Source organism: Photobacterium kishitanii, from assembly GCF_003026355.1.
Taxonomy (GTDB): domain Bacteria; phylum Pseudomonadota; class Gammaproteobacteria; order Enterobacterales; family Vibrionaceae; genus Photobacterium; species Photobacterium kishitanii.
On record NZ_PYON01000004.1, the window covers coordinates 115,344 to 230,686 of the forward strand.

The window sequence follows — 115,343 nt, forward strand, 5'->3', positions numbered from 1 at the left end:
TGATGGTTTTAAAGCAATTGATGATTTTAATCTCTATATCAAAGAAGGGGAATTGCGCTGCATTATTGGCCCTAATGGGGCTGGGAAAACAACCATGATGGATATTATTACCGGTAAAACACGTCCTGACTCTGGACAGGTTTGGCTTGGTTCTCGGTTAAATTTATTGACCATGACTGAAGCGCAGATTGCGAATGCTGGTGTTGGACGTAAGTTTCAAAAACCCACAGTGATTGGCTGTTTATCAGTATGGCACAATTTAGAATTAGCAATGGCAGGCCCCCGTTCTGTCTGGGCGACATTCCGTGCCAAATTAACCGGCGAACAGAAAGACAAACTGGCTTCAATTCTAACCCTTATTCAATTACACGATCATGCCAATATTGCTGCTGGTAATTTATCGCATGGGCAAAAGCAGTGGTTAGAAATCGGTATGTTGTTGATGCAAAATCCGAAATTATTATTGGTTGATGAACCCGTGGCGGGAATGACCCATCAAGAAATGGATCGTACCGCAGAATTATTAATAGGGTTAGCCGGAAAACATTCCGTGGTGGTGGTTGAACATGATATGGATTTTGTACGTTCGATTGATAGTCAAGTGACGGTGATGCATCAAGGGCATGTATTAGCTGAAGGAACAATGAGTAAAATTCAGCAACACCCACAGGTTATTGATGTTTACCTTGGAGGATCATGATGCTGACAATTAAGTGCTTAAATCAATATTACGCAGAAAGTCACACCTTATGGGATATTGATCTTCATGTGCCAAAAGGGGAATGTACTGTGCTTATGGGGCGTAATGGTGTAGGAAAAACCACGCTATTACAATGTATTATGGGATTGTTAGCCACAAAAAATGGTCATATCCAACTGAGTGGAAAAGACATTAGCCATTGTCGAGCAGAAGAGCGGGTACATTTAGGGATCGGTTATGTACCTCAAGGTCGACAGATATTTCCAATGTTAACGGTATGGGAAAATTTAGCGATAGGATTACCAGCGAGAACGAAAGGTGATCGTACGGTACCTGACTTTATCTATGAACTGTTTCCTGTTTTGCATCAAATGCAATCTCGTTATGGTGGCGACTTATCTGGTGGCCAACAGCAGCAATTAGCGATTGCTAGGGCATTAGTTGTTAACCCTAGTCTATTAATTCTTGATGAACCCACCGAAGGCATTCAGCCTAATGTTGTGCATGAAATTGGCGATATTATTCAAATGCTCAACCAACAGTATGGTTTGACTGTGTTATTAGTTGAACAAAAACTACCGTTTGCTCGTAAGGTTGGGGATCATTTTTGTTTGTTGGATCGTGGTCGTAATGTGGCTACAGGAGCAATGGCAACATTGAATAAAGCGCTGATTACGGAGTATCTCACAGTATGATAAATCCTCAGTTACCTCAAACGACTTCCTTTTCACCATTAGCCACAGCGATGACTCAAGGCTGGCAAGCCCAACTCAATTTAAGTTTCTATCCGCGCGGCAATAAAACTATTTTATTACATAAAAAACAACAAGGCCCACTGGCTGTTCAGCGGCCGTTTTATCCGGAAGGTAATATTTGTCATGCTTACTTATTGCACCCTCCTGGTGGGGTTGTTGGTGGCGATAGCTTAACGATTACTACGCGAGTAGCACCTTGCGCTCATAGTTTAATAACGACCCCTGGAGCGACGAAATTTTACCGCAGCAGTGAAGGGAAAATTGCGCAGCAGAGCCAGACTTTAGTGGTTGAAGAAAATAGTTATTTAGAGTGGTTACCTCAAGAAAATATTTTTTTTACTGACGCGAAGGTGTCTCTAACGACACGGATTGAACTGGCATCAACAGCGCGATTTATGGGATGGGAGCTGCACTGTTTTGGACGACCTGCACTGAATGAGGGCTTAGGTGATGGTAGCGTAACGGGGAAAACAGAAATATGGATCGCAAATAAACCAATTTTAACTGAGAGGTTGGCGGTTAATGGTCAAGATAAACGCTTTTTTATTAATGGCTTACAAAAATTCAGTTTAACGGCTAGTTTTTTTATTACCAGTGATTCTCCTGAACTTTTAGCTTTGGTACAGGCCTTGCTGGATCAACAACAACAGTATTATTCATCACAACAGTTAATTGTCGCGGTTACTCAAATAGAGGGCATCCTTGTTGTTAGAGCATTAGCTCATTGGAGTGAAACGATCATGGCTGTCTTTGTTAAAGTTTGGCAGCAAGTCCGTGAACAATGGCTCGGTTATACGCCTGTTGTTCCGCGCATTTGGGCGACATAGTGCAGATTATCATTTTATATAGTTGTTAATTAAATCAGGAGATCATTATGGAATTGACCCCGAGAGAAAAAGATAAACTATTTATTTTTTGTGCTGGATTAGTCGCTAAACAGCGGTTACGACATGGCGTTAAACTTAATTATCCAGAGGCGGTAGCTTTGATCAGCGTTGAAATAATGGAAGGCGCACGGGCTGGTAAAACTGTTGCAGAATTAATGGATTATGGACGAACCATTTTAACGGCGACTGATGTTATGGAGGGTATTCCAGCCATGATTCCAGATGTTCAAGTTGAAGCTACATTTCCAGATGGCACTAAACTCGTTACCGTCCATGAGCCGATAGTGTGAGGTGAGTGATGGCGATTGAAAAGAGAGCAATGATCCCGGGTGAAATTTGTGTTGCTGCGGGGGAAATTGAAATAAATCAACATCGTGATACGGTCAAAGTTAGTGTGATTAATATCGGCGATAGACCGATTCAGATTGGCTCTCATTATCATTTTTATGAAGTGAATGATGCGTTGGTTTTTACTCGTGAAACAACTCTCGGATACCGATTAAATATTGCTGCAGGGACTGCTGTTCGTTTTGAACCAGGACAAAAACGAACGATTGAATTAGTGGCTTATGCTGGAACAAAACAGATCTTTGGTTTTCAAGGAAAAATAATGGGTGATGTAGCGTGCCTTAAGGATGAGTGATGGCGAGTATATCAAGACAAGCATATGCAGAAATGTTTGGTCCCACGGTTGGCGATAAAATGCGTTTAGCCGATACCGATTTATGGCTTAGCGTGGAACATGACTATACCGTTTATGGTGATGAGGTTAAGTTCGGTGGTGGGAAAGTGATTCGGGATGGAATGGGACAAAGCCAACGACCGAGTGCAGAAACCCCAGATTTAGTGATCACCAATGCCGTTATTTTAGATTATTGCGGAATCGTTAAAGCGGATGTTGCGGTAAAAAATGGCCGTATTACTGCGATAGGAAAAGCAGGTAATCCGGATATTCAACCAGAAGTGACAATTGTCATTGGTCCTGGAACTGAGATCATCGCAGGTGAAGGAAATATTCTTACCGCAGGAGGAATTGATTCACATATTCATTTCATTTGCCCGCAACAAATTGAAGAGGCGTTGGCTTCAGGAATAACAACCATGATAGGTGGTGGAACAGGACCAGCAACAGGAACAAATGCAACTACCTGTACTCCGGGGCCATGGAATTTGCATCGAATGTTGCAATCCCTTGATCATTTTCCGATGAATTTTGGATTATTAGGTAAAGGTAACAGCAGTCAACCACAAGGGCTACGCGAGCAAGTCGTGGCAGGTGCTGTCGGGTTAAAACTCCATGAGGATTGGGGCACAACCCCTGCGGCCATTGATACTTGTCTATCTGTTGCTGATGAAATGGACGTTCAAGTCGCTATTCATACTGACACCCTTAATGAATCTGGTTTTGTTGAATCGACCCTTGATGCTATTGGTGATCGAGTGATCCACACTTATCACACTGAGGGGGCGGGGGGCGGACATGCTCCTGATATTATTCGTGCGTGCGGCTCTGCCAATATTTTACCTTCCTCGACAAATCCTACTCGCCCTTACACTATCAATACCGTTGATGAACATCTTGATATGCTGATGGTCTGCCATCATTTGTCACCGTCGATTGCTGAGGATGTTGCATTTGCCGAATCAAGAATACGACGTGAGACCATTGCAGCTGAAGATATTTTGCATGATTTGGGTGCTTTCTCGATGATTGCTTCTGATTCTCAGGCTATGGGACGTGTGGGAGAAGTGATTTTACGTACTTGGCAAACAGCACATAAAATGAAGATCCAGCGAGGACCTTTAGCTGAAGACAGTGATGATAATGACAATTTCCGTCTGAAACGTTATATCGCTAAATATACGATAAATCCGGCAATTACCCATGGTATGGCACATGAAGTCGGCTCAATAGAGGTCGGCAAATTAGCTGATTTAGTCTTGTGGAAGCCAGCCTTTTTTGGCGTAAAACCAAGTTTGATCATAAAAGGTGGCATGATTGCAATGGCATCAATGGGTGATGCTAATGCTTCGATACCAACGCCACAACCCGTGCATTACCGACCAATGTTTGGTAGTTACGGTAAAGCGAATAAACAGACTTCGATGTTATTTATTTCGCAACAAGCCCACCAACAACAATTAGCTCAAGAGTTAGGTTTAGAAAGCTTAATTGGTACTGTAAGTCAGTGCCGGTCTATTTCTAAAAGTGATATGCGTTTAAATAGTTGGCAGCCACATATAGACGTCGATTCTCAGACTTATCAAGTACGTGCTGATGGTGAGTTATTAGTTTGCCAACCCGCAGAAATATTACCAATGGCACAACGGTATTTTTTATTTTAATGCATTAGATATTGTTATTTATCGTCATATTAAAGGAGATAAATATGATTGAATTAGTTGCAATTAAAGTTAATAGCATCGGTAAGCCTCATGCTTATTTGAGTTTACCCATTGATAGTAGAATTAAAAGCCGCTTAAAAGTCACGCTAGATGATGGCCGTTCTGGTGGGGTGTTGTTACCGCGAGGACATATATTACGTGATGGGCAACAATTATTGAGTCGATGTGGATTAACTGTTGAAATAAAAGCAGCCCCTGAATCTGTATCAACGGTTTATTGTCGTGATCCATTGTTATTGAGTCGAATTGCTTACCATCTAGGAAATCGTCATGTGCCCTTACAAATTACACCGCAGTGGCTGCGTTATCAGCATGATCATGTTTTAGATCAAATGGTATTTGGATTAGGAGGTAATGTAAAAAAAGAAATTAAACCATTTGAGCCAGAAGCTGGAGCTTATGGTGCTGCGATGACTGAACATCATAATCATTCATAAAATGTTTATTTTAAAAATAAGGATATTAATTATGAAAATTAGCATGTTGTTTATTGTAATGTTATTTATCTCGCCATCAGCTTTAGCCCATAGTGGGCATAATATTGTATCTAATCCTCATAGCTACTCATTGGCGGCAGAAGTGCAACATTATTCGTTTCTGAGTCATACCAATTTATTAATATTGAGTGTTTTGCTAATGATACTCGTTGGCTACTCGGTATATGCCTATGTTAAAAAATAAAGCACCAATAAATGACTCGTTAGCTCAGTACCGCTTATTTCAGCTAATGAGTCCGTCGCTACCGATTGGTGGTTTTACTTACTCTCAAGGGCTTGAGTGGGCAGTTGAAGCGCAATGGGTTAACTCACAACAGAGTTTAGTTGATTGGTTGGTTGTCGTGCTTGAACAAAGTATTACAACCTTAGAACTGCCATTATTGTGCCGATATTATCAAGCGGTAACCGGTGGCGATATTAAGGCTATTGAGCGTTGGAATGATTATTTTTATTCATGTCGAGAAACCAAAGAGTTACGAGCAGAAGAACGACAGCGAGGTCAGGCATTATTTACCTTGCTAAAGCAACTCGATGTATTACAAAGCGTGCCATTACAATATCAATTAACTCATACGAATCAATTATTAGGATTAGCTATTGCTGCTGTTTACTGGCATATACCGCTGGATAAGTTATTACAAGGATATATGTGGAGCTGGGCAGAAAACATGGTGATGGCAGGGGTTAAGTTAGTGCCATTAGGGCAGACGGCAGGGCAACGAACATTATTACTGTTAACCGATCATTTTCCTTTAGCTTTACAGCAAGCCGAAAAAATTAAAGATGATGATATTGGCAGCTATCTACCAGCTGGTGCCATTGCAAGTAGTCGCCATGAAACTCAATATACCCGTTTATTTCGTTCATAGTTGTTATTTATGTGGTGATAATAATCTTAGGGAGAAGATGATGATGGAATATAAACAACCATTACGTATTGGTGTCGGTGGGCCTGTAGGCTCAGGGAAAACAGCGTTGCTAGAAGTATTATGTAAAGCCATTCGTGATAAATTACATATAGCGGTGGTGACCAATGATATTTATACCCAAGAGGATGCCAAGATATTAACTCGAGCTCAAGCATTGGCACCAGATAGGATCATCGGTGTTGAAACAGGGGGCTGTCCGCATACTGCTATTCGTGAAGATGCATCAATGAATCTAGCCGCAGTGGAAGAACTGGCCCAGCGGCATCAGAACTTAGATGTGGTATTTATTGAAAGTGGTGGTGATAATTTAAGTGCGACATTTAGCCCTGAACTGGCTGATTTAACGATTTATGTTATCGATGTTGCTGAGGGCGAAAAAATCCCTCGCAAAGGTGGGCCCGGGATCACCCGCTCCGATTTATTAGTGATTAATAAAATAGATCTAGCGCCTTATGTTGGTGCATCACTTGAGGTTATGGAAGCCGATACTCAAAGAATGCGACCTACAAAACCTTATGTATTTACTAACCTTAAACAAGCTCAAGGCCTCGATACTATTATTGATTTTATTCTGACTCAGGGAATGTTGACCTTGCAGAAATAAAAAAGAACCCCTTTAAGTTACTCTAGATAAAATAAAGGGGTTCGTTATATTGTTTAGCTTGAATAATTAATTATGAGGTGAGTTTCTTCACGGTCATTAATTCATCTTCGTCATCTTGCGCTAATTGTTCTGCGGTTGCTGGTGGGCAGCGATCCACAAACCAGCCCATGTAAGACGTTACAATCGTTACGATAATACATACAAAGCTTAGCCACATGAATGGTGCGTAAGAGAAGGTAGCAACACCTAAGATACTTGCCATGTAGATACCGTTATCACTCCACGGCACCATGCCTGAGGTGAGCGTGCCACCAAACTCAGCATTACGCGATAGGTTTTTACGCTGATAACCTAAACGGTCATAGTTCTTAGCACAAATCTTAGGTGTTAGAATTAATGATACGTACATTGCTGAACCAAATACGTTACCTAAGAAAGCGGTCGCAATGGTTGATACTGCAAGACTACCTGCAGATTTTACTTTACGTTCAAATAAGCGTGCGATGGTTTGCAATACGCCGACTTTATCAAGTAAGCCACCAAAACCTAGACCAAAAATAATTACCGCTACTGAACCTAGCATTGATGACATGCCACCACGGTTCAAGATTGCATCAATAAACTCAACCCCAGAGCTAATAGAGAACGGCGCCCAAGCTGCGTTGATAGCTTTAAGCGGATCCATACCTTGCACCATAACCGCCCATACAATACCTAATAGTGAGCCAAATGAAATCACAGGGAAAGACGGTAAACGGAAAGCTAATAATACGAGTACGATAATGACAGGGATAAACGACAGTGGTGAAATAACAAATTGTTTATCCATTGCCGCAATCACAGAATCTACTTGTGACATATCAATACTGCCAGCGTAGTGGAAACCAACAGCAGTAAATAAAATAGCGGTGATGATATAGCTGATCAGTGCTATTGGTAACATACCTTTGATATGTTCCATGATCTCAACGTTAGACATTGAAGAAGCAAGGATCACTGAATCAGATAGTGGTGACATTTTATCACCAAAATAACAGCCTGAAAGTACCGCGCCTGCAGTCATTGGTGCTGGAATACCAAGACCTTGACCAATCCCCATCATTGCTATACCAGCAGTACCTGCAGCTCCCCAAGATGTGCCTGTTGCTAATGCCGTTAATGAACAGATGATCATTGTTGCAAGCAAGAAAATGGAAGGGTGGATAGCTTCAAGACCGTAGTAAATAATGGTTGGTACAATACCGCCAGCAATCCAAGTACCGACGAGTGAACCAACGGCTAATAAGATCAGTACCGCTCCTAAACCGTTGGCAATACCTTTTGTTGCTGCTTTTTCTAACGACTTATAATCGTGTCCGAGTTTAATACCTAATGCAATAATCACAAACCAACCGATATACAGCGCCAGTTGGATTGGCAAATTCAATTTTGAGGTAAAAGAGAATGCAAGGGCAAGGAAAATACCTAAGGCAATAATGACTTGCATTACTGAGGGTAGTTTCACTATTGTCTGTTTTTCCATACTTCTAACCTTGTTTTATCGAGCTTGTTGAAATTGGGTCCAACCCAACCAATCAATACTATTTATCATTGGTTTTTAAATCGGATTGAAAAAGACAGCGACTGAAGCGGCGTTACTTTAGCAAATTGATTTATCACCGTGATAAATAATGTTTCTTTCTGTGATCTAAGTCTTTTTGCTACAGATCTTTCGTAAAACACTGACTTTAGTTGTTCTTTTAGTGTTAATTGATGGTTCATATGTTGTGTTTTGTGTTTTTTGTAAAGTCGTAGTGTATCTATAAAAATCTCACAAAAAGCGATAGATAAAGTACAAAAAGCTATTAATTATAATAGTTACGAATTATCTAACCACTTACTCACGATAGTGAAGATTATCAGGGAAAGGCTTTTTTTTCAAAGTTATGCCAACACTAACTTTTTACTAGTTTGATTGCATATTTTAGAAATAAGCTCTTTAATTATACATTAAAGCTTGTTTTTGAATGGTTTTTGGTTGTTTATTGTGCGTTTATTTGAGGCTTAGACCATGATAATAAAATCTAATGTGACTGATAAGAAACTCAAATGATAAAATATGGTTAGGTTTAAGCATCGATATTTTTTTATTTATAATTGAAAATTATGCTTGTTTTTTATCCTGTTAATCTCTATAGATGGATAAAGAAATTTCAATACCACAGGGAGTGTAGTTGCAAATGATGACAGTAGGTTTAGTTGGTTGGCGCGGCATGGTCGGTTCAGTATTAATGCAGCGCATGGTAGAGGAAGGTGATTTTGCTGTTATTGATCCGGTATTTTTTACTACATCGCAGGTCGGTTTAGCAGCACCTAATTTTGGCAAAGATGCTGGTGTACTACAAGATGCGTTTGATATTGAAGCATTAAAGCGACTTGATGTTGTGATTACATGTCAAGGCGGTAGTTATACTGAAAAAGTGTACCCAGCATTACGTCAAGCGGGTTGGAAAGGCTATTGGATTGATGCAGCATCGACACTACGTATGCAGCCAGATTCAATTATTACCCTTGATCCGGTTAACTTTGATCAGATCCAGCAAGGTATTCATAACGGTATCAATACTTATGTTGGTGGTAATTGTACTGTGAGTTTGATGTTGATGGCTGTTGGTGGCTTATATAAAGCCGGACTGGTTGAGTGGATGACATCACAAACTTATCAAGCAGCATCAGGTGCTGGCGCTAAGAATATGCGTGAGTTAATCAGCCAGATGGGGGTGATTAATGATTCTGTTGCTAGTGAGTTAGCCAATCCCGCAACATCGATTTTAGATATTGATCGTAAAGTCGCGCAAACATTGCGTGCTGCAGATTTTCCTGCTCAAGAATTTGGTGCGCCATTGGCTGGTTCATTGATCCCATGGATTGATGTGAAGCGTGATAATGGTCAAAGCAAAGAAGAATGGAAAGCATCTGTTGAAACCAATAAAATTTTAGGGTTGCAAGATAGTCCGATTCCAATTGATGGTACTTGTGTGCGTATTGGCGCGATGCGTTGTCATAGCCAAGCGTTAACATTAAAGCTCAAGAAAAATGTACCACTTGATGAAGTTGAAGCGATTATTGCATCCCATAATGATTGGGTAAAAGTGATCCCTAATGAGCGTGAGATTACCGTTCAAGAATTGAGTCCTGCAAAAGTGACAGGAACATTATCAGTCCCAGTTGGCCGTTTACGTAAATTAGCAATGGGTGATGAATACCTGAATGCATTTACTGTCGGCGATCAGTTACTTTGGGGGGCTGCGGAGCCATTACGTCGAACGTTGCGTATTTTACTGGCCGAAAAAGGTTAGTTATTATTGAGCTCTAAATATAAGAGATAAAAAAACGCCTGCAATGATGCAGGCGTTTTTATTAATAAGAGGTTATTTTACTCGCGCCTCTTAATGGTTTTTCTTACGCCAACCTCGACCCGAGAGTAGTGAGTTTAGAACATCTTTCTCTCTTAATTTGCTCATACCAACATAAGCAACGGGTACGACAAACAATGAGAAGAAAGTACCTGCGATTAAGCCTCCGACTAACACTAAGCCAATATTAATTCGACCTAATGAACCAGGACCTGAAGCAAACGCTAGCGGTAATGCACCTAAGATCATTGTCAGTGATGTCATCAGTATCGGCCGTAAACGGGATTGCGCACTATGACAAGCAGATTCAATTGCTGATTTGCCCAGCTTGCGTTGTTCGTTAGCAAATTCTACTAATAAAATACCGTGTTTGGTGACTAATCCGACTAAGGTTAATAAGCCTATTTGTGAATAAATATTAAGGCTTTGCCCAAATGCCCACAAGGTTAAAACCGCACCGACAATACACAAAGGAACGGTTAATAAGATCACCAATGGATCTACAAAGCTTTCAAATTGCGCTGCTAATATTAAATAAATGAACACCAATGCCATCAAGAACAGGGTTTGGGTTCCTGCTTGAGAGTCAGTGAGTTCTTTTACTATTCCAGCATAAGCATAGCTTTGTGAGTCTTGTAATAACGACGGAATATTAGCATCAACAAAATCGCGTACTTCACCAGCAGTCACCCCCGGCATTAGGGTGGCTGTGATCTCGGCGCTATCTTGTCCCATATAAGTTTTAAAGGTCGATTCAGATGTGACTTGTTTGATAGAAACAAATTCTGACAGCGGAATATTCTGACCAGATTCTGAAGCAACATATAACTTATCAATAATATCAAAGTTACCTAAGTCTTTACGGTTTACCTGAACTCTAATCGGGTAGGTATAGCCATCATCTGCTTGTAAGTCAGCTGCTTTTAATGAACCAAGGAAGGTTGATAGTGCATTGGTAACGTCCGTATATGCGACACCTGATAGAATAATCGCATTACGGTTAATGGTCAGATCATAGCGAAGCTGATCACGTAATAATGAACTCTTAACCTTGGTTAAACCTGGGTAATCATTAAGCTTTTTAACAATCGTATTTGCTGTATCGGTTAACTGCTTTTTATCACGATCAACGGTTTTAATTTCTAATACTAAGTTGGTAGCAGCATTTAAACCATCAGCAGAACGAACACTAAATGACATGCTATATGCTGATAATGTTTTAGATGCTTTATCCGTTAGCTCTGCCACCACTTCCGCTGCGGTTTTAGTGCGTTCTCCCCACGGCTTTAACAAGATATGGTTTGTTGGCTGTGCTTCAATATAAGATAAATTCGCGGCAACGCTGTCATTACCTTCCATAACCGTATTTAGCTCGGCATTATGCTTAACATGGTAACGACGACCTACACCGGTTGGCGATTCTGAGCTGCCATCAATAAAACCTGTATCTTCAGTGGGTAATAACACTTGTGGCATTGACCAGATAGCAGCTCCTGAGAGTGCAATTAACGCTAATGCCATTGCTGCCATGATTTTTTTACGTTCAAACCACTTCGCTAATTGTTTGACATAAGCTTCTGAAAGCTGGTGGAGCTTGGTATCTACTTTAACAAACCATTTAGGCTGTTGCGCGATAGGCTTAATTAAATAAGCACACATCATTGGTGATAGTGTTAGCGCGACAATGCCTGAAATGATGACTGAGGCTGCTAACGTGAAGGCAAATTGACGGAATAAATCGGCGGTCATGCCTGACATTAAACCGATAGGTAAGTAAACCGCAGCCAATGTCATCGTCATTGCGATAACTGGGAAGATGATTTCCTGACTACCTTTAATGGCTGCATTAAATGGAGTGTCACCTTCTTCAATATGACGATAACAGTTTTCAACTACCACAATGGCATCATCGACCACTAAGCCGATAGCTAAAATAATGGCGAGAATAGTTAATACGTTAATGGTAAAGCCAAGGTATGACATCACCGCAAAGACACCAATAATACATACTGGAATAGTAATTATTGGAATAGATGCAATGCGCAGCGAACCTAAAAATAGCACCACAATAATTGATACTAAAAACACCGCTTCAATTAAGGTATGAAAACCTTCATCAATTGCAGCTTGAATGAAGTCGGCTTGGTTATACACCATCTCCATGGTTAAACCTTGCGGTAAATGTTGCTGCATTTTGGTAATTTCAGCTTTTACTCGTGCTGCTACATCAACCGGGTTTTCACTTTTGAGTGGCAAAATTTGCAGTGACATTGCGGTTTCGCCATTCACTTTCAGCACACTTGGCGTCAGACTATTTTCACCCATTTTGACATCAGCAATATCCTTAATTCGAATGATATTGCCATCATCAACTCGAATCACTAGATCTTGCACATCTTTAACACTTTTAACCTGAGTGACTGGATTAATTTGGAAATTACGCGCCTCACCAATAATTTGACCGACAGTAAATGATGAACTGTAAGAGCTGAGCGTGGTGACAACATCGGCAGCTTTGACATTGAGTGCCATCATACGATCGGGATTGAGCCAAACACGCACCGCCTTAGATGCTCCACCATAAGGTCCATATACGGCACCGACACCTTCGACGTGGCGAAATTGAGGTTTAATTTGTTGGCTAATGTAGTCAAACATCTGCTGGGGAGTCATATCGCCTTTATTGACAAAGGTAATAATATTACTGGCTGAACTTTTATCTGATGAGTCATCAGTGACGGTGGGTTTATCGACCATACTTGGTGGGAAATCAACAATCGCCTCAATGCTACTACGCAATTTATTCATTAAGTTGGCGTAATCTACATCACTAATACTGTCATCAAATTTTACTTTTAGCGTACAGCCACCTTGAACACAATCAGTGGTCATGGTCTCAACATTTTCTAATCCTGTTGCCGAGTTAATCAAGCGTGTAGCGACGTTACGCGACATAAAGTCAGCACTAGCCCCATCAATTTTTGCGCTGACAGTTGCTTGTGGCGAATTATGTTCAGGAAAATATTGAATTGCTAATTTTTGGAATGAAAATAGACCAATGAGTACAATCGCAATACTGAGCACCGAGGCAAAAACAGGGTGCCTAATACAAACCTCAGGTAGTTTCATTGTTAGACTCCGTTACTGGCTTGTCCGTTGCTTCTACTACTGGAGTGATAGGTTTTGAAGGATCAGTGACCTTCTTTTTAGGTGGTTGTGGCGGAGCTTCAGCAGTAGATTGTTGAGTTTTGATTATATTTACTAAGGCTTCGTTATCTAATTTTTGTTGCCCAGTAACGATAACTTTATCATCAACGTTAAGGCCTTTTTCTACTACCACATAACCGTTATTAATATTGTCACCAAGGGTAATATAATGCTTGGTTGCGATATTGTTTTCATCAACTAGCCACACATAGCGCTCGTCATTGTGTGCCATAATTGCATTTTGTGGTGCGACAATACGTTCAGTACGACCATTTACCATTTGACTGATTTTGGCAAACATTCCTGGTGCGAGAACATGGTTAGGGTTTTTAATTAAGGCGTGAATAGCGACTCGGCCTGAACTTTTATTAACGGCAGGGGCGACGTAATCAACCACGCCAGGGAAGCTCATATTTTTATAGGCTTCAACTGTAATCGTTACAGGCTGGCCTTTTACGGCTTTACCAAGATCATTTTGGCTAATGGTATAGGTAACTTCGACCGGATCTAAATTATAGAGGCTGACTAAGGTTGTGGCTGGATCAATCATACTGCCCGCTGAACGGGAGAAGGTAGTGAGCTGACCATCAAAGGGAGCGCTAATAATAAAATCTTTTAGTATTGCTTGTTGTTGGCGATAGTCTGCAGCAGCAAGATTCACTTCGTCTTGCAAGCCTTCAATATCTTGTTTTGATAGTGCCCCAGGTTGCTTCTTCTCTAATGCTAGCGCTCGTTTTACCTTATTACGGGCGGTATTTAATGAACTACGGGCTTTATCGAGATCGGCTTTGGGTTTACTGCTATCAAGTTTAGCTATTTGCTGACCTTTAGTAACGGTATCACCATCTTGGTAATTAATTTCAATCAGTTTTCCGGCGGTACTAAACGTGAGTTCTGCTGACTCAGTGGCATTAATTTTACCCACTTCATCAAGGGTCGTTACGAACTCTTTAGTCGAAATAGACTCAACAGTGACAGGGATTGCTTGCGGTTTCGTTGTTTCGTTTTTAGCATAAGCAATACTGCTGGAAGTTAAGATGGCGACGGTGAGTGCTGCGATGGGGAACGTTTTATAATACACGCTTAGTAACTCTCGCTTGGATTATGAGTGATGAACAATCATACAGAGGAGCAATAATAAACATGTCAAAGTTGAGTTAATTGTTTAAAATTATTAATGAATAAATACATTATAAGTAAAATATTGGTATTTTATATGTTTTATTATGAGGGGAAATGTTACTGCTGGAGTGGCTGATATATATTTATGATCATGATGCTATAAAAAAACCCGCTTCGATTATGAAACGGGTTTTTTGTTAATCTAAGATATTACGCTGCTAGATTTTTAGCTGCGAAATCCCAATTAACAAGTGCCCAGAATGCAGCCATGTAATCAGGGCGAACATTACGGTAATCAATGTAGTAAGCGTGTTCCCAAACATCTACTGTTAGAAGTGGAGTCATTTTTAGACCTTCTTCTGCAATAGGGCAACCCGCATTTGAAGTGTTAATGATTTCTAATGAACCATCTTCAGTTTTAACTAACCATGTCCAGCCTGAACCAAAGTTATTGATAGCAGAGTCTGTGAATTTAGCTTTGAATTCTGCGAAAGAACCAAATGCTTTAACGATTGCATCTGCTAATTCGCCAGTTGGCTCACCGCCACCATTTGGACTTAGGCAATGCCAGTAGAATGTATGGTTCCATACTTGAGCTGCGTTGTTGAAAACACCACCAGTAGAAGTCTGTACGATTTCTTCAAGAGATTTTTCAGCAAGGTCAGTACCTTCTACAAGACCGTTTAGCTTAACAACATAAGTGTTGTGATGCTTACCGTAGTGGTATTCTAGCGTTTCTTGAGAGATATGTGGCTCAAGAGCGTTGATTGCGTACGGTAGAGCTGGTAATTCAAATGCCATTGCTCAATTCTCCATTTTAATTGTAGTTGTTTGGGCTTATACCCACGACATTACTTCTAGTAGACGTTGACGGCTACTTATTATTTGAATCTGACCGTTTTATTTTAGCAAGTTTTTAGTTTATTAAAAGCATTAAGCTTAAAAAAATACCCTATACCTCGTTATTGGCAACGTCAATAACCACTTAATAGATATCAATATAACTAAGATTGCGCTTTATTGCTTAAAAGAGTTGCTCAACATAATTTGAAAGTATTTTTATTGGTGACGATAACCAAGTAGAATGGTAGGGTTTATAACAAATGATTATTAGAATCGAACGAGGAAGCTATGGAAACTATCGATAAAATTAAACAACAAATTACAGATAACGCTATTTTGTTGTACATGAAAGGCTCTCCAAAATTGCCAAGCTGTGGCTTCTCATCACAAGCATCACAAGCGTTAATGAATTGTGGTGAAAAATTTGCGTTTGTAGATATTCTTCAAAATCCTGATATTCGTGCAGAATTACCAGTCTACGCACAGTGGCCAACATTCCCACAATTATGGATTGACGGTGAGCTAATTGGTGGTTGTGACATTATTTTGGAAATGTTCCAAAAAGGTGAGTTGCAGACTTTAATTAAAGAATCTGCAGCTCGTCGTGATGCGCAAGCAGCTGAGTAAGTTTGTCCTTTAAGTGTGTTATTTAGCACTTATAAAAAAACCGCCACTTTTTAAGTTGGCGGTTTTTTTTGTTTTAATTTTTAGCCGTAAATAGTTATAGAACCATTGAGGCTAACCAACCAAAGGCAATCAATGGCAAGTTGTAGTGGATAAACGTAGGTACTACAGAATCCCAAATATGATCATGTTGACCATCTGCGTTCAGACCTGAAGTTGGACCTAAGGTTGAATCAGAGGCTGGAGAGCCGGCATCACCAAGGGCTGCAGCAGTACCAACGATAGCAATGGTTGCCATTGGTGAGAAACCAAAAGATAAACATAATGGTACATAAATCGTGGCTAAGATTGGAATAGTCGAGAATGACGAACCAATCCCCATGGTGACTAATAGACCTACGACTAACATTAATAATGATGCTAAAGGTTTGTTGTTCCCAATAATTGCTTCAAGTGAGTTAACTAAGGTTTCAACGCCACCGGTGGCTTTCATTACTGCCGCAAAACCTGCCGCTGCAATCATAATAAAGCCAATCATCGCCATCATGTGGACACCTTTAGTGAACACATCGTGGGTTTCTTTCCACTTGATAACGCCAGTAAAGGTAAACACCATAAAACCGACTAAACCACCGACAATCATCGAACCACTGTAAAGTTGTGCCCCTAATGCAGCAAAAATTGCACCGATAGCGACATAAACATGGCGCATATCGATGACTTTTTTCTCTGGCTCACTGGCAAGAATTTTTGCTACTGAATATTCACGTGGCTTGCGGTAGCTTACAAAAATAGCAGTTAATAAACCGAATACCATGCCACAAGCAGGTAATATCATTGCTACAGGCACTTGGCTTGCGACAACATCTAAGCCATTGTCATGTAAGTTTTTAAGTAAGATATTATTTAAGAATATTCCACCAAAACCGATAGGTAATACCATATAAGGTGTCACTAAACCAAAGGTTAATACACAGGCAATTAAACGACGATCAAGTTTAAGCTTGGCAAAGACATGTAATAGCGGTGGAATAACAATCGGAATAAAGGCGATATGGACAGGGATAACGTTCTGAGAAGAAATGGCAAGCAATACTAAAATGATAAGAACGCTATATTTTACACCTGTAGCCGCCGCGATATTTTCATGGCCGCTGATGCGTTTAATAACTTTTTGAGCAAGGACATCAGTAATGCCTGAACGTGAAATTGCGACGGCAAAAGCACCTAACATGGCGTAGCTTAATGCTGTTGTTGCACCACCACCTAATCCACCTTCAAAAGCAGAAATAGCATCGGTAAGAGATAAACCACCGATGAGACCGCCAATAATGGCACTAAATGTAAGTGCGACCACAACATTGACTCGCATTAAGGCGAGTACAAGCATGATACATACTGCTATAACGACAGGGTTCATAAAACATTTTATCCGTCTGTTGTGTTTGGTTGTGTTGCTGCTTCTGTTGTTACTATTAAAATCAATGAAACATTCAACATAAGGTAAATGAGATCTATATCTCAATAATCACAGTTTGCTTGATTTTTTGTATTTGTCGAGGAATAAATGCACTAAGACAGCAATCCTCTATGGTTGTTTTAATGATTTTTTAATACTTTATAGTTGAAGTGATGTTATTTAAAAAATAATCGTTCTTTTACGGTTTTTATCAAATACTTATAAAATAAAAGCCAGACGTTACGCTTAACATCCGGCTTTTATAATCAGAGTATAAAAAGGAGAACTTAAAAAGTGAGACTATATTGCAGGCCATATAGCCATGCATCGGCATGGGTGGTGGCATTCAGTTGTGGGGCTCCAGTAGACAATTCGGTGACATTAACATCTTTACCTGTTAAATAAGTGATCCCAAAATCGATATTGGCACGTGGATTAAGATGGTAACTGAAACCACTGGAAAACCAATTACGATCCGAATCTGGTACTGAGATTGACGTTAGTTGATCTTGAGCGCTGGTATCATACATATAACCTGCACGTAGAACCCATTTTTCATTTAAAGAGTAAGTTCCACCAACGGCATAATGCCAACCATTTTGCCATTGATATTCTTTAATCGTGGTATTGCCTGTAGTCTCTAAACGGGTGAAGCTATCCCAACCTATCCATTGAATACTGTAATGCAAAGCAAATTTATTTGTAAGTTGGTGGAAGCCTGAAAACTCGATGATATCAGGTAATGGGATTTTCAATTTTTCATTGTTTAAATTAAAAGGCTTACCTTGGGATGCATTAGGAATATAAGTGATATCACCGTCAGCTTCTAATGTTGGGCTATAGCGGTAACTTAAACCAAAGCGGTGGTTCTGGTTTATTTCATACACCGTACCGAGATTGAAACCGACGGCAAAGCCATCAGCGTCAATGTCTACGAGATTAGTTGTACCTGTTAGTGTACTAGGCAGTGGCGATAAATCACGTCCTCGAGTAAATTTACCGTGACCATAGATAACATCAATCCCGGCTCCGATACTAAATTGAGTATTAAACCGATAAGCTGCGCTTAAACCTAAATTAATACTTTTAACTTCTGTCGTTCCGCCATAAATATCAGCGCTATTTTTCAATGTACCAGGTAAATTCCCCCCATAATTATTGGGAAATTTAGTTAGGGTTCCAAAGTTTGAATAGAGTGATGCGCCGAGCGCAATATTTTCATTTACAGGATGGATATAGTAAATATTAGGTACATAGCTAACATCACCGATAGATGCATTTTCAACGGGAAATGACATTATTCCTGCCGGTGTTGGGGTTGTGATACTGGTGTTTTGAATATTGATATCTGAATTAATAGCAATGAGGCCTAAAGATAAAGCCGGGGTGGTAAACAAAGTCATGGCGGCTGGGTTTTTTGCCATCACAGATGCATTATCTGCAATAACCGCATCACCAGAAAATGCGCGTCCTAATCCAGTGGCTGATTGTGAGTTTAATTGAAATCCAGCAGCGTGTAAGTGTAGAGAAGTAAGGGTTGCGATGATTGTGAGGGTAAGATGTGTTTTGTTTATTAACATTTACATTGCCTCTCTCAAAATAAAAATATTCCATGTATGAATATAAAAATATTGTGTAGAGAAAGTATAAGTCCATATTGGTAATGTGTTAAATTTTATGAGTGTTTGTTGCTATTTTGTTTATTGGTAAGAAGCCCATTTATGATGGGCTTTTATGCTTGTCATTACAGTGAGGTGTTACTGCGTTTACTCAGCGTTATTCTCTTCATTTTGAGGTGTGCACAGTGGCCAACCACCTAACTGTTTCCATTTGTTGACGATTTTGCAAAATAGTTCTGCTGTACGTTCAGTGTCGTATAAAGCAGAGTGTGCTTCACGATTATCAAATGGAATTTCTGCAGTTTGGCAAGCTTTGGCAAGTACTGTTTGCCCAAATGCTAAACCACTTAATGCTGCGGTATCAAAGGTCGCAAACGGATGGAATGGATTGCGTTTCAATTTGGCGCGTTCTGATGCCGCCATCACAAAGCTATGATCAAAGGTAGCGTTATGTGCCACCATGATAGCTCGTGTACAGTCAGTATTTTTTTGTTCTTTTCTTATTTGCTTATAAATTTCTTTGAGTGCAACTTCTTCAGATACCGCACCGCGTAATGGGCTAAATGGGTCACGGATACCATTAAATTCTAGCGCTTCTTTATGTAAAATTGCACCCTCAAAAGGGGCGACATGAAAGTGAATGGTCGTTGCCGGCTTTAACCAGCCATCTTCATCCATTTGTAAAGTGACAGCACAAATTTCTAATAAGGCATCTGTTTTTGAATTAAAACCTGCAGTTTCAACGTCAATGACGACAGGAAAGTAGCCGCGAAAGCGACTTTTTAAGGTATTGAATTGGTTATCTTGGCTCATAGTACTGCTGTCAAAATAATAGGATTAGATATTATGGCAGATTAACGACCTAATTTCATTGCTGTTAAAGCACTGACGTTTGATTTGATGAGTCGATAATTGGATAGCTTAAGAGAAGTCTAAAGCTCACATCATTTATGCCGATATAGAGGCATAACATTGTAATCGTCGTTGTATTATCTTCTTTTAGTTTGGTTATAAAATGAATTCAATTGAATTATTAACACCTTGGTTACGAATTGGATTGGTGATGAGCCTGCTGTGCGTAATGCCGACTGCTGTGGCTAAAAACTATCTAGCATTACCAAATCAATCACAGTGGCAGTTGGTTGTTGATAGCCCTTTAGAGTGTCGTCTAAACCATGTCATTCCAGGCTACGGCAATGCGCAATTTTCAGCCTTTTCCAGTAAAAAAATAAACCTTCATTTTGAATTGAAAATGAATCGTCAGCTAGGGGCGACACGTAATGTTAAGCTCACTTCGATGCCACCATCATGGATGCCAGGTGATGCGGCCTATGCGATGGTTAATTTAAAGTTTTTTAAGCAATTCGATGGTTATGTTGAAGGTAATACCGTATGGAGAATGTTAGCTGAATTAGAAAATGGACGTAACCCTACTTTTAACTATAAAAATTGGCCAGTGCAGCAGCAGCGTCAATTAGAAGTTGGTTTGTCAGCGGTGAATTTTAATAAATCATATCAACTCTTTAGTCAATGTCTGAATAATTTAATGCCATTTAGCTTTGACGATATAGCATTTACTATTTTGCACTATAAGTCTGACAGTGATGAATTGAATAATATGTCGCAAAAACGATTGGCACAAATTGCGGATTATGTGCGTTATTCTGATGATATTGATTTAGTATTAGTGGCTGCCTATAGTGATTCAGCACAGGGTACAACGGAAGGATTACGTTTATCTGAGCAACGAGCCGCTAAAATCGAAAGTTACTTTAAAGGCTTAGGCTTGCCTGAAAACCGAATTCAAGTAGAAGCGCACGGTAAGCGGCGTCCTATTGCTGATAATGCAACTCCTGTTGGTCGCAATCAAAACCGTCGAGTCGTTATTTCGTTAGGACGTAGTGAAGTATAAGTTGTTTATTATCGCAATGTTAATCCTCCGTTGACATTGTATTACTGATAACGTTTTATGATGATGAGGTTAATCATTGAATAAGGACTTGGGTATGAATAAGCGTTTGCTAATTGGTATCGTGATTATTGTCGTTGCTATTCTTGGCATTAAGATGTGTACAACGGGTGTTGAAAAAGTGGCGACAGATACCACCAAAGAGGTGTTAAACAAAGTAGTTAAAGCTGATTTGAAACCAGTTGCTGAAGCGATAAAGAATCAGCAACAGTGTAAGCCAGGGGCAGCTACCGCATTACAAGCACTTGGACATGAAGGTCAGCCTTTAGCACGAAGTATGGCCTATATTGCATTAGCACAAGAAAGTTATTTGCAAGACGATAAGCAAAAAGCACAAATAGAATTACAACAATCGTTAGATGCCAGTGGTAAAAAAATGTCACCTCAACAACGTGATGAATTATTACAAGGGTTAGCGAAAGGTGCGGCAGAGCTAGCAGCTAAGCGTAAACAAAACGGCTTTAATATTGACTGTCAGCCATTGTAATTGATTGATAATAAATATTAAAAAAAGGAGCATATTGATGCTCCTTTTTTATTGTCGTGACATTTATTATTCTTAACTGACTGTGTTAATTTTAGATTTCTACTTTGTCTTTATATTCACACAAGTCTTCAATAATACAGCTACCGCAGCGGGGTTTACGCGCAATACAAGTATAGCGTCCATGCAAAATAAGCCAGTGGTGGACATCAACTTTAAAAGCTGCGGGTACTACTTTTAGAAGTTTTTCTTCTACTTGTTCAACATTTTTGCCCATAGCAAATTTGGTGCGATTACAAACACGAAAAATATGGGTATCAACAGCAATTGTTGGCCAACCAAAAGCAGTGTTTAATACCACATTTGCAGTCTTACGTCCTACACCGGGTAAAGCTTCTAACGCTTCACGATTTTCAGGAATTTCACCTTGATGTTTATCCAGTAAAATACGACAAGTTTTGATGACGTTTTCAGCTTTAGAATTAAATAACCCAATGGTTTTAATATATTGCTTAACACCGTCAACGCCAAGATCAAAGATAGCTTGGGGCGTATTAGCGATAGGGTAAAGCTTATCTGTGGCTTTGTTGACACTGACGTCAGTCGCTTGGGCTGATAGCAACACCGAGATTAATAGCTCAAACGGTGTTGTCCAATGAAGTTCAGTTTGTGGGTGTGGATTTTCAGCTTGTAATCGTTCTAATATCTGAACCCGTTTTTGATTATTCATAGTCTTTCCTGACAAAACGTAGTGTAAATATCACCATAATTGTTGAGGGTGAGCACCGAACGGTAATAGTTACAATTATAATTATAGATATATCAATAGTAAAAACTGGCCCGAAAGCCAGTTTTATTATTTGTACATGACAACAGCAATATTACTTAACATCAGTAATACGAGCACGTTCTACTTTTGGCTGTTGCTGTTCTAACGCTGATTGTTTATCGGCTTTATGTTTATCAATAACATTTTTCACAGCAATCATGAAGCCGACACCAAGGAAAGCACCTGGGGGTAACATCGCCAGTAAAAAGCTACTGTCAAAATGAAATATTTGAATATGCAGTACTGATGCCCAATCACCTAATAAGCGGTTTGCACCATCAAACAATGAGCCTTTACTTAAAATCTCACGCATCGCACCCAGTAAAAACAGGGCTGATGTCATGCCTAGCCCCATCCATAAGCCGTCTAAAACAGCAGGTAATGGCTTATTTTTAGATGCAAAGGCTTCAGCTCGACCGATAATAATACAGTTAGTTACAATCAAAGGAATGAAGATACCTAATGACTTATACAAGCCGTAAACATACGCATTCATCAATAACTGCACGCAGGTTACCAATGAGGCAATGATCATTACGAATACAGGAATACGTATTTCTGACGGCACCCATTTTCGAATGACTGAAATAGTAAAGTTAGACATTACCAATACCATAGTAGTGGCAAGCCCTAACCCTAGCGCGTTAGTTGCAGTTGAAGATACCGCTAATAATGGACATAAACCTAACAGTTGTACCACTGTTGGGTTGTTGTACCATAAGCCATTTTTCATCAACTCTTTATAGGATGTGGTCATAATTACTCACTCGGACAGTCTAGTGGCTGGCTCAGAATTTGCTGTTGATTATCTTGCCAGTACAACGAGATATTTTTCACGGCTTTTACAACAGCACGCGGGGTAATAGTCGCGCCTGTGAATTGATCAAATTCACCGCCATCTTTACGTACATGAAATTTAGGATCATTAGCACCATTAACGCGTTTACCAGTAAAACTATAGATCCAATCACTGACAGAGGTTTCAATTTTATCACCAAGTCCTGGTGTTTCATGCTGTTCTAAAATACGCACACCTGTTATAACGCCTTTCGTATCAAGTCCGACAATCAGTTTAATCGCACCGCTATAACCATCGGGTGCAATACCTTCAATAGCAATCCCTGTTGGTTTGCCATCTTTAGTCGCGATATAAGCAGGCATAGCTGTTTTAGTGCCGATATATTGTAGATTTTTTACTAAAGTACAGCTTTTATAGAGCAAGTTGTCATGGCTAGTAACTGGAATAACTTGGTTGAGAGTATCCAGTAATTGTTGCTGCTGTTGTTCAAAAATACGATCGGCAGTGAAATAGTGAGTCAGAGAAACTAGTGCTGTTGATAGCAAAGCAAAAACGGCTAGAATCAGACCGTTTTTTTTCATTGATTTAAACATGGGCATACTCATTATTAGTGTCCATAAGTGCGTGGACGGGTGTAGTAATCAATAATAGGTACGCATAAGTTACCCAATAACACCGCAAAAGCGACACCGTCAGGGAAGCCGCCCCAAGTACGAATCAGATAGATCATTATCCCGATAAAAGCACCAAAGATCAGCCGACCTTTTATGGTTGTTGATGCAGTTACTGGGTCCGTTGCAATAAAGAATGCCCCAAGCATAGTTGCACCAGAAAACATATGTAATAACGGTGAGGCTGCAACACTTGGATCCATAACATAGATGATACTGCTAATAATGAATAATGACGCTAACATTGCAACAGGGATATGCCATTGAATCACGCGTAATTTTAGCAGTAGTAAACCACCTAATAAAAAGCCGATATTAACCCACTCCCAACCTACACCAGCCAGCGTACCATACACAGGTTGCTTCATTGCTTCCGCAACCGTCATACCTGTTTTTAACGATGTTTTTAGCGTATCTAATGGTGTTGCCATCGTATAGCCATCGACTGACATTTTTAGTTGTTGGACGCTGAAACCATCAGGCGTGAAGCCAGTGAAAATGGCCGATAGACTATCCATAAAGGTAACTGGATTAGCACTTAATGATATTGGTGGTAACCAGGTTGTCATCTGAACAGGGAAGGATATTAGTAACACCACATAAGCAACCATGGCTGGGTTAAACAAGTTTTGTCCCATGCCACCATAGAGGTGTTTTGCAATCACGATAGCGAAGAATACTCCAATCACGGTGATCCACCATGGTGCTAATGGTGGAATTGAAATACCAATCAATACGCCAGTTAACAATGCGGTATTGTCACGTAAGTAGGGCGCTAATGGACGCTTGCGTAATTTTAATACAATAGCTTCAAACACAATCGCGCATATTGATGCGAAAACAATTTGGATCAGCGTGCCGAGACCAAAAAAATAGCATTGAGCAATAACACCAAAAATCGCACATAAAATAACCGTACGCATGATTGCACTCGTACTACGACGGTTATGTGCATGGGGTGAACTGGCAATATTAAAAGCCACGATTATTCTTCCTCGATGTTAGGTTGTACTTTATTCGCTTGCTGGGCAGCTTTACGGGCTTTAGCGCGTGCCACTGCTGCGGCAACCGCGGCTTTTTTAGGATCGCTTTCAACGGCAGTGTTCATTTCAGCGGTAGGCTGAGTGTCTGGCGCTGATTGTGCTTGCTGGGCCGCTTTACGGGCTTTAGCACGAGCGACTGCTGCGGCGACCGCGGCTTTTTTGGGATCGTTTTCAACGGCAGTGTTCACTTCAGCTATAGGCTGAGTGTCTGGCGCTGATTGTGCTTGCTGGGCCGCTTTACGGGCTTTAGCACGAGCGACTGCTGCGGCGACCGCGGCTTTTTTGGGATCGTTTTCAACGTCAGTGTTCACTTCAGCTATAGGCTGAGTGTCTGGCGCTGATTGTGCTTGCTGGGCCGCTTTACGGGCTTTAGCACGTGCCACTGCTGCTGCGACCGCGGCTTTTTTAGGATCGCTTTCAACGTCAGTGTTCACTTCAGCGGTAGGCTGAGTGTCTGGCGCTGATTGTGCTTGCTGGGCCGCTTTACGAGCTTTAGCGCGTGCTACAGCTGCGGCGACCGCGGCTTTTTTGGGATCGCTTTCAACGTCAGTGTTCACTTCAGCGGTAGGCTGAGTGTCTGGCGCTGATTGTGCTTGCTGGGCCGCTTTACGAGCTTTAGCGCGTGCTACAGCTGCGGCGACCGCGGCTTTTTTAGGATCGCTTTCAACGTCAGTGTTCACTTCAACTGTAGGCTGAGCGTCTGGTGTTGATTGTGCTTGCTGGGCCGCTTTACGAGCTTTAGCACGAGCGACTGCTGCGGCGACCGCGGCTTTTTTAGGATCGCTTTCAACGTCAGTGTTCACTTCAGCGGTAGGCTGAGTGTCTGGCGCTAATTGTGCTTGCTGAGCCGCTTTACGGGCTTTAGCGCGTGCTACTGCTGCAGCAACCGCCGCTTTTTTAGGATCGCTTTCAACGTCAGTGTTCACTTCAGCGGTAGGCTGAGCATCTGGTGTTGATTGTGCTTGCTGGGCCGCTTTACGAGCTTTAGCACGAGCGACTGCTGCGGCGACAGCATCTTTTTTATCTGTTACTTGCTCTGCAGGTTGATCAGCATCAGTTTGTTGCTGCATTAACTCTGCATGTTTAGCCGCTTTTTGTTCACGAGCTTGCAGTTTACGTTGTTTTCGCAGTGCTGCCATTTCGCTGTTATCTGGTACTGTATTTGCGTCTGATACAGAAGCTGCTTGTCTGGCTTTTGCTTTCGCTATTGCAGCAGCTACCGCGGGTTTAACCGCTGCTGGTGCAGTATCAGTTGCGGCTGCTTGTTTAGCTTTAACACGAGCAATGGCTGCTGCAACGGCATCGTCACCACCTGTTGTTGCCATTTGCTGGCGACGATCGGTTGCTGCTTTAGCAAAGCGGTTTTCACGTTCAGCTTTATCGCGTTCCATCCGCTGTTGCTTGGCTTCGAAACGCTGCCGAGCACGTTCAGCACTCATTTCGTCTTGTTTACGTTCCCAAATTTCAGCTTTAGCTTGGCGGTAATACTGTACTAACGGAATTTCACTTGGACAAACATAAGCACAAGCGCCGCATTCAATGCAGTCACTTAAATTATATTCTTCGCATTTGTCGTAGTTTTTATCTTTGGCATACCATTGTAATTGTTGCGGTAATAATGAAGCAGGGCAAGCATCAGCACATGCAGAGCAGCGAATACAAGCCATTTCATAGGTATGTAACGGTAATTCTTTACGTTTAGGCGTTAAAATACAGTTAGTAATTTTAGTTATTGGGACATTTGCATGTGGCAGAGTAAAGCCCATTAATGAGCCACCAATAATTACTCGCGGATATTTTTTATCGGCTTGATAGCCAAATTTCTCAAGCAAGTACGCAATTGGGGTTCCTAGTAACGCAAACACATTGCCGCGTTGTTTAAAAGCTTCCCCCGTTAATGTTACTACGCGTTCAATTAATGGCTCACCGTTCACAATCGCACGTTTAATAGCAAAAGCGGTACCTACGTTTTGCATAATAACCCCAATTGAGGTTGAACGTGCTTGGCTTGGTACTTCGCGGCCAGTTAAGATCTTAACTAATTGTTTGGAGCTGCCTGATGGATATTTGGTCGGAATCACGCGAATAATAATATTATCATCGTCGCTGACACAGGCTTCTAATGCCTTAATGGCGTCAGGTTTATTATCTTCAATACCAATGATGGTTAATTTAGGCGCGATGATATGACGTAAAATACGAATACCTTCAATGACCTCATCGGCATAGTCTTGCATTAATCTGTCATCAGCGGTGATATAAGGTTCACATTCAGCTGCATTGATAATTAAAATATCAACGTTACCTAAACCACCTTGAAGTTTACGTGCAGTAGGAAAACCTGCGCCGCCTAAGCCTGCAATACCTGCAAGACGAATAGCTTCAATAAGTTCAGCAGGATCACGATCTTGATAATCAGGATATTGTTTGCCACGACACCAAGTATCTTGATTGTCGGTTGAGATAACAATAGCTAGATCAGTTAAACCAGAAGGGTGAGCGGTGGTACGTTGCTCTATCGCAGTGATAGTACCTGAGCTCGGCGCGTGAATAGGCACACACATCGCAATATCACCTTGCGTTAGTGGTTGACCTTTCAGTACGTGATCACCGATATTGACGATAATGTCGCCACGAGAGCCGATATGTTGTTTTAAAGGTAAGACTAATTCATGAGGAATGCCCGCGGCTTTGATTGGCTGCTTAGTTGACAATTCTTTGTTTTCAGCTGGATGAATACCGCCATGGAAATCCCATAGCTTACCTTGTTTAATTTGTTCAATAATTGAGAGCATGACTACGGCTTAACCTTTTCTACATTCGCTGTCGCAGCAATATTAACAACCGGTATTTGGTTGAGTTGCCATTTCCAGTTATCTGGTGTTTCTTCAACTGGGATCATTTCAATACAGTCTGTAGGACAAGGAGAAACACAAAGGTCGCAGCCTGTACATTCGTCTTTTATTACCGTGTGCATTGCTTTTGTGCCACCAACAATTGCATCAACCGGACATGCTTGAATACACTTAGTACATCCAATACACATATCTTCATGAATAAAAGCAACTTTCTTAATGCTGTTGGTTACTTCGTCAGAAGCCTGAGGCACTTCGACCCCCATCAAATCAGCCAGTTTTTCAATGGTTGCTTGGCCGCCAGGTGGGCATTTATTAATGATTTCACCATTCGCTATTGCTTCGGCATAAGGGCGACAACCAGGATAGCCACATTGACCACATTGTGTTTGCGGTAAAATAGCATCAATTTGCTCAACAATCGGATCGGCTTCAACTTTGAAACGTACTGAAGCAAAACCTAAAATAATGCCAAATATTGCAGCTAAAACCGCGAGCACAATGGCAGCAATTAAGATTCCGCTCATTACAATTTCACCAATCCAGTAAAGCCCATAAAGGCAAGAGACATAAGCCCTGCTGTGATCATTGCAATCGATGCACCTTTAAACGGTGCTGGTACATCAGCAGCAGCAATACGTTCACGCATAGAAGCGAACAATACTAATACCAATGAGAAGCCCACTGCAGCACCAAAGCCATAAATAACGGATTGAATGAAGTTATGGTGCTCATTGGTATTTAATAAAGCGACACCCAATACTGCACAGTTAGTGGTAATTAAAGGCAGGAAAATACCCAATAAACGATAAAGGGTTGGGCTAGTTTTATGCACGACCATTTCGGTAAATTGCACGACAACCGCAATCACGAGTATAAAACTAAGAGTACGTAGATATTGGATACCTAATGGTACCAAAATGTAGGTTTCGACAAGATACGCGCACACAGAAGCAAGGGTTAGCACAAATGTTGTTGCTAAGCCCATTCCTATTGCTGTTTCTAGTTTCTTAGACACGCCCATAAAAGGACATAAACCTAAGAATTTAACGAGTACAAAGTTGTTAACCAACACTGTCCCGATGAGGAGTAACAGGTATTCAGTCATACCGAGTTCATTATCATTGCAAGAGATCTTTATATTATCTGATTTTGTGTGCCCTATAACAACTCCTCCAGGGTAGGGTTTTACCTATTAATAGTATTTAATTTTGCTAGTTGATTGAAAAATAAGATTTTAGTTAATGATAATTCTTATTTTAGCCTTATTTTTAAGATTGAGTTGTTGATTAAATGTGTTTGTTTTGAGCTGCTATTGTGTGGTTGGTGTTTTCATTAGGTAATCAAGCTGGTAAAAGTCATCAATTGAGAGTTACTTTTTGTTAGAGTTTTTTAAATTGTGATTTTGTCGGTTGTAAATTTAGCTAATTATGCGTTTGATGTAACCGAATTAAATATAAATAGTGTTCGTGATGACACGTATAAAGAATAAACATAAGTTATAGGATGGAACAATGGATATTTTATTACTTAGTAACGGTAAAATTGCAGGTAATACCCATGTAATGGAATTTGCAGCTGATGCAATTATTGAGCAAGTAAAACGTACAGGAGCTAAGCATTTTGTCGTGATCCCATATGCTGTTATTCGCTCAAGCCATGATGATCGTGTTGCATTAGTTCAAGCAACATTTGATAAATTAGGACTTGATTGTATCGCGACAGGTCTTCACCGTGCAGATGATCCGGTAGCGGCAATCGAACAAGCTGACGGTATTATTGTGAGTGGTGGTAATACGTGGGTATTAAATAAAACCTTACATGATTTAGGTTTAGTCGGGCCAATTCGTAAAGCGGTATTAAAACAAGGTACGGCCTATATTGGTTGGAGTGCAGGTACTAATATTGCTTGCCCAACTATTCGTACAACGAATGATATGCCAATTGTTACAGGCGCTATTTTATCGTCATTAAATTTTGTGCCGTTCCAAATAAATCCCCATTACTTAGAAGCATCTGTTGAAGGTCATATGGGCGAAACCCGTGATGAACGTATTGAAGAGTTTCTTGAAGTAAATAAACATGAGCCAGTGATAGGTATTCCTGAAGGTACATGGTTAGCTATAACGGATAATAACATTAGTTATCATGCAGCTAACGGTAAACCATTAAAGTTCTTCAGCTATGGTAATGAACCAATGTATTACCAACCAGGAGATGACGTGCAGTTCTTAATGGATCTTAATTACTAAGCTTTCGATGGTAACAATTGATACAAATAAAAGGCTGGCCATTTTGGCTGGCTTTTTTTTAATTTAGATAAAAAAGACTTGATTTTTAAGAAGCGCCTAACGACAAGGCTTTTTGGCTGTTGTCCACAATTTCTGTGGATAACTATACAGGGGTGAGTTATTTTTTAGATTGATGTTGATAAGGTTTCTAATGATAGCCTTGACTCTATAAGTAACGCTAATAAAGTGTTATTAGAGGAAATAAATATAATTTTATGAATAATAATGAATGAAAATAGCTATCTGTAGAGTGATGTTAAAGACGATATGCTTTTGGAAAAGCTGTGGATGATATTAACGTTTTACTACGAATATTGCTCAATAAATGAGGTAACGCCATTAAAGAAGCAGAAAAAATATCGCATTTGGTGATAAAGGTGATGAGATCTATTGAATATTAATAATGTAACGTAATTAAAAAGTGTTTTTTGTGTAACAAGCCACACCTTCAGTATGCGCTAACTTATCCAAACCAGTATTGACATTATTGAGTGGGTGCTCACAATGATAGACAGTATTGTTATTACGGATATATGTAATGAGTAAGCTGTTTAACCTTGTATCTGATTATTCTCCAGCGGGTGATCAACCCACAGCAATTGAACAATTAATGGATGGATTAGATTCTGGTCTCGCACAACAAACGTTGCTTGGGGTTACGGGATCTGGGAAAACATTTACGATTGCAAATGTCATTGCTCAAGCTAATCGTCCCACTCTTATTATGGCGCCTAATAAAACCTTAGCTGCGCAGTTATATGGCGAAATGAGGGATTTTTTCCCCGATAATGCGGTTGAGTATTTTGTCTCCTATTACGATTATTATCAACCTGAAGCTTATGTACCCACCACCGATACTTTTATTGAAAAAGATGCGTCGGTAAATGCTCATATCGAACAAATGCGGCTATCAGCAACGAAAGCATTAATGGAGCGACGTGATGTTATTATTATCGCCTCCGTTTCCGCTATATATGGTTTAGGTGATCCTGAATCCTATTTGAAAATGATGCTTCACGTACGTCGAGGTGATGTGCTTGATCAACGTGATATTCTACGCCGTTTAGCTGAACTTCAATATAAACGTAATGATGCTGTTTTTGAACGTGGTACGTTCCGTGTTCGTGGGGAAGTCATTGATGTTTTTCCGGCAGAATCAGAAAAAGAAGCTATTCGACTTGAGTTGTTTGATGGTGAAGTGGAAGTTATTTCATCATTTGATCCGCTTACCGGTGCCATAATTCAACGTAATTTAGCGCGTACAACGATTTATCCTAAAACTCACTATGTAACACCAAGAGAAAAAATATTAGACGCTATCGAGGGGATTAAGTTAGAGCTAACCCAGCGTAAGCAACAATTATTGGATAATAATAAATTAGTTGAAGAACAACGTATTTCTCAGCGGACTCAGTTCGATATTGAAATGATGAATGAACTTGGTTTTTGTTCTGGTATTGAAAACTATTCACGTTATCTGAGTGGGCGTACCGAGGGTGAGCCACCACCAACATTGTTTGATTATCTTCCCGCTGATGGTTTATTAATTATTGATGAATCACACGTTACTGTTTCTCAAATCGGTGCGATGTTCCGCGGCGATCGTTCGCGTAAAGAAAATTTGGTTGAATATGGTTTTCGATTACCTTCTGCTCTTGATAATCGACCAATGAAGTTTGAGGAATTTGAGTCTTTAGCACCACAAACTATCTATGTTTCTGCGACACCAGGTAATTATGAAATTGAAAAGTCGGGTGGCGATATTGCAGAGCAAGTAGTACGTCCGACAGGTTTGCTTGATCCTGAAATTGAAGTAAGACCCGTTGCAACCCAAGTTGATGATTTATTATCTGAAATTCATATTCGTTCGGCAAAACAAGAACGGGTATTAGTGACGACACTGACTAAGCGGATGTCAGAAGACCTGACTGAATATTTAACCGAACATGGCGTAAAAGTGCGTTATCTTCATTCTGATATTGATACCGTTGAACGAGTTGAAATTATTCGTGATTTACGTTTAGGTAAGTTTGATGTGCTGGTGGGGATTAACCTCTTGCGGGAAGGGTTAGATATACCAGAAGTCTCTTTAGTGGCTATTTTAGATGCGGATAAAGAAGGCTTTTTACGCTCAGAACGATCTTTGATTCAGACGATGGGGCGTGCTGCACGTAATATTGAAGGTAAAGCTATTTTATATGGTGATCGTATTACTGGCTCCATGGAACGTGCAATTAATGAAACTCAACGTCGTCGTGAAAAGCAAATTATTTATAATTTAGAACACAATATCATTCCTCAAAAATTGAATAAGAAAATTGGTGATTTATTAGAACTCGGTGCACCAAGTGGACGTTCAAAATCACGTAATAAAGCGGCTGATTTACACAAAGTGGCTGAATCAAAAGGGACCTACTCGGTATTAACACCACAGCAATTAGAGCTTGAAATTCAGCGTTTAGAAAAACAGATGTATGATTTTGCGCAAAACTTAGAGTTTGAACAAGCTGCTGATACGCGAGACAAAATTCATCAATTAAGGCAACAGTTTATTGCTAATAGTTAATCAAATGTCTTTAGATTGAATGTTGAGATAAAAAAAAAGCCAGCCGATAAAGAGGTTCGGTTGGCTTCATTGTTACGTGAAAGAATCCACAAACAACGTCAGTTGGCTAGGTTGACCCCTAAGATAAGAGTCACTATTAATAATGCATACTCTGTGCCAACTTTTTTAAGTCCATATATTAGGCTTTTTTTGTGAAGTTATGCTGAAGTTGTTGTCTTTATTTATCGTTTTAGGTGCGCATAAAAAGAATGTTTTCGCAAAATGCGAATCATTATGCAAAGCTATCTGGCATAATATAAAAAATACAAATTAGGAACCCAGTTTCTGTTGTATTGATTACAATTAGTTTAAGGGGTTCGTTTTTGGAGGAGCGATGGAAAGCATTACACGACAACGCCAAGTGTTAATGGTTGAAGATACTGCGTCAGTGGCTGCCTTATATAAATCTTATCTAAACCCCCTCGGACTCAATGTTAGTATTGTGGGGACAGGTAAAGAAGCACTTAGTTTTGTAAAAGATATTATTCCAGATTTAATTTTATTAGATCTTCGTTTACCAGACATGACAGGCATGGAGGTATTACAACAAGTTCGACAACAACACGGCAATATTCCTATCGTTATTATGACAGCCCACGGGTCAATCGATATTGCAGTTGATGCTATTCGACAAGGAGCTCAAGACTTTTTAATTAAACCTTGTGAAGCTGATCGTCTACGAATAACAGTTAATAATGTATTTAAAGGTAATACTAAATCATCGCCTAATACTCCTTCTAAACAATCTGATGGCGCGCAATATCAAGGGTTTATTGGTAACAGTTTACCCATGCAAGCCGTGTATCGTGTTATTGAATCAGCAGCATCAAGTAAAGCCACGGTATTTATTACGGGTGAAAGTGGAACGGGTAAAGAAGTCTGTGCAGAGGCTATTCATGCCGCGAGTCCTAGACACGATAAACCATTTATTGCCTTAAATTGTGCTGCGATTCCCAAAGAGCTGATTGAAAGTGAATTATTTGGTCATGTAAAAGGCGCATTTACTGGTGCATCTACAGAGCGTCAAGGTGCGGTAGAAATGGCACATCATGGCACCTTAATGTTAGATGAGCTTTGTGAAATGGATTTGGACTTACAAAGTAAATTGTTACGCTTTATTCAAACAGGAACATACCAAAAAGTCGGCTCATCAAAAACATCTCGAGTCGATGTACGTTTTGTTTGTGCCACGAACAGGAATCCATGGCAAGAAGTACAGGAGGGGCGCTTTCGAGAGGATCTTTATTATCGGCTGCATGTAATACCGATTACGTTACCACCTTTGCGTGATCGCGGTGACGATATAATAGAAATTGCTCATGCATTGCTTGGGTTAATGTCGTTAGAGGAAGGTAAAAATTTTAGTCGTTTCTCAAAAGAGGTCTTACAATTACTTGAGTCCTACTCTTGGCCTGGTAACGTACGTGAATTGCAGAATATTATTCGTAATATTGTCGTATTAAATACTGCAGAAGAAGTGACTAAAGAGATGGTACCTCCTCCAATAAATGCTATCTTTGGTGCAGAACTTGCATCTCCTATGTCGATCTATCCACAGTTGAATACGTTAACGTCGACAGTGAGTACGTCATTTGTTGATGAAATACAGAAAGATAAGATTGAACCACTTTGGATAGTAGAAAAACGCGCTATTCAATGGGCAATTGATGCTTGTGACGGTAATATTCCTCGCGCTGCTGGATTATTAGAAGTCAGTCCATCGACAATTTATCGTAAGTTACAAACTTGGCAAGAGACTGCGGGTAGTAGGGAGATTGATTAATGGCAACCAATATAAATGTTGAAACATTGAAAAGATTGGCTGATGAGGTCGGTGCAGAAACCGTAGTGATACTACTGAATGTATTTAGTAATGAACTTGAGCAGTATTTTCAAAAACTATCAAGTCAGCCATCAGTAAATCAAATCGGAGAAATTAGTCACGCTATTAAAAGTAGTGCAGCAAGTTTTGGCGCAGATAATTTGGCATTAATGGCACAAGAATGCGAATACCGAGTTAGACAAGGTCAAGATGACTGGATGATTGACCATTTGCCTCAATTTAGACAAATGGTCGAAGGGATGGCTGTAGAATATAAGCAATTAGCAGGTAGCAATGAGACGATCAACCGCATGCTTTAATTTGTTACGGTCATGGCGCCATTCATGATTATTAGAGGCTAAATCTAATACCATCTGTTGATAATGAGGTGCGAGCTGTGGCTGATGTTCATCAGTAATAATAGTATCTATTACTCTTCCAGCCATTGCACGTTCGCACCAATGTAACATGGTTTCAAGGCTCATCTCTCCGGCTGGGCCTTTTTCTTTATCTAGATTGGTAATAAAAGCAATCTTTGCCGTACTCACTTTCAATGCTTGCTCGATCTCACGCAACAGTAATACTGGCATAATGCTGGTTAAAAAACTGCCAGGACCTAAGAGGATGATATCTGCATCCATAATAGCATTTACTGCTTCTTTAGTTGCAGGTACGGCTGGCTCTAAATAAAGTCGTTTCGGAATTTCAGCTAATTCATCAACACTGGTTTCACCATTAATGATTTTACCATCGTAAGTTATTGCTGCTAAATCAGAAGGGTGCTCAGACATCGGAATAATATGAGGCTTCACGTGTAGCATATCGCGAATAAGATTAATGGCATCAAGAGGGCGAATACAAAGATTATCAAGTGCTGTCAGCATCAAGTTACCTAAGTTATGGCCATTAAGTTCGCCATTACCTCGAAAACGATATTCAAAAATCATGGAGCCAATTGATGGTTCTGTAATTAATTGATTAATACAATTACGCATATCTCCCCACGCAATCCCTCCCTGACAAGCGCGAATACGACCCGTAGAGCCACCGTTATCCGTTGTTGTTACTACGCCTGTTACTTGTGAACCATAATCGGATAGGGATGATAAAACACGACCTAGCCCATGACCGCCACCAATGGCAACAATACGTGTTGTTGTACTCTTTGTAGACATAATATTTGTTCTAATTATTATTTTATGAATATATTTTAACAAATGATACGCGTTAGTGCATTTATTGGTTAATATTCATTTAAACGTGAGTAATGTGATTAATTATTGACGGGGTGAGTTAATGGTGGGTTTTAATCATACTCATTAGGTAGTCACAGGCATGAAGGCAATCAGGGCGGTTGAGTAAGGTTTGTTTTTCTTGTGTTGGTACGGGTAATATTTCAAGCCAGCGCTGACATAACCAACTTAAATTATCAAATTCTTGTTGATGATGTAATTTGTGTAGATCAGGGTGCTTGTGAAACATAAGTTGTAATCGTGTTGATAGTAACTGTTGTTCAATGGTTATTTCTTGTTGAGGCCATCGAGGTAGTTGTTGGCATTTTCCCCATATAATATCGTTGTTATCTTGTTCAATTGTCGCAATTTTAAAGGGGTCTTGTCCGTAAACATGCAATGTAATTAAGTGGTTACTAGGTTCATGATTAAAGTCTTCAATCGTAACCCTAGTGCCTATATGATATAATCTTCGCTGTGATGATTTATTGCTAAACATGCAGATACCGATGCCTATTTTTGATAATAAAATGGCTTTCAGTGTCGTTGAATGCGTAATTGTCGATAAATAAAGTGGCATCCGCCCTGTAGGAAGGATGTGACGTTTTTGAAATAACAAAGGGATATTTAAAGTTGTCATGGGCACTACTTTATTAGATGTCTTCTTTTGTAGGCGAGCAAGTCTGATGCCGAAGTCGTATAAAAACCCCATGAATAAATCAACTAACTGATTGTACATAATTAAACAATCATAATTTGATTTTTTTTGCTAAAAGTGATCACTCCTCGATCATATTTATGCGCAAAATAAAAACCATTATGCTTAGTTGACTACTTAGTTTGATCAATCCACGATTGAATACTGTCAGTGGGCAATAATTCTAAATGGCCTAAATCATCAAAGTACCATCCCTTAATTAAGCCTTTATTGCGCATTTCGATGAAGTTAGTTAATACTTGTTGAGCTGCTGCCTGAGCAGAATCTGAATCAAGACTTTCTTCTCGTTGCAGATAAAGTGCAATATCATTCAATGTCGCAGATTCGATTATATTGGACATAAATCCTCCACTATTGAGATCATTTTAACGTTAAATACCTAACTAGTATTGTCGTGTTTCTGCTCGAAAGGTAGAATGTCAGCCTGTTTTTTTCAGTTATTTGTCAATTTTCGAAAAACTCTGATACTTTTAAATAAGAAATGCCGTTGTGTAACATTAATAGTTCATCAACGACTGATGTGCATAACTGCCATAACTCCGAGCTTTTTTCACTAAGTTGCTACGCGCTGTTTGATTGATCCATAAGGGAAGAATCAATAGTCAATAAGTGATTAACGCCAGTGACATAATGTCACCAGGGTTGGTTTAGAAATGAACTGGCCTCCCGCATTTGGAAAGGTGTTCCGTGGCCAAACAATTAGAAGATAGTTTTCACCGTAAATTTTATTATTTACGACTCTCAGTTACCGATGTGTGTAACTTCAAATGTACTTATTGTCTGCCTGATGGCTACCAACCAACAGAAAAAAAGAAACCTTCTTTTTTAACTTTGGATGAAATTCATCGGGTTACGGCTGCTTTTGCTGATTGTGGTACAACTAAAGTACGTATTACAGGCGGTGAGCCTAGTTTACGTCGTGATTTTACCGATATTATTCGTACCGTTGCGAGCCAGCCTGGTATCACCAAGGTGGCGACGACCACCAATGGCTACCGTATGGCAAAGCATGTTCATGAATGGCGTCAAGCTGGATTAACACACATTAATGTCAGTGTTGATAGCTTAGACCCTAAAATGTTTTATCAAATTACCGGTGAAAATATGTTTCATCAGGTAATGGAAGGCATTGACGCTGCTTTTGACGCTGGTTTTGAACAAGTAAAGATCAACACTGTTTTACTTAAAGATTTGAATTCTCAAGAACTGCCTAAGTTTTTAGAGTGGATTAAAACGCGTCCGATTCAGCTCCGTTTTATCGAGTTAATGCAAACTGGTGAAATGGATAGCCTTTTCAGTAAGCATCATGTTTCTGGTGTGAGCATTCGTAACCATCTCATTGCTAATGGATGGCTATTAAAAGTAAAAAGCAATAATGACGGCCCAGCACAAGTTTTTTATCACCCTGATTATATTGGTGAAATAGGGCTGATTATGCCGTATGAAAAGAATTTTTGTGAAAGCTGCAATCGTCTTCGTATCTCGGCGAAAGGTAAGTTACATCTGTGTCTCTTTGGTGAGGATGGTGTCGAATTACGTGACTTACTGGCTGATGATAGCCAACAACCACAGCTTATTGAGCGTATTCAAGCGAGTTTAAATACTAAAGCCGTCAGCCACTTCTTAGATGAAGGTAAAACAGGAATGACACCAAATCTTGCATCTATCGGCGGCTAGATTGTACGAAGAACGATGAGAAATAATAAATTAGCAGTCGAGAAATAATTATCGATTGTGCTTAAATTATCGCTTTTATTGGGAATAAAAAATGAATCAGTTTACCCATATTAATGCTTCAGGCGAAGCTAACATGGTTGATGTATCCGCAAAAGTTGAGACTGTACGCGAAGCACGCGCAGAAGCATTTGTGCATATGGCACCTGCAACATTAGCATTAATCGTCTCAGGTCAGCACCATAAAGGTGATGTGTTTGCAACAGCACGTATTGCAGGCATTCAAGCGGCAAAGAAAACATGGGATTTAATTCCGCTATGCCACCCATTGCTACTGACTAAAGTAGAAGTTCAATTAGAAGCAATTCCTGCTGAAAATAAAGTTCGGATTGAATCTTGCTGTAAGCTAACGGGTAAAACAGGTGTTGAAATGGAAGCGTTAACTGCGGCATCTGTTGCAGCATTAACTATTTATGATATGTGTAAAGCCGTTCAAAAAGATATGATCATTAGCCAAGTAAGATTACTTGAGAAAACAGGCGGTAAATCTGGTCACTTTAAGGTTGAAGCATGATTAAAGTATTATTTTTCGCTCAAATTAAAGAGTTAGTCGGTGTGGCCGAACTTGAGGTTACTGCGGAATTTGCAACGGCTGATGATCTACGTCAAGCGTTATTAGCTCGTGGCGATAAATGGCAGTTAGCATTAGAGTCTGGAAAATTACTGGTTGCCGTTAATCAAACTATTTGTCGCTTAGACACAGCCATTAAAGACGGTGATGAAGTTGCTTTTTTCCCGCCAGTAACTGGGGGTTAATATGATTTCAGTACAGCATGACGATTTCTCTGTTGCTGATGAATATGCCAAGCTTAGTGAAGGTAACGAAGCTGGGGCAGTCGTTACCTTTATTGGTAAAGTTCGCGATTTTAATCAAGGTGATACTGTTACTGGTTTATCGTTAGAGCATTATCCTGGTATGACAGAAAAAGCTTTACAAGAAATTGTTGTTCAAGCGCGTAGCCGTTGGCCGTTATTGCAAACACGGGTGATTCATCGCGTAGGTGATCTCGATTTAGGTGATCAAATAGTCTTTGTTGGTGTAACAAGTGCTCATCGTGGTGCTGCATTTGAAGCTTGCGAATTTATCATGGATTATTTAAAAACGCGCGCACCGTTTTGGAAGAAAGAACAGACGCCGTTGGAAAGTCGGTGGGTGGATGCTCGTGAAACCGATAATTCTGCTGCAGATAGATGGTCATAATAACGTAATGATTTATATAAAAAGGAGCTAGTATTAGCTCCTTTTTTTTATAGGTAAACATTAACGATAAATACTATTTTTTATTTTTATTCTTATCTCGATTTGCCGTTGTAGTCGGAACGTAACTTGTGCGAAAACGGGATGGACTTGGTCGTGAAATGCAGCCTGTGGGTCTCATAAATGTACTCTTATTCTCACCGTATGAAATGACAGAGGTATTACTAATAAATATGCCTTAGTACAGGATATATTTCTTAGTGGTTAAATAGTAGCGAGCTTATTGGCTAAATTATAGGATCTTTACTAGCTTATGATGTTGTTTGCTAAAATAATCTATCTGTTATCTTTTTAAGATCCTTTTGTTATTAATACGCGAAATTATGGTTAATTACGCGGTGAGATTACGGTTGATGTGCCATATTTAAAAAGTGATGTATTTTAGCTGGTATAAGGCCAAGTAGTTGAAGTGATAGCGGAAGGTCTGCTGGCATCATTTAACAGCGGAGAGGTTGGCAATGCATAAACGTATACCTTGCAAAAGAATCAAACAGATGATGGCTGATATTGGAATTAATGATAATAACCATGACAATGAAGAACAGTTATTACTGGAACAAAAAGAGCAAGCTGTGAGTCAAGATAAGCAGTTAATTAAACTAGATAGCGAAAGTAAGTAAACATTATGCAACATCATATAAGAAGGCATTACTTAGGTAGTGCCTTTTTTGTGTCTAATTTGTAACGAAATCGTTTAGGTTATGTTTGGTTATGCAGACTTTTACTGGTTTTATATTCTGATTTAGTGTCGATGTATAAATTATAACCGTAAAAAACCACTTCTGAGCATTTTTCGATAATATTAATAGCTTTAACCTTACCAATAATAGGTGTAAAAACCTACGAAGATGATATTGATCTAGTCAATGTTAACTGTTGTTAACTAAATGTTTAGTATGAAATGTGTTTTATTTGTCTGTTTGTGGCAAATTAATATAACTCCTGTTAATGTTTTAGACAATTCTTCGGTTTGATGGCTGTTCTCTAGGATTGAGAGCAACTATTTTGTTATTAATTAATATGACCTGCTGAGAATGTCATGGATGTTATAAATTGATGTATTGGAGTTAATGCATGTATAAGAATAAAATTACTCAAGCTTTGTTACTCGGTGTAGGTTTAGTTGTTGCTCTTCCTTCTTTTTCAACCTTTGCAGCACAAGTTCCCGCAGATATTAAATTAGCTGATAAACAAGAGTTGGTACGTGCTAATGGCACTGAGCCAGAATCTCTTGATCCACAAAAAGTATCAGGAGTCCCTGAATCTAATGTTATTCGTGATTTGCTTGAAGGATTAGTTAATCAAGATGCTGAGGGTAACTTGGTTGCTGGTGTGGCTAAATCGTGGGAAACAACGGATAACAAAACGTGGATTTTTCATCTACGTGATGATGCTAAGTGGTCGAATGGCGATGCAGTAAATGCTGATGATTTCGTCTATACATGGCGTCGTCTGGCTGATCCAAAAACAGCTTCTCCTTATGCGTCATATCTTGAAATGACCACCATGGCCAATGCCACAGATATTATTGCAGGTAAACAATCACCGGAGAAATTAGGTGTTGAAGCTGTTGATGCTCATACCTTAAAAGTAACATTAGATAAGCCGTTATCTTATTTTGCGGCAATGCTTGCACATACATCAATGAAACCAGTTAATAAAAATGCCATTGAAAAATTTGGTGATCAGTGGACCAAGGTTGGTAATTATGTTTCCAATGGTGCTTATAAATTAGATAACTGGGTTGTAAATGAACGTATTGTATTAACCCGTAATAATAATTACTGGAATAATAAAGATACGGTTATCAATAAAGTGACATTTTTACCGATTGAAAACCAAGTTGCTGCAATGAACCGTTTCCTTGCCGGTGAAGTGGATATGACTTATGAAATGCCAAATGAGCATTTCAAGCGTTTAACCAAAGAATATCCGCAAGATGTGAAAGTGACGCCTTACTTATGTTCTTACTACTACGAATTTAATACAGCGCGTAAGCCATTTGATAATAGTGATGTGCGTAAAGCATTATCTTACGCGATTGATCGTGATGTACTGGCGAAATTTATTGTAGGTAAAGGTGAAACTCCTGCATATAACTTTACCCCATTAGCAACTAACGGGCTTGATGTTGATATGCCTGAGTATGCGCAATTAAATCAAAAGCAGCGCTTAGAAAAAGCGAAAGCATTATTAGCGGCTGCTGGATATAGCAAAGATAATCCACTGACGTTTAAAGTATTGTACAACACCTCTGAAAACCATAAGAAGATTGCTGTTGCAATTGCATCGATGTGGAAAAAAAGTTTGGGTGTTGAGGCACAATTAGAAAACCAAGAGTGGAAGAGCTATTTAGACAGTAAGCGTCAAGGTAACTTTGATGTGTCTCGTGCTGGTTGGTGTGGCGATTATAATGAAGCGTCAACATTCCTTGCGATTATGCGTACAGGTCATACACAAAATTATCCTAAATACGCTAGCGCTGATTACGACAAAGCAATTGATGACGCCATTCTTGCTCCAACAGCTGCTGAACGTGCTGCCGATTATAAACGTGCAGAAGCTAGCCTAGCGCAAGATATGCCAATAATGCCTATCTATCACTATGTAAATGCGCGTTTGGTTAACCCTCAGTTAGGCGGTTACCCAATGAAAAACCCTGAAGATAATATCTATTCTAAAGATATGTACTTTATCGCTAAATAGTACACCTTTCATAATAATAATTAGCTGCCTTCTATCATGAAGGCAGCACTCGCATGCACAGCAAATACGGTAGCTTTATATGATTAAATTCATTGCTAAAAGGATTTTTGAAGCGATACCGACACTTTTGGTATTGATCACCATCTCATTTTTTTTAATGCGCTTCGCCCCCGGTAACCCTTTTACCTCAGATCGCCCTTTACCACCGGAAGTACTTGCCAATATTGAAGCAAAATATGGCTTAGATAAACCAGTGTTTGAACAATATACCACCTATTTAGGTAACATTGTTCAAGGGGATTTTGGCCCTTCATTTAAATATAAAGATTTCACAGTTAACGAATTAGTTTCTAAAGCTTTACCTGTTTCTGCCAAAATTGGATTTTTTGCGTTTATCTTTGCATTGGTGATGGGAGTAACGGTTGGCACAATTGCCGCATTAAAACAAAATACTTGGCTTGACTATACCATTATGTCTACCGCGATGGCGGGGGTGGTTATGCCTTCTTTTATCCTCGCACCAGTATTGATTTATATTTTTGCGATTAACTTACAGTGGCTTCCCGCTGGTGGTTGGCAAGATGGATCATTAAAATTTGTTATTCTGCCAATGTTAGGTATGGCTTTACTGTATGTCGCTACGTTTGCGCGTATTACTCGTGGCAGCATGATTGAAACCTTAAACAGTAACTTTATTCGCACTGCTCGTGCAAAAGGATTGAGTTATCGACACATTATTTTAAAGCATGCTTTACGCCCAGCGCTCTTACCCGTGGTGTCATACATGGGGCCTGCTTTCGTCGGTATTATTACTGGCTCCGTTGTTATTGAAACTATTTTTGGTTTACCTGGTATCGGTAAGCTATTTGTCAATGCGGCCTTTAATCGTGATTACTCGTTAGTACTTGGAATTACGATTTTGATTGGTTCGTTAACGATTATCTTCAATGCCATTGTCGATATTGTGTTAGCGATGATCGATCCTAAAATTCGTTATTAAGAGGCTGATAATTATGATTTTAACAAAAAAAGATAATGTTGAAGCGCTTGAGAAATTTTCAGAAAGCCTTGAAATTGAAGGGCGTAGTTTATGGCAAGATGCGCGTTCACGTTTTTTTCGTAACAAAGCGGCGATGGTGTCGTTAGTCATTTTAGGGTTGATTACACTGGCAGTGATTTTTGGTCCAATGGTGAGCCAATATGCATTTGATGATACCGATTGGTATGCGTTGCATGCCGCACCATCATTAGGGGCTGAGGGGCACTTTTTCGGTACTGATAGTTTGGGGCGAGATCTTTATACCCGTACATTAGTCGGTGGTCGAATTTCACTGATGGTTGGTTTATTAGGCGCTTTAGTTGCGGTGGTTATCGGCACACTTTATGGCGCAGCATCAGGCTTTATTGGTGGTAAAACTGATCGAATAATGATGCGGATATTGGAAATTCTGTACTCGATTCCATTTATGTTTTTTGTGATTGTATTAGTGACCTTTTTTGGTCGTAATATCATGCTGATATTTATCGCTATTGGTGCCATTTCTTGGCTTGATATGGCGCGTATTGTTCGTGGTCAAACTTTGTCGTTACGTGGTAAAGAGTTTATTGAAGCGGCGCATGTGTGTGGTGTTAGTCGCTGGCGGATCATTACCCGTCATATTGTGCCAAATGTTTTAGGTATTGTTGCCGTTTATTCCACCTTACTTGTACCCGCTATGATTTTAACTGAATCTTTCTTAAGTTTCCTTGGATTAGGGGTACAAGAGCCGATGACAAGTTGGGGAGCACTGCTGCATGAAGGCTCACAAACGATGGAAGTTGCGATTTGGCAGTTATTATTTCCTGCTGGATTTATGGTCATCACGTTGTTCTGTTTTAACTATGTCGGTGATGGTTTGCGTGATGCGTTAGATCCTAAAGATAGATAGAAATAAGCAGCGACCCATTTTATTGCTAATTATAGTAATAAAATGGGTATCGCCAACATCATTCACTTGATAATAAATAATAACCGAAGCGAATGTACGGTGCTTATTGTTGAGAACAAGGAAGTAGTATGAGTTTATTAGAAGTTAAAGACTTACGGGTTGAATTTACCACTCCTGATGGCAATGTTACTGCGGTAAATGATTTAAATTTCTCACTAGAACAAGGCCAAACCTTAGGTATTGTTGGGGAATCAGGCTCAGGTAAGAGTCAAACCGTGTTTGCGATTATGGGTTTATTAGCCAAGAACGGCATTATTAGTGGTAGTGCTAAATTTGAAGGCCGTGAGATTTTAAATTTATCGGAAAAAGAATTAAATCGTATCCGTGCTGAACAAATAGCGATGATTTTCCAAGATCCAATGACGTCATTAAACCCTTATATGAAGGTCAGCGAGCAATTGATGGAAGTGCTGATGCTACATAAAGGTATGAGCAGAGCTCAAGCATTTGAAGAATCAGTAAGAATGTTGGATGCGGTTAAAATTCCAGAAGCACGTCAGCGTATGACAATGTATCCCCATGAGTTTTCAGGCGGTATGCGTCAACGTGTAATGATTGCTATGGCATTATTATGTCGACCAAAGTTGTTAATTGCTGATGAACCGACAACGGCACTTGATGTTACTGTGCAAGCACAGATCATGGAGTTATTAAATGATCTTAAATCGGACTTTAATACTTCGATCATTATGATCACTCATGATCTAGGTGTGGTGGCGGGAAGTTGTGACAAAGTGTTGGTGATGTACGCTGGACGTACTATGGAATATGGCGATATTAATGATATTTTTTATCGTCCTAGCCATCCATACACTGAAGGATTGTTACGTGCGATTCCACGTTTAGATACTGAAGGTGAAGATCTACCGACGATTCCAGGTAACCCACCTAACTTATTACGTCTGCCTGTTGGGTGTCCATATCAAGATCGATGCCATCGTGTATTGTCTCAATGTAAGCAAGAATCACCAATATTAATGCCGTTCGCACAAGATAGATTACGTGCTTGTTTTGCTGATATGGGAGCGTAGTCATGCAGACTGAAAAGAAATTATTATTAGATATTACTAACCTCAAAGTACACTTTAATATTGCTTCTAAATCGGCATGGCCTTGGAGCCAACCTTCAAAATTAAAAGCCGTTGATGGGATCAATGTCTGTGTTTATGAAGGTGAAACTTTAGGTGTTGTTGGCGAGTCAGGCTGCGGTAAATCGACGTTTGCGCGTGCGATCATTGGCTTAGTGGAAGCAACTGATGGCCAAGTGGTCTGGCTAGGACAAGATCTGACTAAACTTAATCACAGTGCGTTACGTGAAAAACGTAAACAAATTCAGATGATTTTCCAAGATCCATTAGCATCGTTAAACCCGCGTATGACTGTAGGGGAAATTATTGCTGAGCCATTAAAAGCATTTTATAGCCAATTAACAGCAGATGAAGTGAAACAACAAGTGCAGGCGATGATGACTAAAGTCGGATTATTACCGAACGTAATCAATCGTTATCCACATGAGTTTTCAGGAGGTCAATGTCAGCGAATTGGGATTGCGCGGGCGCTGATTTTAAAGCCTAAGATGATTATTTGTGATGAACCAGTATCTGCCTTGGATGTATCGATTCAAGCACAAGTGGTGAATTTGCTTAAATCATTACAAAAAGAAATGGGATTAAGTTTAATTTTTATTGCCCACGATTTATCTGTTGTTAAACATATTTCTGATCGTGTTTTGGTAATGTATTTAGGCAATGCAGTTGAAATGGGGGACAGTAAGGCACTGTTTGCTAATCCTCAGCATCCTTATACTAAAGCATTAATGTCGGCAGTTCCTATTCCGGATCCGAAGTTAGAACGGAATAAACATATTGAGTTGTTAGAAGGTGATTTGCCTTCGCCGATGAATCCACCATCAGGATGTGTATTCCGTACTCGTTGCCCTAAAGCTGTTGCTATTTGTGCCGAGAAAAAGCCTGATCTACAGGGTACCTATCAACATGCTGTTGCATGCTTAGAGGTTTAATATTGAAGCATGAATAACGTACAGCTATTAACTGTGCGTTATTCATTTTTAGGAAAGTTTGGCGGTGATTTAAAAATATAATTTTTTAGTTGTTGTTGTAGCGCTTTTTTATTTTCAGCTTTATTTTCTTTATTTTTATACAGAATTTGATCGGCACGCACTAAAGCATCATGTAAGCTTTCGTTTGCTTCAATAACAGTGCAACCTGTTGAAATTGAAACTTTAATATTATAATGACAAAAATATCCGCTAAAAATAGCTAACTCTAATCGATCGGCCATTAATAATGCCTGTTCTAAATCGGCACTAGGTAAAACAATACAGAATTCATCCCCGCCTAGTCGAATACAAACATCACTGTCTCGTGTCATGTCGTTGATTGTTGATGAAATATGTTTTAATGCTAAGTCGCCAATGTCATGGCCATAAGTATCATTAATTATTTTAAAATCATTGGCATCAAACACAATTATCGCAGTGGACTGTGCATTTTTATTATTTTCAGTAACGATATCTTTAACAATACTATCCATCACGCGCCGATTAAATAATCCAGTGAGTAAATCAGTATAAGCTTCTAATTGATAACGTTGTTTTTGAAATTTATGCCGTTTTAATATTATATTCATGTAATTTAAGGTGATGAGTAGCAAAATGCTTAACATCATAATTTTTATCGCAAAGCTAACAAAAAACCATGGTGAGATATCAGCAAAAATTAATGTATGCTTATTTAAATTAGTATGTACAGGAATCGATGGTAATAGATAGTTACTATAGCCATTATAGATTTCAAAATTTTGTTTTGTATTACTATCATAAAGATAGAAATTGAGTGATGATTTTAATTTAGGCGGTAATGTTATTGATTTAATAAGGGATTTTACTGGAATATCAACACCGATATCGCCTACTATTTTATTATTTTTATAAACTGGAGATTTAATGGTGACAACCATTTCCTTAGAGAAAAAATCTAAATAAGGATAGGTGTAATACATTCCTTCTTGCAATTCATTTAGCGGTTGAGATGTTGAGCGTTGATTACGGTAAAGATCTGTCGAAAAAAATTCTTTGGTGGTGTTAAATTGATCTGATTGAAGTTTAGATGATAGATAAAAGTATTTTAATGCGTGAGAAACATAGTAGTAATTATAAACAATCGGATGAGTTTGTTGTTCAGCCCATAGTTCATCTAATACCGCAAATAAATGGGTATCTTTTTGGATTAATTGGTTAGGAAATCCAGGACCAACTAAACTACCATTGAATAAGTTATTCGGATAAATGCCGCGATTAAACCCAAATTCTTTTAATTTAGGGTAATAATGAATATCGGCAAGGACATGTAGCTTTTGATATTGATTATCAAAATTAGCAACGGCTTTAGTTGCTGTTTTAGCATAGCGTTTGTTTCTGTATGCTAATGAATCTATTGATTCTTTTATTTGATTTAGGTTTGCTTGCACATATGAACGTGTTTCGTTTATTTCTTGACGTAAACTAAAACCAACGATTAATGTGAGTATAAGTAAATTAAAAAAAAGAATTAAACAGCGTCTGATCGTATCATGTTTGCACAGGATATGATCAGTTTGCCATATTGAACTACGACTTTTCAATATATGTTGTTCAGGTTTAGACATTAAAGTTTTTATCATTGGATAATGAATCAAACGGCATTGGTTTGCTATACAAAAATCCTTGATGATAGCGAATACCTAAGTCAGTCAATATTTTAGCTTGTTGCTCTGTTTCAACACCTTCAGCAATAACTTCTACCTCGGCTTTCTCAGCGAATGCAATTAATGATTTAACGATAGTATTTGCCGCTAAGGAGTTAATATCATCAATGAAAATTTTATCTATTTTAATCGTTGTAGCTTGTAGTTTTTGTAATGCTAAGAAGTCACAGTAGCCATTACCAACATCGTCTAATTTAATTTGAATACCCATCGCATTTAGTTTTGCACAGTTATGCTCTGCTTGTTCAATATTATCAATGGGTGAGCGTTCAGTTAATTCAAATGCAATATTATGCGGAGCAATATGATAGTGAGCTAACGCTGAACGTGTAATATCAATCAACTCAGGGTCTTGAAGTACACTAGCACTAATATTGATACTGAAATAATAGGGTAGTACTTTACCATGTTGCATTTCTAGTTTGCGAATATCACGGGCAACAGTATTAATTAATTGGAATGTTAATGGTGTAATGACGCCATTAGCTTCACATTGAGGTATAAACTCATCAGGTAGTATAACTTTACCTTTTTTAGTTTCCCAACGAATGAGTACCTCATAACCACAGGTAATGTTCTTTTCTGCATCAATAATAGGTTGGTAATAAGGCACTAAATGGTTTTGTTTTATTGCATTGAGCATTAAGAATTTAATGATACTGGTGCTGTGATAACGACGATACAACATCACTAATATAACAAAAATTAAGCCACTTAAAATAAGCAGTAAAAACGGCTTAATATGGGCTCGATAGTCAGCAACAACACTTGGAGTAACGTAATATTTTATCCAAGCCTTATTATGGAATGGCATTGATAAAATAGGTTTAACCATATTATTTAGGGCATGGTTCTGTGTAAATGGACGCGAAAAGATGGTCTTTGAAGCATTCTCAGTATTACCTGTATATAGCGATACTCCATTACCTTCGATAACCTGTAACCAGCATTCATCACAAGCTTCTGCTAGCAATGCGTTAGTTGGTTGTTTTGCTATATCGACAGTAATAGTACCGCCAACAACCTTTTTACGGTATTGAATAATTGATTCACTGTTATCGGTATTTGCCACAACAACAACTTCACTATTTAACGGTATTTTATTTGTTGGTGAGCCGTAAAGTTGACTAAGATTAGTGTGATCACCACAAACTTTACCAGAGTTGGTTTCTAAGCTAATGCTACGGATATGTGATGAGTAATAGCTGACACGCTCGAGTTCTGAAATATCCTCTTTATCACAGGTATAAGAAAGATGATATTGAAGGTTATCAAGTAAAATAGAAGTAGACTGGATGCTTTGTAAATAGTTTTCTGACCGTTGGTGTTCAAACGATTCGAGATTATATTTAAACAGCTGACGACCAACTGTCTGTGAAGTAAGTGCTAACGTCACTAAACCTATAGCGATAAGTAAAATCACTAATGCAATACTATATAATGAAATTGAAGGACGTCTGATAGTCACGATGGAATAACTCTACTCTTATTTTATTTGCCAATTGTCGTATTTAAGATAGCAAAAACAAATCAGAGATGCTTCTGAAGAGTTATGAAAACAATAAAAAATTAAATCAGGCTTTATTTATTATTTTTTATATAGTTACAGATCATTGTTTTATAGTAGAGTGAATATGAAATAAGTTATATATTTGCGAGAGGAATGTTCTTAGTCAGCAGTCTAAAGTATAAGAGACAGTTCTATTTCTATCGTCATTGAAGCGTCAATAAATTGTCAACTTTAGGTTAATAAAAAAGGACGTTATATAAATAACGTCCTTTATCGTTAACTGGCTTTATCTCTGAGGATATTATAGCTGATCAGTTAGCTTAACAGCGTCACCAATATAGTTAGCTGGTGTTAACATTTTAAGGCGTGTTTTTTCATGCTCTGGTAATTCTAGGCCATCAATGAATGTGCGCATACCTTCGCCATCAACACGCTTACCACGAGTTAGCTCTTTTAGCTTCTCATAAGGTTTTTCAATGCCGTAACGACGCATTACTGTTTGTACCGGCTCTGCAAGTACTTCCCAGTTGCGGTCTAATTCAGCTTCTAGCGCTGCTTGGTTTAGTTCAAGCTTGCTGATGCCTTTTAGGGTTGATGTGTAAGCAATAATTGCATAACCACAGCCAACACCTAAGTTACGTAGTACGGTTGAATCTGTTAGGTCACGCTGCCAACGAGAAACAGGCAGTTTCTGTGCTAGGTGATTAAAGATTGCATTAGCAAGGCCTAGGTTGCCTTCTGAATTTTCAAAGTCGATTGGGTTAACTTTGTGTGGCATCGTTGAAGAGCCAATTTCGCCAGCAATTGTTTTTTGCTTAAAGTGACCTAAAGCAATGTAACCCCAAATATCACGATCAAAATCAAGCAAAATAGTATTGAAACGCGCAAAGGCATCAAACAATTCTGCAATATAATCATGTGGTTCAATTTGGGTTGTGTAAGGGTTAAATGTAATCCCTAATGATGTCACAAATTCTTCACTGTATTGGTGCCAATCAATATCAGGATAAGCTGATAGGTGAGCGTTGTAGTTACCTACAGCACCATTGATCTTACCAAGAATTTCAACGTTTTCGATTTGCTTGTATTGACGTTCCATACGGTACGCCACGTTTGCCATTTCTTTACCCATTGTTGATGGAGAAGCTGGCTGACCGTGAGTACGAGTTAGCATTGGCATATCACGGTATTCGTTTGCTAGTGCTTTAATGGCATCAATAACATTACGCACTTCAGGCAGCATTACGTTTTTACGTGCTTCTGTTAGCATTAATGCATGTGATAGGTTATTAATATCTTCTGATGTACATGCAAAGTGAATAAATTCATTTACTGCATGTAATTCAGGTATCTCTGCCACTTTTTCTTTCAGGAAGTATTCAACTGCCTTTACATCGTGGTTAGTTGTGCGTTCGATTGTTTTAATACGAAGTGCATCTTGCTCGCTAAACTCAGTAGCAATACGATCTAGAAAAGCATTCGCTTCTGCGCTGAATGCAGGAACTTCCACGATAGCATCAGTAGCGGCTAATTTTTGTAACCAACGGATTTCAACGATAGTACGGTATTTTAGTAAACCGAACTCACTAAAAATACTGCGTAGTACGCTTGTTTTGCTTCCGTAGCGGCCATCTACTGGGGAAACAGCTGTCAGTGCTGACAGTTCCATGTTGATCTCTCCTGGTTTATGAGGGTTAAAACAAAATTGATATTCAGCCTGATTTTTCAGGCTGAATTGGAGTTAGCAATGCGTTAATTTAGTTTCGAGCGAGCAGAATTTTTGCTTGTTCTAGCATTTGCTTACGACCAAATAATAAATGGCGACGTTTACCGCCGACTTGGCTCCAAAGTACGGCACTGCGAACAGCGGCAAGTAATAATGCACGCACTCGGTGCTGAACATGGGGCAGTTGTAATTGCGCTGGCGTACCTGATACTTGAATCCGTGGTCCTAATGGACTGATAATATCCAAGTAAATACTGGCAATATTACTCAACATTTGTTCATCAAGTATTTCAAAGTGAGTTGTTTGACGTTTCAATGTGTCAACTCGATCACCAAGTTGTGCCATGCTATCGCGACGCGCTGATAATTTACGTTCAAGTGCCATTACGCCAACAAGATAGCGAGTGATTTCACTGCCTGATGATGAACCATCAATATCGCGCACCATTGATTCTAAACCGATACGTAAATCAGCTTCGCTGCCGTAGACGCCTACAGTATTGCTTGGATCTGTTGCCATAATGCTATTAAGCATTGTGGTTAATGCTGCTGAATCGCAATTGCCATTACGGGCAACGTCTTGAACTAATTTGACTGCTTGGCACATGCCTGCAAACGCAATCGTTCGATCATAAATAGAGTAAGCCACGCGCAAAAACTCCTTTAAATTCGCTCTTCAATAATGCCGCCACCAAGACAGATTTCACCGTTATAGAACACTGCTGATTGTCCTGGTGTTACTGCAATTTGAGGCTCATCAAAAATTACTTTAATAGTTTCATCATCCATTGGGATGATAGTACAAGGAAGATCTTGCTGACGGTAACGTGTTTTTACCGTGCACGCCATTGTTTCACGGATCGGTTGACGATCAACCCAATGTAGTTGAGAGGCAATCAGACCGTTTGATTTTAGACGTGGATGATCTTTACCTTGGCCAACAATAAGCACATTGCGTTCTAGATCTTTATCAACGACATACCATGCGTCTTCAAGACCATTACCGCCTTTTTGGCCTCCAATGTGTAAGCCTTTACGTTGACCTAGTGTGTGATACATCAAGCCTTGGTGTTCGCCGATAACGAGACCGGTATCAGCAACTTCAATTTTACCTGGTTGAGCTGGTAGGTATTTACCTAAAAACTCAGTAAATTTACGTTCACCGATGAAACAAATACCCGTTGAATCTTTTTTCTTTGCCGTGATCAAACCTTGCTCTTCAGCAATACGACGAACTTCTGGTTTTTCTAGTTCACCAACAGGGAATAAACTACGCGCAATCTGCTCGTGGCCTAAGGTGTACAAGAAGTAGCTTTGATCTTTGTTGTTATCGACACCACGCAGCATTTGAGGTTTTTCACCTTCAACTGTCGGGAAACTGCGACGAGTATAGTGACCCATTGCAATATAGTCGGCTGCAAGCACTTCGTCGGCAAACTCAAGGAAGGCTTTAAATTTGATTTCTTTGTTGCACAAAATATCAGGGTTTGGTGTGCGACCAGCTTTGTATTCCTCAAGGAAGTACTCAAACACGTTATCCCAGTATTCAGCTGCAAAATTAATGGTGTGCAGTGTAATACCAAGCTTGTCACATACCGCTTGTGCATCAGCGAGATCTTCTGCAGCAGAGCAGTATTCGTCGTTATCGTCTTCTTCCCAGTTTTTCATAAATAAGCCTTCAACTTGATAACCTTGTTGAAGGAGCAGGTAAGCGGATACCGATGAATCTACACCGCCGGACATGCCGACAATGACTTTCTTTTGGCTGTTATCAGACATATTTCTCTACTGTCGCTAATTTAGTGTTAAGAGCGTAATTCTAACAGAAACCCAGCGCCTGAAACAGATCGGGAGCAGAATCACACTCCAATAAATAGTCGTTAACGGCAGCGATGGCGTAAATAAATACAAGAGTTATTAAAAAAAGTATTTAAAAACCGAAATATAGATAAAAAATAGCACTTTTTTTATAATTATCGTCTAGATTAAATCAAATAGCAATCGTTTGCTATTTGTCGCAATAATAGAGGATGTCGCTAAAAATGTGTAGTTTTTTGTTGGGGAAAATAGTTTTACTGTGCTGAAGGTAATAATGCGCTCTGATGTTAACCATAGAGCGCTGATAGGGTGCTGGCTAAATTAAGCTTGAATTGGCGCTGGAAGAGTAATTTCTTTCCACTCGCCTGGCGCTAAATCTGCAACAGTCCATTGCGCCATTTGATATCGAATCAAACGTAATGTCGGAAAACCAATATGGGCGGTCATACGACGAACTTGACGGTTTCGACCTTCACGTAAGGTAATCGCTAACCATGTTGTTGGAATATTTTTACGCTCTCGAATAGGTGGAGTGCGATCCCATATTTGTGGCGATTCGATGACTTCGACTCCAGCAGGCAATGTTGGGCCATCTTTTAAGGTCACTCCATCACGTAGTTGCTGTAAATCTTCTGCTGTCGGGATTCCTTCAACTTGCACCCAATAGACTTTGGCTTGCTTTGATTGAGGTTGTGTCAGTCGAGCTTGCAAAATACCGTCATTGGTTAGTACCAGTAATCCTTCACTGTCTTTATCTAATCGTCCAGCAGGATAGACATCTTTCACTGGAATAAAATCAGCTAAAGTACTGTCGCCTGGTTCACCTGAAAATTGGGTTAAGGTGTTATAAGGTTTGTTAAATAAAATAACTTTTTGTGGGCCACGGGGACGCTTTGGTTTATTTATTTTTCTTGACGCTCTACGCTCATTATTGGCACGAAGAGGTTGACGATTTGTGGTGTTTGGATTCATAAATACGTGCTGTTGTAAGAGTTGATGATTTAGACAGACATATTATACGTGAAAAATTACATAATTGACGTATTGATAAAATTTAAAGTATGATTTGCTCGCCTCTTACAAAATGATAACAAATGGATGCCAGGAGATTTAAAATGGATAGTAAAGTAATTGTACCAACAGCGGGTCAGAAAATCACAGTAGACGCTGAAGGTAAATTGATTGTTCCTAATACCCCGATTATTCCGTACATCGAAGGTGACGGTATCGGTATCGATGTAAGTCCAGCAATGATTAAAGTTGTGGATGCTGCTGTTAAGAAAGCGTATGCCGGCGATCGTAAAATTGAGTGGATGGAAATCTACACCGGTGAGAAATCAACCCAAGTCTACGGCGATGACGCATGGCTTCCACAAGAAACTCTTGATTTTATTCGTGAATATAAAGTTGCAATTAAAGGCCCGTTAACTACCCCAGTTGGTGGCGGCATTCGTTCTCTTAACGTAGCATTGCGTCAAGAGCTTGATCTTTATATTTGTGTTCGTCCTGTACGCTATTTTGATGGCGTACCAAGTCCAGTTAAACGTCCTGAGTTAACTGACATGGTTATTTACCGTGAAAACTCAGAAGATATTTATGCTGGCGTTGAATTCCAAGCGGGTACTGCAGAAGCTGATAAAGTGATTCAGTTCTTACAACAAGAAATGGGTGCGACTAAAATTCGTTTCCCACAACAATGTGGTATTGGTATTAAACCAGTATCAGAAGCGGGAACTAAACGTCTAGTACGTGCTGCAATTCAGTACACTATTGATAATGACCGTGATTCGTTAACCTTAGTGCATAAAGGTAACATCATGAAATTTACTGAAGGTGCGTTTAAAGATTGGGGTTACGATGTTGCGCTACAAGAATTCGGTGCTGAATTACTTGATGGCGGCCCTTGGATGACATTAAAGAATCCAAAAACGGGCAAAGAGATTGTGATTAAAGATTGTATTGCAGATGCCTTCTTACAGCAGATTCTACTTCGTCCTGAAGAATATGATGTGATTGCAACTATGAACCTTAATGGTGATTACATTTCAGATGCCTTAGCAGCACAAGTTGGTGGTATTGGTATTGCACCTGGTGCGAATATTGGTGACGGTGTGGCATTGTTTGAAGCGACTCATGGCACTGCACCTAAATACGCAGGCCAAGATAAAGTTAACCCGGGTTCATTAATTCTTTCTGCGGAAATGATGTTGCGCCATATGGGCTGGACAGAAGCGGCTGATTTAATTATCAACTCAATGGAAGCGGCCATTAGTAATAAAACAGTAACGTATGATTTTGAGCGTCAAATGGACGGTGCTAATTTGCGTAAATGTTCTGAATTTGCTGACGATATGATTGAGCAAATGTAACGATTAGATAAATCTAATAAATATCTTAAGGCTCAGCATTCGCTGGGCCTTTTTTATTGTTGGGTATTAAGAGGGTAATAAAAATTAAATTATATTCGATAAAGGGAGCATAAATGTAGGTAAAGTAATCAACTGCATCATACTCTCGTGCGCTAACTCTCAAACATAGAATAAGAAAACTATCTAGATATAGGCAGTGAATTAAATTTGGCATAGGATAGATTAACAAAACAAATGTGTGTTTTTTGTTAACTATTTGGTGTTTTGTTGTCGCATTTTAAAGAATGATTAACTGTGTTTTTTTATGCGTGTTTTATTCATCCTCAGCTGAAGGAAAAGATGTTTTTTTTTGTTATGGATGAGTATCACGAGATAAAATTAGGCGTGAGCAACTAATAACCTTAGATGACTGTCGAAGTCGGTAGGTAATTGGTATATTGTATCAGTTATTAAAAATTTGGTTTCGATCTCATAAATAAAAGGTGAGATAATCTCACCCTTTAATGTGCTATTAATATTGGATCCACTTATTTGGCTTCATCGCCTTCTGCGGGAACAATAGCACTTGCATGGTAACCTTTAGGGCCAGTTTGAACCTCGTAGTTCACTTGTTGACCGGCTTTAAGTGTTCGGTAACCATCCATCTGAATCGTTGAATAGTGAGCGAAAATATCGTCCTCACCTTCTTCGGGGCAGATGAAGCCAAATCCTTTGGCGTTATTGAACCATTTTACTGTACCTGTTGCCATGCTTATACATCCTTTTTGCATTCAAGTTCCATTTGACATTAGTTGCTCATTCAGTAATGTTTGATTGCATACTAATGCGATTTTGATGCAGATTATATCTACTACAATTTACAATGTAGTAAAATAAACTAGTCAGTCAAGTATTGTTTGTAACATTTTGGTAAAATCTTTTATTAACTTGGCTATAGCCAGCTCACGAATGAATGAACTAAGATAAAACTATGAGTAAGTTATACGAATGGATGAATCCTGAATCTGATGTACTGGATAAGGAAGAAATCCAAGTTAAGCCGCCGTCGATGTATAAAGTAATTTTAAATAATGATGATTACACACCGATGGATTTTGTGATTGATGTGTTACAAACTTTTTTTTCCATGGATCTGGAGAAAGCTTCTCAGTTGATGCTTGCGGTACATTATGAAGGTAAAGCTATTTGTGGCACTTTCACCGCAGAAGTAGCAGAAACGAAAGTTGCGCAAGTAATGATGTACGCACGGGAAAATGAACACCCGTTGTTATGTACGATGGAAAAAGCATAATCTTTTTCCGGCACGCCATATTGAGTGGTTTTTAGGGGAGGTGCCTTATGCTAAATAAAGAACTTGAAGCGAGCCTGAACGGTGCATTTGCACGCGCAAGAGAAAAGCGTCATGAGTTTATGACGGTAGAACATTTACTGATGGCTCTGTTAGATAATGTAGCCACGCAAGAAGCATTATTAGCGTGTCGCGCTGATCTTGATGTATTGCGTAAAGAGCTAGATTCTTTTATTGAACAGACAACACCCTTAATTCCAGTGGATGATGAGAGCCGTGAAACTCAACCAACACTGAGTTTTCAACGAGTGCTGCAACGTGCTGTGTTCCATGTGCAGTCTTCTGGCCGTAGCGAAGTAACTGGTGCTAATGTATTGGTTGCTATTTTTAGCGAGCAAGAGTCGCATGCTGCATATCTACTGAAGAAAAGTGATATTAGCCGTCTTGATGTGGTGAATTTTATTTCTCATGGCACTGTTAAAGGCAGTGATAATGATGATGTTAACCCATCTGAGATTGGTAATACCGAAGAACAACGTACTGAACAAGGTTCTGAAGATAAACTTGAGAACTTTGCAACTAACCTTAACCAATTAGCGAAATCAGGTGGTATTGATCCTCTGATTGGTCGAGATAAAGAACTTGAGCGTACAGTACAAGTGCTTTGTCGTCGCCGTAAAAATAACCCGCTATTAGTGGGTGAAGCGGGTGTGGGTAAAACGGCTATTGCAGAGGGGCTTGCGTGGCGTATTGTTGAAGGTCAAGTGCCTGAAATTATTCAAGACTGCGTAATTTATTCTCTGGATATTGGTTCATTGCTAGCGGGTACTAAGTACCGTGGTGATTTTGAGAAGCGTTTTAAAGGTATTTTAAAGCAGCTTGAAAAAGAAGAACATGCGATTTTGTTCATCGATGAAATCCATACCATCATTGGTGCTGGTGCAGCATCTGGTGGGCAGGTTGATGCTGCTAACTTACTTAAACCATTATTGAGTAGCGGTAAGTTGCGTTGCATGGGTTCAACAACCTATCAAGAATACAGCAATATTTTTGAGAAGGAGCGCGCACTATCACGCCGATTCCAAAAAATTGATGTTGTTGAACCGTCACTTGATGACACCACCAAAATTTTGATGGGTTTAAAATCAAAATACGAAGCTCACCACGAAGTACGTTTTACTAATAAAGCTATTCGTGCAGCAGTTGAATTATCTGCAAAATACATTAATGAACGCCATCTACCTGATAAAGCGATTGATGTTATTGATGAAGCTGGCGCACGTTGTCGTTTAGCACCTGCAAGTCGTCGTAAAAAAACGGTAAATGTAGGTGATATTGAAGCGATGATCGCTAAAATGGCACGTATTCCTGAGAAATCAATATCAAGTAGTGATCGTGACGTATTACAAAGTCTTGATAGTAGATTAAAAATGTTAGTCTTTGGTCAAGATAGCGCGATTGATGTATTAACAGAAGCAATCAAGTTAAGCCGTGCAGGGTTAAGTGCTGATAATAAACCGGTAGGTTCGTTCTTATTTGCTGGCCCTACAGGTGTGGGTAAAACGGAAGTTACGGTGCAGTTAGCCCGTACGATGGGCATTGAGTTACTACGTTTTGATATGTCTGAATATATGGAGCGTCATACCGTCAGTCGTTTGATTGGTGCACCTCCTGGTTATGTTGGTTATGACCAAGGCGGATTATTGACAGATGCCGTTATTAAAAACCCTCATTCAGTGGTATTGCTTGATGAAATCGAAAAAGCACACCCTGATGTGTTTAACTTGCTATTACAAGTAATGGATAACGGTACGCTTACCGATAACAACGGTCGTAAAGCTGATTTCCGTAATGTTATTTTTGTAATGACAACCAATGCCGGGGTAACGGAAACAGTACGTAAATCAATAGGTCTTATTCAACAAGATCATAGTCATGATGCTATGGCAGAGATCAAACGTGTATTTACACCAGAGTTCCGTAACCGTCTTGATAATATCATTTGGTTTAACCATCTCGAGAAAGACATTATTGGCCAAGTCGTCGATAAATTTATTGTGGAGCTACAAGCGCAGTTAGATGCGCGTGGCGTCTCCATGGAAGTGTCTGAACGAGCTCGTGAGTGGATGTCTGATAAGGGTTACGACAAGTCGATGGGCGCACGTCCAATGGCTCGTGTGATTCAAGAGAACCTTAAAAAGCCACTTGCGAATGAATTGTTGTTCGGTTCATTAGTTAATGGCGGTTCAGTACGCGTTGATTATATTAATGGTGAGTTAGATTTCCAATTCAGCAGTGAGATGGAAGCCGCCCATTAAGGCTATATGTTAGCTTTATCGCAATAAACAAAAACGCCGTAGATAGTAACAACTATCTGCGGCGTTTTTATGTAATGACTACTTGTTATTATCTTCGCTAAAATAAAACCCAGCAAAGAGGCTGGGTTTTATTTGCAGCACTAATCTTTTAGAGAAAGATTAACGTGCGCGGAAGACGATGCGACCTTTAGTTAGATCGTAAGGAGTCAGTTCCACTGTTACTTTGTCGCCAGTAAGGATACGGATGTAGTTTTTACGCATCTTACCAGAGATGTGAGCAGTAACAACGTGACCGTTTTCCAGCTCAACACGGAACATAGTATTTGGTAGTGTATCTAGTACAGTACCAGCCATTTCAATTACGTCTTCTTTTGCCATTGAATCCTCTTAGGCTACCAGCCATTCATCTTGATCGGGCTGGATAATGCCTTGAAACTATCTGAGTGTAAAGTTTAGGACGTAATTTTACCCTCGCTAGTCGTTTTTGTCAGCTATTGTTCGCGATTAATCCATTTTTTCTCAGTAAATTAACAAAAGCTAATGCAAAGCGTTCTTATGTTGCGTTGAATTTAACCGTTTTGGGTGTTTTTTACTGTTTCACTGATCCACTCACCATTAATTAATTTCTGATGTGGTGTAAAGCGAACTTTGTAATTCATCTCACGGCATTGATCTATTTGATAGCCAGGATAGAGCCATTGACGTTGTGTCTGACGGCAAACTTCAATTTGTAATAGGACGCATAATGTTCCTAATGATAACTTATGTTCTGGTTCAAAAAAGCTATAAACAGCGCTGAGTGAGTCTGGGAAAACATCAGTAATCGCAACCGCAATCAATTGATTATTTTGATATAAATGTAAGAATGCGGTGTTCATCCATGGTGCGCTAATAAAATCAAAGAACTGTTGTTTATTCGCGGGAAACATTGAGCCACTAGCATGACGGACATTAATATAACGCTCATACAAATCAAACCAATCTGGGTCTAATTGTTGTTTAAATTGCCACTGCAGTTTTTTGAGTTGGTTTTGTTGGCGTTTTTGACTTTTAGAAGGGGTGAATTGGCTGCAATCAATCCGTAATGGAGTACAGGCATTGCAATGTTTACACATCGGCTTATAGATCACGCTACCACTTCGACGATACCCTGAACTAATTAATAAATCATAACCATTTGGATTTAACCATGGTTGGTCCATCACTATACCAAGTTGATCACGTTGGTGTGGTAAATAATTACAGTCACTTTCAGGTGTAAGACCCAGTTGTAAGGTTAATTCTTTCATCATCAATTCGTTTATAGCACTAAAGTTTGAGGGTGATAGCACGCCGCAGCTAATGCAGTATCTCGCTGTTGATGTAGTTGTGTTAAAAAGGTCTGCCGTCCTAATTCACTAGCACCTAAAGAAGCTAGATGCGGGTTCATCATTTGGCAATCAATTAACTGGCCACCATGTCGATTGAAATGATGACAGAAATACCATAAAGCAATTTTCGAGGCGTTATCTGCCAGAGAAAACATTGATTCACCACAAAAAATACTGCCGACGGCGACACCATAGAATCCACCGACTAATTGTTGATCTTGCCATACCTCGACTGAGTGACAATCTCCCTCATCATGTAATTTTTGATAAGCGTTAATCATTGCTTCAGTGATCCATGTTTGCTCTGGGCCTCGAGATTCAGCACATTGGCGGATCACTGCATGGCATGCATAATTGAGCGTAACAGAATAGGACGATTTACGCATAAATTTACGTAAACTTTTACTTGGTGAAAATTGTTGTGGAATAAAGACACCACGTGGATTTGGGCTCCACCATAAAATAGGTTCACCTTGTGAGTACCATGGAAAAATACCATGCCGATATGCTTGGCGCAGGCGTTGTGGGCTGAGATCACCACCAAAAGCCAGTAGACCATTTGGATCAATTTGGGCGCTATTAGGATTGGGAAATTGTAATGATGATGGATCAATTTCAGCTATATAAATCGTCATTTTCTATCAATACACACGGGTCAAAAGGCTATTGGTGCCAATATAACATTTAACAACCGACAAAAAAAACGCCAATAATCACAACTGATTATTGGCGTTATACTTGTGTTAGTGAATTAATCTGTCGTTAAATGCGACGACATAATTCAGCGTATCGACCATTTTGTACTAACAATTGTTGGTGCTGGCCACGTTCAATGATCTCACCTTCATCCATTAAGCAAATTTGATCCATACTATCGAGACCAACAAGACGGTGAGTAATAAATAGCACCGTTTTATCTTTGGCAAACTCAAGTAATAAGTTCAGTATTTGCTGTTCAGTTCGACGATCAAGCCCTTCAGTTGGTTCATCTAATAATAGAATCGGTGCGTCATGAAGTAGGGCACGAGCGATACCAATACGGCGACGCTCACCACCAGAAATATGACGACCACCATCACCAAGCCAAGTATCTAAGCCTTTATCATCAAGTAAGCTCTTAAGACCCACTTTATCCAGTGCTGCAACTAATTGTTCATCGCTGGCATCAGCTTTAGCCAAAATTAAATTCTCACGTAATGAGCCATTAAAGACATCAACCCGTTGGCTTACAACGGTAATGGCCTTACGCAGTGCGGGTTCACTCCAACGAGTAAGATCAACCCCGTCAAGTAGGATTTGACCTTGTTGAGGATCCCAACTACGAGTAAGTAATTGTAATAAAGTTGATTTACCACAGCCAGTACGGCCAAGTAGCGCTAGCTTTTCACCGCGTTTAATCTCAAGCGATAAGTGCTTAACAACCGGTTGATCACTGCCATAATAGGTATAGCTAATATCATTAAGGCTAATATCACCGTTAACAACCGCGGTATGACCGTTAGGATCGAATACCGTGTCAGGGGTTGCGTCAATAATTTCATTAAGACGTTTTGCTGACGATAATGTTTGACCTAAGTATTGGAAAGCGCCTGCTACTGGCATCATCATTTCAAAACTAGCCATAGTGGTAAATGCGACCATTGCCACGAAAGGATCGGGTGCGTTACCCGCAATACCGTTGGCTGCAATCCACATAATCAGCACTAATGTCCAGCCTGTTGCTGCCATTAATAGACCATTAGCAATACCGGTTAAACTCGCCATTTTCCGCTGTGCATCAAGTAATTTATCTTGCTCTGCTTCAGCTTGTTGACGGTAACGCTGTTCGGCATTAAACAGTAATAATTCAGCATGTCCCTGAATCCAGTCTAGCAGCGTGATACGGTAGTTGGCTTTAGCGTGCGTAAGTGTTTCACCATTGCGCTTACCTAAACGGTAAAAAACAATCGGTAAAATAATCATTAACGCCAGTAAAATGCCACCTAGGGTAAAACCAATAGTAGGATCAAACCAAGCCAGAAAACCGGTGACAATGGTAATGCCTAAGATACCGATCACCAGCGGGCTGACTAAGCGTAAATAAACATGATCCATCGCATCAACATCAGCGACTAAGCGATTGAGTAAATCGGCATCACGTAAATTAGCCTGACGGCCAGGAATTAACGGTGTTAGTTTACGGAAAAAGAATAACCGTAAATCAGCCAGTAGCTTAAAGGTGGCATTGTGGCTAACCACCCGCTCACCCCAACGCCCAGCTGTTCGTGACATTGAAAAGCCACGTACACCTGCGCCAGGTAACATGTAATTAAAGGTTTGACGAGTAATAACACTGAGGCCTGCAACCGCAGAAGCGGCAATAAACCAACCAGATAAGGTCAGTAGGCTAATCGCAGACAATAGTGTTAATAAACCTAAAATCATGCCTAAGGTTAAACCGAACCAGTGCTTACGGTAGAGTTTAAGGTAAGGGATTAAATCACGCATCGAGATCCCTCTTATCAGTATGAGTGAGCATATCAGCGAGTAAACCTTGATGACTAATAGTCTCAAAGTTACCGTTCTGAACTAATTTACCGTTATCCATAACCAAAATACGATGCATAGCATGCAGTTGATCAAGGCGGTGGCTAACCATTAATGTGGTACGGTTAGTGACAGCTTGGGCTAAACTTTCGAGTACTAAGCGTTCACTGTTAGCATCAAGGCTAGCGGTAGGCTCATCGAGCAGCCAAAAAGCCCCGTTTTGTAGCATTGCACGAGCAACAGCAATACGTTGTGCTTGGCCAACGGATAAACCACCAGAGCGATCACCGACATGATGCTCATAGCCTTTTTCAAGACGTTGAATAAATTCATCTGCATAAGCTTGGCGAGCGACTTGATCGACATCATCATTACTGGCACTTGGATTTCCGAGCGTAATGTTATCGCGCACCGTACCATGGACTAATAACGGATTTTGACCGACCCAACTGATCGCTTTTCGCCATTGATCATGTTTAAGTTCGTTGAGTTCAACATCGTTAATTTTAATACTACCGCGGTAGGGTAAAAATCCGAGTAGGGCATTGAGTAAACTGGTTTTACCCGCACCACTAGGACCGATTAACGCCACATGTTCATTGGTGTTAATGGTAAAGCTTAATGGTCCAGCTAACACTTGCCCTTCAGGACTAAGGACTTCGAGATCAGTAACGGTAATGTGAATCGCATTAGGGGTAGGTAACGGCTTTTCGCCACTACTCATCTCATCCGCTTCAATGTTTAAGAACTCAACAATCGACTCAGCTGCACCAATGGCTTGGGCTTTTGCATGGTAGAAAGTACCAAGATCTCGCAATGGTTGATAAAACTCAGGTGCAAGTACTAATACAAATAAACCTGTAAATAGCGAAACAGGTACACCGTAGTTACCAAAGTTGAGTTCGCCAATGAATGCGAAACCAAAATAGACCGCAACAATCGCAACCGAAATTGCGGAGAAGAATTCTAATACTGCCGATGATAAAAAGGCTAAGCGTAGTACTTCCATGGTGCGCTTACGTAAAACATGTGAAGCAGCATCGAGGTTTTCAGCTTCAGCATCAACACGATTGAATAAGCGTAAGGTTGATAAACCTTGTAAACGGTCATAAAAGTGACCGGATAAACGTTGTAAGGCCTTAAAGTTACGACGGTTAGCATCAGCAGCACCTAAACCAACTAACGCCATAAAGAAGGGAACTAAAGGGGCAGTGATCAGGAATATTAGGCCTGCGGCCCAGTTAAGTGGGAATACCACCACTAAAATAACCACCGGAATTAATACCGCGAGTGACATTTGTGGTAAGTAGCGAGCAAAGAAATCCTGCATTTCTTCCACTTGCTCAAGCACTAAACTTGCCCATACACCTGCTGGTTTGCCTTTAATATAGGCCGGACCAAGGTTTTGTAAGCGGTTGAGTATTAATTGGCGAATGTGGAGTCGAATTTGTTCACCGCAACGATAGCCGCAAACTTCTCGTCCCCAGCTACATAATGCACGTAAACCAATAATAACAATGAGGCCAACAAACTGATTTACGAGTTGGTATTTATCGGTATGCTCGATGATCAGTTGGTGCAGAATATTGGCTAATAAAGCCGCTTGCCCGATAAGCAATAATCCAGAAATAAATCCTAAACCAATACTGAACATCATCCAGCGTTTGGCGAGTTTACTCTGAGATTTTAACCATTTGGTCAAATCGCGTTGTAATTCTTTATCCATATAAATAAGGTTTCATTACGGTATTTATGGTGAGTCGCTCTTACAGCTCTATGGTTGAGATTCATATTGCTGTAAGGAAAAAAAGCCACTGCCTAAACAGTAGCTTTATGTTATTTATTTTTGATCTGCTAATGCATCTAAATAACGTTCTGCATCGAGAGCAGCCATGCAACCTGTTCCTGCAGAAGTGATGGCTTGACGATAAGTATGATCCATGACATCACCAGCGGCAAAAACACCCTCAACACTGGTTTGAGTTGCATTGCCGTGAATGCCTGATTGGACTTTAATATAGCCATTTTCCATATCAAGTTGACCGTTGAATATTGCTGTATTTGGTTGGTGACCAATAGCAATAAATACGCCCATCACTTCAAGTTCTTCAGTTGCATCTGATTGGGTATCTTTAAGACGTAAACCCGTTACGCCCATTTCATCACCTAATACCTCATCAAGAGTACGATCAGTGTGCAAAATAATGTTGCCATTTGCCACTTTATCCATCAGGCGATTGATTAAAATTTTCTCTGAACGGAAACTGTCACGACGGTGAACAAGGTGTACTTCAGCTGCGATATTTGACAGATATAGTGCTTCTTCAACAGCGGTATTACCGCCACCAATAACCGCTACTTTTTGGTTTCGATAGAAGAAACCGTCACAAGTAGCACAAGCAGATACGCCACGGCCTTTAAACGCTTCTTCAGAGTCTAAGCCAATATATTTAGCAGACGCTCCAGTTGAGATAATCAGCGCATCACAAGTGTATTCGTGATTTTCACCTTTAAGACGGAATGGGCGTTGGCTGAAATCAGTTTCGCTAATGAAGTCTGTGATAATTTCAGTATCAAACTTTTCTGCATGCGCCTTCATGCGATCCATTAATGCAGGGCCTGTTAGCTCATCTGCATCGCCCGGCCAATTTTCAATTTCTGTGGTAGTGGTAAGTTGACCACCTTGCTGCATACCAGTGATCATTACTGGTGAGAGGTTTGCACGCGCAGCATAAACAGCCGCGGTGTAACCTGCAGGTCCAGAACCAAGGATGAGTAGTTCACAATGTTTTACGTTACTCATTTTTTCTCCAGGCTGAATATTATTATGGAAGACTGATTGTAGGTAAATTGCAGTCGTAAAGGAAGAGGATGTAAGACAATCAATAATTTGTTAGCGCTGTTGAATCTGACCAACAAAGGTTTAATAGCGCTTGAATGGCATTAAACGATAGATGTTACATTGGTCACAAAAGTACCGTAGCAGTGGTTTTTTTTGAAGCGCTAAAAGTGAAAAGTCAGATCGTGTTTTTTTGATCTAGCACAAGCTTCATTAAGAAAAATATTTAATAAGTCTCATTTTAATTTTGCGGATAATGGGGGGGATGGCGATGGGTTTAACCGGTTGATATACCAAAAATGCGAGTTTGTTAAATTATGTTAATATATTTGTGTTGATGTGATTAATTTACTTTGATAATCCGCTTTGTTTTGGTACAAATAGTTAAATGTTTGTTTTTGACTGGCTGCTTTTAGGACAATCATCGGATATTTGAGTGTAACAATTGCTACTGTTCTGAAATAGAATCAAACAATTTTTGAGAATAAATAGCATGATCGTCTGATCTCTATCACTGATTGTTTGACTATTAGAGTATTTGATTCTAAAAATAGATAAGATGTAGTATATTTTTTTGCAAGGAAGTGAGAAGGTGGAATAAAAAATGGTAGATACCAAAAAGAAACCATCCAAGGAATTGGATCGCATTGACCGTAATATTTTGAATGAACTTCAAAAAGATGGTCGAATTTCAAACGTAGAGCTTTCAAAGCGCGTTGGTTTATCGCCAACACCGTGTTTAGAGCGTGTACGTCGTTTAGAGCGCCAAGGCTATATTAGTGGTTATACAGCACTATTGAATCCACAGTTTCTTGATGCCTCATTATTAGTATTTGTTGAGATCACGTTGAACCGTGGCGCCCCTGATGTTTTTGAGCAGTTTAATAAGTCAGTACAAGAATTAGAAGACATTCAAGAGTGTCACTTAGTTTCTGGTGATTTTGATTACTTATTGAAAACACGCGTATCAGATATGTCAGCTTATCGTAAATTGCTTGGCGAAACTTTACTACGTCTTCCGGGTGTTAACGATACTCGTACCTATGTTGTTATGGAAGAAGTTAAGCAAAGCAATAACTTGGTTATCAAGACTCGATAAAGATTTAGGTCTTAATCGATGTAGAATTGTAAAATATACACCCTGAATGACGTTATTGTTATTCAGGGTGTATTTGTTTATGTACTGTAAAATTGATAATTGCTGCTTAATCACTCAAATGAGTTCATGAATTGACATAATGATGAATTTATTTCATAACTGAACGTCTAAAATAAGTAATGACTAGCCGTTTGAGATAGTTAGCTTTTATTGCTTACCATTTATTGCTTACCATTAAAAAATTTTTTGTTTTAAAGGGCGACGAACACAGACAATGTGGTCTTTTAGTATAGAATGATGGCATTAAGACATTTACTTTATATTTGTGAGTTTGCCAACGATATCGCTTGGTATTTGATGCTGCGTTGCTATTAGCAGCAAAGTATTAGCTTTGGTCGCTGAAAATATCAGCATTTTGGTAAAATATTCGAATTTGATAGAAACACCGGAGTTATTCTTGAGGAAGTTTAAAGGTAAAAAACTGCCCAAAATGCGTTTATCAGGTGGGCAACGCATTATTGAAGGTTTTTTGATCATCAGTATTTTAGTTGCCATTTATATGATGGTTGCGCTAGTCACATTTAATCCTGCCGATCCATCTTGGTCGCAGACCGCTTGGGAAGGTGTTGTTCAGAATAAAGCGGGCTCATTTGGCGCTTTGGTGGCAGATACTCTGTTCTTTATTTTTGGGTCACTGGCTTACATCATTCCTATTATTTTAGTGTCATTAGGTTGGTTTATTTATCATCGCCGCTCAAAGATACTGTCACTGGATTATATGGTTTACGGCACGCGTTGGTTGGGATTAATGTTATTAATTCTAAGTAGCTGCGGTTTGGCTGATCTTAACTTTGATGATATTTGGTATTTCTCTTCTGGTGGTGTGATTGGTGATGTTGTTGCCAATATAGCGTTACCACTGCTGAATGTATTAGGCGCAACGTTGCTACTCATGTTCTCATGGGCGATTGGTTTTACACTATTTACCGGTGTTTCATGGGCAACGATTGTCGATAAATTAGGTGAAAAAACCTTATCAAGTTTGACCTGGATATTAAATAAACTACGTTCAGATAAACACGAAATCATGCGTCCATTTGCTACTGAGATCGCTGCTGAATCTGATATGCCTTATGCTGAACATCTTCATAATGATGATCAGGATGATTTGTTACTATCATCTTATAAAGATTCCTCACATTTAGAACGGTCGCATACACCCGCGTTTGAACGTAAAGATCCGGTTTATACTGCAGCAAATTCAACACCGATTATTCGTTCAGCTTCAACTGCAGCGACTATTGATCCATTAATGGATACCGCAACTTCATTACCAGTTGAACCTCAACCGTATGTCGCACCTGTTGAACATGTTGCGCCGCAAGTAGAGCCTCAACCGTATGTCGCACCGGTTGAACAAGTTGCGCCACAGGTAGAGCCTCAACCGTATGTCGCACCGGTTGAACATATTACGCCGCAAGTAGAGCCTCAACCGTATGTCGCACCGGTTGAACAAGTTACGCCACAGGTAGAGCCTCAACCGTATGTCGCACCTGTTGAACAAGTTACGCCACAGGTAGAGCCTCAACCGTATGTCGCACCGGTTGAACATGTTGCGCCACAGGTAGAGCCTCAACCGTATGTCGCACCTGTTGAGCATGTTGCACCGCAAGTAGAGCCTCAACCGTATGTCGCACCTGTTGAACAAGTTGCACCGCAAGTAGAGCCTCAACCGTATGTCACACCGGTTGAACAAGTTGCGCCGCAAGTAGCATCTGCTGAACAAGTTATGCCACAGGTAGAACCTCAACCGTATGGCGCATCTGTTGAACATGCTCAACCGCAACAAGAGTCGCACTCTTATTCTGAACCTACAGCGGCTATGCAGGGCTTGTCTGTTTCAGCGCTTGAGCGTGAGCTTGAAAAAAATGAAGATTTTACTGTTGCTGTTGATCAACAAACACAGACGGTGATTGATGCTGCAGTAAGCCAACAGCCTGAGATGCCACAATCATATGCAGCAGCAGTTACGCCTGCCGCGGAAGTTGATAGCTCAGAAGATGGCTTAACTGATGATGAAATATTTTTAAAACGTATTCGTGATAAGCAAAAAGAACAAGCACACCTTGCAGGGTTAGATAATCCGTTCTTAATGCAGAAAGAGCCTGATCTTCCAGTGCCGACATCACCTATGCCAACATTAGATCTATTACAGCCAGCGCGTAAAACGGTTGAAAAGGCATCTGATGAAGAGTTACAAGCAACTGCCGCTTTGATTGAGTCAAAACTTGCAGATTATAAAATAAAAGTACAAGTTAAAGGCATTTATCCAGGGCCTGTTATTACCCGTTATGAATTAGATTTAGCACCTGGAGTGAAAGTAAGCCGTATTTCAGGGCTATCAAAAGACTTAGCACGTGCGTTATCAACGACATCTGTTCGTGTCGTGGAAGTGATTCCGGGTAAACCATATATTGGTTTAGAACTGCCGAATAAAAGCCGCGAAACAGTATATATGTCTGAAGTGGTCGCCAGTGAACAATTCCAAAATGTCGGTGGGGCGTTACCTATCGTGCTTGGTAATGATATTGCCGGTGATGCAGTTGTCGCTGATCTGAGTAAGATGCCGCACTTATTAGTCGCAGGTACTACTGGTTCAGGTAAATCTGTTGGTGTTAACGTGATGATTTTAAGTTTACTGTATAAGTGTAAACCTGAAGATTGTCGTTTTATTATGATCGATCCAAAGATGTTGGAATTATCGATTTATGAAGGTATTCCGCACCTATTAACAGAAGTTGTTACTGACATGAAAGACGCAGGTAATGCATTGCGTTGGTGTGTTGGAGAAATGGAACGTCGTTATAAAGTGTTAGCCGCTTGTGGTGTACGTAACCTTGCAGGTTATAACGCTAAACTTAAAGAAGCAGCAGATGCGGGTCATCCTATCCACGATCCATTGTGGAAACCAGGTGATACCATGGATGAATACCCACCATTATTGGAAAAAATGCCAAGTATTGTGGTTATTGTCGATGAATTTGCTGACTTGATGATGGTTGTTGGTAAAAAAGTGGAAGAACTGATTGCCCGTTTGGCTCAAAAAGCGCGTGCTGCAGGTATTCACTTAGTATTAGCAACTCAGCGTCCTTCGGTTGATGTTATCACTGGTTTAATTAAAGCTAATATTCCTACTCGTATGGCATTTACGGTATCTACCAAAACAGATTCACGGACGATTCTGGATCAAGGTGGTGCTGAAACGTTATTAGGTATGGGTGATATGTTGTACTTACCATCAGGTCAAAGTCATACTATTCGTGTGCATGGCGCATTTGCCTCAGATGATGATGTTCATAATGTGGTTAATGATTGGAAAGCGCGTGGCAGACCACAATATATAGACAGCATTCTTAATACCGATCAAGGTGCAGATAGCTTGCTACCTGGTGAAGCGCCAGCAGGTGATGATGATTTAGATCAGTTATTTGATGAAGTTGCAGCCTTTGTGGCAGAAACGCGCCGTGCTTCTATTTCAGGCGTACAACGTCGCTTTAAGATTGGCTATAACCGTGCTGCACGTATTGTGGATCAATTGCAAGCGCATGGTATTGTGAGTGCCCCGGGACACAATGCTAATCGTGAAGTATTAGCACCGCCACCGGTACAAAATCATGATTAATAAATAGCGATAAATAACGACTCACTTGCTATGAAACGCTAAAGTGAAACTAAAAACTGCTGTGATAGTGATTGTCACAGCAGTTTAATACCAAAGAGGTTAGCGAATATGATGAAGAAACTAGTGATGAGCATGTTGGTTGCCGCTCCAATGTTGGTAGCGTCAAGTGCATGGGCTGCAACGCCGCAACAAGCATTAAGCAGCCGTCTCGATAAAGTGAATGCATTTAGCGCTAACTTTACTCAAAAAGTCACCAGCCCAGATGGTGAAGTTTTAGTGAATGGTACTGGTGATTTATCGATTAAACGCCCTAACTTATTCCGCTGGAAAACAGCAACACCAGATGAAAGCCTATTGGTTTCAGATGGCAAAACTGTATGGTATTACAGTCCTTTTGTTGAGCAAGTGACCGCAATGTGGCTGAAAGATGCGACGGAACAAACGCCATTTGTATTATTAACTCGCAATAGTGCTAGCGATTGGTCGAAGTATAATGTTGCTCAATTAGCCGATACGTTTACGCTGACACCAAAAGATAAAACGTCATCGATGGATAAGTTTGTTGTAACAGTATCTAAAGCGGGTGCTGTACGTAATTTCTCGGTGATTGAAACCGATGGTCAACGCAGTAAATACGTATTAAGTGATTTTAAACGTACTACACCAGCTGCGAGTTTATTTACCTTTACACCGCCTAAAGGTGTGGAGTTAGATGACCAACGTAACTAATTGTTATTCTATTTTATTTTCATGAAAAGGTGGCGAATAAGCCACCTTTTTCTGTCTTAGGGGAGTCATTATATTGAATAATTTCAGCCTAGATTTTTCCTCGGATTTTAGACCATTGGCGGCAAGAATGCGGCCACGTACGGTAGAGGAATACATTGGTCAACAACATATTCTTGGTGAAGGTAAGCCACTACGTCGGGCATTAAAAGCCGGTCAACTGCACTCGATGATTCTGTGGGGCCCTCCTGGTACCGGAAAAACAACCTTAGCCGAAGTCGCCGCTAATTATGCTAATGCTGAAGTTGAGCGTGTATCAGCAGTAACTTCAGGTATTAAAGATATTCGAGCGGCGATAGATAAAGCGCGTGATAATAAAATGGCTGGCAGAAGGACTATTTTATTTGTCGATGAGGTCCATCGATTTAATAAAAGTCAGCAAGATGCTTTTTTGCCGCATATTGAAGATGGTACGGTAACTTTTATTGGGGCAACCACTGAAAATCCGTCGTTTGAGCTTAATAACGCACTATTATCACGAGCACGAGTATATAAATTAAAATCACTTGAGGATGATGAAATTCTTGAAGTGATAGATCAAGCTCTAACAGATAAAGAACGCGGTATTAACGAAACCAACTTTGTATTTGTTGATGAAGTGAAACAGCAGTTAGCCGAGTTTGTGCGTGGTGATGCGCGGATGTCACTTAATTATCTCGAACAGCTGATTGATATGGCTGAAGAAGATGATCAAGGTATCAAACAAATCACAGTTGAATTATTAGCGGAAGTCACCGGTGAGAAGGTTGCTCGTTTTGATAACAAAGGTGATCTTTGGTACGACATGATCTCAGCAGTACATAAGTCTATTCGTGGTTCAAATCCAGATGGTGCTTTGTATTGGTTTGCACGTATGCTCCAAGCTGGGTGTGATCCACTTTATATTGCCCGCCGATTATTAGCGATAGCTTCAGAAGATATTGGTAATGCTGATCCACGAGCGATGCAAGTTGCGGTGTCAGCATGGGATTGTTATACCCGTGTGGGTGCGTATGAAGGTGAACGTGCTATTGCTCAAGCGATAGTCTATTTAGCGTGTGCTGCTAAAAGTAATGCTGTGTATGTGGCGTTTAATCTAGCTAAAGCCGATGCACGTGAATTTCCTGATTTTGAAGTTCCGCCGCACTTGCGTAATGCACCGACCAAACTAATGAAAGAGTTAGGTTATGGCGACGGTTATCGTTATGCTCATGATGAACCAGGTGCTTATGCTCCCGGTGAGGTGTATTTACCGCGTGAAATTCGTGATCGCGTTTATTATCAGCCATCAAAACGGGGCTTAGAGATAAAAATATCAGAAAAGTTGGATTATCTGGCTTCTTTAGATGCAAAAAGCCCGCTAAAGCGCTACCAATAATAAGGCTTTTTGGGTATCGTTAAGTGATTGGCAACAATTCGTTATTATTGCCTCCCAACTACAACTATTTTAATAAGAAATGCCTAAATAACGTGCATTTCAGACTATTAAGAGCACAGGATTAGCATGCTAGATTCTAAATTACTTCGAACTGAGCTGGATGAAACAGCTGCAAAACTCGCGCGTCGTGGTTTTAACCTTGATGTAGAAACTTTACGCAACTTAGAAGAGCAACGTAAATCTCTTCAAGTAAAAACAGAAGAGCTACAAGCACAGCGTAACTCGCGATCGAAGTCGATTGGTCAGGCAAAAGCGAAAGGTGATCACGCTGAAGCTGAACGTATTATGGCTGAAGTCGGCAACCTAGGTTCTGAGCTTGATGAAGCGAAAACTGCATTAGTTGAGCTTCAAGGTCAACTTGATACTATCACTCAAATGCTACCAAACATTGCTGATGAGTCAGTACCAACAGGTAAAGATGAGTCAGAAAACGTGGAAGTTTTACGTTGGGGTCAGCCAAAAGCTTACGACTTTGAAGTAAAAGATCACGTTGATCTTGGCGAAATGGCTGGTGGTCTAGATTTCGCAAGTGCGGTTAAAATTACTGGCGCACGTTTCATCGTAATGAAAGGTCAATTTGCACGTCTACACCGCGCAATTGCACAATTCATGCTAGATCTTCACACCGAAGAGCACGGTTACACTGAAATGTATGTACCGTACCTAGTAAACGCTGACAGCCTATTTGGCACTGGTCAATTACCGAAGTTTGGTGAAGATCTGTTCCACACTCAGCCGCTAACTGAAAAAGTGAACGATGAAGAGCCACGTGTGCTTTCATTGATTCCAACAGCAGAAGTGCCTGTTACTAACATGATGCGTGATACCATCACTGATGAAGCAGATTTGCCAATCAAGATGACGGCTCACACACCATGTTTCCGTTCTGAAGCGGGTTCTTACGGTCGTGATACTCGTGGTCTTATTCGTATGCACCAGTTCGACAAAGTTGAGCTAGTTCAGATCACGCGCCCAGAAGATTCAATGGCAGCACTTGAAGAACTAACAGGTCACGCTGAGAAAGTACTACAACTTCTAGAGCTTCCATACCGTAAAGTGGTACTTTGTACTGGCGATATGGGCTTTGGTTCTTGCAAAACTTACGACTTAGAAGTGTGGGTTCCTGCTCAAGAAACTTACCGTGAAATTTCTTCATGTTCAAATATGTGGGATTTCCAAGCGCGTCGTATGCAAGCACGTTTCCGTCGTAAAGGTGAGAAGAAGCCTGAGCTACTACATACTCTAAACGGCTCTGGTCTTGCTGTTGGTCGTACTATGGTTGCTATTCTTGAAAATAACCAAGAAGCAGATGGCCGTATTATGATCCCTGAAGTACTACGTAAGTATATGCGTAACGAAACGCACATCGGTTAATCACTGATATTGCGATAAGCAGTTAGTTTAAAAACCCAGTCTATCTATCGGCTGGGTTTTTTTATGGGTGGAAGGTAGAGAGCTTTAAAGAGGCGAGGGTTTAGCTAGCGAGTGTTGAGGTTCGAAATGGTAGATAATGAGTTGTGTTTATGATGTTCTGTGTAATGTTTGTTAAAAACATTCAATATTATTTAACAATGTGAAGCACTTTTGAGACAGTGGGTATTATCTCTATTATTCATTTATTTATATAATGATTGGGCGTTATATTTACTCTTGGTTTTATGGAGAATTTCATGGATAAGAAATGTCAATATTGTGCGCTGCCACAGAATGAATGTACTTGTGTTAATTGTACTGTTTGTAATAAAACAACAGCAGACTGCGCATGTGTAACTTGTGATAATTGTGGTGAAAAAGAAGTAGATTGTAGTTGTTAATCTGTCTTTTCTCGCTATCACACAAGACCGCTTTATAGCGGTCTTGTTTTATTGTCAATACGCCAACCATCCCAGTTATTCCCTCCAGTGAATGTTAACCTTCAACCCCTACAGTAAGGGGTTACGAACGCGATAGGGAGTCTACTGTCCGCACACTGTGGAATTTCTATTTTCACTGGTGTCTTTTAGGCTCAATCACGGGGTGAGTAGATCACGGATAGCTTCGTGCCTCAACTTCCGAGATGACGGATATTCGGCTAAGTAAATGCCCTAAGCCTAACGATCGCGATTCTCTATCATGAATGCCAAACCTCCAACTCCCGTCATTCCTTACAGTGAGGTTACGAACGCGATAGGGAATCTACTCGCTACGTGTTGTAGGGGTAATTTTATCTATTTTAGAGCTTATGACCGTTAAGCATCGCCAACTAGGTATTTTCATTGTTGTTAATATCAGCAGAAAATTAAACACACCATGTTTTGATTAATTATTTTGAATAAAACTTATCAAAACACGACCGAAGCGATACTTTTTATATAAATAGAGATCGTATAGTACGGATTAGATGCCATATGTTAAATACATCAAAGTTAGCAGTATAATGCTTAGAATTTCCTTTTTCTGAGCACAAAGATGTTTGAGTTTAAAAATAAATTAAGTCAAAACCAAAAAACAAGAATACAGCAATGTCTTGGTATTAAAGGTGAGTGTTTGGATATGTTTTATCTAAATATTGAACATCAGCTAAATGTGTTTGGAAAGATACCTACTAATGAGAAAGGTGACATTGATTTTTACCAATACGATCAATGCATACCTAAAGAGTGCGTTGAAAGTTTGAAAGAGATAAATAAAAAACTAGGACAATTAAGAATACAAATCGAACGTTATAACTCAAAAGCGTACACACCTTTAAGTGTTAACTTACATGATTTAAGTCTCTCACAAACTCGTGAGGTAGAGATGTATGGATATATCAACTCAATTGATTTAATCGATAGCATTATCAGTAGCGTTAATTCCGATAGTTCCTATTACCAACCAATGACAAGGGGTAAATCATCGAATATGGTAGGGCTAATTTTCCATGCTTGGTGGTTTTCATTGGGCAGCTATAACCAATGGGATATTAAGCTTAGTGATTCAAACCCTTTCATTAACGTTGTAAGTATTGTGACATCTTGGGATATAGATACAGCGAAAAAAAACGTGAAAAACTCAACAATATATAAAATACAATTTAGTAAACAAAACAAGGGAAATAATTTGTAAATTTCATTATAAATATTTACCTGTCTTTGGTTCTTTTTAATAATAAGATACTTATATTATTTTAATATATAGGTATCAACATGTTAAAGATGATTGAAACACTAATAAATGAACATGGTTCTTCAGTTATAATGAAGGAGCGATTATCATTGATAAATGATAGATATGAGCAAAAAGAGAGAGAACTGAAAAAAGCCATTGAGGATATAAACAATCTTCAAGCAGAAAATGTAGTGTTGAAAAACAAGCTAGATAAACAATCACAAGGAAACGAACTTTATAGGTTTTTATCCGCGGCTTATAACGTTAATGAAAATCAAGAACCATATGGAGTTCCATATTGCCTTAAATGTAAAACTCAATCTTTTACGTATAAGTCTCCTTTCATGAAGTGCACTACCTGCGGTCAAGAACATCATCATAATAGAGTTCCACCGGAACTATCTTTAGTTCTGTATAGGAAATACATTTCTCAAAATCCTGATGCTTTTGCAGAAAAATTATAATTAAATGTCTTAATTGGCAGATTAGAGTAGTACGCATAAATGAGTGCAAATCTAGATAATTCATTCTCTTGTTCCACATCTGGTTTTGGTATTAGTGACCCTATTTTATCGATGGCTGTCGTTATGGCGATCATGCTATTTGTAATTGGCATGATCGCTTTTTACTTTAGCTATATGTACAAAATAAAACTACTCGATACATTTAGCCTTGATCCATTAAGAGGTTTATCTGGTCAGGCATTATTCTGGATATCTATTTTCGTTCCATTAGTGCTTTTCTTCTGTTTTGGGGTGTTCTCGTGGGTTGGCTGTAGGTTTCAATTATCATCTGATTCTTTCATGAATTTTATTATTGTCAGTAAGTTACCTCTTTCTATTTTAGCCTTATCTTTGCCCTTTGGTTTGACGGTTACTCGGATGCATGGGACAAAACAAACTGCTCAGCAAATGTGCCAAACTGAATCTCAGGTTAAGAAATTAGCGACTGAAAAAAACATTGAAATGTTACTTGATACATTTCAATCATTAAAAGTTTTAATTGATGAAGAAACGAATAATCTTTTAGGCAAATTTTCTATTAATAACCTAGATGATTGTCTTTCTCTAAGTCATCCACCTTCAGTTATAAGCAAGGCTATGACTGGCGATAAAATAGAACAAAATCTTTATGAAGGTAGTATTCATGTTGGTGATGTCATACAGGTCTGCCAGCTTATTCAAGCGGCTTCTAATTGTTATGACGCAATTGTTAGAGAGAATGTAAAACTGAATGAGCATTACAGTGATCTTCTCTTGAATGAAAAACAATGGTTGATAAATTCCCATTGGATAAGTCTTGGCAAGCAATCGCAAACTATTTTTGAGATAGTTAATGTATGCCTAAAGATAAATAACACTGCAAAACAAATACAGCCAAGTGCTTATTCTTGCTTTACGTTAAGTGACAATTACTCTGATGAATTATCCATATACAAGGATCAATTTGATAGGTGGTTTGAAGATGAGGGTCGACGGTATTTTGGTTTTGTTTATGGCCCAAGAGTTAGTAAATAGGCTTAACGTTAGTACGCATAAAACCTGTGATGTTAAATACCACCCATCGGGGGCAGTATTTTTATATCAGCAGCGCAACCATCAATCAGGAAGTAGCAGTTCCTCGTCCCTAATACCTCGTCCATTTATACTTTTTCTAAACCAAAAAAAGGGCACATGATGTGCCCTTGAATTATGTTGTGTTCGCAAGTTTTTACTCGCTGTTATGATTTCTGTTGTTGAGGCAGAGGGTGGAAGCGAACAACTTCATCTTCTGTCGCTGCTAGTGGATCGTTGAAACGTTCAACATCCATTTCACCTTCTGATTTCGCAACAATACAGGTTACTACGCTATCACCCGTAATGTTAACCGCAGTACGTACCATATCAAGTAGACGGTCAACACCCATGATTAGTGCAATACCTTCAACAGGTAGACCAACTTGGTTAAGTACCATTGCTAGCATGATGAGACCAACGCCAGGAACACCCGCAGTACCGACTGATGCTAAGGTCGCAGTTAGAATAACCATGAGGTAATCAGTCATGGTTAGGTCAATATTAAACGCTTGGGCAATAAATACCGTAGCCACACCCTGCATAATTGCAGTGCCATCCATGTTAATGGTTGCGCCGAGTGGTACCGTAAATGAAGCAATTTTATTATTTACCCCTAAACGCTTCGTTGCGGTTTCCATCGTTACAGGAATAGTCGCATTTGACGATGCTGTTGAGAAAGCAAACATCACCGCGTCTTCCATTTTTTTCAGGAATGTAATTGGACTTAGGCCAGTAAATGCTTTTAGCATCACGCTGTAGGTTACTAAGGCATGGATTAATAGTGCTGCAACGAGTACTAAGAAATAGTTAATGAGACTAAAGATCGCATCAAGGCCTAAACCTGTGAACAATTTAGCCATCAAGAAGAACACACCGTATGGAGCAATGTTCATCAATAAAGCCACCAGTTTCATGATCACTTCATTTAAGTCTGCAAATACTCCTGCTAGACGTTCTCCTGGTTTACCAGCTGCACTGATTGCAATACCAAATAATACTGCAAACACAATAATCTGGAGTGTATTACCACTTGCCATTGCACTGATTGGGTTCGTTGGGAACATACCAACAATAACGCTACCTAGCGATGGTGCTTCTTTCGAAGCAAAGGTTGTTGCTGCACTTAAATCGGCACCGGTTCCTGGCTGGAAGATATTGGCCATTGTTAACGCAAGGGTAATTGCTAAGGCTGTGGTCGTTAGGTAAAAAGCTAAAGTTTTGCCACCTAAACGGCCCAGTGTTGCTAAATCTTTTAGTGAACTAGTACCACAAACTAGTGATACAAAAACAAGAGGAACAACTAACATTTTTAAGCTGGCAATAAAGATTTTACCACCGACATCAAACAGGCCATTTACGATATAGTCATGAATAAAAGCAATATCAGCAAAAAGGGAACGGATCATAAATCCTGTCAGAATACCTAAAACCATACCAAGAATGACTCGGCCAGTTAGTGACATTTTTTTCTTTTCTGTGGTCATCAAAACTTATCCTTATGTTTATTCACTCTGTCCTTCAGTAATCAGAGTGCATTCGGAGAGTAGCAGTTATTCGTCTGTTAATGCGAAGTAATAATTATTGTTAATGGCTAAAGCTTGAGTTAACTCACAAATTTTATACTGATTTCATGTTTGGGATGTTTATTTTTAACCGTTAATTAACATTTTATGCGTTTTAAAATCATAAATAGTTTGTTAATTGTGATTTTTACGAGGTGTATTGTCGGAATTTTCGATAAATGATCGTTTGATGAATGAGTCAGGAATAAACATTGCTGGGCGGTATGAGAGAGTAAAGCCACGTACTCTTATTGTGATTGAAAATACGTGGCCTGCGGTTATGTATTAATTACCGCTGGATTTATTTAGCGACATTACCAGCAACATTCATAATATCCCATGTACGAGCAAATGGCGGAGCATAGGCAAAATCCATCATGCCTAATTGCTCGGTAGTCGCACCAAGACTGATTGCAACAGCTAACGCATCCACACGATGTACTGCACCTTTATTACCAATTAATTGGCTTCCGAGTAATTTTTTGTTATCTGCACGATAAATCAATTTAATATAAAGCGGTGATTGGCCTTCACAGTAATTGGTGTGGCATTTATCACTGATATAAACGGTGCGATAATCGATATTCGCTTGCTGAGCTTCACGTTCAGACAGCCCTGTACGACCGGCTTCTAATCCTAAAATTTTGACACAACTTGTGCCTAATGTGCCGTCATAACTTAGATTTTTCCCTGCGATATTCTCACCCACTAAGCGACCCATTTTATTAGCACCCGTTGCGAGTGGAATATAAGCCGGTTGCTGTAATTGTGCATGCCAAATAGTGGCACAATCACCTGCTGCCCAGATGTTATCGATGGATGTTTTTCCTTGCTGATCAATGATAATTGCACCATTAGCTAACCGTTCAATGCCTGTTTCAGCAATAAAATGAGTATTTGGTTTTACGCCCGTGCAACAGATTACCATGTTAGTGGTATATATTTCTTTGTCGGTTTTGATGCTAGTAACATGTCCATCACCAATAATTTCACACACCGATTCTTGTAGGTGGATCTGTACACCAGCACGTTCAAGTTCGGGTTGAATATGTTGGCTAATTTCAGCATCAAATGCATCAGGAATTAAGCATTCAGCACGTTCAATCAGACGTACCGTTTTTCCTTGATGAATCATCGCTTCAGCGACTTCTAGGCCGATAAAGCCCGATCCAATAATTGTGACATGGTGGCAGAGTGGATCGGCTAATGCCGTTTTAATATTCAACCCATCTTGCATACGACGTAATGAATAAACGCCTCGTTTGTCTAACCCTTTAATTGGTGGTAATACTTCTTTTGCGCCTGTTGCTATCATTAAACGATCATAATTAACCGTGTGTGTTTCCCCTTGATGCTCAACCGTGAGTTGCTGTTGCTCAGTATTAAGTTGTATTACACGATGGTGAGTGAGAACAGTAATACCTTTCTCGGCAAATTGTGCCGGCGTAAATTCCGCCATAAAGTTATGATCAGAAAATTCATCACCAATGTAATAAGGTAGGCCACAGGCACCAAAAGAGATCACCTCGGAAGCTTCATAAACAACAATTTCAGCAGTGGGGTCAATGCGTTTAGCTTTTGCTGCAGCGCTCATACCTGCGGCTTCACCGCCAATAATGATAATTTTCATACTTTTGTCTATATCCTTGAAAAGTAACAGGGAGGTAATAATAGACCTCCCTTAATTTGGTGTTTAATACAGCTTAAGCGGCAGATTCTTCACCATCTAAGTTAACAACTTCATCGCTGTTAAAAATAGTCATGTCTGTCTCGCCCATTACTTTACTGGTAATCGTACCAGCGGTAATTGAACCTGATACGTTTAGTGCAGTACGTCCCATATCAATTAAGGGTTCAATTGAGATTAATAAACCAGCAAGGGCTACTGGCATATCCATTGCAGACAGTACAATCAGTGCCGCAAATGTTGCACCACCACCAATACCTGCGACGCCAAAAGAGCTCACCGTAATAATAGCGATTAAGGTACATAAGAAGCCAATATCCATAGGGTTAATACCCACTGTTGGTGCAATCATTACCGCCAGCATTGCAGGATAAATACCCGCACAGCCATTTTGACCAATGGTTGAACCAAAAGAGGCGGCAAAGTTAGCGATACCAGATGGAATACCAAGGCACTTTTCTTGGGTCTGCACGTTCATTGGAATTGAACCTGCGCTAGTACGTGAGGTAAAGGCAAAAGCTAAAACAGGAATAATCTTTTTTAAGTGGCGTAATGGGTTAATACCGACCATCGCAACAAGTAATAAGTGGATGATAAACATTAAAATTAACGCAGCGTATGATGCAAAAACAAAGTTCGCAAGATTAACAATATCAGTATAGTTAGAGCCTGAAATGACTTTTGTCATTAGTGCTAGAACACCAAATGGTGTCAAGCGTAAAACTAATGTCACCATACGCATAACGATGGTTTGAGCAACTTTAATAAAACTTGCAAATTGAGCAAAAATTTCAGGTTTTTTGTTAGCAATCCCCGTTGCAGATAGACCAATAAAGATAGAGAAGATAACCACTGCAATAGTAGAAGTACGACGAGATCCGGTCATATCTAAGAATGGGTTAGCAGGAATAAACTCGATCATTAATTTAGCAAACGACATTGCTTCAACATTTGATAGGGTTGATTCAAGGCTTTTCGCTCGTGCCATCTCAGCCGCACCAGAGGTTAATCCTTCAGCAGTAAGACCAAACAGTTGCGCCATTAGAATACCAACACAAGCAGCAATCATGGTGGTAACAATAAGTACACCTAGGGTTAGGCTACTAATTTTACCTAATGAAGTCCCACCATTAAGTTTTAGAATGGCTGAAATGATTGACACCATTACTAATGGAATGATGATCATTTGTAGCAAACGGACATAACCTACGCCCACAATATCAAAATATTCAATTGATGTTTTGATAACCTCAGAGCCTGCACCATAGAAAATTTGCAGAGCTGCACCAAATGCAATGCCTAAACCTAAGCCAGCAAACACACGTTTAGTAAAGCTATAGTGTTTATTTTGCATGTGATAAAGAAAGGCAATCAAGCCAACAAATATGGCGAGGTTCGTTACAATACCTAAGGTCATCATGAATCCTTCATATCAAATAAAAAAGCGGGAAATTTTTATCGTTCCTATATATTGAACGTTAAATTTTGCTGGTTTAATTATCAGTTAAAAGCAAATTAACGCATTTAATGTAAGGGATATTTAAACCCGTAAAAACGATCAAGATCGCTAATTATGAATATGAGATGAATATTTAACGGTAAAATTAGAGTTAGCTGCGGATTTGGATCAATATTCAACAACCCATTAACAAATAATAATAAGCTGATATATAAAGGATGATTTACGCGTAAATAAATAAAAAAAAGTCAAAAAAATACCGACAACAACGTTATCGGCATTTGAAATTAAGACGTGGTGTAAATTACATTACACGCATACCTGGTTGAGCACCTTCATGGGGTTCTAAGATCCAAAGATCTTTACCGCCAGGGCCCGCTGCAAGGATCATACCTTCAGACATACCAAATTTCATTTTGCGTGGTTTCAGGTTAGCAACCATTACTGTCATTTTGCCAACCAATTCTTCTGGTGTATAAGCAGATTTAATACCAGAGAATACTTGACGCATTTCACCACCGATATCCAATTGGAATTTCAATAGCTTGTCTGCTTTTGGCACCGCTTCGCAAGCAACAATTTTAGCGATACGCATATCGATTTTAGCGAAATCATCAAACTCGATTTCAGCTTCAATAGGCTCTGCTGTTAATGGGCTAACGGCAGGTTGTGCAGCTTCAAGTGCGGCTTTATCAGCAGCAGCTTCTTCTTTTGATGCTTCAACCATAGCAGCAACGTGCGCAGGATCGATACGATTAAACAATGCCTTGAACTTAGTGACTTCATGGTTTGTTAATGGTGTCTCGATGCCTTCCCATGTTAGCGTTTCATTTAAGAAAGCTTCAGTACGCTCGGTAAGTTTTGGCATTACAGGCTTTAGGTATGCCATTAATACTCGGAATAGGTTGATACCAACAGTACAGATTTCCTGTAGCTCTTGATCTTTACCTTCTTGTTTAGCAACAACCCAAGGTGCTTTTTCATCAACATACTGGTTAGCTTTGTCAGCTAGAGCGGTGATTTCACGAATAGCACGGCTGTATTCACGGCTCTCATAAAGATCGCCAATACGTGTTGCAGCTGCTACAAATTCAGCATAAAGCTCAGGCTCAGCAAAATTTTCAGATAACATGCCGTCGAAACGCTTAGCGATAAAGCCAGCGTTACGTGATGCTAGGTTAACAATCTTGTTCACAACATCGCTGTTTACACGTTGAGTGAAATCTTCAAGGTTAAGGTCGAGATCATCAATGCGGTTATTCAGTTTTGCTGCGTAGTAGTAACGTAGGCATTCTGGATCAAGGTGGTTTAAGTAAGTTCCCGCCTTGATGAATGTGCCTTTTGACTTCGACATTTTCGCGCCATTAACCGTTACGTAACCATGCACGAATACGTTATTTGGCTTACGGAAACCAGCGCCATCTAACATTGCTGGCCAAAATAAGCTGTGGAAGTAAACAATGTCTTTACCTATAAAGTGGTAAAGCTCAGTTGAGCTGTCTTTGTTCCAAAACTCGTCAAAATCAAGATCATCACGCTTATCACATAGATTCTTAAATGAACCCATGTAGCCGATTGGTGCATCTAGCCATACGTAGAAGAATTTGCCTGGTTCACCTGGAATTTCAAATCCGAAGTAAGGTGCATCACGAGAAATGTCCCACTGCTGTAGGCCAGATTCGAACCACTCTTGCATCTTGTTTGATGTTTCGTCTTGAAGCGCACCAGATTTAGTCCATGCTTTTAACATGTCCTCAAACTGTGGCAGATCAAAGAAGAAGTGCTCTGAATCTTTCATGATTGGTGTTGCACCAGACACTGCTGATTTTGGATTAATCAGATCTGTTGGGCTATAGGTTTCACCACAGTTATCACAGTTATCGCCGTATTGGTCTTCTGCTTTACACTTAGGGCAGGTGCCTTTTACAAAGCGATCAGGCAAGAACATTTCTTTCTCAGGATCAAATAACTGAGAAATAGTACGGCTAGTAATAAAGCCTTTGTCTTTTAGTTGGGTGTAAACAAAAGAAGCAAGTTCACGGTTTTCAGGTGAATGTGTGCTGTGGTAATTGCTAAAATCAATATCAAAGCCAGCAAAATCAGCTTGGTGCTCTTTGCTCACTTCTGCAATCATTTGCTCAGGTTCCATACCCATCTGCTGGGCCTTAAGCATAATTGGAGTACCGTGTGCGTCGTCTGCACAGATGAAATGAACTTCGTTACCACGAAGGCGCTGATAGCGCACCCAAATATCCGCTTGAACATGTTCTAGCATGTGACCTAAGTGGATAGAACCGTTAGCGTACGGCAGGGCGCAGGTCACCAGAATTTTTCTTGGATTAGCAGCCATAATTACTTCTTTCGCTCATGATGGGTAAAAAAACATAGCTGCAAATACTACCTGATGGACAGCATATTGACTAGCATCGGATACTGATTAATCCGTTTTTGGACTGGGGAAATCGGGCAGGAAGGGCACTTTGGTGGTAGCATTAGGAAAAAGAGGTAGATATTACCCTGCAACATCAACGTTACTGGTTGTTTTCTATACTAATACTGTGACGCAGATGTTGCTAATAGGCTATGACATTTATGTGGAGCGCTAATTTATGGCAACAACAACAAACCATTTCGACAGTGTTGGTGATATTAGCCAATGGCTGAATCAGTTTGAACATCCGCTTTTGAGTGCGGAATGGGCTGATGTCCCTCACTTTGTCTCGGTGTCGGCAGAAGGCGTTATCATTATCACGATCCCATTTGCGGCCAATGAACTAGCCCAACAATTACGAGTATGGATTGCAGATCAACAGCAACAAGGCCTCGTAAATGGTGGTTTAAAGTTTGATGTTCGCTGTCGAGTAGCAACACTCGCTGTCGCTGATAAGCAACCCCTTAATGGTGTCAAAAACATCATTGTAGTGAGTTCTGCTAAAGGTGGTGTGGGTAAATCAACAACATCAGTTAACTTAGCGCTTGGTTTACAACAACAAGGGGCGAAAGTTGGGCTATTAGATGCTGATATTTATGGTCCTTCAGTACCAATGATGCTAGGTACAATGGATCAAAAGCCTCAATCTCCCGATGGTAAAATGATGCTGCCTATTGAGGCACATGGTTTATACACCAACTCAGTTGGCTATTTAGTTCCAGCTGAAAGTGCAACTATTTGGCGTGGGCCAATGGCATCTAAAGCATTGGCACAAATTATCAGTGAAACTTGGTGGCCAGATCTTGATTACTTAGTTATTGATATGCCACCTGGTACTGGTGATATTCAATTAACCTTATCGCAGCAAATTCCAGTGACAGGCGCGATCGTGGTGACAACACCGCAAGATCTCGCTTTAGCTGATGCGATTAAAGGCATCAGTATGTTTAATAAAGTCGATGTGCCAGTGTTGGGTATTGTTGAAAATATGAGCTATCACATTTGTAGTAATTGTGCTCATCAGGAGCATATTTTTGGTACTGGCGGCGCGGCGAAAATGGCCCAAGATTATGCAGTACCACTATTGGCTCAATTACCTCTAGATATCAAGATTCGAGAAGATATTGATAATGGTACCCCAACAGTTATTACATCACCGGAATCAGAACAAGCTACAGCATACATTATGTTAGCTGCAAATATTGCCAGCCGATTATATTGGCAGGGTGAAACAGTGGCAGAGCAGATTACTATTCGTACAATGTAGTTATTCATAAAACAAAATTCGCTGAGATTATAACCATATATGTCAGATACCTCATTTTTGCTGGTATCTGCCATAGCAACTGCTTATAATCAGAGGGTTTAATTTATCCATATTCGCCTTGCTACGTGGTCTAATAGGTACTTTCTGATATGTCTGAAACTTCACACCAATGCGTTATTATCGGTATTGCAGGCGCTTCTGCTTCCGGTAAAAGTCTGATTGCCAGTACAGTTTATAAAGAGTTAAAAGAAAAAGTAGGCGATCACCAGATCGGTGTAATCACGGAAGATTGTTACTATAACGATCAAAGTCACCTAACAATGGAGGATCGCGTTAAAACTAACTACGATCATCCAAACGCGCTTGATCATAATTTATTGTGTGATCACTTAGAGCAGTTAATGAAAGGTGAAGCAGTAGAAGTACCACAATATAGCTACAGTGAGCATACTCGTTTACAAGAAAGTACAACGATGACACCGAAAAAAGTGATCATTTTAGAAGGTATCTTATTGTTAACAGATCCTCGCCTACGTGAAATTATGCACGCTAGCGTATTTATGGATACTCCACTTGATATCTGTCTGCTACGCCGTTTGCAGCGTGATGTTGCAGAACGTGGCCGTACTATGGAATCAGTTTTGGTTCAGTACCAAAAAACGGTACGTCCAATGTTTATGCAGTTTATTGAACCATCAAAACAATATGCAGATATTATTGTTCCTCGTGGTGGTAAGAATCGTATTGCAATCGATGTGTTAAAAGCACATATCGCTAAATTGCTGCGTTCATAATGATTTAAAATGAATAAGGCTGACAATATGTCAGCCTTATTTTTATGGCTATTATTGTTGGGGATTCCCCATTAACCGTTGCTGACCCATCAACGACACTGAGTCTTATTGATGTGTTTTATTATACCACTCTCATGTGCTGGGCACTGATAGGATAGAGTGCGTATTACGCAGGAGAGAGCTTGAATGAGACTTTGTGATAGAGATATCAGAGCTTACCTTGATGAAGGTAAAATCAGCATTGAACCGCGACCATCTGATGATTGTATTAGCGGTTTAACCATTGATGTAAGCCTTGGGAATAATTTCCGAGTCTTTAATGATCATGGCGCACCATTTATTGATTTATCAGGTAAGAAAGAAGATGTTGCCGCTCAGCTTGATAAAGTAATGAGTGATGAGATTGTGGTTGCGGAAGATGAAGCATTTTTTCTTCATCCTGGTCAATTAGCATTAGCGGTTACTCATGAGTCAGTAACATTACCTGATAATATCGTTGGTTGGCTTGACGGACGTTCATCATTAGCTCGCCTAGGCTTAATGGTACATGTAACGGCACATCGTATTGATCCCGGTTGGTCAGGACGTATTGTACTTGAGTTTTATAACTCGGGACGTTTACCGTTAGCATTGCGCCCACATATGCCAATAGGTGCGTTAAGTTTTGAAACCTTATCAGGTCCTGCGGAAAAACCCTATAACAAGCGTGTTGATGCGAAATATAAAAATCAGCAAGGTGCAGTAGCTAGTCGCATTAATGAAGATGACAAGCAAAGTTAATCTTGTTAGATGCTAGAGCGGTTGTTATTGCTTAAGAACCATTAAAGGCAGCCTTCGGGTTGCCTTTTGTTTAGCTATTACGTTTCTGGTGAACTAATCTTGGAGTTAATGGTCTTAATAACATTGATTTTTAAGGTTAATTCTCAACAAATTATTTTTGCATAACGCTCGATCAATTGTGGTGTTATATGCATAGCCGAGGACATAATGAAAAAAATACTTTATATCTTACTCGGGCTGATTTTATTAGTCGTGATTGGTATTGGTGCACTGGTAACCTTTGTTAACCCCAATCAGTTTAAGCCACTGCTAACTGAACAAGTTAAAAAAATGACTGGGCGTGATTTAGTCATTAAAGGTGATATTAGCTGGCGTTTTTTCCCTACACTGGGGTTAAGTGTTGGCGAAACAGCATTTCGCAATCCAGTCGGATTTGCACAACCTAATTTAGTCCAATTTAAGCAAGCAGATTTATCAGTATCAGTTTTACCGTTGTTATCACAACAACTTGATATTGGTGATATGCGTTTAGAAGGGGCGCATGTTTTTATTCAAACGTTAAAAAATGGTGTTACTAACCTTGATGGTCTGACGGATAAAAAAGCCATTGCAGACAAAACTGCGACAGAGAAACCAGCACAACATCATGAAAATGGTGCTAAAAAATCGCATTGGGAAGTATCCGTTGCAGGAATTGAATTAGTTAATGCAAGTGCTGAAATACTTAATGATCAGACTAAGATGACGGCACAACTTAATCACATTAATTTCACCCTTGATAGCTTTAAGCCGCAAACATGGACTAAAGCGACCTTTGATGTTCAAGGTAAAGTGAATACATTAACCTTTAGTGCTCAAGGTAGTACGGATATTAATCTTGCTGCTAATTATAACAATGTTAAGTTAAAAGCGTTCACTGCTAAAATGAGCATGAAAGATGGTGACACGGAGATTAAAAATGCTCAACTAGGACTTGATCAGTTTACCCTTGGTCAGTGGTCAAATGTCACTTTTGCTGTTAACGGACAAGTACCTGATTTAAGTTTTGATACTCATGGTACAGCTGAAGTAAAACTAGCTACAGATCATAATGTTGTTACGGTGCAAGGACTAAAGATCACTAATGATTTAGCGGGTAAAGCCTTACCTCGCCCAAACATGAACATCGTAGTTAATACTGATGCTAGCTATGATATTAGCCAAAAGCTTGCTTTAGTGAGTAGTATTAATATTAATGCTGATGGTACTAAAGTGTCGGGTTCTGGTTCATATTTAGCAGCGACAATCCCTGATATTCGTTTTGCGCTATCAAGTGATAATATTGATCTCGACAGTTGGTTACCTAAGAAAACAGCTTCCACGGATTCTGCAAATACCACAGTAACAGCGGCAACAAATACCTCAGTAGCAAAAGCTGAGAGTGATATTTCAACCCAAGAACCTGATCTTAGTGCGCTGAAAAATATCAATGTCGCTGGTGTGATTGCGATTAAACAGTTAAAAGTAGCCAATGCTGAAGTATCAAATGTTAAAATAGTTACGTCGATTAAGCAGGGCATTGCGACAATTAATCGTTTTGAAGCTTCTCTATATGACGGTAAGATCACTGGTAGTGCTTCTGTGAATGTTAATAGTGCATTACCAAGTTATCGCTTAAAAAATACTATTTCAAATGTGGCTATGTTACCGCTATTAAAAGCGGTAGCGAATAATCAACAACTCGCTGGTAAAGCTAATATCACAGCCGATCTAAATGGGCATGGATTATCAGAAACTAATATTCGTCATAATATTGCAGGCTCTATTAAAGTAAATATCTCAGATGGTGCAGTGTATGGGGTTAATATTGCCGATATGCTACGCAATGCGAAAGCTAAATTAAAAGGCCAAGCAGATAGCGGAACTGACACTGCGAAGAAGACTGATTTTTCAGCCTTAACTACAACCTTAATGTTAGGTAAAGGGATTGCATCAACCAATAATTTCCAGTTAGCTTCACCACTGCTGGCTATTAATGGTCAAGGCCAAACTAACCTAGTTGATGAAGGTATTGATCTGACAATTAATACAAAGATTGTTGCCAGTGGTAAAGGGCTTGATGAAATTAAAGGCATTAGTGTTCCTATCCATGTGAGTGGATATTGGCAGCAGCCTAAATACCGCTTAAATATTAAAGATTTATTTAAAAATAATGCAGCACTAGAGAGCAAAGCTAAGAAAGAAATCAATCGTGGTTTAGAAAAACTCTTTGGTGATAAAGCAAAAGATGACAACATTAAAAATGCGGCAGATAAGTTACTGAAAGGATTGTTTAATTAACATTTACTATCTAGTGGCATTACTAACGTAAATTATGATAAAAAAGGTTTGCTGTTATCGGCAAACCTTTTATTTTTTAACTATATAATCAATTAAGTAGCAGGCATTTAGTGCCTTGTTATTATTAGATTGGGTTTATTTTTTATCCATTGCTAATATTGTTGAGTATTTTCATGACGCATCAATAAAATTATGACTAACAAAACAACATCTTCTGAAAAATCGACGTTAATCTCTAAAATGATGGGGATATTAACCACCGTTGGTAATGCAATTAAAGCGTTACCCCCGATTGATCATTTTATACGTGCTGCAGATCGCTTTAACGATCGTTTAGGCAGTCAGTTTGGTGCAGCAATTACCTATTTTTCATTTTTATCACTTATCCCTATTTTAATGGTGTTATTTGCTGCTGCTGGTTTTATCTTGGCATCAAATCAAGCGTTGTTGACCAATATTATTGATAAAATTGTTGCTGGTGTAACTGATCCGAGTTTAGCCAAGACATTAAAGGATATGGTAAAAACAGCGATTAGTCAGCGTACTACGGTTGGTTTAAGTGGTTTAGCCATTGCACTTTATTCTGGCATTAGTTGGATGGGGAACTTACGTGAGGCTGTACGAGCACAAACTCGTGATGTGTGGGAACGTAAACCTGAAGACAAAGAGCATATATTATTGCAATACGGTAAAGATTTTATTGGCTTAACAGGCTTGGTTGCGGCATTGATTTTCACCGTAGTGTTAACTTCTGTTGCAGGTTCGGCGCAGGCAACCATTGTCGATGCGTTAGGGCTTGGCGGTATCACTTGGTTACGTCCAGTATTAACAACTATCGCATTAACAATTTCTATTTTGGCAAATTATCTGATGTTTTTATGGATATTCTGGATGTTGCCACGCCGTCGCTTTAATCGTAAGACACTGATGCAAGGAACTTTATTAGCAGCGATTGGTTTTGAAGCAATTAAGTTTGCAATGACATTTTTATTGCCTAAATTAGCGACTTCACCATCTGGCGCTGCGTTTGGTTCTATTATAGGTTTGATGGCTTTCTTCTATTTCTTTGCGCGTTTAACTTTGTTTTGCGCTGCGTGGATAGCCACCGCTAAAGAAAATCGTCCTGATTATGGTGTCGTTGCTGATGATGATATAGAAGAATAATATCAGATAGCATCATCAATTGGATTGGTTGTTAAAAAGGGTAGCATTATTGCTGCCCTTTTTTGTAGTAGCGGCAATATAGATAAATGCTACTCGTTAACTTATTTACAACAATGTAATTATGGTTGTTGGTGATAAAGTACTTGAGACTCATTTATTAAATGCAAGATGGTGAGTATGTTTGTGTTGCTTAAAACAACTCTTCGATCAATTGGTCATCATTAATGATGCATTGTTTATTATTTGATGCTGAAGTGTAATTTATTTTTGTTAAAATGGTAGTGTTATTGTTTTATTGCAATGGTGATTATTAGTCGTTGTTCTCATTAGTGGAATAAGGCTTTTATTGCTATTAATTAGTTTGATATTTATCAAGATGACATGTTGATATAACGGGCACTTTACTCATCAATGATAGGTACTTTGGTCACCAAAGTATCAGTGATATATAGGGAGATAAGTCATGTTGTATTTGGAGTTTTTATTCCTGCTATTGGTGCTGTATGCAGGTAGTCGTTTTGGTGGTATTGGGCTAGGGGTTGTTTCGGGATTAGGCTTATTGGTAGAAGTGTTTATCTTCCGTATGCCACCAACGTCACCGCCGATCACCGTGATGTTGATTATTCTTGCCGTTGTCACATGTGCCTCGATTTTAGAGGCTGCTGGTGGCTTAAAATACATGCTGCAAGTTGCGGAGCGCATTTTACGTAGCAACCCTAAACGTGTCACTATTGTAGGTCCGCTAGTGACTTATGTGATGACATTTATGCTCGGGACTGGCCATGCGGTGTATTCAATTATGCCGATTATTGGCGATGTTGCGCTTAAAAATGGTATTCGTCCTGAACGACCAATGGCAGCTTCATCTGTGGCGTCGCAACTTGCGATTACTGCCAGCCCAATTTCAGCTGCAGTGGTGTATTATCTCGCTCAGTTGTCGACGATCACTGAATCTATTCATTTGCTGTCGATTTTAATGGTGACTATTCCAGCAACCTTAGGCGGCACTTTATTATTATCACTGTATAGCTTACGTCGTGGTAAAGAATTAGCCGATGATCCTGAATACCAACGCCGCTTACAAGATCCTGTGTGGCGTGATCAAATTCTCCACACCACTAAAACCTCACTCAACGAACAATTACCTCGCTCAGCAATGCATGCGGTTATGTTGTTTGTACTTGCGTTAGTGACGATTGTCATTGTGGCAATGGTGCCAGAAATTCGTACCATTGGTGATGCTAAACCTATTTCGATGTCATTGATTATTCAAATGATGATGCTTGGTTTTGGTGGTTTAATTTTATTAGTTACGCGTACTAATGTGCAGAAAGTGCCGGAAGGGGTGGTTTTTAAATCTGGTATGGTAGCGGCAATCGCTATTTTTGGTATTGCGTGGATGAGTGATACCTATTTTCAATATGCAATGCCATCATTTAAATCTGGTATTACAGAGATGGTACAAGGCTATCCATGGACTTTTGCGTTAGCTCTATTCACCGTTTCAGTGGTGGTAAACTCACAAGCTGCAACCGCACGGATGATGTTACCAGTAGGCTTAGCAATGGGATTAAACCCTGCATTATTAATTGGTTTAATGCCAGCAACATACGGTTACTTCTTTATACCTAATTACCCATCAGATATTGCGACAGTTAACTTTGATGTGACAGGTACCACTAAAATAGGTAAGTGGTATTTTAACCATAGCTTTATGATGCCGGGTTTGATTGGCGTTATCTCTGCGTGCTGTATTGGTTATACACTTGCACAAATTATCATTTAACGAACAGATCATTGTAAATAAAAAAGGCACATTTAGTGCCTTTTTTATTGTAAAAATAGAGATGGATGAGATTAATAAGCATCTATTTTAATATCTTGGTTAGAGTTGATTGTTGATGGTGTTTTCTTGTGCTAATTTGTTTCAAAATGTGATCTTTATGGTAATTATTATTTTTTATGACTTTGTTTTATAATGTTTATTTTTATTAAATTTAAATATTAACGTTTGCTTTAATTATATGTTGTTGACTATCTTTTTTTTACAATCATAATACGCGCCGTTTATCCATAGCATCGAGCTTAATTTTAATGTTTGTATTAGATTGTGGTGGTAAAAATGGCGGCAGATAATAATTATAGTCTTGGGCCTGTTCCAATGGCAGCAAGGAAAGGCGTTGTATCGTTAACTATGGTCATGCTGGGGTTGACGTTCTTTTCTGCAAGCATGTGGACTGGCGGCTCTTTAGGTATTGGGCTCTCCTTTGATGACTTTTTCCTTGCTGTGGTCATCGGCAATCTTATCCTCGGTATTTACACTTCATTTCTAGGTTATATTGGCGCTTCAACTGGCCTTTCTACACATCTTCTTGCTCGTTTCTCTTTTGGTATTAAAGGCTCTTGGTTACCATCAGCATTATTAGGCGGTACCCAAGTCGGTTGGTTTGGTGTTGGTGTAGCGATGTTCGCGATTCCAGTTCATAAAGCCACGGGTATTGATACCAATATACTGATTGTTGTCTCTGGTCTATTAATGACGGTAACGGTATATTTTGGTATGTCAGCATTAATGATTTTATCTGCCATTGCTGTCCCTGCTATTGCCATATTGGGTGGCTATTCGGTTATTGATGCTATCGCCAGTGTTGGTGGTGTTACCGCGATTAAAGCGGTAGAGCCTGAAGTGACAATTGATTTCTCTGTTGCTGTGGCAATGGTAGTAGGATCTTTTGTTAGTGCCGGAACCTTGACGGCTGATTTTGTTCGCTTTGGTAAAAAGCCAGCGAATGCAGTTTTAGTTACGATGGTCGCATTCTTCATCGGTAACTCATTGATGTTTATCTTTGGTGCTGCAGGCGCGGCAGCTACTGGTCAAGCTGATATTTCAGAAGTAATGATTGCACAGGGGTTACTGATCCCAGCGATTATTGTGTTGGGATTAAATATTTGGACGACCAACGATAACGCTTTATATGCTTCTGGGCTGGGATTTTCCAATATTACTGGCTTACCAAGTAAATACATTTCAATGGTTAATGGTGTCATTGGTACCTTGTGCGCATTGTGGTTATACAATAATTTCGTTGGTTGGTTAACTTTTCTTTCTTTGGCTATTCCACCGATTGGCGGGGTGATTATTGCTGATTTTATGGTTAACCGAAATCATTATAAAGATTTTGCAAAAGCTGAATTTAAAACGGTAAATTGGGCTGGAATTATAGCCGTTGCTATTGGTGTTGCTTGCGGGCACTTCCTACCAGGAGTTGTACCTCTAAATGCTGTTTTAGGCGGCGCATTAAGTTATTTAATTATTAATCCAATTCTTAATAAAAAGCGTGTGGCTGACACTCAGCCGGCGTAAGGACATATCATGACAACTTTATTGATTAAAAATGCCATGCTGCAAGGTGAGAGCTCCTTAAAGCAAATTTTCATTGAAGATGGCCAATTTAAACGTATTGAAGATAATAACGTTGATTTTGATTACTGCGGTGAGATCCTTGATGCAGAAGGCGGATTGGCTGTAGCCCCTTTTTGTGAACCTCACATTCACCTAGATACAACCCAAACAGCGGGTGAGCCAAGTTGGAATATTTCAGGTACTTTATTTGAAGGTATTGAACGCTGGGCTGAACGTAAGCAAACACTATCGATTGAAGATGTAAAATCACGTGCGAAACAAACGCTGAAGTGGCAAATTGCTAATGGCGTGCAACATGTACGTACTCATGTTGACGTATCAGACCCAACGCTGGTGGCATTGAAAGCCATGGTAGAAGTGCGTGAAGAAATGAAGCAATGGGTTGATATTCAAATTGTTGCTTTTCCTCAAGAAGGCATTTTGTCGTATCCTAATGGTAAGCAATTATTAGAACAAGCCGTTCAATTGGGGGCCGATGTTATTGGTGCTATTCCTCACTTTGAATTTACTCGTGAGTATGGTGTTGAATCATTACACTATGTGTTTGAACTGGCACGTAAGTACGATTGTTTGATTGACGTTCATTGTGATGAAATTGATGATGAGCAATCACGCTTTGTTGAAACAGTAGCAGCATTAGCACATAAATATGAGATGGGTGAAAAGGTTACTGCTAGTCATACCACGGCAATGGGATCATACAATGGTGCTTATGCATCGCGTTTATTCCGATTATTACGTATGTCAGGTATTAACTTTGTTGCTAACCCTTTGGTTAATATTCATCTACAAGGGCGTTTTGATGACTACCCTAAACGTCGAGGTGTGACTCGCGTAAAAGAAATGCTTAATGCTAATATCAATGTTTGTTTTGGTCATGATGATGTATTTGACCCATGGTATCCATTGGGTACGGCGAATATGCTTCAAGTGCTACATATGGGGCTGCATGTATGCCAAGTGATGGGTTATGATCAAATTAATAACTCATTGGATTTGATCAGCAAAAATTCAGCTCGTACGCTAAATATTCAACATCGTTATGGTATTGAGCAAGGTAAGCCAGGAAGCTTATTAATTTTACCAGCAGAAAATGGTTTTGATGCGGTTCGTCGTCAAGTGCCTGTCCGTTACTCTATTCGTCACGGTAAAGTTATTGCGACAACTCAACCAGCAATAACTCAGATTCATTTGAATGAAGTAGAACAAGTTTCATTTAAACGTTAGCTATTATTATGCTCAAAAAGGCGAATCATTTGATTCGCCTTTTTTATGGTTAGTCGATTGTGATTAATTATCGGATTTCTTTATTTCAGGCAGTTCTGGTGCTTCTGGATCTTCATAAGGCCAGTAGTGATGGCCAATACGGATCATTACAGTAGCTGCTGCGAGAATGAACGCTGCGAGTGATAACCAAATAATAAAGGTACCATCGAGTTCTTTCATTCCGAGGGTGATATAGCGAGCAATAGCCATAATGGCAATATAAAGAGGATACCGTACAGGGATCTTACCGTGGGCGACAAATTGCTGCACCATCGCTAGAATTTCGAGATAGATGAACATTAATAATATGTCTGTTAACTGAATATTACGGTTAACAAAGACATGGATAAATTCATTTACCATTGCGACAACGGTAGCTAAGGTAATGGCTGTTAATAATACCGCTTCTAAAAGATGAAATACTTTTAGAAAAGGCTTACTAAATGAGCGGGGTAAATGGGAAGGCATATTTTCTCCAGCTTTAACGCTGTTCGTATTCTTATTAAGCATTTCTTTATTGTAAGATGTAATGCTTATTCTAATAGTAAAATTTCATTTAATTTAAATGAGTGTTACTTTATTGTACTGTTTGAGTGGTTATTGAGCACGTTATTTGTGGCGCTGTTTTACCAATCAATACCTTTACGTGCTTTTATTCCTTGTTCAAATGCATGTTTAACATTGCGAACTTCAGAGACAGTGTCTGCAATTTCAATTAATTGGCGATGGGCAGCACGACCCGTAATTATTACCGTTTGTTGTGGTGGTCGAGCATTGATTGCATTGATAATTTCATCTAAATCAATATAGTCGTAAGTCACCATATAAGTGAGCTCATCAAGTAGAACCACATCTAATTGTTCATCGCCTAGCATCGCTTTACAATCAGCCCATGTTGTTTGTGCTGCGAGTGTATCTGCGGTTTTATTTTGAGTTTCCCATGTAAAGCCTGTTGCCATAATGGAAAATTTAACGCCGTGTTGTTGTAAAAGGTTACGTTCGCCGCAGTCCCAAGTACCTTTAATAAATTGTCCTACACCACATTGCTGTCCATGACCGACTGCACGAGCGATCATTCCAAAGCCTGAGGTTGATTTGCCTTTCCCGTTCCCCGTAATAACCAGTACCAGTCCTCGTTCTTGTTGGGCGGCATTGATTTTATTATCAACCTGTTGTTTTAGACGTTGTTGACGAGCTTGGTGGCGATCATCCTTGGTGGTTTTATCAACCATAATTTCCTCTTAGAAAGCATTGTCGTATTGGTAATATAGCTCAGCAGTGATTATAAACGAAAGCCCGTGTAGTCAAAGGACTACACGGGCTTTTATTTTATATTGTTGAAATTATTAACCTAGAACGTCTGTTGCGACCTTGTAAGTTGGATCCTCTAACATATTCACTTCGACTAAATTACCTGCTTTTTGCAGTAATCGACGACACTCAGGGCTCAAGTGGCGAATATGAAGGGTTTTATTACGGCTTGCATAGCGTTCTGCAAGCGTATCAATTGCTTCAATAGCAGAATGATCAGCGACTCGAGAATGTGCAAAATCAATAATGACTGTTTTTGGATCATTGGGAGCATCAAATAGCTCAAGAAAATGCGATGCAGAGCCAAAAAATAGTGGACCATTAACTTGGTAAACTTTGGTGCCATCGTTATCAATATGCGAACTCGCATAAATTTGTTTGGCGTGATTCCAAGCAAAGACTAATGCCGAGTAAATAACACCAACAAACACCGCCACAGCAAGATCGGCAGCAACCGTCACACAGGTAACAAGAATAATGGTAAAGAAGTCATGTTTAGGGACTTTACGGATCATGCGTAAACTGGCCCACTCAAAGGTACCGATAACCACCATAAACATCACACCAACTAATGCTGCTAATGGGATCATTTCAATGAATGCCGATCCAAACAGAATAAATACTAATAAACCTATTGCTGCTGTAATACCAGATAAACGCCCACGGCCGCCAGAGTTAATGTTGATCATTGATTGACCAATCATTGCACAACCACCCATAGCACCAAATACTGAACAGGTTATATTTGCCATACCTTGGCCGACACATTCACGATTACCGTGACCACGAGTATTGGTCATCTCATCAATAACGGTCAATGTCAGTAATGACTCAATGAGGCCGACAGCAGCAAGAATGAGTGAGTAAGGTAAAATGATTTTAAGGGTTGCTAGATTAAAGCCAACATCAGGGAGTGCAAACGTTGGCAGAGATCCTGCCAGAGTTGCGTTAGCGTCACCACTCATGGTACGAACAAAATCAACCACGGTACGTGAATCAAGGCCTAATATATGCACCAACGCTGTGACGGTTAAAATGGCAACTAACGAAGAGGGGACCGCTTTGGTGAGTTTAGGTAAAAAGTAAATGATAGCCATGGTTAACAGCACTAATCCCAGCATGATATATAGCTGAGTACCATGCATCCATTCAAGGCCACCCGTTAGTGATGGCACCTTAAATTGACCTAATTGAGCGAGAAAAATAACAATCGCTAAACCGTTCACAAAACCTATCATAACAGGGTGCGGTACCATGCGAATAAATTTACCGAGACGGAAGACACCAGCCAATATTTGAAATACACCAGCTAACATGACGGCAGCAAATAGATACTGAATACCATGTTGGGCCACAAGGCTAACCATAACGACGGCCATTGCTCCAGTAGCACCAGAAATCATACCTGGGCGTCCGCCAAAAATAGCCGTTATTAAGCCGACAATAAATGCAGCGTATAGACCAACCATAGGATCTACACCAGCGACAAAGGCAAAAGCAACAGCTTCTGGTACTAGAGCAAGCGCTACAGTTAATCCAGAGAGGATGTCGTTTTTGACTGATTGTTTTGATACTTGAGGGAATTCAGACATATATTAGGCGTTCTTCTCTTCGCTAAAATGGATGGATAATTAAAGATATTGATTAACAGAATGTTACCGAAAGATTTACAGTGCATCAACTTAACCCGCTAAATGGTGTAAATATGTGCTTTTTGGGTATATTAATTAAGTTAGGCAATAAGATTGTTAAATTTTATGGTTGTTTTTGACTCAAAAAAGAGTAATAAAAAAAGCCATGCAGAAGCATGGCTTTTTATAAGCAGTTTATAACAACTTAGTCAAAAGATGGCTTAGTCATTGGTGCTACTGCACTATTGGTTGCTGTTTGGCTACCCGCGGCACGTGCCGTTGCACGTTCACGTAATGGTGCAGCTTCAACATGAGTTTTTGCTACTGTTTCAACAGGCGCTGGTGCTTTAGTCATTGCCGCAACCGCATGGAAACCACGTGGAGACGTTGCTGTTACTGGCATCGCTTCAGTGACAATTTTTGTCATTGGTGCTGATGCTGTTTTAACAACAGGTGCTTCAACAACAGGCGCTTCAACAACAGGTGCTTCAACAACAGGCGCTTCAACAACAGGTGCTTCAACAACAGGCGCTTCAACAACAGGCGCTTCAACAACAGGCGCTTCAACAACAGGCGCTTCAACAACAGGTGCTTCAACAATAGGTGCTTCAACAACAGGTGCTTCAACAACAGGTGCTTCAACAACAGGCATTTCAACAACCGGTGCTTCAACAACAGGCATGGCATTACGTAATGGGAAAGCTTTACCCATCGCAAGTTCAGGCATCGCAACACCACCTAAAGCGGGTTGTGACGTTTCCTTTGGTAATGCTTGAGCGATTGCTGAGTGATTAACAATGACAATATCATCGTTATTGTCAGATACCGACTCAGTTACTGCTGCTGCTACTGGTACTTCAATTGTTGGCTTGATACGAGACCATACTTTACCCATCGCCATTTCTGGTGCTGCTACACCTGATGCTGGACGTAGTGCTTTTGGTTTCTCGACAATAGAAACAACATTGACCATATCGCTAATTGTATCTGTAGCATCATCAACTGCTGCTTGCTCAACCGCATCTGCCATGTTGTAACAGCTTGGATCTTCATGCTGTTCATACTCTTGTTTTTCAACTCGAGTGTCACGAATGCGACGACGGCGTTGACCGCTAGCGCGTAGGTGACGTGGTGAACGACGGTTACGACGTTGATTGTTATCTTGCTCATTGTTTTCAGCTTGCTCATCAGTAGCAGGCTGAGCTTGAGTTGTTTGTGCTTCTTTCGCTATCGTTGTACCCATTTCCATTAATGGTGATGAGGTTTTTTCGATAACATCAGCAACAGCTTCAACAATCGGTTGGCTTTCAACAGCAGCTTCTACGTTATCAGTGAAACGGATTTTTTTCTGTAACTGACGACGTTGACGACGTTGTTTCACCTTAACGTTTTTGTCTTCTACTGGTGCTTCAACAGCAACGGTATCATTTGTTTTCGCTTTCACTTCGTCTGCTTGTTGGCGTTGTTGCTTTTGCGCTTGAATCTCTTCTTTACGAGATTGGCGTTGCTGCTCTTTCGCTTCTTCAGTACGAGGTTGGCGCGGTTGCTTCGCTGGACGATCTTGAGATTGACGGTTCTTATCCGTACGCTCATTGCGACGACGAGGTTGACGCTGCTCGTTGTTGCGATCTTGTTGTTCAGCGTTGCTGTCTTGATCACTCTCTTGGGTATTACGACGAGTGTTATCGCGATTACCTTGACGGTCATTGCGACGATTATCAGGACGACGGTTATTGTTGTTACGACGATTATTGTTATTTGTTTGCTCTTTTACTGGTGTTTCAACTTCTTGCTTAACTGCTGCCGGTTGTTCGGTAGTGTTATTGAAGAAAGATGATATTGCAGCAAAAATACGACTAAAGATACTTGGTGCTTGAGCAATAATTGTTTGTGGTTTCGCTACAGGTTGTACTTCTGGCGCTTTAACAACAGGAGCGGGTTGTTTTGGCGCTGCAAAACCGTGTAGAACAGGTTCTTCACGTTTTTTAGCGGTACGCTCTTGTTGTGGAGCTTCAGTTGCTTCTGCTTCTCTCAATGCATCAATAGTGCTTGGAAGATGGTATGAAAGTGTATCTTGTTCTTCACCTTCACGGATACGTAACACTTCAAAGTGTGGCGTTTCCATATCAGCGTTTGGCACAATAACAACACGCACATCGTGGTACTTTTCAATATGCTGTACTGCTGGTCGTTTTTCGTTTAGTAAGTAAGAGGCAACAGGAACAGGTACAATTGCAACAACTTGTGAACTGTTATCTTTTAGTGCTTCTTCTTCGATTAAACGTAGGATTGAGAGTGACAGTGATTCATTATCACGGATAACACCGGTACCTGTACAACGTGGACAAACGTGATGGCTTGCTTCTGCTAAAGAAGGGCTTAAACGTTGACGCGACATTTCAAGCAAACCAAAGCGAGAGATGCGACCAATTTGTACACGTGCGCGGTCAACACGAACAGCTTCACGTAAACGATTTTCTACTTCACGCTGGTGACGAACAGGTGTCATATCAATGAAATCGATAACCACAAGACCACCAAGATCTCGAAGACGTAATTGACGTGCAATTTCATCTGCTGCTTCTAGGTTAGTTTGCAGTGCCGTTTCTTCAATATCGCCACCTTTTGTCGCACGCGCTGAGTTGATATCAATCGAGGTTAATGCTTCTGTTGGATCGATAACTACTGAGCCACCTGAAGGTAAACGAACTTCACGCTGGAACGCAGAGTCAATTTGGCTTTCAATTTGGTAGTGACTAAATAGTGGTACTTCACCTTCATAACGCTTAATACGCGATAGGAAATCAGGACGAATTAATTTGATATGATCACGTGCGCGGTCAAATACTTGTGGACTATCGATAAGAATTTCACCGATGTCACGACGAAGATAATCGCGAATAGCACGTGCAATAACATTACTTTCTTGGTGGATCAAAAACGGAGCTGCTTGAGATTCAGCGGCTTCTTTCACTGCACTCCAGTGATTAAGAAGAACGTTTAAATCCCACTCAAGTTCCTCACCTGATTTACCCACACCAGCAGTACGTACAATTAGTCCCATACCCTGAGGTAGCTCTAATGTGCTTAATGCGGCTTTAAGTTGTGTACGCTCTTCACCTTCGATACGACGAGAAATACCGCCAGCACGAGGGTTATTAGGCATTAACACTAAGTAACTACCTGCCAACGAGATAAAGGTTGTAAGTGCAGCACCTTTGTTGCCACGCTCTTCTTTATCAACTTGGACGATAACTTCTTGGCCTTCTTTCAAGACTTCCTTAATGTTAGGACGACCTTGGTAAGAATAATTTGACGGGAAGTAATCTTTAGCAACTTCTTTTAAAGGGAGGAAGCCATGGCGTTCAGCACCGTAATCAACGAACGCAGCTTCCAGGCTTGGTTCGATACGAGTGATGCGGCCTTTGTAGATATTTGCTTTTTTAGATTCGTGACCAGGGCTTTCGATATCAAGATCAAATAGCTTTTGGCCATCAACTAATGCGACGCGCAACTCTTCCTTCTGAGTCGCGTTAATCAACATTCTTTTCATTATATTGTACTCATTATTGTTGTTGTATTAGCACAGCTAATTACATCAATTTTTTGATGGTGCCTGACTCCAAGTCTGATGTACGGGTGCAACCTCACGGTTGGAATGCAGGAGTGCTCTATGGCCACACGTATTAGCCAACTGTGTAGAGATGGTTAGATCTGAAACACACAGCTGGTATCACCACATCGAGGTGTGGTTGTATCTGTTACATCAAAAAAATCTGTAATCTGACGCGCTAAAAAAAACTCCGGTGACCATAACGTCTTACGCCACGTGCTGCGTTTATCACCTGAGTTGTATATAAAATAGCCGAAACGGTGAGAGCTTGCTCACCTTGTCAGTAAAATAAGCAAAAAAACTTATTCTAGAATGCAATCATAGCAGGCTCACTTTTTTGCGGCAATCTGCTTTATTTGCATGGTACAATCAAACTTATGACAGAAGATAAACCTAAAGTGCAATTCATCGATATTACCGATGATTTTGCTGGCCAACGGATCGATAATTTTCTCCGTGCTAGGCTTAAAAATGTACCAAAAAGTATGATTTACCGTATTTTGCGTAAAGGCGAGGTGCGAGTAAACAAAAAACGTATTAAACCTGAATATAAATTGCAGGATGGTGATCTCGTACGTGTCCCACCGGTCTTTGTTCCAGAAAAGGATGAACAAGCGCCGATTAGTACCAAGCTTAATAAAGTGGCTGAACTTGAATCATGCATAATCTATGAAGATGATCATGTTTTGATTTTAAATAAGCCATCAGGTACAGCTGTCCATGGCGGTAGTGGTTTGAAGTTTGGTGCGATTGAAGCGTTACGTGCATTACGACCTGATGCTAGATATCTTGAATTAGTCCACCGTATTGACCGAGATACATCTGGTATTTTGTTAGTTGCTAAGAAACGCTCAGCGTTACGTAAACTACAAGAGCAATTTAGAGAAAAAACGGTTCAGAAATATTATTTTGCCTTAGTGATGGGGGAATGGAAGGCAAGTTGTAAGAGAGTGACTGCACCGTTATTGAAAAATGAAATAAATAGTATTGTACGGGTTAACCCGCAAGGTAAAGCATCAGATACGCGTTTTAAAGTTCTGGAGCGCTTTGCGCAGGCGACACTAGTACAAGCAAGCCCAGTAACAGGCCGTACTCACCAAATTCGTGTGCATTGTCAATATGAAGGCCATCCTATTGCTTGGGATGATCGTTATGGCGACCCACGTTTTGATGCTTACACTAAAAAAACGGGTTTAAGTCGCTTGTTCTTACACGCTGCGAATATTAAATTTACCCATCCAAATACTGATGAGTTAATGGATATTAGTGCGCCGATGGAACCAGTGCTAGAGCGTTGCTTAGCAAAACTTCGAACATTTTAATCGTAGTGTAAATATTAAGGCGAGCATTGAGCTCGCCTTTTTTATAAGAAGTCGTTTATTTTTTATCATGCTGATTCTGGTTTACAGAACGGAGACCTGTTCATTAGCGAGCATTTCACGTAATGCGATAAGGGGTAATCCGACTAATGTATTTGGATCTCGTCCTTCTAACTTATCAAATAACGCAATCCCTAAGCCTTCACTTTTAAAACTGCCGGCACAGTAAAGCGGCTGCTCTTTAGTAACATAATGTACAATCTCATTTTCGGTTAGCGTTCTAAAATGGACATGAAACGGCTCGCAAATAACTTGAGTCATTTCGGTGCGCGCATTATATAAGCACAAGCCCGTGTAAAAAGTAACCACCTTGCCACTTGCCGCTCGAAGCTGGGCGCAAGCGTTCGCTTCGGTATGGGGTTTGCCTAAAATCTTATCGTCAATGACACATACTTGGTCTGAACCTATAATCAGATGGTGAGGATAATCTTCGGCACAGGCAAGTGCTTTTGCCTGTGCTAATCGCATCACCAACGCTGGCGCTGATTCATTAATGAGTATTGCCTCATCCACATTTGGATTGGCCGTTGTAAAAGGCAGCTGTAATTTTTCCAGTAGGCTTTTACGGAATGGAGAGGTAGATGCAAGAATAAGTGACTGGTTCATAGGCTATTTATTTATCTAAACGAAGAAGTAGTATGAGTGTAACCATCACTGAGGTTCAATGCTAGTGAGCATAGTTTTGTGATTGTTTGAGTTTCAATGCAGACAGACGATGTCATCGTTACAGCACAATGGTATTATAAGCGGCAATCATTGATTTTAATTTAAATAGAACCATTATTGGCTATCATTTAAACGATGATTAAGTGATCTCTTGTCATTTTATCAGCAATCATCAAGTGATTGAGTGACGGAGAAATAAAAACTTTTTAATGAGGAGGGGGAATGAATTTTCATGGCAGCATGAGAATTACTCAAAAGCCGTTAATTCAGGCACATTTCCTTTGACTCAACCAGACTATAAGGCTAATATTCGCGCCCTATGCAAAAGGTAAAATTGCCGCTAAAGGTAGATCCAGTACGCACTGCACAGAAAAGACTCGACTATGATGGCATCATCAAAGCGGATCTTCTGTCTCGTCTCGCTGGTTCAACCCAGAGCGTAATAAGTGATGCAAACGTCAACTTGTCTTTTGACCTTGACCAACGTCGTATTCCTTTCATGCGCGGAAACGCAAGTGTAGATGTGATGTTGACCTGTCAGAGATGCCAGGAAGAATTTCCACACACAATTAGTGTTGAATTCTGTTATAGTCCGGTTCGTGATGAAGAGGCTATTGACAAGTTACCGGAAGCCTATGAGCCGACAATTGTCGACGAAAATGGTGATATTAATCTAATTGAAATCATCGAAGATGAATTGATGTTAGAGTTACCGCAAGTAGCAAGACATGATGATGACGATTGCAAGATCGGCACACATAACTTGTCTTTTGGTGATATCCCCGTTGCTGATGAGCGTCCGAATCCGTTTGCAGTATTGAAAAATCTTAAAAGTTAAATTTAACAGGAGTAGGGTTAATGGCCGTACAAAAGAGCAAAAAATCACGTGCAGCACGTGGTATGCGTCGTTCACATGATGCGCTAACTACAGCAGCAGTATCTGTAGATTCAGCATCAGGTGAAACTCACCTACGTCACCACGTGACAGCTGACGGTTTCTACCGTGGCCGTAAGGTTATCAACAAGTAAGGTTGAACCTTGATGGGTCTTACCGTTGCACTTGATGCAATGGGCGGGGATTTCGGTCCTCAAGTAACAGTGCCTGCCGCCGTGCAGGCACTGTTGCATTCGCCTGAGCTCAAACTCATTCTTTTTGGTGATATTAGTGCTATCACTACCCAGCTAACTCTTCTCAATAAGCTCAACCATCCTCGGCTGTCTATCGTTCATTGCGATAATGTTATAGCCAATGAAACACGTCCATCACAAGCATTACGTCATAGCAAAGGTTCTTCAATGCGCATGGCATTAGATGCTGTTGCCATCGGTGATGCCGATGCCTGTGTTAGCGCCGGTAATACGGGAGCGCTAATGGCTTTATCTCGTTATGTGCTTAAACAACTTCCTGGTGTTGAACGTCCTGCATTAATTTCAGAAATTCCTAATCGTAATGCCAACCATACTTGGTTATTAGATTTAGGTGCCAATGTTTCGTGTGATGCCGATACTCTATTTCAATTTGCTGTCATGGGCTCAGTTGTTGCCGAACAAACATTAGGCTCTGCACCACGAGTAGCATTACTTAATATTGGTGAAGAATCCATTAAAGGTAATGATCTGGTTAAACGTTGTGCTGAAATGTTGAGTCAATCTCCCGATATTAATTACATTGGCTATATTGAAGGCCATCAATTGTATTCAGATAAAGCGGATGTGATTGTATGTGATGGTTTCGTCGGGAATGTGAGTTTAAAAACCAGTGAAGGGGTGGCTAACCTATTCATTGACTGTATTAAGCGTAATATTGGTCGTAACCCATTTAAGCGGTTGATTGCTAAATGGCTGTTTCGTGAGCTATTTAATAGCTTACAGCAATTGAACCCCGACCAGTATAATGGCGCAAGTCTGTTAGGATTACGTGGTATTGTAGTGAAAAGCCATGGCAGTGCAGACACCACAGCTTTGGAGAATGCCATAAGCCAAGCGGTTTATGAGATTAAACGCCAAATACCGATGAAAATCAGTGACCGTCTGGAAGAGGTCTTACTAGAGAGGCATTATTAGTCTTCATGTATAGCAAAATTTTAGGAACTGGCAGCTATTTGCCAACTCAAGTTCGCACCAATGCGGATTTAGAAAAAATGATAGAGACTAGCGATGAATGGATCGTTGCTCGTACTGGTATTCGTGAGCGTCGTATTTCATCCGCTGACGAAACTGTAGCAGTAATGGGTTATCATGCTTCTTTAAACGCTATCGAAATGGCGGGTATCAATAAAGAAGATATCGATCTTATTATTGTCGCGACATCTAGTACAAGCCATTCATTTCCATCAGCGGCTTGCCAAGTACAAGGTATGTTAGATATTAAAGGCTGTCCCGCTTTTGATTTATCTGCTGCATGTACTGGCTTTGTTTATGCCTTAAGTGTCGCTGATCAACATATCAAAACCGGTATGGCGAAAAATGTACTAGTGATTGGCTCTGATGCGCTTTCTCACTGTTGTGATCCACAAGATCGCTCAACCATTATCTTATTTGGTGATGCAGCCGGCGCAGTGGTTCTTGGCGCAAGTGAAGAGCAAGGGATTATTTCAACGCATTTGTATGCTGACGGTCATTTTGGTGGTTTATTAAGCCTTGCTGTGCCAGAGCGCGGCAAAGATTTTGATGCTAATACATGGCTTTACATGGCTGGTAATGAGGTGTTTAAAGTTGCAGTGACTCAACTGTCTAACTTGGTTAAAAACACGTTAGCGGCTAATAATATGGATAAGTCTGAACTTGATTGGTTGGTGCCACATCAAGCGAATATGCGGATTATTTCAGCGACAGCGAAAAAATTATCAATGTCGATGGATCAAGTGGTTGTAACACTTGATCGCCATGGTAATACTTCTGCGGCAACAGTACCAACAGCATTAGATGAAGCGGTACGTGATGGCCGTATTCAACGTGGTCAAACGCTATTATTAGAAGCGTTTGGTGGCGGTTTCACTTGGGGCTCTGCACTAGTGAAATTTTAAGCTAAATCAACTCATGGTTTAGTTTTACTCGCTAAAAGAATTTTGCGATAAGACGGAAGGTTGAATATAGTTAACGCTGTCTTGTTAGCCTATTAATTTACTGAACTATCAGTATATAAAGAATAAGGATTCTCAAATGTCTAAGTTCGCGATTGTTTTCCCTGGACAGGGTTCTCAAACTGTTGGCATGCTTGCTGATTTAGCTGAGCAATTTGATGTGGTTAAGCAGACGTTTGCTGAAGCCTCTGATGCTCTAGGTTATGATCTATGGGCTCTAGTACAAAATGGTCCTGTTGAAGATCTAAACCAAACCCAACGTACACAACCTGCATTATTAACAGCATCTGTGGCGATTTGGCGTGTATGGCAACAACAGGGCGGTGAACAGCCAGCTGTTTTAGCGGGACATAGCCTAGGTGAATACTCAGCGCTTGTTTGTGCAGGTGTGATTGATTTTCAAGCTGCGGTTAAGTTAGTTGAACTACGTGGCAAGTTAATGCAAGAAGCCGTGCCTGCTGGTGTTGGCGCAATGTCTGCAATTATCGGCTTAGATAATGATGCAATTGCAGCTGCATGTGCGCAAGCTGCAGAAGATCAAGTATGTTCTCCAGTTAACTTTAATTCGCCAGGCCAAGTGGTTATTGCGGGTAATAAAGAAGCGGTAGAGCGTGCAAATGTATTGTGTAAAGAAGCAGGCGCTAAGCGTGCATTACCATTACCAGTGTCTGTTCCTTCACATTGTGCGTTAATGAAGCCTGCGGCTGATAAATTAGCAATTGCATTAGAAGGTTTAGCATTTAATGCTCCTGCTATCCCTGTGATCAATAACGCTGATGTGGCGACTGAAATCGATCCTGTGGCAATTAAACTTGCTCTTGTTAAGCAGCTATACAATCCGGTTCGTTGGACTGAATCTGTAGAGCGTATGACAGCTGAAGGCGTTGAAGAGTTGCTAGAAATGGGCCCTGGTAAAGTATTAACAGGTCTTACAAAGCGTATTGATCGTGAACTTAGCAGCGTAGCAGTGAATGATGTTGCATCATTAACCGCAGCACTAGCGAAATAATTAAGCTTACAAAGAGGATTTACAATGAGTCTGGAAGGTAAAATTGCACTAGTTACAGGTGCGAGTCGCGGTATTGGTCGTGCAATTGCTGAGATTTTGGTTGAGCGTGGCGCAACAGTTATTGGTACAGCAACATCAGAGAGTGGTGCTGATGCAATTAGTGCGTATCTTGGCGATCATGGTAAAGGTTTTGCGTTAAACGTGACCTCGCCAGAGTCAATTGAAACCACACTAAAGCAAATTAAAGAACAATATGGCGATATTGATATCTTAGTCAATAACGCTGGTATTACTCGTGATAATCTACTTATGCGTATGAAAGATGACGAATGGCAAGATATCATGGATACCAACCTGACTTCGGTTTTCCGTCTGTCTAAAGCGGTATTGCGCGCGATGATGAAAAAACGTCATGGTCGTATCATTAGCATCGGTTCTGTTGTCGGTACTATGGGTAACGCAGGTCAGACAAACTACGCAGCGGCTAAAGCTGGTCTGCTTGGTTTTACAAAATCGATGGCACGTGAAGTTGCTTCTCGTGGAATCACAGTCAACGCTGTTGCGCCAGGTTTCATTGAAACTGATATGACAAAAGCGTTAAATGATGATCAACGCGCTGCAACATTAGCAAATGTTCCTGCTGGTCGTTTAGGCGATCCGCGTGAAATAGCAGCGGCTGTTGCTTTTTTAGCCTCTGATGAAGCTGCTTATATAACAGGCGAAACATTGCACGTTAACGGCGGCATGTATATGATTTAAGCAAATTCTTTGTAATACTTCATGATTCAAGTCAAATTGAACAATTTTTCTGGTTAAATCGTGGTTTGACCAGCATTATGAGTGTTGCAACTTTTGCTGTAATGAATAAACTACAACAAATCGCATTAGCGAATTCTTGTTAAAGGAAATATATTAGTATGAGCAACATCGAAGAACGCGTAAAAAAAATCATCGTTGAGCAACTAGGCGTAGACGAAGCAGAAGTTAAGAACGAAGCATCTTTCGTTGACGATCTAGGTGCTGATTCACTAGATACAGTTGAACTAGTAATGGCTCTTGAAGAAGAATTCGATACAGAAATCCCTGACGAAGAAGCTGAAAAAATTACTACTGTTCAAGCTGCAATCGACTACGTAAACAGCGCACAGTAATATAAAAATTTAATATCTCCAGGCGGTCATTATGACCGCCTGTTTTTTTTCACTTCCTGTTTTATCCTCAATTCCCGGAGAAATTAATCGTGTCTAAGCGTCGTGTAGTTGTAACTGGCATGGGTATGCTTACCCCGGTTGGTAATTCTGTTGAATCTTCTTGGAAAGCTTTACAGTCTGGCATTAGTGGTATCAGTACCATCCAACATTTTGATGCAAGCGCATTTGCTACTCAATTTGCCGGAATGATCAAAGACTTCAATTGCGAAGATTACATGTCTAAGAAAGATGCACGCAAAATGGATTTATTTATCCAATACGGCGTTGCAGCTGGCGTACAAGCATTCAAAGATTCTGGTTTTGAAGTTACTGAAGAAAATGCACCACGTATCGGTGTTGCTATTGGTTCTGGTATTGGTGGTTTAGGCTTAATTGAAGCTGGCCATCAAACTTTGATCGACAAAGGACCACGAAAAATCAGTCCGTTCTTTGTACCATCAACAATTGTTAATATGATCGCTGGCCACATGTCAATCATGTATGGTCTACGTGGTCCAAATATCGCTATTTCAACAGCGTGTACGACAGGCCTTCATAACATTGGCCATGCTGCACGTATGATTGCGTACGGCGATGCTGACGCAATGCTAGCAGGTGGTGCAGAAAAAGCATCAACAGAGCTAGGCATGGGCGGCTTTGCTGCTGCGAAAGCATTATCAACCCGTAATGATGATCCTCAAGCCGCTTCTCGTCCATGGGATAAAGATCGCGATGGTTTCGTATTAGGCGATGGCGCTGGCGTAATCATGCTAGAAGAGTACGAACACGCAAAAGCACGTGGCGCTAAGATTTATGCTGAGCTTGTTGGCTTTGGTATGAGTGGTGACGCTTATCACATGACTTCACCAAGTGCAGATGGCTCTGGTGGTGCGTTAGCAATGGAAGCATGTATTCGCGATGCGGGTATCAATGCTGATCTGATTGGCTATATTAACGCTCACGGCACATCAACCCCTGCTGGTGATAAAGCTGAAACATTAGGTATTAAACGCGCTATGGGTGCGGCTGTTGATAATGTTATGGTGTCATCAACTAAATCAATGACTGGTCACTTGTTAGGTGCTGCAGGTTCTGTTGAATCAATCATTACTATTCTAAGCTTGGTTGATCAAGTCGTACCGCCGACAATTAACTTGGATAATCCAGGTGAAGGTTGTGATCTTGATTATGTTCCAGGTGAAGCGCGTCAAGCTAACCTAGAATATGCATTATGTAACTCATTCGGTTTTGGCGGCACTAACGGTTCGCTATTGTTTAAGAAGATTTAATTCGATTCTTGTGTCTTGAGTAATAAGTGCTATAACCTGATATAATTAGATAGCCTGATATTTCGATATCGGGCTATTTTTTTAGCTGTGAAAAAGGGAATTATAATGGCTTCAGTCAATGGTTGTGAGCAACAGAGACTTGCTATCACAGATAGAGCGACGCAATACGGTGATGGTTGTTTTACTACGATGTTGGTTGAGCAACAACAGATCCAACTGTGGTCATTACATTTAGCCCGTTTAGAACAGAGTTTACAGCGGTTGGCGATTGCTGCACCAGATTGGCAGCAGGTATATACTGATGCCGCAGCACTAGCACTGAAATATCCGCACAAAGGCGGTATTAAAATATTAGTCAGCCGTGGTAGTGGTGGTCGAGGTTATAATCCTATTGGCTGTAATGATACTCAAGTAATTATTACCCATTTTGAGTGGCCATTACATTATCAGCAATGGCAACAACAAGGGATTATGTTAGGGGTGTGCCAGCAGCGAATGGGTAATAGTCCTATGCTTGCAGGAATGAAGCACTTAAATCGCCTTGAGCAAGTATTGTTGAAACAAGAAATTGAAACTGCAGGCTGGGTGGATGCAATTGCATTAGATTGCGATGAGCGCGTAATTGAAACTACGGTTGCAAATCTGTTTTGGCGTCACGGCAATACTGTATATACTCCTGCTCTACAGCGTGCTGGTGTTGCGGGGGTTATGCGGCAACATGTTCTTAATCTGCTTGATGAGCTTAATTATGATTATCAGGTAGGAGATTTTGAGCTTGTTTCGTTACTAGCTGCTGATGAAGTTTTTATTACTAATGCACTGATGACGTTAGTGCCTGTAAATCAAATACACACCACACAATATTGTGAACGTACAATGTTCAAAACACTATGGAAGAGGTTACATTCGTGCTAAAGAAGTTGATTATTGTGATGTTCATGTTGGGCTTGTTAACAGCAAGTGCAGCGGGTTGGGGCTTTTTTCAAGTTAAATCTACGCTTGATAAACCTGTACTTATTGAACAACAAACGTTTATTACTGTGAAGTCAGGAACATCTTTCCGTGGATTATTAGCCCAGTTAAGTAATAAAAAAATTATTACTTTATCACCATGGCTACGGTGGGTGGGGTATTTAGAACCGACATTAACAGATATTAAAGCGGGCACTTATGCGATAAAACCTCAAGAAACATTGCATTCAGTGTTGGAAATGATCACCGAAGGTAAAGAATACCAATATGCGATCACGCTTGTCGACGGTGAGCGTTTTAGTGAGTGGCGTCAGTTACTACAAACAAATCCGAATTTAACCCATACCACTGATGATATGACTCAGCAGCAAATTGGCACAGCGGTTGGGATTGATAATGATAAGATTGAAGGTTATTTCTTACCTAATACCTATCATTTTACCGCTGGAACGAGCGATATCAGTATCTTAAAGCGTGCTCATACTGCGATGATGAAAGAATTAGATATCGCATGGCAGCAACGTGAAAAAGATTTGCCATTAAAGACCCCTTATCAAGTCCTGATCATGGCATCGATCATTGAAAAAGAAACTGCAGTTGCGAGTGAACGTGGTTTAGTTGCATCAGTCTTTATGAATCGTTTACGGGCTAATATGCCGTTACAGACTGATCCTACGGTTATTTACGGTATGGGTGATAAGTATGATGGTAATATCACTAAAAAAGATTTGCGTACGCCAACGGCTTACAACACTTATACCATGCGTGGTTTGCCGCCAACACCGATAGCCATGCCAAGTAAGGCATCTATTATGGCTGCAGTTGATCCTGACAACAGTGATTATTATTATTTTGTTGCAGATGGTAAAGGCGGCCACAAATTTTCAACTACGTTAGTCGAGCACAACCGCGCGGTTCGTGCCTACCTTAAAATATTAAGAACACAGAAATGATCGGTAAATTTATTGTCATCGAAGGCCTTGAAGGGGCTGGTAAAAGTACAGCGATTGCACAAGTTATAGCGACACTAGCTCAGCATGGTATTGAAAATCCGCAATCGACACGCGAACCTGGCGGCACCCCGCTAGCAGAGCAAATGCGCGCTTTGGTTAAGCAAGGACATCCTGATGAGCCTTTAACGGATATGGCTGAATTGTTATTGCTTTATGCGGCAAGAATTCAATTAGTCGATAATGTGATTAAGCCAGCCCTTGCCGAAGGACGGTGGGTGGTTGGTGATCGCCATGATATGTCATCACAAGCCTACCAAGGTGGCGGTCGTGGTTTTGATCAAACATTAATGGAAAATTTACGTGATACCGTACTTGGCGATTTTCGTCCTGATCTGACTATTTATATGGATATTGATCCGGTACTAGGCTTACAGCGTGCCCGTGGCCGTGGTGAGTTAGATCGTATAGAGCAAATGGATATCGCTTTTTTTGAGCGTGCCCGTGAGCGATTTTTAGCATTATGTAATAATCAACCTAATGTAATTATTATTGATGCGAGCCAAACATTGACACAAGTTACCGCCGATTTAACCCAAGCATTGCAGTCTTGGTTGGAGCAACAATAATAATGATATATCCATGGCAACAAACTTTGTGGCACAACTGGCAGCAGTTGCTTGAGCAACGACGTTTACACCATGCTATTTTGTTATTAGCGGCAAAGGGTAGTGGACGTGGTGTACTAGCTCGACAATTATCTAAAACCGTACTATGCCAAAATTCACAAGTTGAACCTTGTGATGTTTGTCATAGCTGTAAATTATTTGATGCAGAAAACCATCCAGACTTTCATGTCATTAAGCCTGAACAAGATGGTAAGCAAATTGGTGTTGATGCTGTACGACAATGTAATCGTTGGGCAGTAGAAACCTCACACTTAAATGGCCAACGGGTTATTTTAATTGAGCACGCTGATGCATTAGGTGAAGCTGGTGCCAATGCGATATTAAAAACATTAGAAGAGCCGCCTGCTGGATGTCAGTTTATTCTGACAGCACAAAGCTTAGATCGGTTATTACCGACGGTGGTGAGCCGTTGTAATAAATGGCGGTTAAATCCACCCGATGAAGCAAATGTTAAAAATTGGGTTGAAAGTCAGCTGCAGCAGTCTATTTTATTAGAAAGTGTACGACTTAATAATGGCGCACCCTTAGCAACCTTAGCTTTTATTGAAAGTGGGTTAGATATACGTTACGGCCATTTGGTAACTGCATTTACAGCGTTTGTGCAACCGCCCCATATCGGTATTTATGATGTAGCGGCGATGTGTAGCGCCGATGGTATTGTGACGTTGCAATTATTAAGTTACTTTTTAGTTGATTGCTTAAAATGGCAGCAAGGGGTAACCCAGTATCTTGTTCACCAAGAGTCGTTGCCAGCAGTTGAAGCTATTGCAGCTACAATACCAACAGCGCTGCTGTTAGAACAAATACGTAATATTAATAACTTACATCGTCAATTAGCCAAACATACAGGGCTAAATATTGAGTTGTTAGTTGTTGAATGGTTAACTGGGTTTATTGGTAAGTGATCTCAGTCAATAACAATGTACCATCGCTGTTATGAAATGAAGAATTAGAATAAACAAGAGGAAAGCCTGTGTTAGTCGATTCACATTGTCATCTTGATAAACTTGATTATGACAAATTACATACAGGGATTGATGATGTATTAAATAAGGCCAAGGAACGTGGCGTTGAATATTTTCTGTCAGTAGGGGTTACATTAGCCGCTTTTCCTAAAATGATGGAAATGATTGCACCTTACGATAACGTATTTGCATCATGTGGTATTCATCCATTAGATGTTGAGTCAGGTTATGACTCTGAGCAATTTAAAGCCTATGCTCGCCATGAAAAAGTGGTCGCGATTGGTGAAACGGGTCTTGATTACCACTATCAGCCTGAGACTGCTGAATTACAGCAAAAATTGTTTCGTGAGCAAGCGCGTGTTGCGGTGGAATTAAATAAGCCGTTGATTATTCACACTCGTATGGCACGTGAAGATACAATGCGTATTTTACGTGAAGAAGGCGCAGAGAAGTGTGGCGGTGTATTACACTGCTTTACTGAAGATTTAGATATGGCATTAGCAGCAATTGAGCTAGGCTTCTATATCTCAATTTCAGGTATTGTGACGTTCAATACTGCGAGTGATTTGAAGAATGTAGTAAGTAAGTTACCGCTAGATCGCTTATTAGTTGAAACAGATTCACCCTTCTTAGCCCCAATTCCCTACCGTGGTAAGCAAAATCAACCAGCTTATACTCGTGAAGTTGCTCAATATATTGCGTTATTAAAAGGCATATCTGTTGAGGAAGTGGAGCAAGCAACCACTAAAAACTTCTTTACGTTGTTTTCATTAGCGAAACAGTAACAGCTATTGTTGATATGACATTAAAAGAGAAGCTTCGGCTTCTCTTTTTTGTTGGTAATAGATTTAGAGAGAGAAAGTAAAATCGTACCGAAATGAATGATATTAATTTTTACAAAAGTAACACAGTCTTTATACTTTTAATCGACGGGAAAGATCTGTCTAAATATAGATATAATTATGTAATCATTTTTATACTGTTTTTAATTATTATGTCGTTTTTTTAATCACATATAATAGTCATATTAGCCAATCGTGTTTATTTCCCATCAATAAGAAAATAGTATTTGTTGTTTTAACTACGTTAAATATTACGCTGTAGCCTAAATTGTATTATTAATTAAATTATTTGAGTTACATTGTGTTACTTAAGTTTCTTTACTGTAATGAAAGTTTTATTAGAATTACTTTT

General features: G+C 40.0%; 101 protein-coding genes and 1 riboswitch (1 of these 102 only partly in view). Of the genes, 62 read left to right on the forward strand and 39 right to left on the reverse strand.

What is annotated here, in order from left to right:
• The 10 genes in view from urtD to ureG are tightly spaced (at most 47 nt apart) and all read left to right on the forward strand, a layout consistent with a single transcriptional unit that may run on beyond the window.
• Positions 1-700, forward strand: partial view of an urea ABC transporter ATP-binding protein UrtD gene (gene urtD, locus C0W29_RS06370; RefSeq protein WP_045042824.1) — the 3' portion only. Its footprint begins 155 nt before the window's first position; only the last 700 of its 855 coding nucleotides appear in the window; its start codon lies beyond the left edge, outside the window; it ends in the stop codon at positions 698-700.
• Positions 700-1,395, forward strand: coding sequence for an urea ABC transporter ATP-binding subunit UrtE (gene urtE, locus C0W29_RS06375; protein ID WP_036793811.1), 696 nt, complete (start codon positions 700-702; stop codon positions 1,393-1,395). Before urtD ends, urtE begins: the two co-directional genes overlap by 1 nt.
• Positions 1,392-2,282: an urease accessory protein UreD gene (locus C0W29_RS06380; protein WP_045044896.1), complete on the forward strand. Its 891-nt coding sequence runs from the start codon at positions 1,392-1,394 to the stop codon at positions 2,280-2,282. Before urtE ends, C0W29_RS06380 begins: the two co-directional genes overlap by 4 nt.
• A gap of 47 nt (positions 2,283-2,329) precedes the next feature.
• Entirely contained in the window at positions 2,330-2,632 is a 303-nt protein-coding gene (ureA, locus tag C0W29_RS06385; RefSeq protein WP_036793813.1) for an urease subunit gamma, read from the forward strand.
• An 8-nt stretch (positions 2,633-2,640) separates the two neighbouring features.
• Positions 2,641-2,985, forward strand: a complete 345-nt coding sequence (locus tag C0W29_RS06390; protein ID WP_201774553.1) for an urease subunit beta — start codon at positions 2,641-2,643, stop codon at positions 2,983-2,985.
• Positions 2,985-4,688, forward strand: coding sequence for an urease subunit alpha (gene ureC, locus C0W29_RS06395; RefSeq protein WP_045042828.1), 1,704 nt, complete (start codon positions 2,985-2,987; stop codon positions 4,686-4,688). Before C0W29_RS06390 ends, ureC begins: the two co-directional genes overlap by 1 nt.
• A 44-nt stretch (positions 4,689-4,732) precedes the next feature.
• Positions 4,733-5,185, forward strand: a complete 453-nt coding sequence (gene ureE, locus C0W29_RS06400; protein ID WP_045042829.1) for an urease accessory protein UreE — start codon at positions 4,733-4,735, stop codon at positions 5,183-5,185.
• A gap of 31 nt (positions 5,186-5,216) precedes the next feature.
• Positions 5,217-5,429, forward strand: a complete 213-nt coding sequence (locus C0W29_RS06405) for a hypothetical protein (RefSeq protein WP_045044895.1) — start codon at positions 5,217-5,219, stop codon at positions 5,427-5,429.
• Positions 5,416-6,114 (forward strand): urease accessory protein UreF, encoded by a 699-nt coding sequence (locus C0W29_RS06410; protein ID WP_045042831.1) that lies wholly within the window; start codon positions 5,416-5,418, stop codon positions 6,112-6,114. Before C0W29_RS06405 ends, C0W29_RS06410 begins: the two co-directional genes overlap by 14 nt.
• A 40-nt stretch (positions 6,115-6,154) precedes the next feature.
• Positions 6,155-6,778: an urease accessory protein UreG gene (gene ureG / locus C0W29_RS06415; RefSeq protein ID WP_036793820.1), complete on the forward strand. Its 624-nt coding sequence runs from the start codon at positions 6,155-6,157 to the stop codon at positions 6,776-6,778.
• Between the two features lie 70 nt (positions 6,779-6,848).
• Here ureG and nhaC read toward each other — a convergent pair whose 3' ends face one another.
• Positions 6,849-8,300 carry a Na+/H+ antiporter NhaC gene (gene nhaC, locus C0W29_RS06420; RefSeq protein ID WP_036793822.1) on the reverse strand — a complete coding sequence of 484 codons (1,452 nt, stop codon included), beginning with the start codon at positions 8,298-8,300 and terminating at the stop codon, positions 6,849-6,851.
• Between the two features lie 700 nt (positions 8,301-9,000).
• Here nhaC and asd point away from each other — a divergent pair.
• A complete protein-coding gene (asd, locus tag C0W29_RS06425; RefSeq protein ID WP_107174139.1) occupies positions 9,001-10,116 on the forward strand; it encodes an aspartate-semialdehyde dehydrogenase in 1,116 nt (371 codons plus the stop codon).
• A gap of 90 nt (positions 10,117-10,206) precedes the next feature.
• Here the strand turns inward: asd and C0W29_RS06430 are convergent, their stop codons facing one another.
• From C0W29_RS06430 to sodB, 3 genes are all read right to left on the reverse strand, one after another.
• Complete coding sequence (locus tag C0W29_RS06430) at positions 10,207-13,302, reverse strand: efflux RND transporter permease subunit (RefSeq protein ID WP_045044894.1); 3,096 nt, start codon at positions 13,300-13,302, stop codon at positions 10,207-10,209.
• Entirely contained in the window at positions 13,289-14,461 is a 1,173-nt protein-coding gene (locus C0W29_RS06435) for an efflux RND transporter periplasmic adaptor subunit (RefSeq protein ID WP_052671619.1), read from the reverse strand. Before C0W29_RS06435 ends, C0W29_RS06430 begins: the two co-directional genes overlap by 14 nt.
• A gap of 251 nt (positions 14,462-14,712) precedes the next feature.
• Positions 14,713-15,303 (reverse strand): superoxide dismutase [Fe], encoded by a 591-nt coding sequence (sodB, locus tag C0W29_RS06440; protein ID WP_036793827.1) that lies wholly within the window; start codon positions 15,301-15,303, stop codon positions 14,713-14,715.
• A gap of 330 nt (positions 15,304-15,633) precedes the next feature.
• Here sodB and C0W29_RS06445 point away from each other — a divergent pair, with 330 nt between their 5' ends.
• Positions 15,634-15,972, forward strand: coding sequence for a Grx4 family monothiol glutaredoxin (locus C0W29_RS06445; protein ID WP_045042834.1), 339 nt, complete (start codon positions 15,634-15,636; stop codon positions 15,970-15,972).
• Positions 15,973-16,066: 94 nt separating this feature from the next.
• On the opposite strand, the gene C0W29_RS06450 is transcribed toward C0W29_RS06445, so the two are convergent.
• The 3 genes from C0W29_RS06450 to rnt all read right to left on the reverse strand — a co-directional run bounded on the left by C0W29_RS06450 (position 16,067) and on the right by rnt (position 19,860).
• Complete coding sequence (locus C0W29_RS06450; protein ID WP_036793829.1) at positions 16,067-17,389, reverse strand: Na+/H+ antiporter family protein; 1,323 nt, start codon at positions 17,387-17,389, stop codon at positions 16,067-16,069.
• A gap of 326 nt (positions 17,390-17,715) precedes the next feature.
• The gene (locus C0W29_RS06455) at positions 17,716-19,008 is read right to left on the reverse strand and encodes an outer membrane protein transport protein (protein WP_052671618.1); all 1,293 of its coding nucleotides are present in this window, start codon (positions 19,006-19,008) and stop codon (positions 17,716-17,718) included.
• Between the two features lie 186 nt (positions 19,009-19,194).
• A complete protein-coding gene (rnt, locus tag C0W29_RS06460) occupies positions 19,195-19,860 on the reverse strand; it encodes a ribonuclease T (protein ID WP_045042835.1) in 666 nt (221 codons plus the stop codon).
• A gap of 202 nt (positions 19,861-20,062) precedes the next feature.
• Here rnt and motY point away from each other — a divergent pair, with 202 nt between their 5' ends.
• Both motY and C0W29_RS06470 read left to right on the forward strand, forming a co-directional pair.
• Complete coding sequence (gene motY / locus C0W29_RS06465; RefSeq protein ID WP_052671617.1) at positions 20,063-20,959, forward strand: flagellar protein MotY; 897 nt, start codon at positions 20,063-20,065, stop codon at positions 20,957-20,959.
• A 94-nt stretch (positions 20,960-21,053) separates the two neighbouring features.
• Positions 21,054-21,503 (forward strand): hypothetical protein, encoded by a 450-nt coding sequence (locus C0W29_RS06470; protein WP_045042836.1) that lies wholly within the window; start codon positions 21,054-21,056, stop codon positions 21,501-21,503.
• Between the two features lie 91 nt (positions 21,504-21,594).
• On the opposite strand, the gene nth is transcribed toward C0W29_RS06470, so the two are convergent.
• From nth to rsxA, 7 genes are all read right to left on the reverse strand, one after another.
• On the reverse strand, positions 21,595-22,230 hold the full coding sequence (gene nth / locus C0W29_RS06475) for an endonuclease III (protein WP_036793840.1): 636 nt from the start codon (positions 22,228-22,230) through the stop codon (positions 21,595-21,597).
• A 151-nt stretch (positions 22,231-22,381) separates the two neighbouring features.
• Positions 22,382-23,086, reverse strand: a complete 705-nt coding sequence (locus C0W29_RS06480) for an electron transport complex subunit E (RefSeq protein ID WP_036793842.1) — start codon at positions 23,084-23,086, stop codon at positions 22,382-22,384.
• A gap of 2 nt (positions 23,087-23,088) precedes the next feature.
• Positions 23,089-23,721 carry an electron transport complex subunit RsxG gene (gene rsxG / locus C0W29_RS06485; RefSeq protein WP_036796293.1) on the reverse strand — a complete coding sequence of 211 codons (633 nt, stop codon included), beginning with the start codon at positions 23,719-23,721 and terminating at the stop codon, positions 23,089-23,091.
• A 14-nt stretch (positions 23,722-23,735) separates the two neighbouring features.
• Complete coding sequence (gene rsxD, locus C0W29_RS06490) at positions 23,736-24,782, reverse strand: electron transport complex subunit RsxD (RefSeq protein ID WP_036793844.1); 1,047 nt, start codon at positions 24,780-24,782, stop codon at positions 23,736-23,738.
• A gap of 2 nt (positions 24,783-24,784) precedes the next feature.
• Complete coding sequence (gene rsxC / locus C0W29_RS06495; protein ID WP_107174130.1) at positions 24,785-27,637, reverse strand: electron transport complex subunit RsxC; 2,853 nt, start codon at positions 27,635-27,637, stop codon at positions 24,785-24,787.
• 2 nt (positions 27,638-27,639) lie between these two features.
• The gene (rsxB, locus tag C0W29_RS06500; protein WP_036793847.1) at positions 27,640-28,224 is read right to left on the reverse strand and encodes an electron transport complex subunit RsxB; all 585 of its coding nucleotides are present in this window, start codon (positions 28,222-28,224) and stop codon (positions 27,640-27,642) included.
• Positions 28,224-28,805, reverse strand: coding sequence for an electron transport complex subunit RsxA (gene rsxA / locus C0W29_RS06505; protein ID WP_036793848.1), 582 nt, complete (start codon positions 28,803-28,805; stop codon positions 28,224-28,226). The genes rsxB and rsxA overlap by 1 nt, the downstream gene beginning before the upstream one ends.
• Before the next feature lie 406 nt (positions 28,806-29,211).
• Between rsxA and pepE the strand changes: the two genes are divergently transcribed.
• The 4 genes from pepE to C0W29_RS06525 all read left to right on the forward strand — a co-directional run bounded on the left by pepE (position 29,212) and on the right by C0W29_RS06525 (position 34,735).
• On the forward strand, positions 29,212-29,949 hold the full coding sequence (pepE, locus tag C0W29_RS06510; protein ID WP_045042837.1) for a dipeptidase PepE: 738 nt from the start codon (positions 29,212-29,214) through the stop codon (positions 29,947-29,949).
• Between the two features lie 577 nt (positions 29,950-30,526).
• On the forward strand, positions 30,527-32,554 hold the full coding sequence (gene uvrB / locus C0W29_RS06515; protein WP_045042838.1) for an excinuclease ABC subunit UvrB: 2,028 nt from the start codon (positions 30,527-30,529) through the stop codon (positions 32,552-32,554).
• 373 nt (positions 32,555-32,927) lie between these two features.
• The gene (gene luxO, locus C0W29_RS06520) at positions 32,928-34,376 is read left to right on the forward strand and encodes a quorum-sensing sigma-54 dependent transcriptional regulator LuxO (RefSeq protein WP_036793851.1); all 1,449 of its coding nucleotides are present in this window, start codon (positions 32,928-32,930) and stop codon (positions 34,374-34,376) included.
• A complete protein-coding gene (locus C0W29_RS06525; protein ID WP_045042839.1) occupies positions 34,376-34,735 on the forward strand; it encodes an Hpt domain-containing protein in 360 nt (119 codons plus the stop codon). The genes luxO and C0W29_RS06525 overlap by 1 nt, the downstream gene beginning before the upstream one ends.
• Here the strand turns inward: C0W29_RS06525 and yvcK are convergent.
• The 3 genes from yvcK to C0W29_RS06540 all read right to left on the reverse strand — a co-directional run bounded on the left by yvcK (position 34,697) and on the right by C0W29_RS06540 (position 36,706).
• Positions 34,697-35,590 carry a uridine diphosphate-N-acetylglucosamine-binding protein YvcK gene (yvcK, locus tag C0W29_RS06530; protein WP_045042840.1) on the reverse strand — a complete coding sequence of 298 codons (894 nt, stop codon included), beginning with the start codon at positions 35,588-35,590 and terminating at the stop codon, positions 34,697-34,699. The genes C0W29_RS06525 and yvcK overlap by 39 nt on opposite strands.
• A 118-nt stretch (positions 35,591-35,708) precedes the next feature.
• Positions 35,709-36,287, reverse strand: coding sequence for an LON peptidase substrate-binding domain-containing protein (locus C0W29_RS06535; RefSeq protein ID WP_045042841.1), 579 nt, complete (start codon positions 36,285-36,287; stop codon positions 35,709-35,711).
• Positions 36,288-36,478: 191 nt separating this feature from the next.
• Positions 36,479-36,706 (reverse strand): hypothetical protein, encoded by a 228-nt coding sequence (locus C0W29_RS06540; RefSeq protein ID WP_036793855.1) that lies wholly within the window; start codon positions 36,704-36,706, stop codon positions 36,479-36,481.
• 184 nt (positions 36,707-36,890) lie between these two features.
• A riboswitch (molybdenum cofactor riboswitch) is annotated at positions 36,891-37,064 on the forward strand.
• On the opposite strand from C0W29_RS06540, the gene moaA reads away from it, so the two are divergent.
• From moaA to oppF, 10 genes are all read left to right on the forward strand, one after another.
• Positions 37,053-38,042, forward strand: a complete 990-nt coding sequence (moaA, locus tag C0W29_RS06545) for a GTP 3',8-cyclase MoaA (RefSeq protein ID WP_036793857.1) — start codon at positions 37,053-37,055, stop codon at positions 38,040-38,042. Its footprint overlaps the riboswitch before it by 12 nt.
• Positions 38,043-38,133: 91 nt before the next feature.
• On the forward strand, positions 38,134-38,613 hold the full coding sequence (moaC, locus tag C0W29_RS06550) for a cyclic pyranopterin monophosphate synthase MoaC (protein WP_036793859.1): 480 nt from the start codon (positions 38,134-38,136) through the stop codon (positions 38,611-38,613).
• Positions 38,610-38,855 carry a molybdopterin synthase sulfur carrier subunit gene (gene moaD / locus C0W29_RS06555; RefSeq protein ID WP_045042842.1) on the forward strand — a complete coding sequence of 82 codons (246 nt, stop codon included), beginning with the start codon at positions 38,610-38,612 and terminating at the stop codon, positions 38,853-38,855. Before moaC ends, moaD begins: the two co-directional genes overlap by 4 nt.
• Position 38,856: 1 nt before the next feature.
• The gene (gene moaE, locus C0W29_RS06560) at positions 38,857-39,300 is read left to right on the forward strand and encodes a molybdopterin synthase catalytic subunit MoaE (RefSeq protein ID WP_045044893.1); all 444 of its coding nucleotides are present in this window, start codon (positions 38,857-38,859) and stop codon (positions 39,298-39,300) included.
• Between the two features lie 515 nt (positions 39,301-39,815).
• Entirely contained in the window at positions 39,816-39,977 is a 162-nt protein-coding gene (locus C0W29_RS21740) for a hypothetical protein (protein WP_162836322.1), read from the forward strand.
• 454 nt (positions 39,978-40,431) lie between these two features.
• On the forward strand, positions 40,432-42,063 hold the full coding sequence (locus C0W29_RS06565) for an ABC transporter substrate-binding protein (RefSeq protein ID WP_107174131.1): 1,632 nt from the start codon (positions 40,432-40,434) through the stop codon (positions 42,061-42,063).
• Positions 42,064-42,142: 79 nt separating this feature from the next.
• Positions 42,143-43,063 carry an oligopeptide ABC transporter permease OppB gene (gene oppB, locus C0W29_RS06570; protein WP_036793867.1) on the forward strand — a complete coding sequence of 307 codons (921 nt, stop codon included), beginning with the start codon at positions 42,143-42,145 and terminating at the stop codon, positions 43,061-43,063.
• A gap of 16 nt (positions 43,064-43,079) precedes the next feature.
• Positions 43,080-43,991: an oligopeptide ABC transporter permease OppC gene (gene oppC, locus C0W29_RS06575; RefSeq protein ID WP_036796295.1), complete on the forward strand. Its 912-nt coding sequence runs from the start codon at positions 43,080-43,082 to the stop codon at positions 43,989-43,991.
• 128 nt (positions 43,992-44,119) lie between these two features.
• Positions 44,120-45,082: an ABC transporter ATP-binding protein gene (oppD, locus tag C0W29_RS06580; protein WP_045042844.1), complete on the forward strand. Its 963-nt coding sequence runs from the start codon at positions 44,120-44,122 to the stop codon at positions 45,080-45,082.
• Between the two features lie 2 nt (positions 45,083-45,084).
• A complete protein-coding gene (gene oppF / locus C0W29_RS06585) occupies positions 45,085-46,071 on the forward strand; it encodes a murein tripeptide/oligopeptide ABC transporter ATP binding protein OppF (protein WP_045042845.1) in 987 nt (328 codons plus the stop codon).
• Positions 46,072-46,109: 38 nt separating this feature from the next.
• On the opposite strand, the gene C0W29_RS06590 is transcribed toward oppF, so the two are convergent.
• The 6 genes from C0W29_RS06590 to rluE all read right to left on the reverse strand — a co-directional run bounded on the left by C0W29_RS06590 (position 46,110) and on the right by rluE (position 53,842).
• Positions 46,110-47,717 carry a sensor domain-containing diguanylate cyclase gene (locus C0W29_RS06590; RefSeq protein ID WP_045044892.1) on the reverse strand — a complete coding sequence of 536 codons (1,608 nt, stop codon included), beginning with the start codon at positions 47,715-47,717 and terminating at the stop codon, positions 46,110-46,112.
• Positions 47,710-49,284 carry an EAL domain-containing protein gene (locus tag C0W29_RS06595; RefSeq protein WP_045042847.1) on the reverse strand — a complete coding sequence of 525 codons (1,575 nt, stop codon included), beginning with the start codon at positions 49,282-49,284 and terminating at the stop codon, positions 47,710-47,712. The genes C0W29_RS06590 and C0W29_RS06595 overlap by 8 nt, the downstream gene beginning before the upstream one ends.
• A 343-nt stretch (positions 49,285-49,627) precedes the next feature.
• A complete protein-coding gene (gene purB / locus C0W29_RS06600) occupies positions 49,628-50,995 on the reverse strand; it encodes an adenylosuccinate lyase (protein WP_036793875.1) in 1,368 nt (455 codons plus the stop codon).
• An 88-nt stretch (positions 50,996-51,083) separates the two neighbouring features.
• Positions 51,084-51,701: a high frequency lysogenization protein HflD gene (gene hflD, locus C0W29_RS06605; protein ID WP_045042848.1), complete on the reverse strand. Its 618-nt coding sequence runs from the start codon at positions 51,699-51,701 to the stop codon at positions 51,084-51,086.
• 14 nt (positions 51,702-51,715) lie between these two features.
• A complete protein-coding gene (mnmA, locus tag C0W29_RS06610) occupies positions 51,716-52,831 on the reverse strand; it encodes a tRNA 2-thiouridine(34) synthase MnmA (protein WP_045042849.1) in 1,116 nt (371 codons plus the stop codon).
• Positions 52,832-53,191: 360 nt separating this feature from the next.
• On the reverse strand, positions 53,192-53,842 hold the full coding sequence (rluE, locus tag C0W29_RS06615; RefSeq protein WP_036793882.1) for a 23S rRNA pseudouridine(2457) synthase RluE: 651 nt from the start codon (positions 53,840-53,842) through the stop codon (positions 53,192-53,194).
• A gap of 143 nt (positions 53,843-53,985) precedes the next feature.
• Between rluE and icd the strand changes: the two genes are divergently transcribed.
• Positions 53,986-55,239: an NADP-dependent isocitrate dehydrogenase gene (gene icd / locus C0W29_RS06620; RefSeq protein ID WP_045044891.1), complete on the forward strand. Its 1,254-nt coding sequence runs from the start codon at positions 53,986-53,988 to the stop codon at positions 55,237-55,239.
• Between the two features lie 527 nt (positions 55,240-55,766).
• Here icd and cspD read toward each other — a convergent pair.
• Positions 55,767-55,988 (reverse strand): cold shock domain-containing protein CspD, encoded by a 222-nt coding sequence (gene cspD, locus C0W29_RS06625; protein ID WP_036793884.1) that lies wholly within the window; start codon positions 55,986-55,988, stop codon positions 55,767-55,769.
• Between the two features lie 221 nt (positions 55,989-56,209).
• On the opposite strand from cspD, the gene clpS reads away from it, so the two are divergent.
• Complete coding sequence (clpS, locus tag C0W29_RS06630) at positions 56,210-56,530, forward strand: ATP-dependent Clp protease adapter ClpS (RefSeq protein ID WP_036793886.1); 321 nt, start codon at positions 56,210-56,212, stop codon at positions 56,528-56,530.
• A 47-nt stretch (positions 56,531-56,577) separates the two neighbouring features.
• Positions 56,578-58,845 (forward strand): ATP-dependent Clp protease ATP-binding subunit ClpA, encoded by a 2,268-nt coding sequence (clpA, locus tag C0W29_RS06635; RefSeq protein WP_036793889.1) that lies wholly within the window; start codon positions 56,578-56,580, stop codon positions 58,843-58,845.
• A gap of 159 nt (positions 58,846-59,004) precedes the next feature.
• On the opposite strand, the gene infA is transcribed toward clpA, so the two are convergent.
• From infA to trxB, 6 genes are all read right to left on the reverse strand, one after another.
• Positions 59,005-59,223 (reverse strand): translation initiation factor IF-1, encoded by a 219-nt coding sequence (gene infA, locus C0W29_RS06640; protein WP_005368778.1) that lies wholly within the window; start codon positions 59,221-59,223, stop codon positions 59,005-59,007.
• A 191-nt stretch (positions 59,224-59,414) separates the two neighbouring features.
• On the reverse strand, positions 59,415-60,134 hold the full coding sequence (locus C0W29_RS06645; protein WP_045044890.1) for an arginyltransferase: 720 nt from the start codon (positions 60,132-60,134) through the stop codon (positions 59,415-59,417).
• Positions 60,135-60,145: 11 nt separating this feature from the next.
• Positions 60,146-60,850, reverse strand: a complete 705-nt coding sequence (gene aat, locus C0W29_RS06650) for a leucyl/phenylalanyl-tRNA--protein transferase (protein WP_036793890.1) — start codon at positions 60,848-60,850, stop codon at positions 60,146-60,148.
• A gap of 127 nt (positions 60,851-60,977) precedes the next feature.
• Positions 60,978-62,702 (reverse strand): heme ABC transporter ATP-binding protein/permease CydC, encoded by a 1,725-nt coding sequence (gene cydC / locus C0W29_RS06655; RefSeq protein WP_045044889.1) that lies wholly within the window; start codon positions 62,700-62,702, stop codon positions 60,978-60,980.
• Positions 62,695-64,467: a heme ABC transporter permease/ATP-binding protein CydD gene (cydD, locus tag C0W29_RS06660; protein ID WP_045042853.1), complete on the reverse strand. Its 1,773-nt coding sequence runs from the start codon at positions 64,465-64,467 to the stop codon at positions 62,695-62,697. The genes cydC and cydD overlap by 8 nt, the downstream gene beginning before the upstream one ends.
• A 114-nt stretch (positions 64,468-64,581) precedes the next feature.
• On the reverse strand, positions 64,582-65,544 hold the full coding sequence (gene trxB, locus C0W29_RS06665) for a thioredoxin-disulfide reductase (protein ID WP_036793894.1): 963 nt from the start codon (positions 65,542-65,544) through the stop codon (positions 64,582-64,584).
• 640 nt (positions 65,545-66,184) lie between these two features.
• On the opposite strand from trxB, the gene lrp reads away from it, so the two are divergent.
• The 9 genes from lrp (at position 66,185) to C0W29_RS06705 (ending at position 77,210) form a co-directional block, all read left to right on the forward strand.
• Positions 66,185-66,679 carry a leucine-responsive transcriptional regulator Lrp gene (lrp, locus tag C0W29_RS06670; RefSeq protein ID WP_005368765.1) on the forward strand — a complete coding sequence of 165 codons (495 nt, stop codon included), beginning with the start codon at positions 66,185-66,187 and terminating at the stop codon, positions 66,677-66,679.
• A gap of 490 nt (positions 66,680-67,169) precedes the next feature.
• The gene (locus C0W29_RS06675; protein ID WP_107174132.1) at positions 67,170-70,361 is read left to right on the forward strand and encodes a DNA translocase FtsK 4TM domain-containing protein; all 3,192 of its coding nucleotides are present in this window, start codon (positions 67,170-67,172) and stop codon (positions 70,359-70,361) included.
• A gap of 108 nt (positions 70,362-70,469) precedes the next feature.
• Entirely contained in the window at positions 70,470-71,090 is a 621-nt protein-coding gene (gene lolA, locus C0W29_RS06680) for an outer membrane lipoprotein chaperone LolA (RefSeq protein ID WP_080888931.1), read from the forward strand.
• 73 nt (positions 71,091-71,163) lie between these two features.
• Entirely contained in the window at positions 71,164-72,504 is a 1,341-nt protein-coding gene (locus C0W29_RS06685) for a replication-associated recombination protein A (RefSeq protein ID WP_036793896.1), read from the forward strand.
• A gap of 126 nt (positions 72,505-72,630) precedes the next feature.
• A complete protein-coding gene (gene serS, locus C0W29_RS06690; RefSeq protein WP_036793897.1) occupies positions 72,631-73,938 on the forward strand; it encodes a serine--tRNA ligase in 1,308 nt (435 codons plus the stop codon).
• Between the two features lie 296 nt (positions 73,939-74,234).
• On the forward strand, positions 74,235-74,378 hold the full coding sequence (locus tag C0W29_RS21630; protein ID WP_155395119.1) for a hypothetical protein: 144 nt from the start codon (positions 74,235-74,237) through the stop codon (positions 74,376-74,378).
• A gap of 634 nt (positions 74,379-75,012) precedes the next feature.
• Positions 75,013-75,651, forward strand: a complete 639-nt coding sequence (locus tag C0W29_RS06695; RefSeq protein ID WP_107174133.1) for a hypothetical protein — start codon at positions 75,013-75,015, stop codon at positions 75,649-75,651.
• Between the two features lie 80 nt (positions 75,652-75,731).
• Entirely contained in the window at positions 75,732-76,157 is a 426-nt protein-coding gene (locus C0W29_RS06700) for a hypothetical protein (RefSeq protein WP_045044886.1), read from the forward strand.
• Positions 76,158-76,196: 39 nt separating this feature from the next.
• Positions 76,197-77,210 carry a hypothetical protein gene (locus tag C0W29_RS06705; RefSeq protein ID WP_146146383.1) on the forward strand — a complete coding sequence of 338 codons (1,014 nt, stop codon included), beginning with the start codon at positions 76,197-76,199 and terminating at the stop codon, positions 77,208-77,210.
• Positions 77,211-77,413: 203 nt separating this feature from the next.
• Here C0W29_RS06705 and C0W29_RS06710 read toward each other — a convergent pair whose 3' ends face one another.
• The 4 genes from C0W29_RS06710 to metG form a co-directional block, all read right to left on the reverse strand.
• Positions 77,414-78,733, reverse strand: coding sequence for a dicarboxylate/amino acid:cation symporter (locus tag C0W29_RS06710; protein WP_045043971.1), 1,320 nt, complete (start codon positions 78,731-78,733; stop codon positions 77,414-77,416).
• A gap of 379 nt (positions 78,734-79,112) precedes the next feature.
• Positions 79,113-80,441: a CoA-disulfide reductase gene (locus C0W29_RS06715; RefSeq protein ID WP_045044884.1), complete on the reverse strand. Its 1,329-nt coding sequence runs from the start codon at positions 80,439-80,441 to the stop codon at positions 79,113-79,115.
• A 73-nt stretch (positions 80,442-80,514) separates the two neighbouring features.
• Positions 80,515-81,915, reverse strand: coding sequence for an L-cystine transporter (locus C0W29_RS06720; protein WP_045043973.1), 1,401 nt, complete (start codon positions 81,913-81,915; stop codon positions 80,515-80,517).
• Positions 81,916-82,261: 346 nt separating this feature from the next.
• The gene (gene metG / locus C0W29_RS06725; RefSeq protein WP_045043974.1) at positions 82,262-84,307 is read right to left on the reverse strand and encodes a methionine--tRNA ligase; all 2,046 of its coding nucleotides are present in this window, start codon (positions 84,305-84,307) and stop codon (positions 82,262-82,264) included.
• Positions 84,308-84,566: 259 nt separating this feature from the next.
• Between metG and apbC the strand changes: the two genes are divergently transcribed.
• From apbC to C0W29_RS06765, 8 genes are all read left to right on the forward strand, one after another.
• The gene (apbC, locus tag C0W29_RS06730; protein ID WP_045044883.1) at positions 84,567-85,655 is read left to right on the forward strand and encodes an iron-sulfur cluster carrier protein ApbC; all 1,089 of its coding nucleotides are present in this window, start codon (positions 84,567-84,569) and stop codon (positions 85,653-85,655) included.
• A 149-nt stretch (positions 85,656-85,804) separates the two neighbouring features.
• Entirely contained in the window at positions 85,805-86,449 is a 645-nt protein-coding gene (gene udk, locus C0W29_RS06735) for a uridine kinase (protein WP_036793907.1), read from the forward strand.
• A gap of 186 nt (positions 86,450-86,635) precedes the next feature.
• Positions 86,636-87,229 carry a dCTP deaminase gene (dcd, locus tag C0W29_RS06740; RefSeq protein ID WP_036793909.1) on the forward strand — a complete coding sequence of 198 codons (594 nt, stop codon included), beginning with the start codon at positions 86,636-86,638 and terminating at the stop codon, positions 87,227-87,229.
• 207 nt (positions 87,230-87,436) lie between these two features.
• Positions 87,437-89,548 carry an AsmA family protein gene (locus C0W29_RS06745; protein ID WP_045043976.1) on the forward strand — a complete coding sequence of 704 codons (2,112 nt, stop codon included), beginning with the start codon at positions 87,437-87,439 and terminating at the stop codon, positions 89,546-89,548.
• A 192-nt stretch (positions 89,549-89,740) separates the two neighbouring features.
• The gene (yhjD, locus tag C0W29_RS06750; RefSeq protein WP_036793912.1) at positions 89,741-90,712 is read left to right on the forward strand and encodes an inner membrane protein YhjD; all 972 of its coding nucleotides are present in this window, start codon (positions 89,741-89,743) and stop codon (positions 90,710-90,712) included.
• Positions 90,713-91,175: 463 nt separating this feature from the next.
• On the forward strand, positions 91,176-92,498 hold the full coding sequence (locus C0W29_RS06755) for an anaerobic C4-dicarboxylate transporter (protein WP_036793914.1): 1,323 nt from the start codon (positions 91,176-91,178) through the stop codon (positions 92,496-92,498).
• 336 nt (positions 92,499-92,834) lie between these two features.
• Positions 92,835-94,076, forward strand: a complete 1,242-nt coding sequence (gene codB / locus C0W29_RS06760) for a cytosine permease (RefSeq protein ID WP_045043977.1) — start codon at positions 92,835-92,837, stop codon at positions 94,074-94,076.
• 9 nt (positions 94,077-94,085) lie between these two features.
• Complete coding sequence (locus C0W29_RS06765; RefSeq protein ID WP_045043978.1) at positions 94,086-95,363, forward strand: cytosine deaminase; 1,278 nt, start codon at positions 94,086-94,088, stop codon at positions 95,361-95,363.
• 63 nt (positions 95,364-95,426) lie between these two features.
• Here the strand turns inward: C0W29_RS06765 and C0W29_RS06770 are convergent, their stop codons facing one another.
• From C0W29_RS06770 to rne, 4 genes are all read right to left on the reverse strand, one after another.
• Entirely contained in the window at positions 95,427-95,870 is a 444-nt protein-coding gene (locus tag C0W29_RS06770) for a phosphate-starvation-inducible protein PsiE (RefSeq protein ID WP_045043979.1), read from the reverse strand.
• Between the two features lie 158 nt (positions 95,871-96,028).
• Positions 96,029-96,634 carry a cob(I)yrinic acid a,c-diamide adenosyltransferase gene (cobO, locus tag C0W29_RS06775; RefSeq protein ID WP_045044882.1) on the reverse strand — a complete coding sequence of 202 codons (606 nt, stop codon included), beginning with the start codon at positions 96,632-96,634 and terminating at the stop codon, positions 96,029-96,031.
• A 114-nt stretch (positions 96,635-96,748) separates the two neighbouring features.
• A complete protein-coding gene (locus tag C0W29_RS06780; RefSeq protein WP_107174134.1) occupies positions 96,749-98,305 on the reverse strand; it encodes a SulP family inorganic anion transporter in 1,557 nt (518 codons plus the stop codon).
• A gap of 244 nt (positions 98,306-98,549) precedes the next feature.
• Complete coding sequence (gene rne, locus C0W29_RS06785) at positions 98,550-101,897, reverse strand: ribonuclease E (RefSeq protein WP_107174135.1); 3,348 nt, start codon at positions 101,895-101,897, stop codon at positions 98,550-98,552.
• Between the two features lie 437 nt (positions 101,898-102,334).
• On the opposite strand from rne, the gene rluC reads away from it, so the two are divergent.
• Positions 102,335-103,279 (forward strand): 23S rRNA pseudouridine(955/2504/2580) synthase RluC, encoded by a 945-nt coding sequence (rluC, locus tag C0W29_RS06790; RefSeq protein ID WP_036793927.1) that lies wholly within the window; start codon positions 102,335-102,337, stop codon positions 103,277-103,279.
• An 81-nt stretch (positions 103,280-103,360) separates the two neighbouring features.
• Here the strand turns inward: rluC and C0W29_RS06795 are convergent, their stop codons facing one another.
• Positions 103,361-103,942 (reverse strand): Maf family protein, encoded by a 582-nt coding sequence (locus C0W29_RS06795; protein ID WP_045044880.1) that lies wholly within the window; start codon positions 103,940-103,942, stop codon positions 103,361-103,363.
• Positions 103,943-104,321: 379 nt separating this feature from the next.
• Here C0W29_RS06795 and yceD point away from each other — a divergent pair, with 379 nt between their 5' ends.
• From yceD to C0W29_RS06860, 13 genes are all read left to right on the forward strand, one after another.
• Positions 104,322-104,840 (forward strand): 23S rRNA accumulation protein YceD, encoded by a 519-nt coding sequence (yceD, locus tag C0W29_RS06800; protein ID WP_036793929.1) that lies wholly within the window; start codon positions 104,322-104,324, stop codon positions 104,838-104,840.
• A 20-nt stretch (positions 104,841-104,860) separates the two neighbouring features.
• Positions 104,861-105,031, forward strand: a complete 171-nt coding sequence (rpmF, locus tag C0W29_RS06805; RefSeq protein WP_006231206.1) for a 50S ribosomal protein L32 — start codon at positions 104,861-104,863, stop codon at positions 105,029-105,031.
• Positions 105,032-105,040: 9 nt separating this feature from the next.
• Positions 105,041-106,066 (forward strand): phosphate acyltransferase PlsX, encoded by a 1,026-nt coding sequence (gene plsX, locus C0W29_RS06810; protein WP_161793705.1) that lies wholly within the window; start codon positions 105,041-105,043, stop codon positions 106,064-106,066.
• A gap of 5 nt (positions 106,067-106,071) precedes the next feature.
• Positions 106,072-107,028, forward strand: coding sequence for a beta-ketoacyl-ACP synthase III (locus C0W29_RS06815; protein ID WP_045044879.1), 957 nt, complete (start codon positions 106,072-106,074; stop codon positions 107,026-107,028).
• Between the two features lie 136 nt (positions 107,029-107,164).
• Positions 107,165-108,094 (forward strand): ACP S-malonyltransferase, encoded by a 930-nt coding sequence (gene fabD / locus C0W29_RS06820; RefSeq protein ID WP_107174136.1) that lies wholly within the window; start codon positions 107,165-107,167, stop codon positions 108,092-108,094.
• A gap of 24 nt (positions 108,095-108,118) precedes the next feature.
• Positions 108,119-108,853 (forward strand): 3-oxoacyl-ACP reductase FabG, encoded by a 735-nt coding sequence (gene fabG, locus C0W29_RS06825; RefSeq protein WP_036793933.1) that lies wholly within the window; start codon positions 108,119-108,121, stop codon positions 108,851-108,853.
• Positions 108,854-109,011: 158 nt separating this feature from the next.
• Positions 109,012-109,245 (forward strand): acyl carrier protein, encoded by a 234-nt coding sequence (gene acpP / locus C0W29_RS06830; RefSeq protein WP_004406112.1) that lies wholly within the window; start codon positions 109,012-109,014, stop codon positions 109,243-109,245.
• 89 nt (positions 109,246-109,334) lie between these two features.
• Positions 109,335-110,573 carry a beta-ketoacyl-ACP synthase II gene (gene fabF, locus C0W29_RS06835; protein ID WP_045043520.1) on the forward strand — a complete coding sequence of 413 codons (1,239 nt, stop codon included), beginning with the start codon at positions 109,335-109,337 and terminating at the stop codon, positions 110,571-110,573.
• Between the two features lie 105 nt (positions 110,574-110,678).
• Positions 110,679-111,488: an aminodeoxychorismate lyase gene (gene pabC / locus C0W29_RS06840; protein ID WP_045043521.1), complete on the forward strand. Its 810-nt coding sequence runs from the start codon at positions 110,679-110,681 to the stop codon at positions 111,486-111,488.
• Positions 111,482-112,498 carry an endolytic transglycosylase MltG gene (gene mltG / locus C0W29_RS06845; protein WP_045043522.1) on the forward strand — a complete coding sequence of 339 codons (1,017 nt, stop codon included), beginning with the start codon at positions 111,482-111,484 and terminating at the stop codon, positions 112,496-112,498. Before pabC ends, mltG begins: the two co-directional genes overlap by 7 nt.
• Positions 112,495-113,124, forward strand: a complete 630-nt coding sequence (gene tmk, locus C0W29_RS06850; protein ID WP_045044878.1) for a dTMP kinase — start codon at positions 112,495-112,497, stop codon at positions 113,122-113,124. The genes mltG and tmk overlap by 4 nt, the downstream gene beginning before the upstream one ends.
• A gap of 2 nt (positions 113,125-113,126) precedes the next feature.
• Positions 113,127-114,089, forward strand: a complete 963-nt coding sequence (gene holB, locus C0W29_RS06855) for a DNA polymerase III subunit delta' (protein ID WP_036793939.1) — start codon at positions 113,127-113,129, stop codon at positions 114,087-114,089.
• Between the two features lie 68 nt (positions 114,090-114,157).
• Positions 114,158-114,934, forward strand: a complete 777-nt coding sequence (locus C0W29_RS06860; protein WP_036793940.1) for a TatD family hydrolase — start codon at positions 114,158-114,160, stop codon at positions 114,932-114,934.
• Positions 114,935-115,343 lie beyond the last annotated feature (409 nt).

What these genes read in the sequence shown, in the direction of transcription:
- cobO (WP_045044882.1), bottom strand. Translation starts at nt 96,634, where the DNA reads ATGGTTGATAAAACCACCAAGGATGATCGCCACCAAGCTCGTCAACAA.
- oppB (WP_036793867.1), top strand. Translation starts at nt 42,143, where the DNA reads ATGATTAAATTCATTGCTAAAAGGATTTTTGAAGCGATACCGACACTT.
- C0W29_RS21630 (WP_155395119.1), top strand. Translation starts at nt 74,235, where the DNA reads ATGGATAAGAAATGTCAATATTGTGCGCTGCCACAGAATGAATGTACT.
- icd (WP_045044891.1), top strand. Translation starts at nt 53,986, where the DNA reads ATGGATAGTAAAGTAATTGTACCAACAGCGGGTCAGAAAATCACAGTA.
- oppD (WP_045042844.1), top strand. Translation starts at nt 44,120, where the DNA reads ATGAGTTTATTAGAAGTTAAAGACTTACGGGTTGAATTTACCACTCCT.
- urtE (WP_036793811.1), top strand. Translation starts at nt 700, where the DNA reads ATGCTGACAATTAAGTGCTTAAATCAATATTACGCAGAAAGTCACACC.
- pepE (WP_045042837.1), top strand. Translation starts at nt 29,212, where the DNA reads ATGGATATTTTATTACTTAGTAACGGTAAAATTGCAGGTAATACCCAT.
- luxO (WP_036793851.1), top strand. Translation starts at nt 32,928, where the DNA reads ATGGAAAGCATTACACGACAACGCCAAGTGTTAATGGTTGAAGATACT.
- moaE (WP_045044893.1), top strand. Translation starts at nt 38,857, where the DNA reads ATGATTTCAGTACAGCATGACGATTTCTCTGTTGCTGATGAATATGCC.
- lrp (WP_005368765.1), top strand. Translation starts at nt 66,185, where the DNA reads ATGGTAGATACCAAAAAGAAACCATCCAAGGAATTGGATCGCATTGAC.
- holB (WP_036793939.1), top strand. Translation starts at nt 113,127, where the DNA reads ATGATATATCCATGGCAACAAACTTTGTGGCACAACTGGCAGCAGTTG.
- C0W29_RS21740 (WP_162836322.1), top strand. Translation starts at nt 39,816, where the DNA reads ATGCATAAACGTATACCTTGCAAAAGAATCAAACAGATGATGGCTGAT.
- oppF (WP_045042845.1), top strand. Translation starts at nt 45,085, where the DNA reads ATGCAGACTGAAAAGAAATTATTATTAGATATTACTAACCTCAAAGTA.
- C0W29_RS06700 (WP_045044886.1), top strand. Translation starts at nt 75,732, where the DNA reads ATGTTAAAGATGATTGAAACACTAATAAATGAACATGGTTCTTCAGTT.
- udk (WP_036793907.1), top strand. Translation starts at nt 85,805, where the DNA reads ATGTCTGAAACTTCACACCAATGCGTTATTATCGGTATTGCAGGCGCT.
- ureC (WP_045042828.1), top strand. Translation starts at nt 2,985, where the DNA reads ATGGCGAGTATATCAAGACAAGCATATGCAGAAATGTTTGGTCCCACG.
- C0W29_RS06380 (WP_045044896.1), top strand. Translation starts at nt 1,392, where the DNA reads ATGATAAATCCTCAGTTACCTCAAACGACTTCCTTTTCACCATTAGCC.
- moaD (WP_045042842.1), top strand. Translation starts at nt 38,610, where the DNA reads ATGATTAAAGTATTATTTTTCGCTCAAATTAAAGAGTTAGTCGGTGTG.
- asd (WP_107174139.1), top strand. Translation starts at nt 9,001, where the DNA reads ATGACAGTAGGTTTAGTTGGTTGGCGCGGCATGGTCGGTTCAGTATTA.
- acpP (WP_004406112.1), top strand. Translation starts at nt 109,012, where the DNA reads ATGAGCAACATCGAAGAACGCGTAAAAAAAATCATCGTTGAGCAACTA.
- rpmF (WP_006231206.1), top strand. Translation starts at nt 104,861, where the DNA reads ATGGCCGTACAAAAGAGCAAAAAATCACGTGCAGCACGTGGTATGCGT.
- fabD (WP_107174136.1), top strand. Translation starts at nt 107,165, where the DNA reads ATGTCTAAGTTCGCGATTGTTTTCCCTGGACAGGGTTCTCAAACTGTT.
- rluC (WP_036793927.1), top strand. Translation starts at nt 102,335, where the DNA reads ATGACAGAAGATAAACCTAAAGTGCAATTCATCGATATTACCGATGAT.
- C0W29_RS06445 (WP_045042834.1), top strand. Translation starts at nt 15,634, where the DNA reads ATGGAAACTATCGATAAAATTAAACAACAAATTACAGATAACGCTATT.
- C0W29_RS06540 (WP_036793855.1), bottom strand. Translation starts at nt 36,706, where the DNA reads ATGTCCAATATAATCGAATCTGCGACATTGAATGATATTGCACTTTAT.
- clpS (WP_036793886.1), top strand. Translation starts at nt 56,210, where the DNA reads ATGAGTAAGTTATACGAATGGATGAATCCTGAATCTGATGTACTGGAT.
- C0W29_RS06565 (WP_107174131.1), top strand. Translation starts at nt 40,432, where the DNA reads ATGTATAAGAATAAAATTACTCAAGCTTTGTTACTCGGTGTAGGTTTA.
- C0W29_RS06390 (WP_201774553.1), top strand. Translation starts at nt 2,641, where the DNA reads ATGGCGATTGAAAAGAGAGCAATGATCCCGGGTGAAATTTGTGTTGCT.
- lolA (WP_080888931.1), top strand. Translation starts at nt 70,470, where the DNA reads ATGATGAAGAAACTAGTGATGAGCATGTTGGTTGCCGCTCCAATGTTG.
- rsxB (WP_036793847.1), bottom strand. Translation starts at nt 28,224, where the DNA reads ATGAGCGGAATCTTAATTGCTGCCATTGTGCTCGCGGTTTTAGCTGCA.
- infA (WP_005368778.1), bottom strand. Translation starts at nt 59,223, where the DNA reads ATGGCAAAAGAAGACGTAATTGAAATGGCTGGTACTGTACTAGATACA.
- pabC (WP_045043521.1), top strand. Translation starts at nt 110,679, where the DNA reads ATGGCTTCAGTCAATGGTTGTGAGCAACAGAGACTTGCTATCACAGAT.
- sodB (WP_036793827.1), bottom strand. Translation starts at nt 15,303, where the DNA reads ATGGCATTTGAATTACCAGCTCTACCGTACGCAATCAACGCTCTTGAG.
- clpA (WP_036793889.1), top strand. Translation starts at nt 56,578, where the DNA reads ATGCTAAATAAAGAACTTGAAGCGAGCCTGAACGGTGCATTTGCACGC.
- yceD (WP_036793929.1), top strand. Translation starts at nt 104,322, where the DNA reads ATGCAAAAGGTAAAATTGCCGCTAAAGGTAGATCCAGTACGCACTGCA.
- yhjD (WP_036793912.1), top strand. Translation starts at nt 89,741, where the DNA reads ATGACTAACAAAACAACATCTTCTGAAAAATCGACGTTAATCTCTAAA.
- purB (WP_036793875.1), bottom strand. Translation starts at nt 50,995, where the DNA reads ATGGAACTGTCAGCACTGACAGCTGTTTCCCCAGTAGATGGCCGCTAC.
- rne (WP_107174135.1), bottom strand. Translation starts at nt 101,897, where the DNA reads ATGAAAAGAATGTTGATTAACGCGACTCAGAAGGAAGAGTTGCGCGTC.
- C0W29_RS06795 (WP_045044880.1), bottom strand. Translation starts at nt 103,942, where the DNA reads ATGAACCAGTCACTTATTCTTGCATCTACCTCTCCATTCCGTAAAAGC.
- ureE (WP_045042829.1), top strand. Translation starts at nt 4,733, where the DNA reads ATGATTGAATTAGTTGCAATTAAAGTTAATAGCATCGGTAAGCCTCAT.
- C0W29_RS06470 (WP_045042836.1), top strand. Translation starts at nt 21,054, where the DNA reads ATGAATAAGCGTTTGCTAATTGGTATCGTGATTATTGTCGTTGCTATT.
- C0W29_RS06745 (WP_045043976.1), top strand. Translation starts at nt 87,437, where the DNA reads ATGAAAAAAATACTTTATATCTTACTCGGGCTGATTTTATTAGTCGTG.
- rsxA (WP_036793848.1), bottom strand. Translation starts at nt 28,805, where the DNA reads ATGACTGAATACCTGTTACTCCTCATCGGGACAGTGTTGGTTAACAAC.
- C0W29_RS06450 (WP_036793829.1), bottom strand. Translation starts at nt 17,389, where the DNA reads ATGAACCCTGTCGTTATAGCAGTATGTATCATGCTTGTACTCGCCTTA.
- moaC (WP_036793859.1), top strand. Translation starts at nt 38,134, where the DNA reads ATGAATCAGTTTACCCATATTAATGCTTCAGGCGAAGCTAACATGGTT.
- nth (WP_036793840.1), bottom strand. Translation starts at nt 22,230, where the DNA reads ATGAATAATCAAAAACGGGTTCAGATATTAGAACGATTACAAGCTGAA.
- C0W29_RS06780 (WP_107174134.1), bottom strand. Translation starts at nt 98,305, where the DNA reads ATGTCTGAATTCCCTCAAGTATCAAAACAATCAGTCAAAAACGACATC.
- C0W29_RS06675 (WP_107174132.1), top strand. Translation starts at nt 67,170, where the DNA reads ATGCGTTTATCAGGTGGGCAACGCATTATTGAAGGTTTTTTGATCATC.
- rluE (WP_036793882.1), bottom strand. Translation starts at nt 53,842, where the DNA reads ATGAATCCAAACACCACAAATCGTCAACCTCTTCGTGCCAATAATGAG.
- motY (WP_052671617.1), top strand. Translation starts at nt 20,063, where the DNA reads ATGAATTCAATTGAATTATTAACACCTTGGTTACGAATTGGATTGGTG.
- C0W29_RS06410 (WP_045042831.1), top strand. Translation starts at nt 5,416, where the DNA reads ATGTTAAAAAATAAAGCACCAATAAATGACTCGTTAGCTCAGTACCGC.
- C0W29_RS06480 (WP_036793842.1), bottom strand. Translation starts at nt 23,086, where the DNA reads ATGACCACATCCTATAAAGAGTTGATGAAAAATGGCTTATGGTACAAC.
- cydD (WP_045042853.1), bottom strand. Translation starts at nt 64,467, where the DNA reads ATGGATAAAGAATTACAACGCGATTTGACCAAATGGTTAAAATCTCAG.
- apbC (WP_045044883.1), top strand. Translation starts at nt 84,567, where the DNA reads ATGGCAACAACAACAAACCATTTCGACAGTGTTGGTGATATTAGCCAA.
- tmk (WP_045044878.1), top strand. Translation starts at nt 112,495, where the DNA reads ATGATCGGTAAATTTATTGTCATCGAAGGCCTTGAAGGGGCTGGTAAA.
- C0W29_RS06535 (WP_045042841.1), bottom strand. Translation starts at nt 36,287, where the DNA reads ATGACAACTTTAAATATCCCTTTGTTATTTCAAAAACGTCACATCCTT.
- serS (WP_036793897.1), top strand. Translation starts at nt 72,631, where the DNA reads ATGCTAGATTCTAAATTACTTCGAACTGAGCTGGATGAAACAGCTGCA.
- C0W29_RS06590 (WP_045044892.1), bottom strand. Translation starts at nt 47,717, where the DNA reads ATGTCTAAACCTGAACAACATATATTGAAAAGTCGTAGTTCAATATGG.
- codB (WP_045043977.1), top strand. Translation starts at nt 92,835, where the DNA reads ATGGCGGCAGATAATAATTATAGTCTTGGGCCTGTTCCAATGGCAGCA.
- cydC (WP_045044889.1), bottom strand. Translation starts at nt 62,702, where the DNA reads ATGCGTGATTTAATCCCTTACCTTAAACTCTACCGTAAGCACTGGTTC.
- nhaC (WP_036793822.1), bottom strand. Translation starts at nt 8,300, where the DNA reads ATGGAAAAACAGACAATAGTGAAACTACCCTCAGTAATGCAAGTCATT.
- rsxC (WP_107174130.1), bottom strand. Translation starts at nt 27,637, where the DNA reads ATGCTCTCAATTATTGAACAAATTAAACAAGGTAAGCTATGGGATTTC.
- C0W29_RS06755 (WP_036793914.1), top strand. Translation starts at nt 91,176, where the DNA reads ATGTTGTATTTGGAGTTTTTATTCCTGCTATTGGTGCTGTATGCAGGT.
- C0W29_RS06525 (WP_045042839.1), top strand. Translation starts at nt 34,376, where the DNA reads ATGGCAACCAATATAAATGTTGAAACATTGAAAAGATTGGCTGATGAG.
- C0W29_RS06770 (WP_045043979.1), bottom strand. Translation starts at nt 95,870, where the DNA reads ATGCCTTCCCATTTACCCCGCTCATTTAGTAAGCCTTTTCTAAAAGTA.
- aat (WP_036793890.1), bottom strand. Translation starts at nt 60,850, where the DNA reads ATGACGATTTATATAGCTGAAATTGATCCATCATCATTACAATTTCCC.
- C0W29_RS06645 (WP_045044890.1), bottom strand. Translation starts at nt 60,134, where the DNA reads ATGAAAGAATTAACCTTACAACTGGGTCTTACACCTGAAAGTGACTGT.
- rnt (WP_045042835.1), bottom strand. Translation starts at nt 19,860, where the DNA reads ATGAGCCAAGATAACCAATTCAATACCTTAAAAAGTCGCTTTCGCGGC.
- C0W29_RS06815 (WP_045044879.1), top strand. Translation starts at nt 106,072, where the DNA reads ATGTATAGCAAAATTTTAGGAACTGGCAGCTATTTGCCAACTCAAGTT.
- C0W29_RS06430 (WP_045044894.1), bottom strand. Translation starts at nt 13,302, where the DNA reads ATGAAACTACCTGAGGTTTGTATTAGGCACCCTGTTTTTGCCTCGGTG.
- C0W29_RS06710 (WP_045043971.1), bottom strand. Translation starts at nt 78,733, where the DNA reads ATGACCACAGAAAAGAAAAAAATGTCACTAACTGGCCGAGTCATTCTT.
- C0W29_RS06405 (WP_045044895.1), top strand. Translation starts at nt 5,217, where the DNA reads ATGAAAATTAGCATGTTGTTTATTGTAATGTTATTTATCTCGCCATCA.
- ureA (WP_036793813.1), top strand. Translation starts at nt 2,330, where the DNA reads ATGGAATTGACCCCGAGAGAAAAAGATAAACTATTTATTTTTTGTGCT.
- C0W29_RS06715 (WP_045044884.1), bottom strand. Translation starts at nt 80,441, where the DNA reads ATGAAAATTATCATTATTGGCGGTGAAGCCGCAGGTATGAGCGCTGCA.
- cspD (WP_036793884.1), bottom strand. Translation starts at nt 55,988, where the DNA reads ATGGCAACAGGTACAGTAAAATGGTTCAATAACGCCAAAGGATTTGGC.
- C0W29_RS06695 (WP_107174133.1), top strand. Translation starts at nt 75,013, where the DNA reads ATGTTTGAGTTTAAAAATAAATTAAGTCAAAACCAAAAAACAAGAATA.
- C0W29_RS06455 (WP_052671618.1), bottom strand. Translation starts at nt 19,008, where the DNA reads ATGTTAATAAACAAAACACATCTTACCCTCACAATCATCGCAACCCTT.
- yvcK (WP_045042840.1), bottom strand. Translation starts at nt 35,590, where the DNA reads ATGTCTACAAAGAGTACAACAACACGTATTGTTGCCATTGGTGGCGGT.
- dcd (WP_036793909.1), top strand. Translation starts at nt 86,636, where the DNA reads ATGAGACTTTGTGATAGAGATATCAGAGCTTACCTTGATGAAGGTAAA.
- ureG (WP_036793820.1), top strand. Translation starts at nt 6,155, where the DNA reads ATGATGGAATATAAACAACCATTACGTATTGGTGTCGGTGGGCCTGTA.
- rsxG (WP_036796293.1), bottom strand. Translation starts at nt 23,721, where the DNA reads ATGTTTAAATCAATGAAAAAAAACGGTCTGATTCTAGCCGTTTTTGCT.
- fabG (WP_036793933.1), top strand. Translation starts at nt 108,119, where the DNA reads ATGAGTCTGGAAGGTAAAATTGCACTAGTTACAGGTGCGAGTCGCGGT.
- C0W29_RS06765 (WP_045043978.1), top strand. Translation starts at nt 94,086, where the DNA reads ATGACAACTTTATTGATTAAAAATGCCATGCTGCAAGGTGAGAGCTCC.
- uvrB (WP_045042838.1), top strand. Translation starts at nt 30,527, where the DNA reads ATGAGTAAGCTGTTTAACCTTGTATCTGATTATTCTCCAGCGGGTGAT.
- C0W29_RS06705 (WP_146146383.1), top strand. Translation starts at nt 76,197, where the DNA reads ATGAGTGCAAATCTAGATAATTCATTCTCTTGTTCCACATCTGGTTTT.
- mnmA (WP_045042849.1), bottom strand. Translation starts at nt 52,831, where the DNA reads ATGTCTGATAACAGCCAAAAGAAAGTCATTGTCGGCATGTCCGGCGGT.
- metG (WP_045043974.1), bottom strand. Translation starts at nt 84,307, where the DNA reads ATGGCTGCTAATCCAAGAAAAATTCTGGTGACCTGCGCCCTGCCGTAC.
- trxB (WP_036793894.1), bottom strand. Translation starts at nt 65,544, where the DNA reads ATGAGTAACGTAAAACATTGTGAACTACTCATCCTTGGTTCTGGACCT.
- C0W29_RS06720 (WP_045043973.1), bottom strand. Translation starts at nt 81,915, where the DNA reads ATGACCTTAGGTATTGTAACGAACCTCGCCATATTTGTTGGCTTGATT.